This is a genomic window from Psychrobacter sp. I-STPA6b (assembly GCF_020662265.1).
In the GTDB taxonomy this organism is placed as follows: domain Bacteria; phylum Pseudomonadota; class Gammaproteobacteria; order Pseudomonadales; family Moraxellaceae; genus Psychrobacter.
On record NZ_VEWM01000010.1, the window covers coordinates 346,029 to 461,371 of the forward strand.

Annotated in this window: 95 protein-coding genes, 1 tRNA gene and 1 pseudogene (1 of these 97 only partly in view); 58 read left to right on the forward strand and 39 right to left on the reverse strand. The window is 39.7% G+C overall.

All coding sequences use genetic code 11. From position 1 onward, the window contains the following. The first annotated feature begins 61 nt into the window (after nucleotides 1-61). From FHK88_RS01800 to FHK88_RS01820, 5 genes are all read left to right on the forward strand, one after another. Entirely contained in the window at nucleotides 62-295 is a 234-nt protein-coding gene (locus FHK88_RS01800) for a PA3496 family putative envelope integrity protein (protein ID WP_227429066.1), read from the forward strand. A gap of 153 nt (nucleotides 296-448) precedes the next feature. Further along, complete coding sequence (locus FHK88_RS01805) at nucleotides 449-1,000, forward strand: UPF0149 family protein (RefSeq protein WP_227429067.1); 552 nt, start codon at nucleotides 449-451, stop codon at nucleotides 998-1,000. Between the two features lie 106 nt (nucleotides 1,001-1,106). Then, nucleotides 1,107-1,451 (forward strand): YbjQ family protein, encoded by a 345-nt coding sequence (locus FHK88_RS01810; RefSeq protein ID WP_227429068.1) that lies wholly within the window; start codon nucleotides 1,107-1,109, stop codon nucleotides 1,449-1,451. A 38-nt stretch (nucleotides 1,452-1,489) separates the two neighbouring features. Then, the gene (locus tag FHK88_RS01815; protein ID WP_227429069.1) at nucleotides 1,490-1,987 is read left to right on the forward strand and encodes a YbjQ family protein; all 498 of its coding nucleotides are present in this window, start codon (nucleotides 1,490-1,492) and stop codon (nucleotides 1,985-1,987) included. A gap of 82 nt (nucleotides 1,988-2,069) precedes the next feature. Next, entirely contained in the window at nucleotides 2,070-2,339 is a 270-nt protein-coding gene (locus tag FHK88_RS01820) for a hypothetical protein (protein WP_227429070.1), read from the forward strand. Between the two features lie 29 nt (nucleotides 2,340-2,368). On the opposite strand, the gene FHK88_RS01825 is transcribed toward FHK88_RS01820, so the two are convergent. Then, entirely contained in the window at nucleotides 2,369-2,842 is a 474-nt protein-coding gene (locus FHK88_RS01825; protein ID WP_227429071.1) for a hypothetical protein, read from the reverse strand. A 137-nt stretch (nucleotides 2,843-2,979) separates the two neighbouring features. On the opposite strand from FHK88_RS01825, the gene FHK88_RS01830 reads away from it, so the two are divergent. From FHK88_RS01830 to FHK88_RS01840, 3 genes are all read left to right on the forward strand, one after another. Then, nucleotides 2,980-5,925 (forward strand): valine--tRNA ligase, encoded by a 2,946-nt coding sequence (locus FHK88_RS01830; protein ID WP_227429072.1) that lies wholly within the window; start codon nucleotides 2,980-2,982, stop codon nucleotides 5,923-5,925. A 10-nt stretch (nucleotides 5,926-5,935) separates the two neighbouring features. After that, nucleotides 5,936-7,048, forward strand: coding sequence for a hypothetical protein (locus FHK88_RS01835; RefSeq protein ID WP_227429073.1), 1,113 nt, complete (start codon nucleotides 5,936-5,938; stop codon nucleotides 7,046-7,048). Between the two features lie 314 nt (nucleotides 7,049-7,362). Continuing rightward, the gene (locus FHK88_RS01840; RefSeq protein WP_227429074.1) at nucleotides 7,363-8,133 is read left to right on the forward strand and encodes a glucose 1-dehydrogenase; all 771 of its coding nucleotides are present in this window, start codon (nucleotides 7,363-7,365) and stop codon (nucleotides 8,131-8,133) included. A gap of 109 nt (nucleotides 8,134-8,242) precedes the next feature. On the opposite strand, the gene FHK88_RS01845 is transcribed toward FHK88_RS01840, so the two are convergent. Next, nucleotides 8,243-8,329, reverse strand: a tRNA-Leu gene (locus FHK88_RS01845). 131 nt (nucleotides 8,330-8,460) lie between these two features. Further along, complete coding sequence (locus FHK88_RS01850) at nucleotides 8,461-9,234, reverse strand: ferredoxin--NADP reductase (RefSeq protein ID WP_227429075.1); 774 nt, start codon at nucleotides 9,232-9,234, stop codon at nucleotides 8,461-8,463. Between the two features lie 611 nt (nucleotides 9,235-9,845). Here FHK88_RS01850 and FHK88_RS01855 point away from each other — a divergent pair. Next, entirely contained in the window at nucleotides 9,846-10,055 is a 210-nt protein-coding gene (locus FHK88_RS01855) for a cold-shock protein (RefSeq protein WP_227429076.1), read from the forward strand. 590 nt (nucleotides 10,056-10,645) lie between these two features. Then, the gene (locus FHK88_RS01860) at nucleotides 10,646-11,641 is read left to right on the forward strand and encodes a UPF0104 family protein (RefSeq protein ID WP_227429077.1); all 996 of its coding nucleotides are present in this window, start codon (nucleotides 10,646-10,648) and stop codon (nucleotides 11,639-11,641) included. 49 nt (nucleotides 11,642-11,690) lie between these two features. Here FHK88_RS01860 and FHK88_RS01865 read toward each other — a convergent pair whose 3' ends face one another. After that, nucleotides 11,691-12,461 (reverse strand): YbjN domain-containing protein, encoded by a 771-nt coding sequence (locus tag FHK88_RS01865; protein WP_227429078.1) that lies wholly within the window; start codon nucleotides 12,459-12,461, stop codon nucleotides 11,691-11,693. Nucleotides 12,462-12,904: 443 nt separating this feature from the next. On the opposite strand from FHK88_RS01865, the gene ccmA reads away from it, so the two are divergent. From ccmA to ccmE, 5 genes are all read left to right on the forward strand, one after another. Next, nucleotides 12,905-13,615, forward strand: coding sequence for a heme ABC exporter ATP-binding protein CcmA (gene ccmA / locus FHK88_RS01870; protein WP_227429079.1), 711 nt, complete (start codon nucleotides 12,905-12,907; stop codon nucleotides 13,613-13,615). Between the two features lie 119 nt (nucleotides 13,616-13,734). Further along, nucleotides 13,735-14,415, forward strand: coding sequence for a heme exporter protein CcmB (locus FHK88_RS01875; RefSeq protein WP_227429197.1), 681 nt, complete (start codon nucleotides 13,735-13,737; stop codon nucleotides 14,413-14,415). Between the two features lie 103 nt (nucleotides 14,416-14,518). Then, nucleotides 14,519-15,301, forward strand: a complete 783-nt coding sequence (ccmC, locus tag FHK88_RS01880) for a heme ABC transporter permease CcmC (protein ID WP_227429080.1) — start codon at nucleotides 14,519-14,521, stop codon at nucleotides 15,299-15,301. A 120-nt stretch (nucleotides 15,302-15,421) separates the two neighbouring features. Beyond that, a complete protein-coding gene (gene ccmD / locus FHK88_RS01885) occupies nucleotides 15,422-15,637 on the forward strand; it encodes a heme exporter protein CcmD (protein ID WP_227429081.1) in 216 nt (71 codons plus the stop codon). Between the two features lie 221 nt (nucleotides 15,638-15,858). Then, nucleotides 15,859-16,383 (forward strand): cytochrome c maturation protein CcmE, encoded by a 525-nt coding sequence (ccmE, locus tag FHK88_RS01890; RefSeq protein WP_227429082.1) that lies wholly within the window; start codon nucleotides 15,859-15,861, stop codon nucleotides 16,381-16,383. 168 nt (nucleotides 16,384-16,551) lie between these two features. Here the strand turns inward: ccmE and FHK88_RS01895 are convergent, their stop codons facing one another. The 6 genes from FHK88_RS01895 to FHK88_RS01920 all read right to left on the reverse strand — a co-directional run bounded on the left by FHK88_RS01895 (nucleotide 16,552) and on the right by FHK88_RS01920 (nucleotide 23,657). Next, a complete protein-coding gene (locus tag FHK88_RS01895; RefSeq protein ID WP_227429083.1) occupies nucleotides 16,552-17,505 on the reverse strand; it encodes a MetQ/NlpA family ABC transporter substrate-binding protein in 954 nt (317 codons plus the stop codon). 186 nt (nucleotides 17,506-17,691) lie between these two features. After that, complete coding sequence (locus FHK88_RS01900; protein WP_264480579.1) at nucleotides 17,692-18,330, reverse strand: methionine ABC transporter permease; 639 nt, start codon at nucleotides 18,328-18,330, stop codon at nucleotides 17,692-17,694. A 60-nt stretch (nucleotides 18,331-18,390) separates the two neighbouring features. Next, nucleotides 18,391-19,158, reverse strand: a complete 768-nt coding sequence (locus FHK88_RS01905; protein ID WP_227429085.1) for a methionine ABC transporter ATP-binding protein — start codon at nucleotides 19,156-19,158, stop codon at nucleotides 18,391-18,393. Between the two features lie 187 nt (nucleotides 19,159-19,345). Continuing rightward, nucleotides 19,346-21,184, reverse strand: coding sequence for a sensor histidine kinase (locus FHK88_RS01910; protein ID WP_227429198.1), 1,839 nt, complete (start codon nucleotides 21,182-21,184; stop codon nucleotides 19,346-19,348). Nucleotides 21,185-21,279: 95 nt separating this feature from the next. Continuing rightward, the gene (locus tag FHK88_RS01915) at nucleotides 21,280-22,002 is read right to left on the reverse strand and encodes a response regulator transcription factor (RefSeq protein WP_227429086.1); all 723 of its coding nucleotides are present in this window, start codon (nucleotides 22,000-22,002) and stop codon (nucleotides 21,280-21,282) included. Between the two features lie 434 nt (nucleotides 22,003-22,436). Next, nucleotides 22,437-23,657: an efflux RND transporter periplasmic adaptor subunit gene (locus tag FHK88_RS01920; protein ID WP_227429087.1), complete on the reverse strand. Its 1,221-nt coding sequence runs from the start codon at nucleotides 23,655-23,657 to the stop codon at nucleotides 22,437-22,439. 575 nt (nucleotides 23,658-24,232) lie between these two features. On the opposite strand from FHK88_RS01920, the gene pilG reads away from it, so the two are divergent. The 9 genes from pilG (at nucleotide 24,233) to FHK88_RS01965 (ending at nucleotide 38,835) form a co-directional block, all read left to right on the forward strand. Beyond that, nucleotides 24,233-24,610 (forward strand): twitching motility response regulator PilG, encoded by a 378-nt coding sequence (gene pilG, locus FHK88_RS01925; RefSeq protein WP_227429088.1) that lies wholly within the window; start codon nucleotides 24,233-24,235, stop codon nucleotides 24,608-24,610. Nucleotides 24,611-24,831: 221 nt separating this feature from the next. Beyond that, nucleotides 24,832-25,194 carry a response regulator gene (locus tag FHK88_RS01930; RefSeq protein ID WP_227429089.1) on the forward strand — a complete coding sequence of 121 codons (363 nt, stop codon included), beginning with the start codon at nucleotides 24,832-24,834 and terminating at the stop codon, nucleotides 25,192-25,194. A 4-nt stretch (nucleotides 25,195-25,198) separates the two neighbouring features. Beyond that, entirely contained in the window at nucleotides 25,199-25,729 is a 531-nt protein-coding gene (locus tag FHK88_RS01935) for a chemotaxis protein CheW (RefSeq protein ID WP_227429090.1), read from the forward strand. A 383-nt stretch (nucleotides 25,730-26,112) separates the two neighbouring features. After that, on the forward strand, nucleotides 26,113-28,194 hold the full coding sequence (locus FHK88_RS01940; RefSeq protein ID WP_264480574.1) for a methyl-accepting chemotaxis protein: 2,082 nt from the start codon (nucleotides 26,113-26,115) through the stop codon (nucleotides 28,192-28,194). Between the two features lie 327 nt (nucleotides 28,195-28,521). Continuing rightward, on the forward strand, nucleotides 28,522-29,370 hold the full coding sequence (locus FHK88_RS01945) for a CheR family methyltransferase (protein WP_227429091.1): 849 nt from the start codon (nucleotides 28,522-28,524) through the stop codon (nucleotides 29,368-29,370). 95 nt (nucleotides 29,371-29,465) lie between these two features. Continuing rightward, on the forward strand, nucleotides 29,466-36,395 hold the full coding sequence (locus FHK88_RS01950; RefSeq protein WP_227429092.1) for an Hpt domain-containing protein: 6,930 nt from the start codon (nucleotides 29,466-29,468) through the stop codon (nucleotides 36,393-36,395). Between the two features lie 12 nt (nucleotides 36,396-36,407). Further along, a complete protein-coding gene (locus FHK88_RS01955) occupies nucleotides 36,408-37,376 on the forward strand; it encodes a chemotaxis protein CheB (protein ID WP_227429093.1) in 969 nt (322 codons plus the stop codon). A gap of 40 nt (nucleotides 37,377-37,416) precedes the next feature. Next, nucleotides 37,417-37,959, forward strand: a complete 543-nt coding sequence (locus FHK88_RS01960) for a hypothetical protein (protein WP_227429094.1) — start codon at nucleotides 37,417-37,419, stop codon at nucleotides 37,957-37,959. Between the two features lie 318 nt (nucleotides 37,960-38,277). Beyond that, complete coding sequence (locus FHK88_RS01965) at nucleotides 38,278-38,835, forward strand: cytochrome b (protein WP_227429095.1); 558 nt, start codon at nucleotides 38,278-38,280, stop codon at nucleotides 38,833-38,835. A 175-nt stretch (nucleotides 38,836-39,010) separates the two neighbouring features. On the opposite strand, the gene minE is transcribed toward FHK88_RS01965, so the two are convergent. From minE to FHK88_RS01990, 5 genes are all read right to left on the reverse strand, one after another. Beyond that, on the reverse strand, nucleotides 39,011-39,298 hold the full coding sequence (gene minE, locus FHK88_RS01970) for a cell division topological specificity factor MinE (protein WP_227429096.1): 288 nt from the start codon (nucleotides 39,296-39,298) through the stop codon (nucleotides 39,011-39,013). A 3-nt stretch (nucleotides 39,299-39,301) separates the two neighbouring features. Further along, nucleotides 39,302-40,114 carry a septum site-determining protein MinD gene (gene minD / locus FHK88_RS01975; protein WP_227429097.1) on the reverse strand — a complete coding sequence of 271 codons (813 nt, stop codon included), beginning with the start codon at nucleotides 40,112-40,114 and terminating at the stop codon, nucleotides 39,302-39,304. 244 nt (nucleotides 40,115-40,358) lie between these two features. Then, nucleotides 40,359-41,180, reverse strand: a complete 822-nt coding sequence (gene minC / locus FHK88_RS01980) for a septum site-determining protein MinC (protein ID WP_227429098.1) — start codon at nucleotides 41,178-41,180, stop codon at nucleotides 40,359-40,361. A gap of 491 nt (nucleotides 41,181-41,671) precedes the next feature. Further along, a complete protein-coding gene (locus FHK88_RS01985) occupies nucleotides 41,672-42,697 on the reverse strand; it encodes a hypothetical protein (protein WP_227429099.1) in 1,026 nt (341 codons plus the stop codon). Nucleotides 42,698-42,804: 107 nt separating this feature from the next. After that, nucleotides 42,805-43,752: an acetyltransferase gene (locus FHK88_RS01990; RefSeq protein ID WP_227429100.1), complete on the reverse strand. Its 948-nt coding sequence runs from the start codon at nucleotides 43,750-43,752 to the stop codon at nucleotides 42,805-42,807. Nucleotides 43,753-44,501: 749 nt separating this feature from the next. On the opposite strand from FHK88_RS01990, the gene FHK88_RS01995 reads away from it, so the two are divergent. From FHK88_RS01995 to topA, 9 genes and pseudogenes are all read left to right on the forward strand, one after another. Further along, a complete protein-coding gene (locus FHK88_RS01995) occupies nucleotides 44,502-45,155 on the forward strand; it encodes an OmpA family protein (protein WP_227429101.1) in 654 nt (217 codons plus the stop codon). 503 nt (nucleotides 45,156-45,658) lie between these two features. Continuing rightward, on the forward strand, nucleotides 45,659-47,110 hold the full coding sequence (locus FHK88_RS02000; RefSeq protein ID WP_227429102.1) for an imelysin family protein: 1,452 nt from the start codon (nucleotides 45,659-45,661) through the stop codon (nucleotides 47,108-47,110). A gap of 172 nt (nucleotides 47,111-47,282) precedes the next feature. Next, entirely contained in the window at nucleotides 47,283-48,986 is a 1,704-nt protein-coding gene (locus tag FHK88_RS02005) for a di-heme oxidoredictase family protein (RefSeq protein WP_227429103.1), read from the forward strand. 121 nt (nucleotides 48,987-49,107) lie between these two features. After that, entirely contained in the window at nucleotides 49,108-50,265 is a 1,158-nt protein-coding gene (locus FHK88_RS02010) for an imelysin family protein (RefSeq protein WP_227429104.1), read from the forward strand. Nucleotides 50,266-50,293: 28 nt separating this feature from the next. Next, nucleotides 50,294-51,847, forward strand: coding sequence for a DUF1513 domain-containing protein (locus FHK88_RS02015; protein ID WP_227429105.1), 1,554 nt, complete (start codon nucleotides 50,294-50,296; stop codon nucleotides 51,845-51,847). 40 nt (nucleotides 51,848-51,887) lie between these two features. Beyond that, nucleotides 51,888-52,511: a M48 family metallopeptidase gene (locus FHK88_RS02020; protein WP_227429106.1), complete on the forward strand. Its 624-nt coding sequence runs from the start codon at nucleotides 51,888-51,890 to the stop codon at nucleotides 52,509-52,511. Between the two features lie 309 nt (nucleotides 52,512-52,820). Then, nucleotides 52,821-53,477, forward strand: a pseudogene (locus FHK88_RS02025) (ParA family protein); the annotation flags it as partial. Nucleotides 53,478-53,693: 216 nt separating this feature from the next. Then, nucleotides 53,694-54,254 (forward strand): hypothetical protein, encoded by a 561-nt coding sequence (locus FHK88_RS02030; RefSeq protein ID WP_227429107.1) that lies wholly within the window; start codon nucleotides 53,694-53,696, stop codon nucleotides 54,252-54,254. A 332-nt stretch (nucleotides 54,255-54,586) separates the two neighbouring features. Then, on the forward strand, nucleotides 54,587-57,232 hold the full coding sequence (topA, locus tag FHK88_RS02035; protein WP_227429108.1) for a type I DNA topoisomerase: 2,646 nt from the start codon (nucleotides 54,587-54,589) through the stop codon (nucleotides 57,230-57,232). Between the two features lie 260 nt (nucleotides 57,233-57,492). Here topA and FHK88_RS02040 read toward each other — a convergent pair whose 3' ends face one another. The 3 genes from FHK88_RS02040 to coaD form a co-directional block, all read right to left on the reverse strand. Continuing rightward, a complete protein-coding gene (locus tag FHK88_RS02040) occupies nucleotides 57,493-58,059 on the reverse strand; it encodes a superoxide dismutase family protein (RefSeq protein WP_227429109.1) in 567 nt (188 codons plus the stop codon). Between the two features lie 273 nt (nucleotides 58,060-58,332). Next, a complete protein-coding gene (locus tag FHK88_RS02045; protein WP_227429110.1) occupies nucleotides 58,333-58,581 on the reverse strand; it encodes a YfhL family 4Fe-4S dicluster ferredoxin in 249 nt (82 codons plus the stop codon). 17 nt (nucleotides 58,582-58,598) lie between these two features. Then, nucleotides 58,599-59,162, reverse strand: coding sequence for a pantetheine-phosphate adenylyltransferase (gene coaD / locus FHK88_RS02050; RefSeq protein WP_264480575.1), 564 nt, complete (start codon nucleotides 59,160-59,162; stop codon nucleotides 58,599-58,601). Nucleotides 59,163-59,455: 293 nt separating this feature from the next. Between coaD and smpB the strand changes: the two genes are divergently transcribed. Further along, nucleotides 59,456-59,932 carry an SsrA-binding protein SmpB gene (gene smpB / locus FHK88_RS02055; protein ID WP_227429111.1) on the forward strand — a complete coding sequence of 159 codons (477 nt, stop codon included), beginning with the start codon at nucleotides 59,456-59,458 and terminating at the stop codon, nucleotides 59,930-59,932. Between the two features lie 177 nt (nucleotides 59,933-60,109). On the opposite strand, the gene rarD is transcribed toward smpB, so the two are convergent. After that, complete coding sequence (gene rarD / locus FHK88_RS02060) at nucleotides 60,110-61,102, reverse strand: EamA family transporter RarD (protein WP_227429112.1); 993 nt, start codon at nucleotides 61,100-61,102, stop codon at nucleotides 60,110-60,112. Nucleotides 61,103-61,490: 388 nt separating this feature from the next. On the opposite strand from rarD, the gene FHK88_RS02065 reads away from it, so the two are divergent. Then, nucleotides 61,491-61,958 (forward strand): Lrp/AsnC family transcriptional regulator, encoded by a 468-nt coding sequence (locus FHK88_RS02065; protein ID WP_227429113.1) that lies wholly within the window; start codon nucleotides 61,491-61,493, stop codon nucleotides 61,956-61,958. Nucleotides 61,959-61,970: 12 nt separating this feature from the next. Here the strand turns inward: FHK88_RS02065 and FHK88_RS02070 are convergent, their stop codons facing one another. Next, nucleotides 61,971-62,534: an NUDIX hydrolase gene (locus FHK88_RS02070; RefSeq protein WP_227429114.1), complete on the reverse strand. Its 564-nt coding sequence runs from the start codon at nucleotides 62,532-62,534 to the stop codon at nucleotides 61,971-61,973. Between the two features lie 170 nt (nucleotides 62,535-62,704). On the opposite strand from FHK88_RS02070, the gene FHK88_RS02075 reads away from it, so the two are divergent. The 8 genes from FHK88_RS02075 to FHK88_RS02110 all read left to right on the forward strand — a co-directional run bounded on the left by FHK88_RS02075 (nucleotide 62,705) and on the right by FHK88_RS02110 (nucleotide 74,523). Further along, a complete protein-coding gene (locus FHK88_RS02075) occupies nucleotides 62,705-63,478 on the forward strand; it encodes an NUDIX hydrolase (RefSeq protein WP_227429115.1) in 774 nt (257 codons plus the stop codon). Nucleotides 63,479-63,516: 38 nt separating this feature from the next. Continuing rightward, nucleotides 63,517-64,332, forward strand: coding sequence for a sulfite exporter TauE/SafE family protein (locus FHK88_RS02080; RefSeq protein WP_227429116.1), 816 nt, complete (start codon nucleotides 63,517-63,519; stop codon nucleotides 64,330-64,332). A gap of 213 nt (nucleotides 64,333-64,545) precedes the next feature. Continuing rightward, nucleotides 64,546-65,481, forward strand: coding sequence for a hypothetical protein (locus FHK88_RS02085; RefSeq protein ID WP_227429117.1), 936 nt, complete (start codon nucleotides 64,546-64,548; stop codon nucleotides 65,479-65,481). Between the two features lie 142 nt (nucleotides 65,482-65,623). Further along, complete coding sequence (locus FHK88_RS02090; protein WP_227429118.1) at nucleotides 65,624-69,562, forward strand: AAA family ATPase; 3,939 nt, start codon at nucleotides 65,624-65,626, stop codon at nucleotides 69,560-69,562. 189 nt (nucleotides 69,563-69,751) lie between these two features. Next, nucleotides 69,752-70,741: a cell division protein ZipA C-terminal FtsZ-binding domain-containing protein gene (locus FHK88_RS02095; RefSeq protein WP_227429119.1), complete on the forward strand. Its 990-nt coding sequence runs from the start codon at nucleotides 69,752-69,754 to the stop codon at nucleotides 70,739-70,741. A 114-nt stretch (nucleotides 70,742-70,855) separates the two neighbouring features. Further along, entirely contained in the window at nucleotides 70,856-72,889 is a 2,034-nt protein-coding gene (gene ligA / locus FHK88_RS02100) for an NAD-dependent DNA ligase LigA (RefSeq protein ID WP_227429120.1), read from the forward strand. Between the two features lie 3 nt (nucleotides 72,890-72,892). Then, the gene (locus FHK88_RS02105; RefSeq protein WP_227429121.1) at nucleotides 72,893-73,813 is read left to right on the forward strand and encodes a tetratricopeptide repeat protein; all 921 of its coding nucleotides are present in this window, start codon (nucleotides 72,893-72,895) and stop codon (nucleotides 73,811-73,813) included. 53 nt (nucleotides 73,814-73,866) lie between these two features. Then, complete coding sequence (locus FHK88_RS02110; RefSeq protein WP_227429122.1) at nucleotides 73,867-74,523, forward strand: hypothetical protein; 657 nt, start codon at nucleotides 73,867-73,869, stop codon at nucleotides 74,521-74,523. 101 nt (nucleotides 74,524-74,624) lie between these two features. Here the strand turns inward: FHK88_RS02110 and FHK88_RS02115 are convergent, their stop codons facing one another. Continuing rightward, nucleotides 74,625-74,957 carry a rhodanese-like domain-containing protein gene (locus FHK88_RS02115; protein ID WP_227429123.1) on the reverse strand — a complete coding sequence of 111 codons (333 nt, stop codon included), beginning with the start codon at nucleotides 74,955-74,957 and terminating at the stop codon, nucleotides 74,625-74,627. A gap of 491 nt (nucleotides 74,958-75,448) precedes the next feature. Here FHK88_RS02115 and FHK88_RS02120 point away from each other — a divergent pair, with 491 nt between their 5' ends. From FHK88_RS02120 to FHK88_RS02130, 3 genes are all read left to right on the forward strand, one after another. Next, a complete protein-coding gene (locus tag FHK88_RS02120; RefSeq protein WP_227429124.1) occupies nucleotides 75,449-76,537 on the forward strand; it encodes a zinc-dependent alcohol dehydrogenase family protein in 1,089 nt (362 codons plus the stop codon). 133 nt (nucleotides 76,538-76,670) lie between these two features. After that, the gene (locus tag FHK88_RS02125) at nucleotides 76,671-77,126 is read left to right on the forward strand and encodes a GNAT family N-acetyltransferase (protein ID WP_227429125.1); all 456 of its coding nucleotides are present in this window, start codon (nucleotides 76,671-76,673) and stop codon (nucleotides 77,124-77,126) included. Nucleotides 77,127-77,401: 275 nt separating this feature from the next. Next, nucleotides 77,402-77,854, forward strand: coding sequence for a GNAT family N-acetyltransferase (locus FHK88_RS02130; protein WP_227429126.1), 453 nt, complete (start codon nucleotides 77,402-77,404; stop codon nucleotides 77,852-77,854). A 42-nt stretch (nucleotides 77,855-77,896) separates the two neighbouring features. Here FHK88_RS02130 and FHK88_RS02135 read toward each other — a convergent pair whose 3' ends face one another. Then, complete coding sequence (locus FHK88_RS02135) at nucleotides 77,897-78,124, reverse strand: helix-turn-helix domain-containing protein (protein ID WP_227429127.1); 228 nt, start codon at nucleotides 78,122-78,124, stop codon at nucleotides 77,897-77,899. Between the two features lie 220 nt (nucleotides 78,125-78,344). Between FHK88_RS02135 and FHK88_RS02140 the strand changes: the two genes are divergently transcribed. Beyond that, the gene (locus FHK88_RS02140; protein ID WP_227429128.1) at nucleotides 78,345-79,220 is read left to right on the forward strand and encodes a MauE/DoxX family redox-associated membrane protein; all 876 of its coding nucleotides are present in this window, start codon (nucleotides 78,345-78,347) and stop codon (nucleotides 79,218-79,220) included. A 90-nt stretch (nucleotides 79,221-79,310) separates the two neighbouring features. Here FHK88_RS02140 and FHK88_RS02145 read toward each other — a convergent pair whose 3' ends face one another. From FHK88_RS02145 to map, 10 genes are all read right to left on the reverse strand, one after another. Next, nucleotides 79,311-81,005 (reverse strand): alpha/beta hydrolase family protein, encoded by a 1,695-nt coding sequence (locus FHK88_RS02145; protein ID WP_227429129.1) that lies wholly within the window; start codon nucleotides 81,003-81,005, stop codon nucleotides 79,311-79,313. 204 nt (nucleotides 81,006-81,209) lie between these two features. Further along, nucleotides 81,210-81,773, reverse strand: a complete 564-nt coding sequence (locus FHK88_RS02150) for a hypothetical protein (RefSeq protein ID WP_227429130.1) — start codon at nucleotides 81,771-81,773, stop codon at nucleotides 81,210-81,212. 140 nt (nucleotides 81,774-81,913) lie between these two features. After that, nucleotides 81,914-82,789 carry a class III extradiol ring-cleavage dioxygenase gene (locus tag FHK88_RS02155; protein ID WP_319800141.1) on the reverse strand — a complete coding sequence of 292 codons (876 nt, stop codon included), beginning with the start codon at nucleotides 82,787-82,789 and terminating at the stop codon, nucleotides 81,914-81,916. 37 nt (nucleotides 82,790-82,826) lie between these two features. Further along, on the reverse strand, nucleotides 82,827-83,315 hold the full coding sequence (gene rlmH, locus FHK88_RS02160) for a 23S rRNA (pseudouridine(1915)-N(3))-methyltransferase RlmH (protein ID WP_227429131.1): 489 nt from the start codon (nucleotides 83,313-83,315) through the stop codon (nucleotides 82,827-82,829). Nucleotides 83,316-83,477: 162 nt separating this feature from the next. Then, nucleotides 83,478-85,229: a D-alanyl-D-alanine carboxypeptidase/D-alanyl-D-alanine-endopeptidase gene (locus FHK88_RS02165; protein ID WP_227429132.1), complete on the reverse strand. Its 1,752-nt coding sequence runs from the start codon at nucleotides 85,227-85,229 to the stop codon at nucleotides 83,478-83,480. 178 nt (nucleotides 85,230-85,407) lie between these two features. Further along, nucleotides 85,408-86,013: a 3'-5' exonuclease gene (locus FHK88_RS02170; RefSeq protein ID WP_227429133.1), complete on the reverse strand. Its 606-nt coding sequence runs from the start codon at nucleotides 86,011-86,013 to the stop codon at nucleotides 85,408-85,410. Further along, on the reverse strand, nucleotides 86,013-87,995 hold the full coding sequence (locus FHK88_RS02175) for a DUF294 nucleotidyltransferase-like domain-containing protein (RefSeq protein ID WP_227429134.1): 1,983 nt from the start codon (nucleotides 87,993-87,995) through the stop codon (nucleotides 86,013-86,015). Before FHK88_RS02175 ends, FHK88_RS02170 begins: the two co-directional genes overlap by 1 nt. A 112-nt stretch (nucleotides 87,996-88,107) precedes the next feature. Beyond that, entirely contained in the window at nucleotides 88,108-89,319 is a 1,212-nt protein-coding gene (dapC, locus tag FHK88_RS02180; RefSeq protein WP_227429135.1) for a succinyldiaminopimelate transaminase, read from the reverse strand. Nucleotides 89,320-89,398: 79 nt separating this feature from the next. Continuing rightward, nucleotides 89,399-92,086, reverse strand: a complete 2,688-nt coding sequence (gene glnD, locus FHK88_RS02185; RefSeq protein ID WP_227429201.1) for a [protein-PII] uridylyltransferase — start codon at nucleotides 92,084-92,086, stop codon at nucleotides 89,399-89,401. A gap of 81 nt (nucleotides 92,087-92,167) precedes the next feature. Next, on the reverse strand, nucleotides 92,168-92,962 hold the full coding sequence (gene map / locus FHK88_RS02190; protein ID WP_227429136.1) for a type I methionyl aminopeptidase: 795 nt from the start codon (nucleotides 92,960-92,962) through the stop codon (nucleotides 92,168-92,170). Between the two features lie 687 nt (nucleotides 92,963-93,649). On the opposite strand from map, the gene FHK88_RS02195 reads away from it, so the two are divergent. The 5 genes from FHK88_RS02195 to FHK88_RS02215 all read left to right on the forward strand — a co-directional run bounded on the left by FHK88_RS02195 (nucleotide 93,650) and on the right by FHK88_RS02215 (nucleotide 98,279). Continuing rightward, nucleotides 93,650-94,582: a substrate-binding periplasmic protein gene (locus FHK88_RS02195; RefSeq protein ID WP_227429137.1), complete on the forward strand. Its 933-nt coding sequence runs from the start codon at nucleotides 93,650-93,652 to the stop codon at nucleotides 94,580-94,582. Between the two features lie 57 nt (nucleotides 94,583-94,639). Next, nucleotides 94,640-96,844 carry an ATP-binding protein gene (locus FHK88_RS02200; protein ID WP_227429138.1) on the forward strand — a complete coding sequence of 735 codons (2,205 nt, stop codon included), beginning with the start codon at nucleotides 94,640-94,642 and terminating at the stop codon, nucleotides 96,842-96,844. Nucleotides 96,845-96,874: 30 nt separating this feature from the next. Beyond that, entirely contained in the window at nucleotides 96,875-97,237 is a 363-nt protein-coding gene (locus FHK88_RS02205; RefSeq protein WP_227429139.1) for a response regulator, read from the forward strand. 30 nt (nucleotides 97,238-97,267) lie between these two features. Next, nucleotides 97,268-97,717, forward strand: a complete 450-nt coding sequence (locus tag FHK88_RS02210; protein WP_227429140.1) for a chemotaxis protein CheX — start codon at nucleotides 97,268-97,270, stop codon at nucleotides 97,715-97,717. Between the two features lie 115 nt (nucleotides 97,718-97,832). Continuing rightward, entirely contained in the window at nucleotides 97,833-98,279 is a 447-nt protein-coding gene (locus FHK88_RS02215; RefSeq protein WP_227429141.1) for a chemotaxis protein CheX, read from the forward strand. A 97-nt stretch (nucleotides 98,280-98,376) separates the two neighbouring features. Here FHK88_RS02215 and purE read toward each other — a convergent pair whose 3' ends face one another. The 3 genes from purE to FHK88_RS02230 form a co-directional block, all read right to left on the reverse strand. Then, nucleotides 98,377-98,907, reverse strand: coding sequence for a 5-(carboxyamino)imidazole ribonucleotide mutase (gene purE, locus FHK88_RS02220; RefSeq protein WP_227429142.1), 531 nt, complete (start codon nucleotides 98,905-98,907; stop codon nucleotides 98,377-98,379). 59 nt (nucleotides 98,908-98,966) lie between these two features. After that, nucleotides 98,967-99,929, reverse strand: a complete 963-nt coding sequence (locus FHK88_RS02225; protein ID WP_227429143.1) for a metallophosphoesterase — start codon at nucleotides 99,927-99,929, stop codon at nucleotides 98,967-98,969. A 519-nt stretch (nucleotides 99,930-100,448) separates the two neighbouring features. Next, nucleotides 100,449-100,604: a DUF1328 domain-containing protein gene (locus tag FHK88_RS02230; RefSeq protein ID WP_227429144.1), complete on the reverse strand. Its 156-nt coding sequence runs from the start codon at nucleotides 100,602-100,604 to the stop codon at nucleotides 100,449-100,451. A gap of 691 nt (nucleotides 100,605-101,295) precedes the next feature. On the opposite strand from FHK88_RS02230, the gene FHK88_RS02235 reads away from it, so the two are divergent. From FHK88_RS02235 to bfr (FHK88_RS02245), 3 genes are all read left to right on the forward strand, one after another. Then, nucleotides 101,296-101,505 carry a bacterioferritin-associated ferredoxin gene (locus FHK88_RS02235; protein WP_227429145.1) on the forward strand — a complete coding sequence of 70 codons (210 nt, stop codon included), beginning with the start codon at nucleotides 101,296-101,298 and terminating at the stop codon, nucleotides 101,503-101,505. Nucleotides 101,506-101,882: 377 nt separating this feature from the next. Next, a complete protein-coding gene (bfr, locus tag FHK88_RS02240; protein WP_227429146.1) occupies nucleotides 101,883-102,362 on the forward strand; it encodes a bacterioferritin in 480 nt (159 codons plus the stop codon). A 61-nt stretch (nucleotides 102,363-102,423) separates the two neighbouring features. Then, nucleotides 102,424-102,894, forward strand: coding sequence for a bacterioferritin (gene bfr / locus FHK88_RS02245; protein WP_227429147.1), 471 nt, complete (start codon nucleotides 102,424-102,426; stop codon nucleotides 102,892-102,894). A gap of 129 nt (nucleotides 102,895-103,023) precedes the next feature. Here the strand turns inward: bfr (FHK88_RS02245) and FHK88_RS02250 are convergent, their stop codons facing one another. After that, nucleotides 103,024-103,581, reverse strand: coding sequence for a rhomboid family intramembrane serine protease (locus FHK88_RS02250; protein ID WP_227429202.1), 558 nt, complete (start codon nucleotides 103,579-103,581; stop codon nucleotides 103,024-103,026). Nucleotides 103,582-104,414: 833 nt separating this feature from the next. On the opposite strand from FHK88_RS02250, the gene FHK88_RS02255 reads away from it, so the two are divergent. Further along, nucleotides 104,415-106,061, forward strand: coding sequence for an OmpA family protein (locus tag FHK88_RS02255; protein WP_227429148.1), 1,647 nt, complete (start codon nucleotides 104,415-104,417; stop codon nucleotides 106,059-106,061). A 140-nt stretch (nucleotides 106,062-106,201) separates the two neighbouring features. On the opposite strand, the gene nagZ is transcribed toward FHK88_RS02255, so the two are convergent. Next, the gene (gene nagZ, locus FHK88_RS02260) at nucleotides 106,202-107,281 is read right to left on the reverse strand and encodes a beta-N-acetylhexosaminidase (protein WP_227429149.1); all 1,080 of its coding nucleotides are present in this window, start codon (nucleotides 107,279-107,281) and stop codon (nucleotides 106,202-106,204) included. Nucleotides 107,282-107,808: 527 nt separating this feature from the next. Between nagZ and FHK88_RS02265 the strand changes: the two genes are divergently transcribed. After that, nucleotides 107,809-110,055: a carboxy terminal-processing peptidase gene (locus FHK88_RS02265; protein ID WP_227429150.1), complete on the forward strand. Its 2,247-nt coding sequence runs from the start codon at nucleotides 107,809-107,811 to the stop codon at nucleotides 110,053-110,055. Between the two features lie 171 nt (nucleotides 110,056-110,226). Here the strand turns inward: FHK88_RS02265 and FHK88_RS02270 are convergent, their stop codons facing one another. Beyond that, the gene (locus tag FHK88_RS02270; protein WP_413680427.1) at nucleotides 110,227-111,426 is read right to left on the reverse strand and encodes an NAD(P)/FAD-dependent oxidoreductase; all 1,200 of its coding nucleotides are present in this window, start codon (nucleotides 111,424-111,426) and stop codon (nucleotides 110,227-110,229) included. 718 nt (nucleotides 111,427-112,144) lie between these two features. Here FHK88_RS02270 and acs point away from each other — a divergent pair. Next, a complete protein-coding gene (acs, locus tag FHK88_RS02275; RefSeq protein WP_227429152.1) occupies nucleotides 112,145-114,094 on the forward strand; it encodes an acetate--CoA ligase in 1,950 nt (649 codons plus the stop codon). Between the two features lie 376 nt (nucleotides 114,095-114,470). Here the strand turns inward: acs and clpX are convergent, their stop codons facing one another. After that, on the reverse strand, nucleotides 114,471-115,343 hold the 3' portion of the coding sequence (clpX, locus tag FHK88_RS02280; protein ID WP_227429153.1) for an ATP-dependent Clp protease ATP-binding subunit ClpX. 402 nt of this gene lie beyond the right edge of the window; 873 of the gene's 1,275 nt are visible here — the last part of the coding sequence; the start codon falls outside the window, past its right edge; its stop codon occupies nucleotides 114,471-114,473.

Genomic DNA, 115,343 nt, shown 5'->3' on the forward strand with positions numbered 1-115,343 from the left:
TCTAAAAAATCGTGTATTATTTGACCCCCAATTGACCCTGTAAATAAATTAGGAGCATGCGATGAGTGACCCAGATTTAGATGATGATTTTGATGATGATGGCTTTGATGATGATGAAGCGGTCAAGCTAGCTGATGAGGCAGAGAATACGGCACGTTCACGTAGCAGTAGTCTTGAAAAAAGACGACTGATTGACAACTTATTAGAAGAAAAAAGACTAGAGCGAGAGCTAAAAGATGGCTTCGATGATGATTTAGATGATTTTGACGATGACGATTTTGATGATGACTTCTAACTTAGGGTAAATAAGACAAAAGTTTGTCATGCTGTTTAGAAAAATGACTGAGCAAAGAGTCACTAAGTACAGCATCTAAAGGTAGCCAGAAAGTGCTGGCTAAATAAAAATTGTCCTCGCGATAAATAATTTTGTAAAGGTATAAGGATAACTATGACCCACGATGAGTTAATACAATATTTGGACTCAGAGGCAAATGAGTTTGGATTAGATAGCATTGCTACCCATGGGTTTTTGACCGCCACAGTGGTGGGTAAGCCTTTGCCGAATTGGTTATCGTTATACTTTGAAGAGCAAGATGACCGTATTGCTGATGAAATCAAAGAAGCACTACAACGCTGGCAAGCAAGTCTATTGATGGACTTAAAAGATGAAAGTAGCATTGAATTGCCTCTTAGTGTTACTGACAATGATGAAATGGATTTTTCACCAGAATCAGAGTTATCAGCATGGTCAGTAGGGTTTATTGATGCCATGTATGGTGATGAGAGCATTGACTGGTTTTCTGATGAAGACACCAGTGAAGATGTGGCAATGTTGACCTTACCAATGATGGTGTTTAGTGGCATTGATATGGCTGATGGTAGTGAGGAAGATGAAGACCTTGCAGAAATCCGCGCTGATGAAGATGCCCTAGCACAGATGGCAAACAGTATTGAAGGCAACTTGACTGAGTTGTTTTTGCTATTTAATACAACAGACTAAATCATAATCATATATAGGCATCTATTAAATATATAAGTACTTTTAATAGACCTTAGTATATCTGTATCTTGTGTTAACTTCTGATTAATTAAATGGTGGTCATTGTATGCAACTATCCAACCTTGAGCATTTACCTAACTACACCATCACCGAGCGTCTAGATGTTGTCTATGGTAGTACAGTGCGTTCCAAACATGTGGGTAAAGATATTTTTGCAGGATTAAAAAATATTGTTGGTGGTGAGTTGACCTCCTATACAGAGCTATTAGAAGAATCCCGACAAGAAGCCATCGACCGTATGATTGCCAAAGCTCAAACCATGGGAGCAGATGCGATTGTTGGTATCCGTTTTTCTACCTCAAGCATTGCACAGGGAGCATCAGAGCTTTTTGTTTATGGTACTGCTGTCAAAGCTGTACCAAACCACACTGCCAATCATTTACAACCCTAACGTCATAAGTACACTATATAGAATATAAGGACGTACTGATGCTAGAGTGGCTATTACATTTTATTTTAAATAACTGGCTATTTATTATCTTATTTGCCGTGGGCTGGTTTTTTGGTCGTAGGCATGAGCATAGTCATTTGGCAGATCTTGAGCAAACCGAAAAAACACTCGGGCATATCATCATCTCTAACGAACGCTTTTATAAGCCAGAGCTTGCTAATAACTCTCAAGGTGAGCTGGTCATTGGTAGTGTGGTCATTGCTCAAGATTATTTTAAAATGATTATCGCTCAAATCCTAAATCTATTTGGCAAAAACCTTACTACTTATGAAAGCCTGCTTGATAGAGCCAGACGTGAAGCGGTAGTGCGTATGAAGCTACAAGCACAATATCAGGGCTATAACCAAATCTATGGTGTGCGCTTAGAGGTCACTAATATCAATCAGCTTGGCAGTATGGTCGAAGCCATTGCTTATGGCACAGCCGTTTATACCGTGAATAATCCAAAAGTACCGCCACCATTGCGACAATCATAAGTTGTGATAATCATAAAAAGTACCAATATATTTTTACTCTATATTGCTCCCTAATATTTGTTCTATCCTCATTGAATCTATTTTGTCATCAAACCGTCAACTCATAAAACTATGCTACAGCCATACCATTGGCAGTGAGTCATTTATGTTTATCTTAAAAGTTATTGCAGGATTGATGCTTATTTATTTTGTCATTAAGTTATTGATTTGGCTTAATGAAGGGGCAAGTGGCGGTGGTACTGATAGTGGCGGTATCGGAGGTTATAGCGATACTGGCGAATCGAGCGGTGGATTTTTTGACAGTTTTTTTGGTGGAGATGGGGGTGACGGCGGAGATGGTGGAGGGGATTGAGTCTTATTGCTTTGTTGTGTGCTTAGTCATTATTTCAAATAGTCATAATGTGTCCAAAGCAATAGTATCAAACTGGTAAATATTAAATAGATACTAGCGCTTGTCACTCCAATATATAGAGCAAATCCAAAAATTATGGTCGCAATAACTTTTAATGGAATCTTCAGCCAAGCAGGCAATACAGATGATTTGCCAATGATAAACTCCTCATTACCATCTTTATCTTTAACAATCTCCCCTGTGCCTACTTGCAGGCTTTTATAAACCAAGATATATAACACGATATTAAGCGGTACGCCAAAAAAGACTGCAAAGCCTTGGTGTTCTGTTCCCATCGCCTGATAAATCTCATAAGACAACAATATGGCAAATAAAGCTAAAGTAATAGCAAGAACAATCCCCATTATGGTTGAGGTTGTACGAATACTTTGTTCCTCAAATTCGGTAGAGACATTTACAGGGGATTGAGATTTAGATGAGTTATCTGCAACTTTATCAGGCATTTTTTGGTTTATTTATAAGGTAATAGAGGTTAAGTATAACAAAGCACCTAACAAAATTTCCTTATCTGCGTTAAAATCGTCTTATCCTTTTTTTATTGATTTTCTATCAACATTTAACCAACGATAAGACACTAATTATGAGTAATCAAGCCCTTACCCAATCTATCCAACAAGCCCTAAGCCAGTTAGAACATGCCTACAACCCCAGCGAAGTTGAAAATGGTATGTATCAAAATTGGGAATCCAACGGCTATTTTCAGCCCAGCTATGATAGCGAGCAATCCTTTTCTATCGCCTTACCACCACCAAACGTCACAGGTAGCCTGCACATGGGGCATGGCTTTAACAATGCCATCATGGACGCATTGACTCGCTATCATCGTATGCTTGGCGACAACACCCTTTGGCAACCCGGCACTGACCATGCAGGTATTGCCACCCAAATGGTGGTTGAACGCCGACTTAACGCTGAAGGTATCAAACGTACTGACCTAAGTCGTGATGACTTTATTAACAAAGTTTGGGAATGGAAAGAAGAATCAGGCGGAAACATCACCCGACAAATCCGCCGTTTGGGGTCATCGGTCGATTGGTCACGTGAACGTTTTACCATGGACGAAGGGTTATCCAATGCAGTAAAAGAAGTGTTTGTTCGCCTTTATGAGGACGGTTTGATTTATCGTGGCAAACGCTTGGTGAATTGGGATCCAAAATTTCAAACAGCCTTATCTGACCTAGAAGTCGAAAATCACGATGAAAAAGGCTCATTGTGGTATGTGCGTTACTATTTCACCGATAAAGAAGTGACCACCCAAGAGGGCAATAACTATTTAGTGGTTGCTACCACTCGCCCCGAAACCTTGCTTGGTGATACCGCCGTTGCGGTTAATCCTAATGATGAGCGTTACGCTCATTTGGTTGGTAAAACCATTACTTTGCCAATTACAGGACGTATTGTACCGATTGTCGCTGACGATTATGTCGAAAGTGACTTTGGAACAGGTTGTGTGAAAATCACCCCTGCCCATGATTTTAACGATTATGAGATGGGCAAACGTCACGAATTGCCACTGATTAATATCCTTGACGCTTATGGCAATATCTTGGCAGACATGGAAGTATATCCTGACCTGCAAACTCGCGAACCTACCCTAGAATCTATGCCGACAGACCATACAGGCAAACCTTATGCTGGTGTGGAACGCTTTGAGGCACGTAAGCAACTGATTGAGCAAGCCAAAGCCGAAGGCTGGTTAGACAAAATTGAAGATTACGCCCTAAAAGCCCCACGTGGCGACCGTAGTGGCGTGATTGTTGAGCCGTGGCTAACCGACCAATGGTATGTAGCGGTTGAAGAATTGGCAAAACCTGCCATTGAGGCGGTTGAAAATGGTGACATTGAATTTGTACCTGCTCAATATAAAAATATGTATATGGCATGGATGACTGACCTACAAGATTGGTGCATCAGCCGTCAGCTATGGTGGGGACACCGTATTCCTGCATGGTACGATGAGGAAGGCAAGGTGTATGTTGCTCGTGATGAGGCAGAAGTTCGCCAAAAATACCAACTTGCCGATGATATCAACCTACGCCAAGATGATGACGTGTTAGATACTTGGTTTAGCTCGGGATTATGGACATTTAGTACCCTTGGTTGGGCGGACGAAAATGACGACAAACGGGTATTAGAAACCTTTCACCCAACCAGCGTGTTGGTCACGGGTTTTGACATCATATTTTTCTGGGTTGCCCGTATGATTATGCTGACCATGCACTTTATCAAGGATAAAGACGGTAAACCGCAAGTACCGTTTAAAACCGTTTATGTGCATGGCTTGGTGCGTGATGGTAACGGACAAAAAATGTCCAAATCCAAAGGTAACGTCCTTGACCCCATCGACATCATTGATGGCATTGACCTTGAGGCGTTGGTTGAAAAACGCACCAGTAACATGATGAACCCCAAAGACGCCGACAAAATCGCCAAACAAACCCGCAAAGAGTTCCCCGATGGTATCCCTGCTTATGGTACGGACGCCCTGCGTTTTACTTTCTGCTCGCTTGCCAGTACAGGTCGGGACATTAACTTTGACCTAAAACGGGTCGAAGGCTACCGCAATTTTTGTAATAAAATCTGGAATGCCAGCCGTTTTGTGTTGATGAATTGCGTTGATAAAGAGGGCAATGCTCAAACCATCGACCAAACCGCTAATGCTGACGTTTGGGAACTGCCCGAAAAGTGGATTATCAGTCGTCTAAATTCGACCATTGCCAATATTCACAAACACTTTGCCCAATATCGCTTAGATATGGTCAGCCAAGATATTTATGAGTTTATCTGGAATGAATATTGCGACTGGTATGTCGAGCTTGCCAAAGCCAGCCTGAATGATGACTCGGTGAGTGAGGAACGAAAAGCCCAAATCCGTTATGTGTTGCTACACGTATTAGAAACGGCATTGCGATTTGCCCACCCAATCATGCCATTTTTAACCGAACAAATCTGGCAAACCATCGCTCCATTACTGAATGCCAAAACTTGCGACAGCATTGTGACTGCCCCATTCCCACAAGTTAATGAAGGGCAAATTAGCCCACAAGTTGAGGCGGATATGGCATGGTTGCAAGAGCTGATTGCTGGCGTGCGTAACATTCGTGGGGAGATGAAATTGGGTAATGCCATTCGTCTGCCTGTCCTGCTACAAAATATCAGCAGTGAGCAAAGCGACAGCCTAAACCGTATTGAAAACCAATTTAAAGCCCTAGCAAAAGTGGATAGTTTAACCATCGTTGCCGAAGGTGAGAACGTACCGTTATCGTCATCAAGTATGGTTGGTCAGCTACGAATTTTAGTACCGATGAAAGGCTTAATTGACCCCACCGCCGAACTGGCTCGCCTAAGCAAAGCCCAAGAAAAACTACAAAAGCAAGCCGATGCTATCAGCCGTAAATTGGCAAATGAAGGCTTTACTAGCAAAGCCCCTGCCGAGGTAGTCCAAGCCGAACGTGATAAGTTGGCAGAGCTTGAAGGACAGCTTAAGATAATGAGTGAGCAGATGGAGGAGTTAAGGGGGTTGTAGTTTTTATACTATGAATAAGTTTAACTTGAAAATACAGTATTATATTAAAAGCTACTACATATGGATATTTTATGAATTAAGATTTTTTTGGCTTTCATTATTTTTAATATTCTTACCTATATTTCTACTAGTTCTCTTTGCTAATAGCAAAGAGAACTTAATTAGATTAGGTGCATTTTTACAGGCTTTAGGGATTCTTAGTGTTTTTTATGAGATTAATCAAACACGTAAGCAGTTTAATAACAGAGATTTATCTAACTCATTTAAAGAATGGTTGAAAAAGAAACCAAATAAATATGGTTCAGAATTTTATATTGAGCCAGAATCTATTAAAAATAGTATTAAATTATTAGATATAGAGCTTTCTATTCCACCTCACTGGGATGATAATAAAGATATTGAAAGCAATGTTAAAGTATTAATTGATTATGTTAAAAAAAATGACTGTAAACTAAATGAGTTGCGAGATGAATTAAAGTCTTTTATTGTAAAAACAAACAATAATATTTATGATGAGGTTAAGGATACAAAAATATCAGTTAAGAAATTGGAAGAGGAAGTTGAAAATCATGCAATGGGAGGGATAAGAATTACTTTTATAGGTAGTTTATGGATTCTAATAGGTTTAATATCAAGTAGTATTCCAAATGATTTGATATTTGTATTTAATAAAATATCAATTATGATTAAGAGTAATCCAGTATATTTTTACTCTACTATTTGGAGCTTATGTGTGTTTCTATTAGCAGTGTATATTTTTTTAAAATCTAATTATTTTTCAGAGCTAATTAGCAATCTAGAAAATAACAGCTTTGATTTAAAAGATGATAGTATAGAACAGGTATTGGCTCAGCATATGGGCGAGATGGGTTTAGCAGTATTATTCTTCGACAAAATGAATTCTAAAGATATTATATATAGTAATTCTATATTTCTCGAAGTTCTACAGTGGCTATGGATACCTTTTAAGTTTATCTTAATCACCTTATTAATATTGGTCAGTCTTTATTCATATGGTAAATTAGCAGTCATTTATGGAAATAAAAATATTAGTTTTATTATATTTATAATAGTATTATTTTTATCTGTATTTACTTTCGGAATGTTTTTGATTTTAGAATAGAAGATTTAAATTATTTGAACCGTCCACCTTTGAATTCTATTTTGAACCACAAATCATTGAACAGGGCCAATGCTATTTCAAAGATAACCAAGTCAAATGCTTGGTTTAACAGTCAAGACTAATAAGTAACAATGATTTAGCCAATATTCAAAAAGTTTGCCCAGAAATCCTGCCCAAAATCTACATGGTTAGATGAGCTGGATAAAATTGATTGGTAAGATTATATTTGTTATCTCAACTTGTAACTTATCATTAGATTATCTATAGTTAAATAAGCAAATACAACTAAAACACTCTATTAAAAGGAAAATCATATGAATATACAAGAATTATGGAATTTATCCAATAAAGTTGCCATTGTTACGGGTGGAGCAAATGGAATCGGCAAAGCCAGTGCTTTGATGTTAGCCCAAGCAGGGGCAGATGTTGCCATTGGTGACTTAGATATGGATGATGCAGAAAAAGTTGCTCAACAAATCCGTGATATGGGACGCAAAGCCATTGCAGTATCTTGCAATATCTTAAAAGATGAAGAAATGGTTAAAGCCGTTGCAGATACCGTTGAACAGCTAGGTGGTGTGCATATCTTGGTCAACGTGGCAGGTGGTGGTGGTGGTGGACGTGAAGTCCCCGAAAAAATTGATGTAACAGACATCGAAAGAGACTTTAAGCTTAATGTTTATTCCGCATGGCGAATGATACAGTTATGTGCACCACATATGCAAAAAGCAGGCGGTGGTTCAGTGATTAATATCGCCTCAATGGGAGCAGTGACCACCAGTCCGGGTATGAGTGGTTATGCCTCTTCAAAAGCAGCCGTGGTGCATATGGGGGCAAACCTTGCTTTTGATTACCCTCATATTCGTATCAATGCCATTGGACCGGGAGCGACTCGGACGCATGCACTAGAGACGGTGCTTACCCCAGAGATTGAAAAAGCCATGTTGGCACGTACACCCATCAAGCGATTGGGTGAGCCTGAAGACATTGCAGGAGCAGTATTGTATTTTGCCGCACCGATTTCATCATGGGTCAATGGGCAAGTGTTATATGTAAATGGCGGTGGTGTGCAGACATTGGCATAGGTGGATGATTATCCATCATACCTTTCATGTCATCATCATTAAACCAATAAACTTAATATGTAACAGGCAATAAAAAAGGCTTACAATCTGCTGTAAGCCTTTATTTATATGGTACCAGTGGTCGGACTCGAACCGACACGCTTTTAAGGGCAACGGATTTTGAATCCGTCGTGTCTACCAATTCCACCACACTGGCATGTAGGGTCACTGATTACTATCAAATACAGATAGTATTAGTATGTAGGCTGGCTATTATAGCAATATTCCCACAGTCGTCAAGTGATTTTCTGCGAATCTGCTACTTAGCTGGGTGGTTAATATAAAATTCTAACCCACAAACGCACGCTCAACCACATAGTCAGCAGGTACACCCATACGTGGTGAAACTTCCAATCCAAAGTCATCCAAAATTTTAGACACATCGGTATTAAACGCCATACTACCGCACAGCATAGCACGGTCATTTTCTTTACTGATAGGAGGCAGACCAATATCTTCAAATAGCTTGCCTGAGGTCAATAAATCTGTGATTCGTCCTTGATTTTTAAACTCTTCACGAGTGACGGTTGGATAATAAATAAACTTCTCTTTGTACCACTCACCAAAGATTTCATCATTGGGTAGTTCATTTTCGAACATATCTTTATATGCTAAGTCATTGACTCGGCGGACACAGTGTACCAACACAATTTTTTCAAATTTTTCATACACTTCTGGGTCGCGAGCCAATGATAAAAATGGAGCAAGTCCTGTGCCTGTGGCGAGCATATATAGGTTTTTGGCGGGTAGTAAATCGTCAAGTACCAGTGTACCTGTGGGCTTTTTACTGACCAATAATTCTTCGCCAACTTTGATATGTTGTAGGCGAGAGGTTAATGGGCCATTTTGTACTTTGATTGAGTAAAACTCCAAATGTTCTTCATAATTAGGGCTGGCAATCGAATATGCCCGCATTAACGGCTTGCCATCGACCATAATCCCAATCATAGCAAACTCGCCATTACGGAAGCGTAGCCCAGCATCACGCGTTGTTTTGATAGTAAAGAGTGAGTCATTCCAGTGATGTACATGAGTCACTGTCTCAGTGTGAAATTTTGACATATTTTGCCTCTATATTAGTTATCAATAAAGATTTGGAAGTTGAATAATACCTAGTCCTGATTGAGTCTGCTCAGTAAATAGAGCTTTTATAATGGTATTGTAAAATTACGCCTGATATATGTGGCGTTTGTTGAGTGTTTATATTTACTGGAAAGTTCAGCTAATTTTACATGAAAGCAAAAGATAACGTTAGCCCAAGTAAGTACAGCGATGCAGTAAATAATCAATACCCCCAATTAAACTTATTCTATCATAGCAAATTTATGCATATCATAATGCCTTTGCTGATAAAAATACGTGTATTTTGCATGATAAAATGGAATAACGCTGTCAGTAAATGCCATAAAAGAGAAAAGACTGACTCAGTTAGACAACACTTAGAAATAATAAAAATTAAGAAAATCTAAACGTATTTAAAATTATTTTAAAATAATCCTTGCGTTATTAATAAAGCAAGCCTATAATGCACCCCTGCTTAAGAGAAGTTCTGCACCAAATCATTACCTCGTAGTATTAACTTATAATCCTCCGTTTTAATATTTTTTGTTCAGTAGCTATTTGTAAGCGTTACTTGGTCATATGACCATTCATTTTAAAATTAGGATTATATTATGTCAGATACTATTAAAGGTACTGTTAAGTGGTTTAACGAAGCTAAAGGTTTTGGTTTCATCGCTCCAGAAAGTGGCGCAGACGTATTCGCTCATTACAGCGAAATCGTTAGCTCAGGTTTCAAAACTTTAGCTGAAGGTCAAGCCGTTGAGTTCACCGTAACTCAAGGTCAAAAAGGACCTCAAGCACATAACATTACTGCTTTATAATCTATATATTGTTATAGATTTATTCAGTATAGAGAACGAGCCTTATGGCTCGTTTTTTTATGCCTAAGTAAAAATCTTTTTAATATTTAGCATCAAAAACGAAAAAATGACTGTAGCATTGCCTTTAGTAGCTGTATCACATCACTAGAGGCTTTATGATATGTCTGTACTCGTTATCATCTGATATCTACTTTAGTCTTCTTCGACCATATATCAGGTTGCTTATATTTTATACCATGTTTGACTATCTACTGAATAAAAGCCATATTTGCGTGGATTTTTTGTTATAAATCTGTGTTTAGATGACCATACAGAGCTTCGATGAGGGATAATTCACAAGCTTTTATATGAGTAAGTATCAGTGCTGGATATGTACTGAAATTTTAAACTTTTATGTTGCAAGTTTTGCTGGTACTTTATTGCATCTGTCTAGCCAGTTAAGTTGTTTATATTGGAGTTGTTGCAAATAAAATAATAAACAATTGCGCATCTTAATGTTAAGCTATGACAAGTCATATGGAAGCAATCTGTTACTATTTTCTTTCTTAATAAAATGGTTGATTTAAGCAAATAATGATAAAAGTGTGATTATGTCGGTAAATACTCGTAAACTCCTGTGGCATGGCAGTATTTTTTTGCTGACTTTGATGATATTTGTCCTTGCCATCAAAGCATTATATGGGTTAACTCAAAGCATTAGTCTTGATGATGTCTGGCAGGCGATTGATCAGATTCCTAATATTAATATTTTCTTTGCCGTATTGGTCGTTGCTTTTGGTTATTTAATTTTGACTTTATATGATGCGATTGCTCTAAAACATATGGGTAGTCGGCTTCCATTTCGCAAGATTGCTTTTACCTCATTTACCGCTTATGCCATTGGACATACAATTGGACTTGCCGTATTGTCTGCTTCAGGGGTGCGTTATCGTATGTATCGGGTTAGTGGTGTTCAACCTGAGCATATTGCCAATGTGATTTGGTTGGTGTCAATGGCGTTTACTTTTGGTATTTCGACATTGGTGGCGTTGTCTTTGGCGTTCAATCCAGATGCTCTTATTGTGATGTTGGGACAGTTAGATGAGCATTTGGCAAGTGCATCAGCTGGTATCCCAAGCTTTATGAGAGAGCGGGCAGTTATTCAGGGTATGGGTATTGCCATGTTAGTCGCTATTTTGTCGATTATCGTTTGGTCTGGTAAGTCGGGGCGACATGTTAAAATTCGTGGTTGGCGTTTTGATTTACCACCATCATGGATGTTAATACAGCAAATTGTAATATCTATTATTGACTTGGCAAGTGTGGCATTTGTTTTATATCTGTTGTTGCCACAGACAGCAGATATCAGCTTTATTATGGTATTTTCAGCCTTTATCCAGTCGATGATTTTGGCGATTTTAAGCCATGTTCCTGGTGGTTTAGGGGTGTTTGAGGTGACGATGATAGCATCATTACCTCAGGTAGATAAGCCTTATTTATTAGCAGTATTACTATTATTTCGTTTGTTATATTATATTTTGCCATTTCTGTTGGCTGTATTATTTTTTATCATCCATGAGATATGGTTGCGCCTTCGAGAGCGCTGATAATATCAACCAGTTATATAAAGCTGGCTTTCAATACAGTTATTGATAGTTATTGAATTTGTTTTGTTGGTAAGAAATAGCCTTGCGCTTCTGTATTGTTTTGCTTGATTTGAGCCAGTGTTTGTTCAAGGTCTGGATAGCCATTTTGATTGTGGCAAAGTTCATCAAATAGGCTGTAGATAACTCGTGTCATGGCGATGACACTCTGGGTAAGATAGTCAAGTATGCTGTCATTAAGACCTGTATATTCGACATCAATGGCATTTTTAAAGCGAATTTCACCATCTCTTAAATCAATTTCGATATTACCGAGCATTAAGTCGTAGTTAATTTGTGAGGCAAGCGTTAGTCCGGCTGATATTTGCTCAGGTGTGAGTGAGAAAGGTAAGATACCATAGACTGCCAGTAAGTTGTTATGTTCATTGATACGATAAAGACAACCCCACTCAATATCATCACTTTGCATGCCTAAGGTGATATGGTGAATGGACTGGCCCGGTGACGTGATGGATTGTGAGGTGTCACTTTTTGGGGGATAGTGTGTAAACTTCCAGCCTTTTTTGCCAAGGTACTCTGTAACAGTTGTTGTAATGGCGCTTTTTTCTTGTGCTGTTTGTTTTTGTTTGATATTGGGTTGTTTGTCTGTGGTGTTAATGGTGGAGGTTTTTGCATTAGTAGAGCTTTTTACCTCTTGGGTAGGTTCTTGTTGGGCAGATTCTTGAGTTGTTGCCTTGGTTTGTGACTGCATACGTCCACGTAGAGCTTGTTTGACTTTTTGCCATAGTGTTACTTTTTTCGTTTGTTTTTTATGTTTGGTCATGATTTTAAGTGCTTGCCTATATTGTTATAAAGATAATTATTAAGTGAGCAGGTGTTTCTCTGATAGAGATTCACAGTCAGTTCTGTCTGTTAAGTGATTCTAGCATAGTTTTAGTAGAAGCCCAGACAATATACAGAAGGTATATAGTTTGCCTACTATAAATCTACCACAGCGTTAATTTCACTCAATGTACTAGGTTGTACTATCTACATTATCTGTTTAGATTGGGTTGCCTTGTATCTATTGTAGACTTTTTCGACTCTATTTGGATGGATAGACAGTTTTGAATAGATAGTTTTGAGTGACGATGAGATATTATGGCAATGTTATTTATTGGTGATAAATAGTAAATATAGGAATATAGGGTTGGATGAGTAATACAGTGCCAGCATTCTTTGGCTATCAGCAATGATAAGGCGTGATAGTGGATAAAGGATAATTCTATGAGTATAGACAATATACAAGCCCCCGCATCATTGCCAGTATTATCTCTGGACAATGTGACTGTGCAACGTGGTGATTTTGCATTATGTACAGGTGTGTCCTTACAGTTGCAGGCAGGACAGATTTGTCATTTATTGGGTGCAAATGGAACAGGAAAAACGACCTTGCTGATGCAGTTGGCAGGTCTGTTACCAATTCTACAAGGTACCGTATCTTATTTGGGTCAGCAAGGGTTGCCTGTTCAGCCCATTTATGTGACTCATCAGTTAGGTATTCATCCACATTTAACAGTAGCACAAAATTTACAATTTTTGCTGAATTTATATGGTGTGGAAGCAAGTACAGAACAGCTTGCTGATGCATTGGATTGGGTCGGATTATCTGGTTTTGAGGCAATGAGTAGTGCGCAGTTATCAGCAGGTCAGACTCGACGTGTTACCTTAGCACGTTTATATCTAATGACCGCACAAAGAACACCCTTGTGGTTGCTTGATGAGCCATTTACGGCTTTGGATGTTGATATGGTGGCACATTTGGAGAGGCATTTACAACGTTTCGTTAGTGAAGGTGGTGCAGTATTAATGACCAGTCATCAGCCAGTGCAAGTGGCAACACAGCATTTGGATTTATCTGATTATATAAGTGTTGATGAGTGTGATATGGATGAGAGATATGATGAGTTTAATATCTCTGATGATGATACGATATAATAGCAAGATAATATAATGAATCATAATATGAATAAATAGCGCCTATGATACCAACTGAGCAACCAATATCTGAGCCTAAGGTAGGTTTGGAAGAAAATTATTCTGAGGTCAGCCGTGTTATGAGCCCTCAAAGTATTGGCTTTGTGCAACTGTGGCGACGAGAGTGGCAGGTTAAGCAACAAGGTGCGGTACAATGGTTATATCCCTTAGTGTTGTTTTTGGTCATCATCACATTATTTCCATTAGCAGTGGGTAGTGAGCCACAGTTATTACAGCGTTTGGGTGTACCAGCCGTATGGATTGCAACCTTATTATCTTTGGTAATGGGCATTGATGGTATTTTTAAGTCAGCGCTGGATAATGGGACATTGACGCAACTGGTAGCTTCTCGGGCATCTATTCCAGTATGGACATTGGTACGGTTATTGATACATTGGCTATTTAGTAGTGGTTTGGTTGCGTTATTAAGTTTATTGGCAGTGCCGTTATTTGGACTTTCTTGGAGTGAGGCAGGATTATTGTCGCTATCAATTATAGTGGGTAGTCCAATATTGTTAATGCTTTCAGCGATTGCTAGTAGCTTAACGTTATCATTAAAAAATGGTGCTGTGTTAGTACCCTTAATTGCACTACCAATGCAGTTACCAGTTTTAATTTTTGCTACAGGTGCGGTTGATTTGTTTAGTACAGGTATGAATGCACTGCCTATTTTAGCTTTGTTATTGGCAGGTAGTATTATAGCGGTTATTATCACCCCGTGGGTCATTGCACTGACATTACGTATGTCATGGCTTAATTGATGCCGTTTTTTTGCTATAATATGCTTGTCAAAATATAAGTGTCTACATTATTGAATGTTGATGCACTTGATTCCCTTTCTTCTGGCTTTAAAGGTTAAACCCCATGCCAAATGCCAATAATCTGCACAATCCTTCCTTTTTACAACGTCTTTGGCAAGGTTTTTTGACCACTGTTGGTACACGTGAGTTTTTCCGAATCTTTGCACCATGGGTAAAATGGCTAGCAGGTTTGGCAACGATATTTCTACTCATTGGTAGCATATGGGGTCTGGCGTTTGCACCACCTGATTATCTTCAGGGTAATAGCTATCGCATTATTTTTATTCATGTGCCAACGGCAAGTATTGCATTGTCTATTTATTTTGCTATGGCAGTGTTGGGCGTTATCTTTTTGGTATGGCGTATCAAAACTGCAAATCTAGTGGCACAAGCGATTGCACCGATTGGCTTTCTACTGTGTGTATTGAGCTTATTAACTGGCTCAATTTGGGCAAAGCCAACATGGGGAACATTTTGGGTGTGGGATGCACGGTTAACCTCTATGTTAATTTTGGCATTTTTGTATGCAGGCGTGATGGCATTATTTATGGCATTTGAGTCATCACCAAATCGTGGTAAAGCGGCAGCGATTTTATCTATTGTTGGTGCTGTTAATCTTCCCATTATTAAGTATTCAGTGAATTGGTGGAATACATTGCATCAAGGTGCAACTTTTACCATCACAGATGCACCAAAAATGTCAGCAGATATGTGGTTGCCTTTATTGTTAATGGTTATTGGTAGTTATTTATTGGTTGCTGCTTTGGCAATATATCGTACCAATACACTGATTTTACGCCGTGACCAAAACAAGGCATGGGTAAAAGAGTATGTCAGACAGCACTGAGAGTGTATGTCATTTTATCAGGTGGCATAAGACGATACATGTGATGATTATGCAATTGTGGTCGTCTTATTATTCGCCAATCTAGCCCGTCATGAACTAATCCATATTAAGGAATTGTGAATGCAGCCATATTTTTATACTTTCCAAGAGTTTCTAGCAATGGGCAAACATGGTGTTTATGTTTGGAGTTGCTGGGGACTGACTGTGATGGTCATCATGGGTTTTATTTTATATAGTCGCCAGCAGCGCCAAGCGGTTATTAAACAGCTACGAGTGCAGCAAGCCCGTCAACAACAGACTCGGACGCGCAAGCACGTTACCTCAACTCGTCAGTAGTTAGTAGTCACTCATAAGCAGATGGATAGTTTTATTTGTCTGTCTTTGCAGTTTTTGTATTTGCATGATTGATATTAAGTTTTAAGTGGGTGTTTATAGCCCATTTGATGGTTGCAAAATACATACTGGGAAGATACGTCATGGAAAATCATCTATTGCATAATATGGCAATTTTGAGTGATGCTCATTCCTTCTTTTATATTTCTAGATAAGGTCGATTTATGAATCCTGTCCGACGCAAAAAGCTGATTTGGGTATTGGCGACACTTGCTGGTGCAATTGTTGCGGTAGTTTTGGTTATTTATGCCATTGGTCAGCAGACAGATTTTTACTTTGATCCCACTGCGATTGCTGCTGGTGAAGCACCACAGGATAAACGTATTCGAGCTGGCGGTATGGTAGTTGCTGGCAGTGTAAAACGAGATCCAAGCAATGAAGTTAATGTGCAGTTTGAGATTACGGACTTTAATGCTACTGTTCCCGTCACTTATCAGGGTATTTTGCCAGATTTATTTGCAGAAAATTCGGGGGTGGTTGCCACAGGAAAAATGCAGGGTGATACTTTTGTTGCCAGTGAAGTGCTAGCAAAGCATGATGAAAACTATATGCCACCAGAAGTAGCCGCTTCACTGAAGCAAGACCATGTTGCTCGTGGCGTATCACCAGATGCAGAGCAGTTTAGCCCTGCTATTCCAGTAGCTCAGAATGATGAGCAAGGAAATCGAGCCACAACCACTTTAGAGTAAATATAGTTGAAGAGTAATTAAATGGCGATGATGGCTTGACGATTACTGTTTGCTGAGGTGACCATTATTAAAAAACCACACCAATATAACTTGGTGTGGTTTTTTCTATGACTTAATCATAAATATAATCAAGTGTTAGATACAGATACTAGCACTTTTATTGAGCGATTACTGAGCAGTTGCTTCTGCTTGCTCATCAGTTGTCGCTTGTTCTGGTTGCTCTCCCCAGATTTTTGGATATTTATAGCCAGGGAAAGTCTCATGTGCATATTGTTTGAAAGCATCAGAGTTATAGGCGTTGGTGACATCTTTTACCCAAGGCTGATCTTTATCTGCAGTTTTTACAGCAGACCAGTTGACATAGGCAAAGCTAGGCTCTTGGAATAGTGCTTCAGTTAGTTTGATGCCTGAGTCAGTGGCATAGTTACCATTGATGATAGCAAAATCTACTTCATCACGCGCACGTGGCAACTGAGCTGCTTCTAGCTCTTTGATATCAATTTCATATTTGCTGTTATCTGCGATGTCAGATTTTGATGCTTTTAATGGGTCAATACCATCTTTTAGCTTAATCCAACCTAGCTCATTCATCATGACCAATGCACGTGCAAAGTTACTTGGGTCATTTGGTGCAGAGACACTCATACCTTTATAAGCTTGGTCAAGTGATGTTTTCTTACCTGAGTAGATGCCTAAAGGAGCGGTTGGTACTTGGAATACTTCAACTAAGTCTAAGTTATGTTCATTTTTAAACGTATCTAAGTAAGGCTTATGCTGGAAGACGTTGATATCTAAATCACCTTCAGCCAAAGCTAGATTTGGACGTACATAATCTGTAAAAGTTACCAATTTTACTTTATAGCCTTGAGCCTCAAGTTCTTTTTGGATATTGTTACGAACCATATCAGCAAAGTCACCTTCGGTTGTACCAATAACGATGGTTTCTTTATTTGGGTCAGATTTAGTAGTCGCTGCTGTCTCAGTTTGTGATGTTGCGTCTGTTTCAGTGGTATCTGTATTCTCTGGTGTAGAGGCATTATTACAGCCAACCAAAAGTAAACCACTGAATCCGGCTAGGGCAAATGTTGTTGCCAGTTTTTGTGCGATGGTATTGCCTATCATAAAGGGTGATTCCTTATGTAAAAAGATGGAGCCATAATAGCACCAGAGCTTTGGGTATTAAAAATTTGCCTACTTTACCACAGTTGAACATAATTATGTTATGTTCGTATTGACTTTTTATATGACATTTATTCATTAAATATTGAATGTCATATCAGTATAACTTACGAAATATACAGTGAGTTCTTAACGCTTATCTAATCTATCAGCAAGCAAATTTCCGCATGCTTGAATAGAGATGACCATCACTGAAAGCATAATAACAATAAATATCATGACTTCTGTCTGATAGCGATAATAACCATAACGAATTGCTAAGTCACCCAAACCACCACCACCAATCATACCAGCCGCTGCTGAGTAAGAAAGCAAGCTAATACATAAGATAGTCACAGATAGTACCAGCCCTGAGCGTGCTTCGTTTAATAGCACTTTAATAATGGTAAAGGGTGTTGCTCCCATGGATTCGGTTGCTTCAATGATACCACGAGGCACTTCACGCAAGTTTTGTTCTACCAAACGGGCAAAATAAAATGAACCTGCAATGGCAAGCACTAAAGAAGCGGCAATAGGACCAATACCTGTACCAACAATGGCTTTGGTCATTGGACTCATTGCAATCATTAAAATAACGAAAGGAAAGGCGCGCATAAAGTTGGTAAAGCCACCAATGACCGCGTATAGCGGTTTGTTCTGAAAAAGCTGGCGGTCACTGGATAAAAACAAGAAGACACCAAATATGCCACCAATAACAATGGCTACAGTGGTGGAAATACCAAGCATAACAAAAGTATCTAAGGTCGCTTGCCAAATTTCTTTGCGCATATTCCACAGGCTTGCGACTGCTGAATCTAAGGTTAAAGGGGTACTTGCCATAAAAAATCCTTAGTCTTCTAGCACCAATCCACGCCCAATCGGTGTGGTAGCATGAATGGTATCACTATGAATATCAGCGACTTCGAGTAGTTTGCCTTGATGCAGTAGTGCGACTCGATGACAAAGACGACGAATGACACTCATTTCATGGGTCACAATCACGATGGTAACGCCAAGCTCTTCATTAATATTTTTCAGACAGGTTAAGAGGCTACGAGTTGTATCTGGGTCTAGAGCAGAGGTTGGTTCATCAGCAAGTAGCACTTTAGGATTAGGTGCGATGGCTCGGGCGATACCAACTCGCTGTTTTTGTCCACCAGAGAGCTGGGCAGGATAGTGCTTTGCACGATCTGTAAGATCGACAATTTCCAGACAGCTCATCACTCGCTGATAAATGTCTTTTTTGGGATAGCCAGAGACATGCAAGTTAAAGGCAACGTTATCAAAGACGGTACGATTAGCCATTAAATTAAACTGCTGAAATATCATACCAATATTATGCCGAGCGACACGTAATTGGCTGGCAGATAAGGTCATGAGATTTTCACCATCCACGATAACTTCTCCACTGTCTGGGCGTTCCAGTAGATTAATCAAACGTAGTAGGGTGGACTTTCCTGCACCAGAGTAGCCCATTAAGCCAAAAATTTCACCTTGATGAATTGTTAGTGAAGTTGGCTCAACAGCCGTAAACCAGCCTGCCTTATTGGAAGCACTTTTTGTGCTATCGCTTTGAAAGCGTTTGGTGACATCTTTTAAAACAATCATATCGCTCATGATAGCGCTCGGTTACCTATGGGGTCAGTTTGGCACAATAAAATAAAGCGTCATAATATAGCACAGTTGTCAAGCTTTGGATATGTTCAGCTGGCATGATGTTATTCAAGTAGTGAATAAGCATGGCAATTGGTTATTATTTTAAATAATAACATCAATAAATAGTAGGTTGCTGATAAGTGTTAGGCTAGCTTTGTTGTGATTTATGCTGTGTTTGAGTTGTTGGAACCGTGGTTGGTAGAATCACCAAAAATCGTGTATGCCCATGCAGTGTGTCCGTTAGGATTTTACCTTGATGTGCCTCAACAATCTGTGATACCAAAGATAGCCCAAGTCCTGAGCCTTTCTTTTGCTGTTGTAAGCGTACAAAAGGACTGAAAATATCTTGGCGCTTTTCTTCTGGAATACCTGTACCTTGGTCAATCACAGCAATTACCGCATATTGTGCTGGTATATCAGTGATATTCTTGGTTTTTTTCAGGCGTTTAGCAAAAGGGTTATCTGGTAGTAGGGTGCTACGAGCTGGTTTGTCAGATTTTTCTGTACTGTTGATGTCAGTACTGTTAGTAGCTTCTAAGTCAGTAGATATTTTTGGGTTATTAGATGCTTTCTTTTCAGTATGTTGTTGTGAGACTTCTTCAGTGATTTGCTGTAAAGCACGCTCTGCGATTTGATGAATATCAAGCATGATACCATCTTCAGTAGTGAAAACGTTATTTTCAGAAAAGTCTTCTGATTTATTGTTGTTAGTGGCTGGTTTATCCTTTGTCTCTTGGATGGTAGTAGAATTATCTATTGTCTGAGGGTCACTGTCTGTTAGTGGTAGATATTCTACGGACTCTATAATATGGGGAGGTACAATCTTCGCATCTGTAAGGGAAGTCACCCCATATACCTGTACTTCCATAGGTGGAATACCATGGATAACGGCATTATTTAGCAAGTTACGAATAAGATGTATCAATAGCTTGGGTTGCCCAGACATGATGACAGGCTCACCAATTAAAGTTGCCTCAGGATAGTGTTGGCATTCTTGTTTGACCAGTTCAAAGAGGTCTAATTTTTCTACTTGTTGTAAAGCATGACCAGCATCAAGTCGGCTGACTAACAGAATACTTTCAACCAAGTCATTTAGCCCAGTTAAGTCACGATTAATTGCTTGTGCGCGCTTATCAAATTTTTCTAGTGCAGATTCTGGTAGCTGCTGTGCAAGCATTGCCATCATTTCTACTTGCAGGCGAATACGGGTAATGGGAGTGCGTAACTCATGAGAGGCATGTGCTAATAGTAAGTTATTTGCACTGATGAGCTGTTCTATCTTTTGAGCCGCTTGGTTAAAGCCCTGTGCTAACGTTGCAATTTCATCATTACCTTTGACTGGTACACGGACACTGAAGTCACCATCACCAAGTTGACCCATTTGTCGACTCATCTGGTTGATACGCCATGTCATCGAGCGTGCAATCCACCATAAGAATAAAGTCATGATGGCAAGTAGTAATAGTGTGCCAGTAAAAAGATTGAGAGCAGCGCTTAATTGCGAGCGTTGAGGTGGGTTACGACTTTCATATAGTAAAATAAAGCCATGCTTACTATAGGTACGTACTTGGTTATCAACTGGAGTACCAGATAATGGTGGTATCATTTTTACGAGCAGCGATGGCTCAGGTGGCAGTTGTTTGGGCAAATCACTTTCATCTGTCTGTACAAGCAGATTCCCAGAGCTATCATATAGCCCCATTTTTGCTTGTAGGGAGTCATCAAAAATATCAAAGCTTTTTTTGATGACTGCTAGCATAAAGCGTGCTTTTAAACGATTACCTTGATTTGCTGCTGTATTAAGATCTTCTAAAAATGGATCTACTTGTGTCAATATTTGATCGGACAGAACCTGCCAGCGAGTATTGGCAGAGTTATCATGTACCAAATGTGTGAGCATGACCATCGCAATGGCAAACAGTATCAATGTCAGCATGACACTGGCAAACAACTTGCTAAAGACAGAGCGTAGTCCAATACGGTGCATCACAACTGTATTACCACCTGTTGCATATCATTATTTGGGGAACCATGACCATGGTACCCACTACATTACCAGCCATATACGCATAACTTAGCAACTTATACTTGGTCAGTGGCAAATTGATAGCCTACACCACGAACTGTGATGATACGTTTAGGCTGGCGAGGATTATCCTCAATGAGCGCACGTAGTCGTGAGATATGTACATCAATAGCACGATCAATGTTATCTGAGCTGTCATCATTTGGCATTGCCTGCCATAGCTGTTCACGATTGAGGACTTTACCAGCATGAGTGGCAAAATAGTGCAATAGTTGGAACTGGTGCGTGGTTAAGCGTACAGGTTGCTCATCAATGGTGACCTCATGGCTATCTGGGAACACACTCAATCTACCAAATGTTAGGCTGTCTGACTGACTGTCTGCCTGATTAGGCTGTTCATGGCGACGTAACACAGCACGGATACGTGCAAGCAACTCTCGAGGCTCAAATGGCTTAGCAATATAGTCATCAGCACCCATTTCTAAGCCTAAAACACGATCTGTTGTATCCCCTTTTGCAGTTAGCATGATAATGGGTACTTTGTTGGTTTGGCTATTTTTCTTACCACGTATCTGTTGGCAAACTTGCATACCATCCATATCAGGTAGCATGAGATCTAAGATAATTAAGTCAATCGCACGTTCTTTTGTATCTAGCGTATTTAAACCATCTTGTCCTGTCGCTGCATGATGCACCTCATAGTAGTTCATCGACAAGTAGTCTGCAATTAGCTCAGCTAAATCTGGATCATCTTCAATCAATAAAATCTGTTTGCTCATAAAACTCTACCTAAAATATTTGAATGATTATTGTCAGTAATAACGATATTATAGAAGTTGGCTACTGAAATATCTAAGATTTAGAACCAACTTGTGTTCATCTCATATCATGCCTAATATGTATGTTTCTTGACAAGACACAAAGTGTTACGGTTTCTATATTTTTCCTCTTATTGTAACGGAAATATGAGCTAAGATACATTTTTGCTAATAACTTACTAATAACTCATAGGAAAACTATGGCTTCCATTTACATAAAAGCACAAATGGCACAGCGTCGATTTTTATCATGTTAAGGTATGTTTTTGGCAATTAACTAGGGTCTGTTGAACAGTCATCGTTCTAGGAAAAACTTAGCCAATTTTTTCATAAAAGTAAAAACTGACTATATTCCTTGTAGATATTAGTCTAAAGGGGTAAAAGCTAAACAGCTCTTAATTCACAGAAGCCAGTTTTCCTTCAGCACTATTGGGTAAATCTGCCAGACATACTACGCTATCATTATTAATGCCTGAAACCAAATATTGCCCTGAACTTGCAAAATAGTCTACTACCTCAACGGGTTGTTGTATTAAGCGTTGATCTTGTTTAATGACCCAAACATAACCCTGAAGGGGCGTGGCAGGTCTTGGCTGTTTTGCTGTTAGTACGCTTAAATCAACACCATGAATGGCTTGCGCAGGTAAACGAACCCCAACTTGAATCTGACCATATTCAATGGTCATACTTGCTTGCATACCAGATTTTAAATGAGCTTGACTGACTTTATTTTGTGCTACTGGAGCATGAACAATCAGTGTGTTCTGCTCTATATTTGGAACAATCTTACTAATCTGCCCTGTAAAGTTATCATGAGTGTTATGAATGGTAAAATTGACATTTTGTCCGATAGAGAGCTGAGACTGGCTGCTAAGTGGTAATGTACCAAGTAACTGCAACTGCTTAGTATCGGTTATCTTCATCAAAACATGATTCTTTTCTACCGAGTCTAGCGTAGTATCCAGTTCACTGACTGTACCTGCAAATGGTGCTTTTAAAGTAATAACATTTGGTGACGACTGCGCTGATTTCTCATTTTCCTTTGTGTTTCCTTGAGTGGTCAGATGTGCTTCCAAGTCCTCAATCTCATTGACGACATCGTCCGTAATTTCCATGATTTCATGGGTTGCCTTATCGGTTTGCTCTATGACATCCTCTCCATCTATTGCACGGGGCAACGTATCATTAAACTCATCAATATTGACCTCATCAGCCTCTTTAGTTGTTAAAGCTTGACTGACGCGCAATGAGATCAAAGGCTGTCCTTTTTTTACCCACTCTCCAGATGTGACATCAACAGATAATATGGTGGCATCACTGGGCGCAACTATTGTAGTTTGAGCGATTGGAATCAGTAGACCATGTACATTAAAGCTAGGTTGATATCGCTCAGGATTGGTAGTCATAACTGCATCTTTACTTAATATGACTTTTTGATCTTGTATAACATAAGCTTGGTCTGCCAGTACTGCAGTATCTGATTGATTGCAACCAGTTAAGCTAACTAAAACAACAAACCCAGTAAATAGAGACCAAACTTGCTGTCGCAAACGTTGTTGACGATGATATCGTGGCTGTTTTGGGCAGATTGGATGTTGCATTATTGAGTACCGCATAGCAATCCTTAGTAGTTATTTTATTTGGTACAGAAATATGGCATTATGACGTATGGATATTTAGTATTCATCATAAGTATTTGCATAAAATTGTAGCTGGTTTACTATGTAAGCACATATATAATACCGTTGATAAATTTGACTGGTCATTCGATATGTGGAGATAAAATGAATGCTATAGTTATTTTACACGTCAGTCGGTTATAACTGATACTGAGTGAACTTAATTAAATAAGTCATTAAAAGTTTGTCACTTTATAGATAATATAAGACATTTTATAACGTATTAAAATAACAAAGCCTCGAAAGTTTCAAAGCAACCGGTTATCATATATCTTAATGCACCTACATAAATAACCTCTCTTTCTTCTGAAATATAGGTGGAAAAGTTGCGATGTTTGTGCTAAAAATGGCAGCAATGTAAACAAATTGTCGAGCTTAAATGATTTTTTGAAAGATTAATGTGTACCTGTATTGCTGAATAATAGCAAAATATACATTTGCCATTAATGATAGATAAATATATCAATTTTAAGCTGACTGTGATGAGAGTTGATATAAATAGGATAAACAGAATGAGCATAAATTTTAATGGTCTAAAAGTCATGGTAATTGATGATTCAAAGACGATTCGACGTACCGCAGAAACTTTACTACAAAAAGCAGGCTGTGAGGTCGTGACAGCAGTGGATGGTTTTGATGCTCTGGCAAAGATTGCAGATAATAATCCAAACATTATCTTCGTGGATATTATGATGCCACGACTAGACGGGTATCAAACTTGTGCATTAATTAAAAACAACCCTGATTATGCACAGACGCCAGTTATCATGCTGTCATCAAAAGATGGACTATTTGATAAAGCACGTGGACGTATTGTTGGATCAGATGAATATTTAACTAAGCCATTTAGTAAAGATGAGCTATTTGAGACGATTCAGCAGTATCAGTAATATAATACGATTTGAGTTTTATAGATAATATATAAGTATAAAAGAATCTATAATAATGACCATCTCACCTGTCAGTTACGATAACTTACATTAGCAATAGCCTACCTTATTGTGTTCAATACACTTTAAAAATGACAAAAGCTGTGGTGTGGTGTTAATAAGAAGATTATTTACGCAACAAGGTAGGGTAGCACTTACTTGATAAATAAAGGTTTGAGATTATGACAAAAATACTCGTTATTGACGACTCTCCCTCAGAGATGGCTAAGTTTCGAGAGATGCTTGGTAAAAATAACCTTGAAATAATAGAGGCGACCAATGGTGAGCAAGGTTGCCAGCTGGCTATAGAGCATCAGCCAGACGTTATTTTGATGGATGTGGTGATGCCTGAAATGAATGGCTTTCAGGCAACGCGCAAAATCACTCGTGATAAGCAAACGGCTCATATTCCCGTAGTTATTATTAGCACTAAAAATCAAGAGACAGATCGGGTATGGGGAAAACGTCAAGGAGCAAAAGACTACTTGACCAAACCGGTTGATGAGCAAGAGCTTATGCAAGTTATCCACTCGGTAATGGAGTAGTATTTTGGCATCACGTGGATTTATTGAATTACTGAGACTGGCTGATTTAGCTAAATCACGCTCAAGTGGACGACACAGTACCAGTCAATCACAATGGCTGGGTGTGGTCTTTGATGTGGCCGGTCAGCGTCTTATTGCTCCCATGGGCGAGATAACTGAGGTCTTGGCATTACCTGAGATTACTCCCATACCGCTGGCGCAACCTTGGTTAATAGGAGTTGCCAATGTCCGTGGACGGCTACTACCTATTACCGATTTAGCAAAGTTTTTAGGCTTAAGCTCTGTAGCTGGTTCACAGGCAAATCGTAAGGTGATGGTGATTGATCAAGCTAATATTTATTCTGGATTATTGGTTGATCAAGTATTGGGTATTCAGCAGTTTGATATTTCTCAATATGAGGCTGTAGCATTACCTGCTGAGTCTCCATTTCTACCATATAACCATGGTAGGTTTGTTAGAGATGAAAAATTTTGGTATGTATTTATGCCAAGTTTATTGGCAAAAGATAACAACTACCTAGAAGCGGCTATTTAGTTGGTTTGCATTTAGTATCAAAAGAATAGTAACGAATTAATAAAGAAAACTGACAGCCATAATAATTTGTATAGAAGTTCTTTATTTAGCTTTGGTGTATTAACTATTAATATATCTATAATAATACTGTCTATAACTGTGATACAAACAGTGGTACATAGGTAGCACTGTAGAACTAAAAAAATAGCTTGGTAATCAACTTATTTTGGATGTGATATCAGATTTGCTCGTTGTAAAGTGTGCTATCCACACACTACTTCCTTGTCATTGTGTTTCCCTTTGTTTCTTGTAGGACTCAAGAGCAAATTCGTCAAGCAAGGAAACGACCTGCTTTTATATATGAATAAATTTGTAATTTATCGAATTTTCGAGGACGAAATGCCATGAGTGTTGACATAAATACGGCTAAAAAGAAAGTAAGAAGAACCAAATCACCTACACTTGGAAAAGAGCAAAAAAGATGGATGGGCTTACTATGGTTGTTTGCTGCCATCTCTGTTATTAGCCTAGTTGCATTGGCCATTTATTTGAGTCGGGTGAATGAGTATATCAATAATGTGAATCAGTTGGAGCTGTATTCTGCACGCATTGCTAATGATGCAAATAAAGCAACATTGTCACAAGATTATGAAATCAGCTCGGCAGGTTATGATAACCTGCAAAAAGATATGCAAAAATATGAGCAAGCTCTTAATCAGGTTCGACTACATGCTCTAGAAAATCAGAATGTGTATAGTCAACTATTGCAACAGTGGCAAAAAAGTAAGGTACAAGCACAAACCTTATTAGATAGTCGTAATAATGCCAATGTATTGCAAGATCTAAAAGATCAGGTTAATGAAGCTTCTGGCTCGATTCAAGGTGCATACAATACAGCAGCTGAACAGGCAAGTGAAGCAGGTGTGGCGGCTGAACAAATTAATACTTTCCAAGTACAGTCAGAACGTGCAGAAAAAATGAGCCAAGCTTTTGGAAAGATGACGGTAGACCCTGATGCTACAAGTGATGCTTTCAAAAGCTTATCGCAAGAGTTTGCACAAACACTTGATCAGCAACTACTTAGTATGGGGGCACAAATTCCTGCACTACAAGAAGTGGCTCAGATATATACTCAAATGATTGCACCTATTGTGCAAGATATCTCAAACCTTAACAACTCTCCATCAGCTCAAAGCTTTACTCAAGCCCGTGCTTTGAATGAGATGGCTGTCAATACTCAAAAACAACTAGATACCATTAATAGAAACCTATTGGCTCACCCTTATGTTATGTGGTCAGCATTAGGCTTCTTAGTTGGTCTGGTTGGAATGCTTTTCTCCTTATACCGCTTGTATAAAGTTCGTGGCTCAACTCAGCAGTTATTGGTTGAAAGTGAGACATTACGTCAACGACAAAACATGCAGGTAGAGTCAGAGCGTGCACGAAAAATCCAAGAAGAAAACGAACGTAACCAGATGGCGATTTTACGTTTATTAGATGAGCTTGGAGACTTGGCAGAAGGTGACTTGACAGTTAATGCGACGGTATCAGAAGACTTTACAGGGGCAATTGCTGACTCCGTAAACTTCGCGATTGACCAACTACGTCAGTTAGTATTAGCAATTAACACGACGGCTGTTCGAGTTGCACAATCTTCAGAAGAAACACAGTTAACAGCGGTAGAGCTTGCCGAGGCATCTGAGCATCAGGCACAAGAGATTGCGGGTGTATCTGCAGCGATTAACGAAATGGCAGTATCTATTGACCAAGTATCTGCAAACGCCGCTGAGTCAACGTCGGTTGCACAACGTTCGGTTGCGATTGCGCATAATGGAGCAGAAGTTGTACAGCGCTCTATTGAGGGTATGAACACCATTCGTGAGCAGATTCAGGAGACTTCAAAACGTATTAAACGCTTGGGTGAGTCATCGCAAGAGATTGGTGATATCGTTGGATTGATTAATGACATTGCTGACCAAACGAACGTACTGGCATTGAACGCTGCTATTCAGGCATCGATGGCAGGGGAAGCGGGTCGAGGCTTTGCGGTTGTTGCTGATGAGGTACAGCGTCTGGCAGAACGTTCTGCAAATGCGACCAAGCAGATTGAAACACTGGTTAAGACGATTCAGGCAGATACCAATGAAGCGGTTATGTCAATGGAATCAACGACTACTGAGGTAGTACGTGGTGCACGCTTGGCAAAAGATGCAGGTGAGGCACTTGAAGAAGTTCAAACGGTATCCAATACATTGGCGGACTTGATTCAAAACATTTCGAATGCGGCACAACAGCAGGCATCATCTGCTGGTCATATTTCAAAAACGATGAATATTATTCAAGATATTACATCGCAGACTTCTTCAGGTACATTGGCAACAGCGCGTTCAGTTGGACAGCTAAATGAGATGGCGGCTGCACTACAAGAGTCTGTATCTGGCTTTAAACTTGATGAGACTGAAGAAGAAATTGATGGCTTTTCATAATGTTGAGTCATGATTAGTTTATTAAGAATACATAGAGATCATGCAGTTGTAGATTATCTAGATTTGTTTAGATGTTTAATAGATATGATGATTTATTATATTGCATGATAATGATAGAAGGAGCAGTGAACAAATTGGGTCAGTAGATTTGTTAATTACATACCTAATATGTGCTGCCCTTTTTATCTTTAATTGATGGTGTATTTTATAGATTGAATAGTAATAATCTTATGTGAGTATGAAGTAAAGATAATGAAGTTGTCTTTAATAAGTTTATTACATTAGGGTTTCAATCAGTTAAATATAAAAAGTGGTGACACAGTAAATATGACACATCATAAGGATAGTCAGCTAACATCGCCGTTGACCTCTTCGCTAACGATGACTCAAATGTCAAACTGGCAAAGTTATATTGAGCAAAAAGTTGGTTTTGTGTTGCCCACCCGTCAAGAGCATTGGTTACATCGGGCAATATTGGCAGTTGCCAAAAATAATGCAATGAGTGTAGATGCATTATTTGCTGCGGTACAAACTGATGAGCAAATGTGGCAGCAAGTTATTGCAACGGTATTAATCCCAGAGAGTAGGTTTTTTCGGCATATTGAGACTCTCAATTATATTTCACAGTGTGCTGATGATAGTATGGGAAGTTGCCGAGTGTGGAGTGTCGGCTGTGCAAATGGTCAAGAAATTTGGTCATTGGCAATGGTTATGCAAGCAGACAATCATCGGTTTGAGCTTTGGGGGTCTGATGTTAATAAAGCAGCCATAGAGTATGCAACACATGGTCGATATGCCATACGATATTTACAAGAAATACCAGAACAGTATCATCACTTTGCTCTGAAATCAGAGCAAGAAAAAAGTAGTCGTTATTGGTATATGAGTGATAGGTTACGGGATTCAGTACAGTTTTTTCAGCACAATATTTTTTCAGAGCCATTGCCTAGCTTGCCCAAAATGAATGTCATTTTATGCCAAAACGTCTTAATTTATTTTCGTCAGTTTGACCAAAGAGATATTTTGTTTCGTTTGGTTCAACAGTTAGAAGTAGGTGGGTATTTAGTGTTAGCACCAGGAGAAGCTTCGTTTTGGCAACATCCGCAAATGCGACGTATTCGCCACTCAGCAGTCAACGTTTGGCAAAAAATAGACTCTAATAATAACCTTTTTTGAGAATATACGACTCTGTAATAAACGATGAAATAGTAGTAGAGAAGTTCAGCCAGTCGTTGTTTTGCATTTAATTATTAAATCATTAGGAAAAATCGATGATAAATTCCTCTAATACCTTAGTCACGACCGAATGGTTGATGCCACATATTCAAGAGCAGATGGAAAGCCTGCATCAGCGCTGGAAAGATGCGGATGCGTCAACAGATTTTTCTAGTTTGTCTTCAGACTATTTACATTTAATGGGGACATTTAAGGTTGCTAACCTATCTGTATTTTCACAGTTTACAGCTTCTATTGCAGCATTGGCAGCAGCAATGGACAATCATTCCCTTGATATTAGTTATAGCTATACGGCGCTGTCTGCTAGTGAGTTAATGTTGCATGAGATAGATAATTACGTGCGCACAGGAACGTATCGTTACCGCTTGCTACACCATCGTTATGACTATTTGCGTCAGCTACTTAATAGCCATCCTGTTGAGCTTGCTGTACCTGATGAGAGTTTAGATGGTGAGGAGCTATTACCACATAAGTTACCTGCATTTGATGAAAGCTCAGTTAAAGCTGTACCAGAAGAAGTCGAAGCTGGCTCTAAAAATATGAGCTACTATGTGGATTTACCAGAGTTTGATAATACAAAAGCTTTGACAGCATCTCAGCGCCAATCACTTTCTGTCGCATGGCGCTATGCTACTCAGCAACTACTTATTAAAAATCAAAATGACCCAGTTATATTGGAGCAGTTGCGTCAAGTTGCTCAATTTTTCTTAGATGATGCAGTGACGCAAAATCTGGAAACTGTTTCTAAGCTTTGGTATTTAACTACCATATGGATTGATGGATTAAGCTTAAACTCAGCACCATTACCAGCAAACTATGCATATTTGCTGGCAGATATTGATCAAGTTATTCTCATGCCGTGGGAGCAGTCTGAGCTATCTACAATGGCCTTAGTAGATGACTTGTTACTTGAGGTATATATTCAGTTAAAAGGTCTTGTTAATACTAGCGAAAGTATTGATAAGAACTTAGATCATATTCATAAAGGGCTACAGCAAGGTGGAGTATTCTTATTACGCCTATTATCCCAACTAGAGCAACTTATTTTTAATTTGGATAATCCTAAGGCGATTGTAGCACCTTTGCAGGATTTGAAGCGCCAGCTTATCCAGCGTGGTTGGTCGTTATATAAAGGTCAGTTTGACTTGGTTATTGAAGATTTGACGGCTTGTCTTGAACAGCCAGAGCTGTTAGATGAGTTGCGCTGGCAAATTGAGCGTCAGTTACAGGATTTATATGCTGATATCTTTAATATGTATCAGACCATTGAGGCTCAGATTGGTCATAGTCAGGCGTTTTATAGCTATCATCAGATTGAAAAAGCAGAAACAAAAGAAAAAGATGCTGAGCAAGATGCTATCCATGTTCAGACTTACTCAGGTGTATTACGAGAAGTACGTATTACTGTTGAAAATATTAAGTTGGCATTTAATGAGTATTTGCACCAGCATAGCATTGAGTCGTTGCCAACGGAGTCTCAGTTTCAGGTCTTAAGAAGAGCCTTCAAAGATATTGGCTTGCCAGATGCAATCAGTATTATTGAGCAGTATGAACAGATTTTGTCTGTATTGAAGTCAAAAAATATCACGCACATTACGTGGAAGATGTCTGATGCTATGACTGAAGGTCTGGCAGTGATTGAGCTGTTCTTGGACTATCTAGCACAGCAATCTTTACATTCTGAGCTACTTAAAAAAGCACAGCATTATATTGATGAGGCGAATCGTCATTTAGCTGATTTGACAGATACTTCGGTAACTTTCGCACATGATGAGTTTGTGCAGTTACATGATAAGAAGATATATGGTGGCGTATTATACGATGATTCTGGTGAGATTATTACTGAGACAGTTGAGCCAGAGTCTCTGTTAGATGCTCAGTCATCAGAGCAACCATCGGCTACTGCTGACTCTGATAGCTTAGAGATAGACTTTGATTATAATCCATTGATGGATGCCAGTATTGTTGACACAAATGCTGAGCAGGTAGAGTTGACTACTGCTGATAGTTACTCAGAAAGTGAGGCATTGCAGGCTGCTCGTGAAAAGTTAAAGGATGATGACTTTGATGTCGATGAAGATATAAGAGAGATCTTCATTGAAGAAGCAGAAGAAGTGTTAGAGCATATGGACACTTACTTGCCATCTTGGAAGCAAAACCCACAAGATTTAACACCATTGGCAGAAGTTCGTCGCGGTTTCCATACGTTGAAAGGTTCAGGACGTATGGTGGGTGCGCATAATACTGGTGAGATGGCATGGGCGGTGGAAAATCTGCTCAATCGAGTTTTAGATAAAACGTTACCCGTTAGTGATGAGTTGGTTGATTTTATTATTGATACCAAGGCGCTAATTCCAACATTGGTATCAGATTTTGCTCAGCGCCAACCCCCTTCTATAGACCCTGCTGTTACTGTCTTAAAAGCGACAAATCTATTGGCTGGAAACCCCATTAATGAAGGGTTGAATGAGAGTGAAAATAGCCAGACAGTAGTACAGGATACGCTGGTATCAGACGATGTGGCAAACTCTCAAACATCAGATGCAGATATATCTGAGCAGGCAGTAGAGCTTCCCATCGTATTAATGCCTTATCTGGAGTCAGTGGAGTTGCCTAATGACGGTGGTGATATTGACGAAGATATTAAAGAGATATTTATTGAAGAAGCCAGAGAGGTCTTAGAATCAATTACGCCAACATTTAATCAGTGGTGTCATGAGCCTAATGAAATAGAGTTGTTAGTTGAAGTCCGTCGCGGTTTCCATACTTTGAAAGGCTCAGGACGGATGGTTGGTGCAAATCATACAGGTGAGCTGGCATGGTCGATTGAGAATATGTTGAATCGAGTGCTGGATCATAGTATTGAAGCTAATCTGGGTATACAGGCATTAGTTGCTGATGTTTTGGCAGCTTATCCAGATATGGTAACAACGTTTGAGGCTGGAAAAACAGACTATCCTAAAGAGGCACAACTATGGGCGGCATGTGCGCAAGCGTATAGTAAAAAGCATGGTGATGATTTTGATTATCGTGATGTGAGACATAGTGTTGCAACCAATGCTTCGATACTAAATATTGGTGATACAGATGCTAAATTAAATGATAAAAATGAAATTACTCATAATATTTTACAGTCATTAAATTCAGCAAATGAGCGGATGGCTGGTGTTGCTGATAGTGGCGTTGTTATTGACTCAGAAGAGCAACAGTTTAATGAAATTTTCTTAGAAGAAGCTTCTGAGCTGGTGGCGCAGATAGAAAGCTTTATTGTTGAAAATCAAGGCAAGGATAGCATTGCTGTAGATGATGAGGTTGTGCGAGCTTTCCATACATTGCGTGGTGCATCAGGTAGTCATTCATTGCAAGCCATTAGTGATGTTAGTACAACAGTTGAGCATAGCTTAGATTTATTGCAGAAGTTTGATGAGCCAATGAATGCTAAGCATTTACAGGCAGTGAAACAGTCAGTAGAGTTGATTAAGAGTTATATTGCTGACTTCCAATCTGCAAGTATATCTGATGCAAGTACTGCTGAACTTATCGGTGAGCAAGAGCAGACAACATTAGATAGTCAGCAAAAAGTAGAAGCCTTACAGGTCATGTTCGATGAGTCGTCTCCTGAAGAAAGTGCTCATGAAGTTACATTTAGTGTGGCAGATATTTTAAGTCATGATATTGATGATTTGTTGGATGCAGAGTGGGAGTTGGAAGCTCAGCTTTCTCAAGCTCAAGAAGAGCAGGTGGTGGAATATACACAGAGTATGGTGGGTCAAATTGACCTCATGCTCGAACGAGTAAGTGCGTCGAAGAAATTTGTTCAAATATTAGAAGCATTAAAAGCTGTCTATCAGTTGCTTACTACCAAGCCTATATTAATAGCTCATGCAGATAATGATACGATTATTAAGGCATTATTAGCAGGGCATGCTCAGTTAACAGGTCTTTTGGACTCTATTGCCGGTAGTATGGCATTACGGTTAGATGAGTCAGTAGTTACACAGCTACATGAGATTGCGACTGCATACTCTCAAATAGAAGGTGTGGGTGATGCACCAGTCGTTTTAGAAATTGAACCAATTAATACAGATGAAGAGTTATTAGAAATTTTCTTAGATGAAGCACAAGAGCTAGATGCTGATATTCATCGTATTTTTGGTGAGTGGCAACAAGCGCCAGAAGATACAGAGTTGTTGAAGGTGTTACAGCGTCACTTGCACACTGTAAAAGGTGGTGCTCGTATGGCAGGTATCGCCAGTATTGGTGACTTGACTCATGAGGCAGAAACTATCTATGAACAGTTTGTTACTGGGTTGTTGACTCCGACACCTGAGTGGGTTCGGGCTATGCAAGGTGTACAGGATACCTTGTCATTACAGATTGAGCATGTTATCCAGCAGAACCAGTCATTTTTCGCTCATGCTCTAGTAGCACAGTTGCATGAATTATTAAGTGTAAAACAGATTCCTGAGGACTTCCATTTAGCATTACCTGTCTTCTCAGAAGAAGAAAATGTTAATGAGGTGGAAGTAGAAGAGGCGGAAAGTGCGGTTATTGCACCACCAGTGAGTCAGTATGAGCAGCTGGTTGTCACTTCTTGGGGTGATGAGCAACCAGATGCTGATATTCTGCAAGTATTCTTAGAAGAAGCCCAAGAGCTGATTGAAAGTAGTATGCAGTCTTTGCAAAACTTCCGTAGTAATACAGGTGATATCAATGTATTACAGGAACTACAGCGTGACTTACATACAATGAAAGGTGGTGCGCGTATGATCTTGGCCAATGGTGTGGCAGATCTGGCGCATCAGATGGAGACGGTCTATGAAGATCTATATAGCCGTCGCCGTCCAGCAACAAAATTACTGATACAACTGTTGTTGGCTTGCCATGATTGGTTAGCAAGTGCAGTACAGCTGTTGATTCATCATATTAATCCACCAGAGCCCACTGAGCTGGTCGATGCACTAAAACAGTTTAGTAAAGATCCTGATAGTTTGTATGAAGTACCAGAGCAGTCATTGGAGGCATACTTTGAAATTATTGCTGAGCATGAGTTAGAGCAGAAGAATAAGCATACATTGCATGATATTGATAACCCACCACCAATGTTGGGTGAATTCAATAAGGCGCAAGATCAAAGTATGCTGAATAATGAGATGATTCGTATCTCAGCTGGCCTGATGGAACGAATGATTAACCTATCAGGTGAGGCAGCAATTAACCGTGCTCGTATTGATATGGGTGTGACCAGTCTTACCAATACGATTGAAGAGATGGGTGTGACGGTACAACGTCTTGCAGATCAGCTTCGTCGTATGGATATTGAGCTTGAAGCACAGATTCTATCGCAGATTGATGAAGAAGAGCTTTTAAATAGTGAAGACTTTGACCCATTAGAGATGGACCAATACTCTTCATTAAATCAGTTGTCAAAATCACTGTCAGAATCAGCATCGGATTTGTTAGATATTAAAACAACGATGATTGATAAAACACGTGATGCGGAAAACTTATTGTTGCAATTGTCTCGGACACAGACGGAGCTACAAGATGGGTTAATGAACTCTCGAATGGTTCCTTTCTCTAGATTGGCACCTCGTCTACAGCGTATTGTTCGTCAAACAGCAAATGAGTTGCATAAGAGTGTTGAGCTACATATTATCAATGCTGATGATGAAATGGACAGAACGATTCTTGAGCGTATCACTTCGCCGTTGGAGCATATGTTACGAAATGCTGTTGACCATGGTATTGAGATACCTCAAAAGCGTGAGGAGTTAGGTAAAGAGCGTACAGGACAGATTACCCTTGAAATCTTGCGTGAAGGTAGTGAGATAGTTATTCATCTTAGTGATGATGGTAGCGGTATTGATGTGAATGCTGTACGTCAAAAGGCTATTTCACAAGGACTAATTAAAGAAAATGATGACACATTGACTGATCTAGATGTCATGCAGTATATCTTTAATGCAGGTCTAACTACGACGAAGAAAGTAACACAAATCTCAGGTCGTGGCGTGGGTATGGATGTAGTACAAAGTGAGGTTCGCCAGTTGGGTGGTACCGTATCTGTAGAATCTTCACAAGATATTGGCTCTCGCTTCTCAATGCGTGTACCTTTGACAGTTGCTATTTCTGATGCCTTGGTAGTTCGAGTAGCAGATCGCTATTATGCCGTTCCTTTGGTACAGATTGAGCGTGTTGTTCGAGTCAACCCAGAGTCCTTATTTGAGTTTTATCAGTCAAATGAGTCTGTCTTTGAAATAGAAGGCACGGATTATCGTTTACGTTACCTCAATGAGTTGTTATCTGGTACAACGTTAAATCAGTTGGCCGTAACTAACAATGTGAGCTCGCCAATTATTATTATTAAGAACCAAACTGGTCAACAGTTGGCGGTGCAAGTAGACGAGATTTCTGGTTCGCGTATTGAGGTTGTGGTCAAGCCTTTAGGTCGACAGCTTTCACATATCTCAGGAATATCTTCAGCAACCATCATGGGTGATGGTTCGGTTATGCTGATTTTAGACTTGATGGCATTGATGCGGAATGCTTCGATTCGGACTGTTTCTGAAACACCAACAGCGAAAGTTGAAAAGACTCGTCCAACTATATTGGTTGTGGATGACTCTGTGACAGTACGTAAAGTAACGTCTCGTCTACTTGAACGTCAAGGCTTTACTGCTCATGTTGCAAAAGATGGTATTGATGCTATTGAGATATTACAGGAGTTAACACCGGACTTGATTCTACTTGATATTGAAATGCCACGTATGGATGGATTTGAGGTTGCGACACAAGTGCGTCATGATCCAAGACTCAAATCAATACCAATTATTATGATTACCTCAAGAACAGGAGATAAGCATAGAGAGCGGGCATTTGAGATTGGTGTGAACGAATATATGGGTAAGCCTTTCCAAGAAGCACAGCTTATCTCAACAATTCAAGGCTGGTTAGAACAATAGGCATTTTAAACGATGACTCATCCTGCTAAAAAAGTTGCTGAAATACGTATTATGGTTGTGGCAGAGAAGGTTCAGCAACGTTTAGCATTAAGTGATACGATTCGAGAGTTAGGGCTATGTTTGGTAGATAGTGTCTCCTTTACAGCACTGAAGGAGACACATCTTAATGCACAAGTGGATCTCTGGCTATTAGACGGTCAGCTAGATGAGGCATTGCTAGATAAGTTGGATAGCATTGCCCAGCAAAAAAAACATATGGCGCTGATAGGATTTAGTCAGGCACCCTATTTCTATGCCACCGAGCAGTATTTGAAGTGGCAAAGAAAACTCAGGCGTAAGCTTGCATTGGTGCTTGATTTGCCTGAGTTGTGCAGCCCGCAAGAAAACCTCCATAAGCACTATAATTGGAAATATTTAGTTGTATTGGGTGCTTCGATGGGCGGTCCGGCTGCTATTAAAGATTTTTTAGATGCACTATCCCCCAATCTTCCAATTAGTATTTTAGTCGCACATCATTTTGATAAACAGATGTTATATAAGTTGCCAAGGATTTTGAGTCGTCATAATTCATGGCAGTGTCAAATCATCTCCTTTAACCAGCTACTACAAGCTGGGCAATGTGCCATTGTACCCGTTGATAAGCAGGTGGCTTGTGATTCGACAGGGTATATTGTATTAGAAGATAAAGAGTGGCAAACCAACTATAAGCCTTGTATTGGTGAGCTATTACATCAGATCAGTAATGTTTATGGTAAGTCATTAATTACAATTATTTTTTCTGGTATGGGTAGTGATGGCTCACAACATCTTGATAAGCTTTATGCTAATCATAGTCAAATTTGGGCACAAACTCCTGAAAGTAGTATCTGTCCAGCCCAGCCACAAGCTGTTATTGATTCCGGCTTTTGTCAGTTTTCTGGTACACCACAGGAATTGGCACAACGCCTAACACAATATGTTATGAAAAATAATGCAGATTAATACAATATAGCCGGTGCTAAAGATTTATAATGAGGAATCTATGAAAAAAATTGATAAACATAACTTTGAGGCAGTCAGTTTATTGACTGTAGAAAAAGGCCTGCTGGATGTGACCATAATTCCCACTCAAGATGAGTTTGACTGGGTAGTTCCAAGTAGCTTGATTATACAAGTTGTAGATTATCGTGAGCGTATTTGGACATACTTGTGGAATGATCAAGAAGTTGTCATTTTTCATTTAATTCCTAAAGATGTGACTCCTGATAAGATTATCATCTTAGAAGGTAATACAGATGTACATCGATTGGGATTACAGACTTGTGGAGAGCTACAGTATAAGCAAGTCAGTATTTCTGATGTTAAAGATGTCCTCAAGCCTACGGAAAAAGCTCAATCAGAGAAGTTAACTGGTGAGGAAGCGTCACAGACTATAGATAAAGATAGTTTTGCAGATACGATTCATAAAAGTAGCGTGATTGATGCAGAAACTTATACCTTCCAAACAGTTAGTATTCATGGCGTAACTTATATTGTTCCAGAGCTAGATGAGTTGGCACATCGGTTAGTTGATTTAGATAGTTAAGGATAAAAACAAGGTATATTCCACCTTGTTTTTTTGTCACCTATCACACTGTATTTGTATGTTGTATAGAGTGGAAGCCTGCTTCCTATACTCTATGGGCTGAATTTGCTTATTATTACTCTTAAATCATGATGATTAGGATTATTAAGTCATGGCTTGATATCCTAAGAATGGTTAAAAAACGGCTAAACAAATACAGTATAGCCCCACATTTTTAGACGGTCGTATTATTCAAACGCGGTCGTCTTATGTCTATTTGTTGTATTCCCAGCTGAGCTTAAACGAAGTATATCTAACACAAAAGAGTGAGAATGACTTATGCCAATAGAAAGTAGCCACAGTCCATCCTTAAATACTCAGTTAACGAGAAAAGATAAATGGTCACTTAGTAGTCGTATTTTTCATTGGGGTAGCGTATTGCTACTCCTAATTACATGGTTGTTGATATTTTTTCGAGATTCTGGAGAGGGTTATACTTTTATTAATCTCCACAAAGCTTTTGGAGTTAGTCTTTTGTTATGGATGGTTGCTCGGTTTATCAATCGTTTCGTGACAAGAGACCCTGTTCCTATTGCTATGTCGAAGTGGCAAAAAGGTGTGTCACACTTTGTGCATTTTGCATTATATTTATTATTATTTGCCATGCCTATTGCTGGTATTTTGATGTCTATGTATGGTGGGCATGGTGTAAGTATGTTTGGTTTATTTGAAATTCCACCATTGGTAGAGACCAATCGCAGTACAGCACGATTTTTTAATGATGTTCATGTCGATATTCTCTGGCCGATGATTGTGTTATTTACTGCTATCCATGTTGGTGGTGCTTTATTTCATCAGTTTGTCCAAAAAGACAATTTGTTAGCACGTATGAAATAGTTTGATATTTCAGTATATTAAAAACGTAACGGCAAGCATTTATTTAAAATGCTTGCCGTTTTATTTATTATTTAGATTGTTATTGATGAGCGATAAATATTGTCATATCGTATTAGGTTAATCATCATTCAATAATAATGGTTGTTTAGCAGACAATTGATTATTAGAATATGGATTATCGACGACGATCTGGAAGATTAATATTCATCTCAAGTACATCTAGACTATCTTCATGACGATGATTGATATTGACATCATCAATTTGTACGCCATTGACATAGTTATTAACGACTTCTAATATTTCTCGCTTCATTTTTTCGATGCGTTCGGAAGTCAGCCTTGTATTCAAACGATTTTCACTAGCAACAATGACCTTTAGGCGCTCTGTTGCTGTGCTGGCACTACCAGCACTACGGTCATCACTGGAAAACAGACTGCTCCAAAATCCTTTTTTTCTAGCCATCAGTTAACCTCCAAACCAGCGCTGTAAAAAGCCTTTTTTCCGCACATCAATATGGCGTAATTCGCGCTCTTCACCTAAGAAGCGGGCAACAATATCATCAAAGCATTGTCCGGCAGCTGAGTCTTTAAAATGAATAACAGGTTCACCTTGGTTTGATGCTTCCAGTACACTACGACTCTCTGGAATAACACCTAGTAAGGGAACTTTTAAAATATCATTAGAGATGGTATCGATATCCATCATCTCTTTTGCAGCAGCTCGTTCAGGATTGTAGCGGTTGATAATTAGATGCTCACGTACTGAGCCAGTGCCTTCTTCTACTTTTTTGGTACGGCTTTGTAAGATACCAATAATACGGTCAGAGTCACGAACAGAAGAAATCTCAGGGTTTGTCACGATAATTGCTTCATCAGCATGATACATGGCTAGCTGTGCGCCACGCTCGATACCTGCTGGTGAGTCACAGATGATATAGTCAAACTGCTTTGATAATTCATCAATAATTTCAGCAACACCTTCGTCAGTGAGGGCATCTTTGTCACGAGTTTGACTGGCAGGTAAGATAAACAGATTATCTAACTGTTTATCTTTAACGAGGGCTTGAGCGAGGCGGGCATTACCAGTTAGGACATCAACGAAGTCATATACAATGCGGTTTTCACAGCCCATAATTAGGTCTAAGTTGCGTAGTCCAACATCAAAGTCGATGACGACAGTTTTATACCCTCTTAATGCTAAACCTGCAGCAAATGACGCACTGGTTGTGGTTTTACCAACGCCGCCTTTACCAGAGGTAACTACAACGATTTTTGCCACAATGGACTACTCCTATATTTATCTATTATTAAATGAATAACTTGGAAGACGATAAAAAATAAAATGTTTTTTTTATCTGTCAGTTTTTATAGCCATAAATTGCAAGAAAAATATGTCTGCTTTATTTATGGTAGGTAAATCTGTATTGATAATCGTATTAGGTTAGCATACTAAAGATTAAAGTGACAGCTTGATAAAACTAAAGCGGTATTATTTTTATAAAAAATTAAAAAAATACCAATATTTACGCATTATTCATAATAGTAAATATTAATCCTTCACCTTCTTTAAAGCTTACCTGAACAGGTTTGTCGATGACTTCTTCGGGAATATCGTCATGCAAACAATAGGTACCTGCAACTGAAACTAAAGACGGATTAAAGCATTGGCAAAATATACGTGCATCTTTATCACCAGTTGCTCCAGCAACAAGTCGCCCATGTGCGCGTCCATAGATATGTAAGCTATTATCGGTGATGACTTCTGCACCATTATTCACACTATTGGTTAATATTAAGTCACCACCAACATGGTGGACACTTTGTCCTGAGCGAAGCATTTGGTCATAAATTAGGCTATTAATCTGGTCGGATACTATTTGTAGTGTTTCTGGAGCAGCACTTGTTATTGCAGCTGTCGAGTTTGTATCAGAGGTATCAGCACTAGAAGAGACTGTTACAGGTGTTCTATCTTGTTCTGGTATGGGCTTTTCAGAGCGACTTTTTGTTGGTGTGGAGGTACGAATACGTTCAATCCGTTTACCATCTGCAGGAAAGATAGCAAGACGAAGTTGCTGAGCAGCTTCATCCAAACAGCCTTTTATAACACCAATAGGCTGTAGCCCCCATGACCATAGTAGCTCTACAAGCTGTGGTAAGTCTTGGCTAAGCTCACTATCAATCACGATAGGAATCTGGCTGGTTTTATTGCCTTGTAATAGCTCAGATAAGTTTTCATCAATTATTGCTAGGTCATTTGTTTCTAGTTTTAGCCGAGAAAAAGTCAGCATTTTTCCATATAACGTTAATGCAGGCGCTGTATTTGTATCAGAGCAGACGGCAGTCATGAAGTAAATCCTCTATGTGATTTAAAATAATAATGTTTTTTAAAGATACTATTGTTGCAATCTTATGAAATATAAATGGGACAATAAAGTATATCCATTAAAAAGTATTGGAAGCCATTGAATGTACAGTTTTATAAGCGATTTAGCCACTTTTAGATAGAAGTGCACTATTATTATCAGTTCTCTAGGTACAGGCTCAATATGTAGCGTGTGTAAAAGAGAAACGGATTAAATATATCTGGCTAATGTATTCTATGCTGACCATATTTATGGATAGAGATTAATAATAGTATTCCTATATATTTAAGCTTGAAGAGGTTTTAATAAACTAAATCATGCTAAATATACTACAAGTATCATTAAACAATGACTAAATAGTTGGGTGTTACCCTTTCTTACTATCTACACTCAGTCACTTTAACATCTGCTTTAGTCTTCTTTGACTATAGTATGTTTTTTGTACAAAAATATCTTATCTGCTATGAGTATTGTTAAAGATGCAGATGAAGTTGGTCATGATGTTTCCATTGCTGTACTTTAACTTGTTGTTCAAATGCGGTCAAACTTTCATCAATGATATTTAAAATTAATGCTTCTAGCTCAGGGGTGTTGACTTTCACATTAGCAAGCGCGGATGCTAGAGACTGTGAGAGTGTATGAACGGTATCTGGGCGAGTTAGTTGCTCAGTGATGGCTGTGACTGTATTTTCGCCCACACGTTGACCAATGGTTTGTATTTGTGCTTCGATTTTGTGTCCAACGATAGGAATCAAACCAACATAACGACTAAGCTCAGGGGTATCACGAATAGACTGCTGGATAATTGCACCTACTTGGTTGGATAAGGTTTTGCTAAGCTCATCTGTAAAGGTGGCATTATGTGCTAGGTTTTGCTGTAGTAAGTCGGCGATGGCATGGATAATGGCATCACGATTTTTTTCAACCACTGTATTAATTACATTATTGGCTTGATTGTTAGAGAGAAACTGTTGGCGGATATGTGCCGTTGCTGTCAAGATGACCCGATCTGCGATTTCTTCAAAGATAACATCATAATAAAACTTACCCGTGTCAATCCAGCGTTGAGGAATGACTTGGTGACCAAGCTGGTGTAAGCGATGCACAATTACGCCCGCGCGTAATAGTCGTAATGCTCGAAGTTGTGGAAAGCATCCTAAGACTTCATACCAATGCACAAAAGGAAAAAAGAACCAGCGTAAATACTCTTTTTTCTGAATAGATATTATCCAGCGTACTAAAAGTTCACTAAATAGAAATAATGTAAAGAAGCCTCCAGCGAGGCGCAGGTTAGGGTGTATGACATCAGTATAGTAGTGATATGTAGAGCCAATATCTAGCCACTGGGCGATATGTTGGCAAAAGTTGCTCATCAAGATGAGGTCAGCCATCATGAGCAGTAAGTCTAACACGATGGCAAATAGCATAAATATATCATATGCTAGCTTAGCTTTACTGGGTCTAGGTTTTGTTTGTGATGCTAAAACAGAAGATGGCATAAATAAACAACCAATAACAAGAAATGATTTTTAATAGAAGCTAAAAGAATAATGAGGCTTAGTGTAGCATAGCTAATGCTGTAATTTTTTATACCATCTTGAAATTTTTATGACGATGACTGAAAGTCTTTGAGTATCTGTGAAATACGCTCGTCTTTTTGTTGCCATACTTGATCAAGCCATGCAAACATAGATTGCTTTGTTGCTTCATCGTTATCATATCCACCTTGTTCAATAGCATGATATAGCGCTTCTGGCATATCTATACGACGCATATGAACACCAAGACGTTTAATATCACCTTTCCATAGGTCAACATAATTTGGGATACCATCAGGATAAACAATGGTCATATCCAAAATACCATCTATTTGATGACCCAAAGTGCGAATCGCAAGTGATAAGCCACCAGCACGAGGTGTTAATAAATGCTGATAAGGAGAGTGTTGTAGCTGATGCTTTTTCTTATTAAAACGAGTACCTTCCAGATAGTTTAACAGAGTAAAAGGCTTGTCTTTTAGCAGTTCACATGCACGTTTGGCCTCAATGAGGTTCTGCTCTTTTAGCTCAGGGTTAGAAGCGATACGTTTTTTTGAATGTCGACGCATCATTGGAAAATCTAAAAAATAAAAGGCTTGACCAACGATTGGTAAGTAAAGCAAGCTATGCTTGGTAAAAAAGCGTGTTAATGGTAAGCGGTCTTGGCTAATATACTGCACAATACTGGTATCTACCCATGACTGATGGTTACAAATTAATAAGTATTGTTTATTTTCATCCAAATCTGTTGGCATCTCAATGCGCCAGTCACGCTCTGGTAAAGCAATGTCAATGACAGCATTATTACTATTAATCCAATGTTTGGCAATTTTGATAACGGTATCATCAGCAACTTGTGAGCCAGTAAAAACCTTCGTTGTTCCCATTAGCCATAATGGAAGCGCTCCGCCGATGCTATTGGTCGCAATTACCCCTGTTGCAGTGGCAAAAGAAACAGCTTTGCCTAGAGTGGGAGAGGTATGGTGGAGTTTTTGATAAAAGTTTTTTAATGTCATAAGCCTGTAATCCCAGTAAAAGCAGAGCAAATAACGTTGCTGTATAACCAACGTTATCACGTTATGCTGTAGTCAACGTTCGTTAACCGAAATCATTATAAAGAAAAAAACAGAAAGTGTGCAATGTCGCTGTGACGGAGTAATACACGTTTGCTGTTAGAAGATAACTACAATGGGAAAGGATAATGCCCTGTTAAGATAGCAGTAGCTTAGGGTCTGTTGAACATTCACCCCGTTAATCTAGTATTTTCAAGGGATACAGTTGTTTTTTACTTTTGTGTAAAAATTGGCTAAATTTGCCTTATTCTGCGTTAATGAACTGGTTAATATCTCTGCTTTTATTAACAAGAGCTACCTGCGTTCATTGCCTTGACTAAGGCAAATTTCCCTCAATTTTTTCTACAAAGATGAATGTTCAACAGCCCCTAATGTTAGGAAAAAATAGTGTACAGGTAACTGACAAAATATTACATATAGATAGAATAGAAACGTCATAATCAGAATATCGCTACTTTGTTAGTTTTTTTATCAGCTCTGTATCAGCAGTTATTATGGAGTTGTTTGAAACTAAAGTGGTAGTTTTAAACATAACAAATAAAGGTTAAATGTAACCAAGAAGCTATATGCAAGTCATCGCATAATATGGGTCTAATATATACTTATAGATTGTATTTTATATTTGCATTAGCTATCTTAAATATGCATCATGATCATAGGTCATGTCCAGTAAACAAAATTAAGGAGATAGTATGAAAAACCAATTAATGATAGTCGCTGTTGCTTCAGGCTTGGCATTGGCTGGTTGTACAACAGACCCTGCGACAGGACAGCAACGTTTAAATAAAGCAGCCATTGGTGCTTTAGCGGGTGCTGCAGGTGGTGCTGTAATTTCTAAAGCATCAGGTGGTGACCATACAGGTCGTGATGCGGCGATTGGTGCTGCATTAGGTGGTGCTGTTGGTTTGTATATGGACCGTCAAGAAAAGCAGTTACAGCAACAAATGGCAGGTACCGGCGTTGAGGTAAAACGTGATCAACAAGGTAATATTGATTTGGTAATGCCAGGTAATATTACTTTTGCGACCAATAGTACAGCAATTAATCCAAGCTTTGACAATACATTGAACAAGCTAGCGGCAACCATGGTTGAGTATAATGAAACGACTGTGTATGTCATGGGTCATACTGATAGCGTCGGAGATGCACGTTATAACCAAACATTGTCAGAGAATCGCGCTCAGTCTGTAAAAAACTATTTGGTTAGCCGTGGTGTTGATAGCTATCGTATTCGTACGATGGGTTATGGAGAGACTCGTCCAGTAGCAAGTAATGACTATGAGTCTGGTAGATCACAAAATCGTCGAGTTGAAATCAAAATTAATGCACCTCAAAGCGTATCGTAAGACATACTTTGTATGATTTTTGTAATAAAGAATAGTCATAATATTCTTGATAAGCCAGTGAAATACTGGCTTATTTTGTTTTTATTGTTAGTTGCTACTAGCAGATGTGGTGAAAAAATTCAAATTATATTTGATAATAATTATCAATAACCCTATAATAAATTATTAACACATAAATTATATATCTGATACATTCTAGTATCGTTATATACATACGTTATTTTTCATATTATTAAATCTCCATAATCTGACAATTGTTTTAGACTCCCTATTCATATCTTTGTGCATGAAACACTCAAAACAAGTGTTAAATATGTTTGTGTGGTGATGTTAAAACAGTCACAGATTCTTTAGATTTAGTGGTATTTATTGTTAAAAGTGGGAGTGTGGTAAAGGTTTATTTTTTCTGCTCTTATTATAGTTGGTAGTTTAGAATTGATATCACTATGATGATTAACCTTTTACTTTGTTCTCCTATCAACTTTTTATGAAAGGATTATCCAATGCGTCAACAATCTCGTCCATTTTTATATTCATCACTATCTCTAGCTTTATCTGGGTTGTTATTTTTGACTGGTTGTCAAAAGCCTGCTGAGGATAAAACGACAGATGCAGAAACAACCACAACTGAGCAAGCTGAAGGCACAACAAATGCCAGTGCTGAGCTGACTGGTAGTAATGAAGAAAAATTATTGACCAGCTATGCCAATATGGCTGAAGCAGCATATCAAGATTCACTAGATGGTGCTAAAAAATTGCAGGCTGCTATTGATACTTTTGTGGCAGACCCAACTCAAGCAAACTTAGATGCTGCTAAAGCTGCATATAAAGAAGCTCGTCAGCCATATTCACAAACTGAAGTGTTCCGTTTTGATGAAGGCTTTGTAACTGCTGATGATAAACGTGCGATTGAAAGTGTAGATGGTTGGGAAGGTCAAGTAAATGCGTGGCCTTTAGATGAAGCATTGATTGACTATGTAAATGATAACTATGAAGGTGAGTACAATAGTAAAGATAACATCATTAATAGTAACGAAATCAGTGTTGGTAGTACAAAACAAGATACCAGTAATGTGACACCTGAGCTATTGGCTGAAATGAACGAAATCGGTGGTAGTGAAGCTAATGTTACGACAGGATATCATGCGATTGAGTTCTTATTATGGGGTCAAGACACCAATGGTGTTGGTGAAGGTGCAGGTACTCGCCCAGTCAGTGATTACATGACAGAAGATGGTAAATGTACTAGTGGTGATGTGGTTAATCCAACAGCAGCTATTTGTAAAAAACGTGGTGAGTACCTAAAAGCAGCAGCTCAACTGTTAGTAACTGACTTAACTGATATGGTTGCTCAATGGAAACCAGATACACCAAATACACTTCGTAGTGATTTAATGGCACGTGCAGATAGTAATGCGGTACGTCAGATTATGTATCAGATGGGTAGCTTGGCTCTAGGTGAGCTAGCTTCTGAGCGTATGCAGGTTGCATTTGTAACAGGCTCAACAGAAGATGAGCATGAGTGCTTTAGTGATTTGACGCACCTAAGTTATGCAAACAATGCACGTGGTATTGATAATGTATTTAACGGTGGCTACAAAACAGTTGCTGGTGCTACAGTTGGTGGCTATGGTGTGAAGCAGTATCTGGTTGATGCAGGTCATGAAGACGAAGCTAACCAGCTGGGTGATGAGTTTAAGAAAGTTCAAGAGTCATTCGATGTTATCGTTGATAAAGGTGAAAATGATGGCATTAAAGTTGACCAGATGATTGCTACAGTTGGTCAAGCTGCTAAACATGATGTCAGTGCTGAAGAGCAGAATTTGCGCCGTGGTTGGATAGAGAGTGCAATTAATAATCTACAAGCATTAACCGCTTCTATCGAGAAGTCTGCAAACTCTATCGGAATTGATAATTTGGATGCTGATTCTGGCTCTCAGTTTTCAAATAATTAATGTGAGTTTATCTTCTATGGCTGATAATTCATTATAACAATCATTTATAATGAAGGTTATCCGTAGTACAATAAACACACTACTCAAAGAGTTGGGTAGTGTGTTTTTATCTTTAATGATTAAGATAAATTTTTTGTTCGTTTTTAATAATTGTCGGCTAATGAAATAATAAATGAGACCGGCAATTAAGGTAAAGAAAGCCATGTCTGTATATCAGCCTATCTCCGCCATTTTACAGCCTCTCTCATTGCGAGTTTTTCATTCACTTAAAATAGGAGCTGGTGGTATATTGCTGGTAACGATGGTGAGTGCCTGTCAACCTGTGAATGATAAGCAGGATACCCAAATATCTGAGTCAGACAATATTGCCACAAATGCTGATTCTACAAAAGATAGTGAATCTAGTGCAGATAAAGATGCTAGAACGCAAGTGATAGAAGAGCTGGCAGGTGTTCCGATACATAAGCTGGTAACTTTTGACCCACAAGAAGTTAAACAGGGGGGTGATACAGGTATCAATATTACCTCATCTGAAAGTTATTCTAAGCCATCTTCAAATGCCAGTGCTTCTCGAAAAGGTAACTTCTTTATTGGTAATGCTTTTTTTAAACAGCCGTGGGTAACTGCCCCTGCCAGTACAGATAGTCGTGATGGTTTGGGTGCATTATTTAATGTCGCTGCCTGTCAGTCTTGTCATATTAAAGATGGACGTGGTCATGCACCAATGAATGCAGATGATGATGCCGATAGTTTGCTGATTCGTTTGGCACTGCCAGCAACCACAGAGGAAGAAAAGCAACAACTGCAAGCCTCAAAAATCGAAAAAATTCCGCATCCTGTTTATGGTGGTCAGCTACAAGATCGTGGTATACAAGGTGTACCTGCTGAGGCAAGAATTGCCGTTTCTTGGGAAGATGTACCAGTAACCTTTGCTGATGGTCATGTGGAGACATTACGCAAACCGACTTTTAACTTAACTCATCCTGGCTATGGTAAGTTTGATGATGATTTGATGGTATCACCACGTGTAGCGTTGCCAATGATTGGCTTAGGATTATTAGAGCAAATTCCTGCTGACGCAATTAAGGCACAAGCTGATGTGGATGATAAGGACAAAAATGGCGTTAGTGGAAAATATAACTGGGTCACTGATCCAGAAACAGGTGAGCTGATGCTGGGGCGATTTGGTTGGAAGGCAGGTCAGACTCGTTTGTTGACCCAAAATCAAAGTGCCTTTAATGAAGACATGGGCTTAACATCACGTATTCGTCCACATGAGTCATGTACTAAGGCACAGACAGCTTGTTTAAATGCCCCTACAGGTGCTGATGACCAAGGTGATGGCTTACCTCCTGTAGAGGTGGGTGATGATGTTGCTAAGTTTGTGGAGTTTTATACTCGTAACTTAGCCGTCCCAAACCGTCGTAATGCAAATGATCCACTCGTATTGGCAGGGAAAAAGCGTTTTTATGACATGGGTTGTATTAGTTGTCATACACCAAGATATCAACTGCCGACCACAGATGACGACCGTTTAGAGCAGCATGGTCAGACTATTTATCCATATACTGATTTATTATTACATGATATGGGAGATGGGCTGGCAGATCGTACCATTGCTGGAAAGTTACCACCAAAAGATGCACAAGTTGAGTTTTTGGCAAATTCTTATGAGTGGCGTACACCCGCATTATGGGGGGTAGGATTGGCGCAAACTGTTGATTCACAAGCGACCTTCTTACATGATGGACGTGCTAGAACGCTAATGGAGGCGGTGTTATGGCATGGCGGTGAAGCTGAGCAACAAAAACAAGAAGTTTTAAAACTGGATGAGCAAGGTCGAAAAGAGTTAACAGCATTTTTGCAGTCTTTATAAAAACCTTGAGTATCTTTTAAATCGTCAATTAAGTTTATTATTTGTATTTAATAATAACTGAGCTGTCAGAGTTTGGTTATGTTACGATAAAGTACTGCATAAACATTTACTGAGAATAATTATGAAAAAACATCAACTCGCTGCCATGATTTTATCTGCCATTAGTGCTGGTATTTTGGTGAGCTGTAGCAAACCTAGTGATGAGCAAACGGCGGCATCTTCTGAAAGTAAAGCCACCTCTGCTACAGAAACAGAAAACCTCACAGAAGGGCAAGCTGCGGATAATTCACAAGCAGAGGCAACAGAAGTGGTTGCTCTTGAGCTTTCTGATGAAGCAATGGGCAGTTATTTACAACATGTTATAGAGCAACAGATTGTGCCTGCGTATGCGCAAGCAACTCAACAAAGTCAACTGCTTAATGAAATGGCACAAAAGTCATGTCAAACTGCACCAGTTCAAGGTGATGAGCTACAGGCATTAAGAGCGCAATGGTTGAAGTTAGCCACAGCATGGGCGAGTGCAGAAGTAGTTAATTTTGGACCTGCAACAGAGAGCATGACTAACCTATATATCAACTACTTCCCAGATGAACGGGGACTGATACATAATGGTATCAAAGAGCTAATAGAGGCGAATCCTAAGCTAACAGCCACTGAGCTAGCACATGAGAGTGCGATTGTTCAGGGTGTACCTGGTTTAGAAGAAATGCTGTATGCTAATGATAGTCTGGATACTGCTCAATGTAATTATGTGATTAGTGCCAGTGCTGCTTTGACTACTCGTCTGCAAGCCATTGAGTCTGAGTGGACACAACATGGTAATAGCTTGCTAGTGGCAGATACAGATAATAAGGCAGGATTAAATCGTTGGTTAAACTCGGTCTTGTCTTTGGTAGAAACCACCAAGTCTAATTCGCTAGATAAACCATTGGGACTGACTGGCTCGAAAAAAGGTCATTTGCCTGCAGCAACAGCAGGACAGAGTCGTGCAATTATGACTGCAAAAGTGGCAGCATTAAATGATGCGTTAACAGACCCTGTATTTACTGCATTATTAGCACAACCAAATAATAGCAATGCCATAGGTGAGCAGTTATCAACTGAGCTAGCAAATACCACAACGTTATTGGCACAGATGCCAGAAGACTTAGCTCAAGCCAGCCCAGAAGCACAACAGCAGTTGTATGATAACTTAACAAAAATTACCCAACTGATTAAGCGTCAGTTAATTCCAACTTTGGGTGTACAGGTTGGGTTTAATAGTACAGATGGTGATTAACCTAAAATCTGGAAGGATTAAAACAACCATGTCTTCACGTACTGATACCAGTCCTGCTGAGTCCACCATGACAGTTGCCTTAAAAACATTGGCAATGTCGGTTGTTGGTACAGCAGGACTGGTGGCGGTACATCATTACTATCGCAAACGTCATCAGCCTGAGGCACGGATACAGGATTATGCAACAGGCGTTTATACACAGCTAAAACGACTGCGTTATGCTAATAGTCAGGCGGTGCAAGCATGGCAACAGGCATGGATATTACAAACACCATCTATGCAGTCTCATTATCCAGATACACCCTGTACTGAAACACCACTTTCTGCAATCAATCCTAATGTGCAAACATTAGAAGGCACGCATCCACTAACAAAAGAAAATATTGCTTCTGTCACTCATCCTCAGTCATCGGCAGTGCCTAACTGTAGGCATGGTATCAAAAATACCGAGCTTGAAGTGGCGTGGGTTAGTGGTGTAGCTGATTTGACGCAAGGTGAGTTTGCCGTAGTGGGTATTGCCGATACACAGAAAAAAGAGATTGTCTGGCAAACATCCATGCCTGAGCGTGTGCATGACATTGTGGTACAGCCTGTACCATGCAATCAATCTGAGTCTATCAAGATGACATCTTCTATATCTGCTCAGCAGGTCGTGGTGATGGGACGTCGACCCAGTGAGCATTTTTGGGTATTAGATGCCCATACAGGGGCTGTGGTGCATGCCATTACTGCTTCAGAACACCGTCATTTTTATGGGCATGCATGTTTTAGTTTGGATGGTCAATATTTGTATGTCACTGAAAATGATACCGTTAGCTTATCAGGATTGATAGGGGTCTATTCCGTGGCTCATCAGTATCAGAAAGTTGCTGAGTTTGCGTCATATGGTATTGGACCACATGAGCTATTGGCTCACCCAGATGGTGATACCTTGGTAATTGCTAATGGTGGTATTAAGACTGAAAAAGCCTCACGTGAAGAGCTGAACTTAGACAGTATGCAACCCTCTTTGGTATATCTAAGTCGTCATGATGGGACATTACTTGAGCAAGTATTTCCTGAGCATAATCAGATGAGTGTGCGCCACTTATCTATACATCCAGATGGTACAGTGGCGATTGGGATTCAGTTTCAGGGTGAACGCCATTTAAACTATCCACTAGTTTTGACTCATCGCCGAGGTGATAGCGAATTTTCCGCACTAAATATGCCTAATGGACAGTGGCAACGCTTCCATCATTATATTGCCAGTGTGGCGATTGATGCTAAGCATAATTTGCTTTGTGCCAGTAGTCCAATCGGTGGCTGTGCAGTGGTTTATGACCTAAATACTCGCCAGTTTATTGATGCGATTGCCTTGCCTGATTGTGCTGGTGTGGCCGTTTTATCAGCAACAGATAAAAAAGATACAAGCATCAGTACAAATATAGGTGGATTTATTGTTACTGATGGACAAGGCAATCTAACACAGTTAACACTGCAAAAAACATCACAAAATGATGATGAGCAATGTACTTGGCATATGCAGAATGCTCAGGCTCGCCATTCTTTAGCGTTTGATAATCATTTGCAACGATTATAAGTTATTGTCAATATTTTATGGCAAATCATCCTGTGAGTATATGAGTATACATGATACCCATCCATATCAAATGCTGATGCAGGCAGGTATTCATCTAAATATCAGTAGAAAACGTGTCAAAAATATAAACTTTCGCCTTAAGCCTCATACATTAAGTGTATCTGTACCTCTCTGGACTTCTGATAAGGTGTTGGTGGATGCTTTACAACAACGGTTAGACTGGGTGTTATCTCAGCATCAAAAACTGCTACAACAGCAAACCTTGACGGTACAACAGCAAGCCGATAATCATTTGTGGTTATGGGGTGAGGTGCAAGATAAGCATTTAGATGAGTCAGAAAAACTTGCCTTATATCGACAAGAGCTTAGCCAAGTGATGCCCGAATTATTTGCAAAATGGCAACCCATTGTTGGTGTCACTGCCTCTGAGACACGTATTAAAACCATGCGCACACGTTGGGGGAGTTGTAATACAAAGGCAAGGCGTATCTGGTTATCGACATATCTCGTTGCGTATCCGCAGATGTGTACTGAGTATGTTATTGTTCATGAGCTGTGTCATTTACATCATGCCAATCACAGCCCTGCCTTCTGGGCGCAGGTTAAGCAGGCAATGCCAGAATATAAGCGTTGGCATGACCATCTGGCAGGTAAACTGTGCTGATAAGGCTGGAGTGTCTAGGGTCTGTTGAACATTCATTTTCATAGGAAAAATTTAGCCAATTTTTACATGAAAGTAAAAAATAGCTGTAAGAATCCGCGCCTTCTAATGTATTTTTCATCGCTCCCTGTATGTGGTGGTGATACAGCTTGTGCATACACTGAGTAACAATTTTCTTATCTGAATGTGTAACATATCCTAATCATGATACGTTAATATAAATAAATAGAAGAAAATAAAAATGTTATGATAAATAACCATATTTTTTTTATGGTTTTAAAAATTTAATAATACATTGCTAGGGATATGCTTATGAATACAGTACTCATTGCTAACCAAAAAGGTGGCTGTGGTAAGACGTCGATTGCTGTTACCCTTGCGTCAGCATTAGCTAATCAGGGACATACAGTTGCACTGGCAGACGCAGACCCACAAAAATCAAGCTTAAGATGGCTCAAGCAAAGACCTGATACAGCGCCACGTATTTTAGCGGTAGATTGGCGTGATGAAGATGATATTGGTGATTTACCAAAAAAAGCGTCTAAACAGTTGGGTAAAAAAGATTGGCTAATTATTGATGCACCAGGATCACTTTCAGGGGAGCGTGCCGAGTCATTGATTAGTGAAGCGAAGGCGATTTTAATTCCTGTTTTGCCTTCAGTATTTGATGCAGACAGTACCAAGCAATTTTTAAAGTCTATTCAAGACATTAAGCGAGTCCGTAAAGGGAAAGTGGATATTCATCTGCTGGCAAACCGAGTGCGCGCACGCAGTAGTAATACCCAAAGTTTGATTAACTTTTTTGATAATATTGGGCAACAGCCATTGGCATGGATTACTGAGCGTAGCTTATACCCACAGATGGCAGAGCAAGGACTGGCAGTATTTGACAAGCATCAAAAACGTTATCGCGATGTGCAGGTACAATGGCAACCTGTCATGGAAGCATTGATGCCAAAGGTAGCGCAGGAATATGAAGAGATACTGGCAGATGCCAATATACCACAAGGGTTGTCTGAGCTGAGTCGGCAGACACAAGCTGTGAGTAGTCAGGACAATCAACAGAAGTTCAAGACTGAGAGTAAAAGCAAAAAGACTGGCAGTAAAAAAAATAACTCGACATGGTATGAGTAAATCATCTACTCTGCTCATCAAAATAAACGTTTTGTAACATTGAGTGAGGGTATGATGGGGTTAGGTGGTTGGATAGCCGTTGCGATTGTGTTGTTTGTATTGGGCAGTATCATGGCGCTTAAACCAAGTGGCGTAGAACAGCGCTTGGATAAGTTGCGTATGACGGCTCGGCGGTTGCAGTTAAATCCAAAACTGATAGCATGTCCAAGCTGGATACGAGGCAAAGATAATGAATATGGCAGTGGTATGATTGCTCAGTATGCCTTGATTTTGCCAAATATCAAATTGCCTGAAACACGTTATCAAGTGATAGATGGGCAGTTGCGTCCTGTACTGGCAGAAAAACCAATAGATAATTTGTCAGACTCTCAAAGCGATTCAATCATGCCAAATTATCATTTGGATAAAGAGCCATTGGCGTTGCCTGAGCGTATCGCCCCCTTTGTCAAAGCTGTTTATAGTAAAGCCAATAGTATGGTGATATTTTGGGATGACAGTGCTTATGTCAAACCAAATAGTAATCCACAATACTGCCCTGAGCAGATTGAGCCAGACTTGATGTGCCTAAAAGAGCGTTTGTCTGACTGGGCAATGCGATTAAATCCAAACTAAATCCGTGATGCTATCAGTGATTTATCTTTAAAACTGTGTTACGGTATCTTTGTCAGTATTTTGTTCTTCTTAGCATAAATGTATACTGGTTTTAGCCTATACCGCCTGTTATGTATTCTCAATATTGAAAAATTGTGATACCGTAGGTTGGTATTATAAAGTACATATGTTTACTGAATTGGTTGATTTGCAAGAAAAAATTGGTATTTTATCGGTTGTTTGGATAGAAAAACCAATGGAATGGGTCGTTTTGCCCAAATAGACTGTGCTTTTTTGCATGCTTTTTTATATTTTTAACAACTTTTATTTTTATTAACAGGGTGTCATCACATATGGCAAAAACCGCTCGTAACAAAACCACCACCACAAAGACTTCTGCCAGTGCAAAAGGTAAGTCACTGGTGATTGTGGAGTCCCCCGCCAAGGCAAAAACAATTAATAAATATCTTGGTGATGACTTTATCGTGCGTTCTAGTATTGGACATGTACGAGATTTACCAGTGGGTGGCAGTAGTAAAACAAAAAAAACCACCAAAGCTGAAGAGAGTCTGAGCAAAGCAGAAAAGGCACAGCAGGCATTAGTGAGACGGATGGGTGTCGACCCTGAGCATGGTTGGAAGGCTGTATATGAAGTACTGCCTAATAAAACAAAAGTAATCAAAGAGTTAAAGTCGCTGGCAAAAGAAGCCGATAAAATCTATCTGGCAACGGATTTGGATAGAGAAGGGGAAGCGATTGCATGGCATTTGCGCGAGGTTATCGGTGGTGATGACAGCAAATATCAACGTGTGGTGTTTAATGAGATTACTAAATCTGCCATTCAAAGTGCATTTCAGCAACCCGGAAAGCTAGATATTGACCGTGTTAATGCTCAGCAAGCAAGGCGTTTTTTAGACCGAGTGGTTGGCTTTATGGTGTCGCCCTTGCTGTGGCAAAAAATCGCACGGGGATTATCAGCAGGGCGGGTACAATCAGTTGCGACTCGCTTGGTGGTTGAGCGTGAAAAAGAAATTCGGGCGTTTATCCCTGAAGAATATTGGCAAATTCATGCAGACACCACAGTAAAATCTGATGCCTCAACCCCCATTCGTTTAGAAGCAATTAAGCAGGCAGGAAAAACCCTCAAACTGAGCAATAAAGCACAGACTGATGCAGTGTTGGCAATATTAAAACCTGCCAAGTTTGTGGTTAACTCCCGTGAAGAAAAGCCAACACAGTCTCGTCCCAGTGCGCCATTTATTACCTCAACACTACAGCAGGCCGCCAGTACACGCTTGGGCTTCTCGGTGAAGAAAACCATGATATTGGCTCAAAGGCTGTATGAAGCAGGGCATATCACTTATATGCGTACCGATTCGACGTTTTTATCTGCCGATGCCTTAGCCAGTGTGCGCAGTCATATTGAAAGTAGTTTTGGTCAAAAATACTTGCCAGAAAAGCCAAATTTCTATGGTAGCAAGCAAAATGCACAAGAGGCACACGAAGCGATACGTCCGACCAATGTGGAAACAAAGCCGACCCAGCTTAAAGGGGTAGAGCGTGATGCCATTCGATTGTATGAGCTGATTTGGCGACAGTTTGTTGCCTGTCAGATGCTTCCTGCAAAATATCTTTCTGTGACTTTGATAGTAGAGGCAGATAATGTAGAGCTAAAAGCTCGTGGTCGTACCATGACATTTGATGGTTATACTAAAGTATTGCCACCTGCAAAAACAGACGATACTTTGCTTCCAGATGTGAAACAAGGCGATGTATTAGACTTGGTGAAGCTTGACCCTAGCCAGCACTTTACTAAGCCACCTGCACGTTATACAGAAGCCAGTCTGGTAAAAGAGCTAGAAAAAAGAGGCATTGGACGACCTTCTACCTATGCTGCGATTATTTCTACCATCCAAGACCGTGGTTATGTCAAACTTGAGAATAAGCGCCTATTTGCAGAAAAAATGGGTGATATTGTTACTGATAGATTGACCGAGAGTTTCCCAGATTTGATGGATTATGCGTTTACCGCAGGGCTTGAAGACAAGCTGGACCATGTGGCACAAGGTGAACAAGACTGGAAAAATGTCTTAGATGCTTTTTATGGTGATTTTAAAGACAAGCTAGAGCATGCCAAAGATAAAGAAGGCATGCGCCCGAATGACCCAACAGATGTGCCAGACATTCATTGTGATTTATGTGCACGCCCAATGCAACTACGCAATGGCTCTACAGGCGTTTTCTTAGGTTGTACAGGCTATAACCTACCACCAAAAGAGCGTTGCAAAGGGACTAAAAACCTGATGCCAGTAGAGGCGTTTGCGAATTTGGACGATGCTGAGAATGATGACATTGCTGAAGTCAAAGATTTGATGGAGAAAAAACGCTGTCCAAAATGTAAGACAGCGATGGATGGCTATATCGTCGATGGTGGTTTAAAACTGCATGTATGTGGTAACAACCCAGACTGTGATGGTTATATCCTTGAGGAAGGTAAATTTGAAGTTCCTGGCTCAGATGCACCAACCATTGACTGTAACAAGTGTGATGGACAGATGGAGCTGAAAACAGGACGCTTTGGTCCTTATTTTGCGTGTGAAAAGTGTGATAATACCCGTAAAGTGCTCAAAAATGGTGAACCTGCGCCACCACGTATGGACCCCATTGATATGCCAGAGTTAAAGTCTACTAAGCATGATGACCACTTTATTTTAAGAGAAGGTGCGGCGGGTATGTTTTTGGCAGCATCAAAGTTCCCTAAAATTCGTGAGACTCGTGCGCCCAAGCTATCTGAGTTACGCTCTATCCAAGATAAGTTAGAAGAGAAGTTCCAATATTTGTTTGATGCACCCGATGAAGATCCAGATGGTAATCCCACCATTTTACGCTGGTCACGCAAACAAAAAGAACAGTATGTTGGCTCAGAAAACCAAAAAACGGGCAAAGCAACCCGCTGGGGACTGTACTGGCGTAAAGGTAAATGGGTGGAGGAAGCTTAACTGTTCCACAGACCTGATTTGTCATATCTGTCAGAATTATCATTAAAAAGCCCTCACTGTTTAAATTGCAGTGAGGGCTTTTTAGTACCTATATCTATCTTCATTCAGCTCAAGTATATAAAAGAAATACTAAACGACAGCTACATTACTTGTGTTTACTGTGTCTGTGTTCTCCCATTTATGAGTGTATTTCTATAGTCTCAATGTATTCGCTGATAGATAAAGCTCTAATAGATTTATGTCTGATATCAGACATAAAGTTAGTTTTTCTCAACGATACCACAAGCAATGCGGGCGCCTGAACCACCAGTAGGTTGAGTTGTATAGTCATCTGCATGCGCATGTAGAATAAAGGCGCGATTATAAACGCTATACTTTGAGTTCATGTCTACAGTCAGCCCTTTTTTGATGTAATCCATAGTGGCAGTTCCGTTAGCATCAGCCGTGATATTGGGTAAATCACCAGCGTGACTATTTGGGTCATCAGGGTGTCCATGAGGATTATTGTCAGGATTGAAATGTCCACCTGCGGTGTGACCTGCATCATCACAACTTCCTGTTTCATGGATATGTATGGCATATGTGGTATTTGGCTGTAAGTTGTTGATTTGTCCATACACTCGTACACCTTCAGCGACTTGGCTAAGATGCATTTGTCCGATGTTAGCTTGGTTTCCATCAACACTTTGAATGGTTGCTTGTAGCTCAGGTTCATTCAGTGGTTGAGCAGGTTTTATCTGATTTTGAATATTTTGGCAACCAGATAAAAGGGTGGCAGAGACCAGTGTACTACCAAGCAACAAAGTGGAAGTTTTTAATGTTCGCATAATCATTTCCTATCTATAGCAATGGAGGTTAATAAATGCTGAGTATTCACTACAGTCGTTCTTTGACTATATTTATCAAGAGGCGATATTTTGTGAACATATCAGCATTGATGGTTGTTTAAGCATAAACTACTAGATAAGTTGTTGATTATATTGAAATAATAATCATAAATCTATAGGTATGCGAGCAATAAATGGTTGCATTGATAGGTGTTTAATTACATGGCTTATAGATTATGAAGGTATGATGGAAATATGAAGGACTGGTAAGGATTACTGTTTTGTAATTCTTTGAAACTTTGCCATTAAGTCACTTTGGCTCTCTTCATGATTTGGGTCTTTGGGGATACAGTCGATGGGGCAAATCTCGACACATTGAGGCTCATCAAAATGCCCCACACACTCGGTGCATAGGTCAGGGTTGATGACATAAATATCATCCCCTTCTGAGATGGCATCATTTGGGCAGACAGGTTCACACACGTCACAGTTAATACATTCATCAGTGATTAATAGTGCCATAATTTTCTCCCACAGGCTTACTGCCAGTTATTTGCCCGTTTTTTGGCAAATTCAGCTAACACACAGTCAGGAACAAACTTTGAAACATCACCACCTAGTTTAGCAACCTCACGAATCATGGTTGACGAGATAAAAGAATAGTCTTGTGATGGCGTTAAAAACACCGCTTCAAACTTATCATCCAGCTCACGGTTCATATTGGCAAGCTGAAATTCATATTCAAAGTCAGACATCGCACGCAATCCACGCAAGACGGCTGTGGCATTTTGCTCACGCATAAACTCAACCAATAAGCCTTCAAAGCCAACCACAGAAACTTGTGGTAAATGCTCAAATACCGTTTTTACCAGTTTAACTCGTTCTTCAAAATCAAACATCGGCTTTTTATGGTGTCCCAGTGCAACAGCAATCACCACTTCATCAAACAGCTTTACGGCACGGTGTACCAAGTCGATATGACCATTGGTAATGGGGTCAAATGTACCGGGATAAACGATTCTGGTATGTAAGGTAGATATCGGTTTGGTCTCTGAGTGAGCAGAAGACGGTACAGTTAGAGTTGCTGTGCTGGTTTGAGTCATGGTCATTGTCTGATTGGTTTGCTAGAAGAATCACAAGGTGACGTTTGAGCGATATCGTATCAAATTTTGCGACCTTACGCATTGTTTAAAGTGTATCGTTATAGGTTTTGTCGGCTTTACACGGTCAAAGAGCTACTAATTAGCTACATAATCAATAATATATAATAAGTATGAAAAGTAAAATAAGAAGATAAATTAAGAAGAGGTTACAAAGCTTGCATCAACGTTTTGCAATAATATTGTTATAATCATTAGTTCGACTCAAAATATTGAGGACTAGGAGACACCATATTATGGCAAAAAAAGCAAAGAAACCAGAGAATCAAATCTGTGCTAATAAAAAAGCCCGTCATGAATACTTTATTCAAGAGACTTTTGAAGCAGGATTGGTATTAGAAGGCTGGGAAGTAAAAGCCATTCGTGCAGGTAAAATGAGTATTACCGAAGCTTATGTGATATTTCGAGATGGAGAAGCATTCTTATTTGGTGCCCATATTCAGCCGTTATTGTCTAGCTCAACCCATGTCAACCCAGACAATATCCGTACCCGCAAGCTACTACTAAACCGCCGTGAGATTGATAAACTCTTTGGGGCGGTTAATCAAAAAGGCTTTGCCTGTGTGCCTTTATCTTGCTACTGGAAAAAGTCGCTGGTGAAATGTCAGATTGCATTGGCTGAGGGTAAAAAATTGCATGATAAACGCAAAACCTTAAAAGACCGTGACTGGGAGCGTGACAAACAGCGTGGCTTTAAACATCATTTGGATTGATGTTGTTTGTATAAGTTTAGGCTCTCTTTCTGTTGCCAGTTCACTAAAACATTCACTGTACCAAGCCCGTACGGATGATATTTTTTCAATAATTGAAGACATAAAAATAGGGGGTTATATCAGCATAACCCCCTATTTTTTTACGTTTTTTATGGAAACAATTAAGAGTTGATAGGCTTAATTTATACCAAGTGTCTGTGTATTGGTGCGATTTTTTTGATTATTGCGAAAGCTTTGTATGCCATGCCATATCAAGCAAGCAATCCCCGCCCAAATTAGCCCATAACTAAATAGCATTTCTGTTTCAAAAGGATTACCCAGTACAGTAACCGCTAATATAAATAACAGTGCAGGCTCTAAATAACTAAGCATACCAAATACGTTAACAGGCAGTTTTTGACTGGCATCAACATTGGTCTGCATGGCTAAGATACTAATCACCCCTAAGCCAACCAATAGCACCATTAAATAACCTGAGCCTGCAACAGTAGTTAATGCAGAGGGGGCGAAGAATAACAAATATCCTACCGCAAAAGGTACTAATATCGTCAAGTCAACCAACAGCCCAGTTAATGCCGAGATGCCTTGTTTACGACGCATAATGTAATAAATAGGATAAGTCGTACACACCCATAAAGTCGCCCATGATACGCTGTGTGTACGAATTAGCTCACTGCTAACACCAAGCCCAGCTAAGGCAACAGCGACCCATTGTAATTTGGACAGTTTTTCACCAAAGAAAATACAGCCAAATAGCACCATCATTAAGGGAAATAAAAAATAGCCCATTGCCGTTTGGATGCCTTGTCCGTTGACAGGAGCCCACATAAATAGCCAAAATTGACTGGCAAAAATAGGCGTTGGTATTAGTAACCATGCCCATTGTTTGGCAGTTTTTAGAGATTTTAAAGTTTGCACACTTTGGTGCATTTTACCTGAAACACCCAAAAAGCTGATAATGGCAACCCACATGGCAATAACACGCCAGATAAAGACTTGCGTGCCAGATAAGGGTGCTAGCCAACTGCTATAAGTATATAACACACCAAACAGCACATTAGATAACACCGCAAGTGCCACACCGAGCATCAGTGTTTGCTGAGTACGGTCGTGTTTATAAAACCATGTTGGCTGTAGTAGTTGTGTGCGATAGCGTGCCAAAGTAGACATGATGTGTGTTTATCCCTTTATATGTAACTTGTTATATTCAATGGATTATGTTTGATATTTTAAACACAGAGAGTGATAATATTTCTCTAATATAGGGAAAAATAGAATTTATTTATCATTTATATAAATTATTTGATAAAAATTATTGGTAATATTGTTTCTATGAGAATTACTATTAATTTTATATTAAATATATTATGATTTTATTCGTTTTTATGTTCTAGGATATTTAGCGTTGATAAATTTTCCTATAACGATGAATGTTCAACAGACTCTATATAAGAAAAATATGGTTGCGTCTCTTATTAATTATTAATATTGGACAGATAGAACCTTCAATAGTGTGCGAGTAAACTGATTAATGTGGAACTGATTAACTTGGGAAGTAATGATGACTCACCTTGATGAAACAGATAAAGCCATTTTGAATTTGCTTCAAGATGATGTGACCTTGCCACTAAAAATTATTGCTGAAAAGGTTCATGTTTCGGTGGCAACGGCACAGCGTCGAGTGCAACATTTAATAGAAACAGGGGTGATTAGCAAGCAGGTCGCCATTGTTGACCCCACCAAAGTGGGCTATGGGCTGACTGCTTTTGTGATGATAGAGATGGAGCGTTCTAATACCTCGATGCAACACCGCTTTGAAAGGCTGATGCACGACCAGCCACAAGTGATGAGTTGCTATGAGGTATCGGGTGATTTTGATTTTTTATTGGTAGTCAATGCCAAAAATATGAGCGACTACCACCGTTTTACTCGTGATACATTGACCTATGAAAACAATGTGCGTAATTTTAAAAGTCAGTTTGTGATGAACTTTACCAAAAGTGGCACAAAAATTACCTTAGATTAGCATTATTAGCCCCTAATAACGTTTAATACTTTTATCTTTAGCGATTTGTTCTTGATGCAAGGGAAAGTCATTGTGGTTGTAATGATGTTGGCGGTCAGTAAAATAATGGTTTAGGGTACGTTTCACTGCTTCAAACGCAATCTCATCCCACGGAATCTCATCTTCGCTAAATAAAGCACATTCTAGGCTTTCGATACCTGTGCCAAACTTGCCATCTTGTAAATCAGTGAGGTATAAAACATAAATCTGACCAATATCAGGAATGTCATAAATACAATAAAGGTGTGGGTTGGTAGCGATGGCATCGGCTTCTTCGACAGTTTCACGCAATGCCCCTTGTGCGATGGTTTCGCCAATTTCCATAAATCCAGCAGGCAGTGTCCAGTAGCCATAACGAGGCTCAATCGCACGACGGCATAGCAATACTTTTTGTTCATAGATCACCAACGCACCACAGATAACTTTGGGGTTTTCGTAGTGAATATAGTCACAGCTTGGACAAACCAAGCGTAAATTATGGTCGCCTTCGGGGATTTTTTGTTCTGCTTGATGCCCGCATTGTAAACAGTACGCCATTTTTTATCCTTATAAAATATTCAATATGCCCTATCTGATGATAAATATTATCATTAAAATAGGTGACTTAGTATCTTCTCTATCTATCTCATACAAACTCATATAAAAATGATGCACCAAGATGCTATTTGCGTTACGCTATCAGTCATCCAATATTAAGTGATTTTTCTATGTCAATTTCTTCGCCAACTCATAGCCATTCTATACGATTTGATGAGCTTGTCGTTGCGTTACCCGCACATATTGAGCAACCGATTTTACAAACATTGGCACAACGGTTACAAACATGGCTAGTAACAGACTGCAAGCAAGCAGATGTGCCTCAAATGGATAAACAAAGACAGGCATCTAGCGATTCTGACATCGCAGACGCATCACAGATTTTGCAACAACTTTATCAAACGCCGATTGCAGATGCGTCTGTATTGGTTGCCATCACCAATGAGCCAGCACCCAAGCTACTACTGACCAGACGAGCAGGGCATTTAAGCTCACATGCAGGGCAGGTGTCGTTTGCTGGGGGAAAACATGAAGCAGATGATGGTAATAATGTGGTGACCGCTTTGCGTGAGGCATGTGAAGAGACGGCGTTACCACCCAACGCCGTGCAGATATTGGGACAACTACCAACGCAACGCTCAAAGTCAGGATTGGTTGTGCGTCCAATTGTTGCTTTGGTCGCACCTGATGTGATTTATGTGCCTGAGCTGGGTGAGATTGAGCGTATATTTTGGGCGGATTTTGAGATGCTGATTACTCAGCCCACGGTGGATTATGTCTTTGCCTATACCCAAGGTGAGCAGACTTCGATGGTTGCTTCACCAAGCTGGATTATTGATGATGAAACGGTGTGGGGGCTGACAGGACGTATCATTGCCAGCTTGCTACAGATAGGCTTTGATAGACAGATAGAATGGTATTATCGGCTACAAAATAGCCAGTAGATGTTGTAACAAATAAAAATCGTTAACAAGGATATATTATGACAATGGTGATATGGTTTATTTTGGCAGGGATGTTTGCAGGACTGTGTGCAGGGCTGTTTGGCATTGGTGGCGGTATGATTATTGTGCCTGCGTTGGTGTGGATATTTACCGCTTATCATTACTCACCTGATGTGGTGGCTCATTTGGCAGTAGGCACATCATTGGCGACCATCATTGTCACCTCAATTAGCTCACTGATGGCACATAATAAGCGTGGCGGTGTACGTTGGGACGTCTGGAAATATATGGCAGGTGGGCTGGTGATTGGGAGCTTAACAGGGGCGGCGGTTGCTGACCAGATTAATGGGCTGATGTTGCAAGCGATGATTGGTGCTGCTGCCTTATTGGTGGCATTTAAAATGCTGTTTTTATCCAATAAAGAACAACTTGGGAAACCCTTGCCAAAGCCACCCGTACAGTTTGGGGCAGGAACAGGAATTGGGCTTGCCTCAGCAATTTTTGGTATTGGTGGTGGTAGTTTGACTGTACCCTTTTTAAACTGGTCAGGGTTATCCATGCGTCAATCAGTTGGCACATCGGCAGCCTGTGGTTTACCGATTGCTGTGGCAGGGGCTTTGGGCTTTGCATGGTTTGGGCAAGATGTGGCAAATCTACCACAAGGTACGATAGGGTTTGTGCATATTGTTGCTTTTGTATGTATCTCTGTCGCCAGCTTTATTACAGCAAAAGTGGGGGCAAAACTGGCACACCAACTACCTGCAACAACCTTAAAAAAAGCATTTGGTGTATTGCTAACCTTTGCTGGCGGACAGTTATTGTGGTCAGGACTGGCAGGAATGGGGATTGTTTAGCAAATAGGGACAGTAAAGTATTAAATCCTCTATAGTCAAAGAGTTACTAAGTAGCTATTAATACGTTTGCTATACAACTGTACTATCTGTAATCGGTTGCTTTGTATCTGTTTTAGACTTCTTTGTCTATAGATAGCAAGCAAATGCTGGCAGGCGATTTACTAGCATGAAAGTTTTTTGTGGTAGTAGATAAAAAATAAGAGGTTGTTATTCGTGAAAGCAACAGATAAATATCGCCAAATATTTGGCTCTATTGACCATTTAAAACAATACATACCATGGACGACAGGCTTATCAAATATGGTGGAGTTTATTGCATGGACACCACAAAGTATATTAGGTATTACTAAGTCACAGTATCAAAGACAGATTATTGAGTGGGCAACCATGCCTGAGATGCGTGGTAAGTCTTCGGAGCAGATTGAAGCGATTATTAAGAAAAAGCTACAGCATCAAATGGAAGCGACGGAGCAGTTACAGACCTATTCTAAAAAGACGACTGGTATTTGTAGCGTACGTGAGGCACTAAGAAGAGTAAAGTTTTTCTCTGAAGACTATTTAAACAAAGAGTTTGATATATTTTTAAGTTTATGTAGTGATAAATATTTAGATGTTTTTTACTCTCAGTTTGTAGATATTACAAAGGGCTATGCTTGGGCGACACATGGCAATAGTGGCATCTTTGAATGTAGCACTAAATTAAAAGCTATGTTTATGGATAACTTGGCGTATAACCATGACGCAACGATATTGGTTGCCAATGAGTTAAAGCTAAATGGTAAAAAAAATCCTGACCAAATATTAAAGTATAGTTTTATGTATCATTACTTGGTAGAAAAGCAGTTTATTCACTCAGATGCTGGTTTTTTATTGCTATTTATTGGTAGTCAGCCAATGCAAATAAATCAGGAAGAGATGGTAGAAAAAGAGCTCGCATATTGTCAGAAAAACCCAATAAAATATGCAAATTTACTGACGGAAGATATCATCAGTATTGCAAATAACTTAACAATAGCCAGCATAACATGGCAAGAGTTTATAGCATTTAATGAAAGTTATTTAGCAGATAATGAGTTATGCCAAGTTGAAAGAAAACTGTTGGCAGGATTTAACCATAGCTTGCAATCAAAATCTTTTATGTATGGTTAATATGTAACTGAGCCTGATATTTGAAAGCTCTATTTATAGACTTTATATCTTGCTGTAGCTCATATAATAAATGTGAAAATACTAGCAAAATTAAGGTAAAATACGCCTCTATTTTTCTCTTAGTTCTTCATATCTTTAACTCATGCGTCTAAAATCCCTCAAACTGGCAGGCTTTAAATCCTTTGCCAATCCGACCACCTTTACCTTCAAATATGGCATTACCGCCATTGTAGGTCCTAATGGTTGTGGCAAATCTAATGTCATTGATGCCATCCGTTGGGTATTGGGTGAAACCTCTGCCAAGCAGTTGCGGGGTGGGGCGATGAGTGATGTCATCTTTGCAGGCACACAGGACAAAGCGGGCAAAAGCCTTGCCAGTGTTGAGCTGACCTTTGAGCATACCCAAGATGAACACACCGGTATACGCCATGAGCTAAACCTATATCACGAACTGTCAGTGCGTCGTCAGGTTAATAAAGAGGGCAAATCAGACTACTTTATCAATGGCACACGCTGTCGTCGTCGTGATGTGATTGATGTATTTTTGGGAACAGGGCTTGGCTCACGTAGCTATGCAGTGATTGAGCAGGGTATGATTGGGCGGATTGTTGACTCAAGCCCCATGCAGTTGCGTGAGTTTATCGAAGAAGCGGCAGGGGTGTCACGCTATCAAGCCCGCCGAGAAGAAACGCAAAAAAAGCTGGAAAAAACCGCAGAAAACCTAGCCCGTCTTAATGATGTCAGTAGTGAGCTGGAAAAACGACAAAAAACGCTTGCCAAACAAGCCGAAAATGCCAAGCGTTATCAAGCCATTCAAACCGAATTAGAAGAAGTACAAAAACAGCTTGCCATCACTCAACTGGTCAATGCCAAACTGCAACAACAACAGCACAAAGCCCAATTTGATAGCCTACAACAGCAAATCAATACTGAGCAACAGCAAATCAGCAGTCAAAAAACCAAACTGGCAAAAATAAACGAACGACTTGCTGAATCAGAATGGCTTAAAGACAATGCCAAAGAGCGACAGCACCAGTACCAGCTTGCCTTGCAACAGCAACAACACCAACTACAAAGCCTACAAAATGAGCTAGAGCAGGACGAACGGCGTTTGCAAACTCTGCTTGCTAAGCAACAGCAAAACGTCAAAGAGCAAGCTGAGCTAACCGACAGCTTGCAACAACAGCAAGCCCACCTTGATAAGTTGCAACCACAATTTGACACCCTGCAACAACAGCTAAACGACCAAAATCTTGAACAAAATAGCCAATCACTTGCTATGCTCAACAAACAATGGCAACAAGTGCAACAACAGTTAGGGGCATTGCAAGATAGCGAGCGACAACTTGAGCAACAGCATGCCCTAGCCAAGCAAGCCCAAGAGCAAATCAACAATCAGCTGAATAGATGGCAACAAAAACAGCAACTCTGGCAACAGCAGTGGCAGGCTTATCAACAAGCCAATCAGCAAACGAGTGAAGTCAGTGATGACAATCTCAACCTGCCTTTTGCTGAGCAGATTGAGCAACTTAACGTACAGATTGCCAGCTTAAACCGTCAGCAAGACAATATCGCTGATGAGAGAGAACTGCTACAGCCCAAGTTTCATGAGGTTAAACAGCAATTATTAAGCCAGCAAAACAGCCATAATAGCTTAGAAAAACGCCATGCCAGTTTATCAGGGCAGTATGATGCCCTGCACCGTATTGTTTACTCCCCAAAGCCTCAAACACCACAAGCACAGCAAACCCAAGTAACACAAACCAGCCACAAACAAAATATAGCCAATCAATCTAACCAACCTGCAAACAACTGGCTATCTGAGCTATCGCTATCTAAGCTACCAAAACTCAGTGAGCAAATTGAATTAAGCCAACAAGGTAAAGCGTTTGCCAATACTCTGGATATGTGGCTTGCAATGTGGTTAGATAGTCGGGTATTTGCTGATTTTTTTAATGATGAATTAAATGGGAAGGCTGTAACAGATAAAATAAATTTTGCGGTATTAGCACAACTTAGCCAACAAATACACAGCCAAACAGACAAGGGTACTGATACAAAGGCGGATAAAAAATCAGGTAAAAAAACGGATAACAAAGCTCAATCCATTAACCAACCCATTAATAGTATCTGGTTTACTCAGTGTGAAAGTAATCACAACTTGTTAACTGCTGATAAGCAACACGCCTTATCCATCGTGCCACTATCTGAACTGATTGCCAAACCACAACTGGCATTGTGGCAACAGTGCTATTTATATGTCGGTGATGATAACAATGCTAAACCGACCACGCATACTTTGAGTGTATTATTCAAAAATCTACCTTTGGGGGCGATTGTCTTAACCAAAACAGGGTGGCTGATTAGCCAAGTTGGGGCAGTGCATATCAGTAAATTGGCAGGTAAGAATTATCAAAATAATGCCAATCAAGCCCACTTTTTAAGCCAACGCCTAGAAAAAGAACAGCAACAAGCACAGTTAGCACAGCTTGAAGAGGAACTTGAGCAATTAGAAAGCCAAATAGACGACAGCAATCAATTTATCAAACAACTCACCACTGAGCATGACCATCTTAGCGTTAACCTAGAAGAGTTAACCGCCCAAGCCACTGCCTTAACAGGGCAACAGCACCAAACGCAAGGGCAACTGCGTGAGCTACAAAATAAATTTGAACGGCAACAAAGTGAACAAGCTCGTTTGCAACAAGAGCGTGAGCAACTCGAGCAAGAAAAACAAGAATTAACCACTGAGCAAAATAAGCTAACTGATAAACTGACAAATGTCACCCAAGACTTAGCAGAGCTACAACCCAAACTGAGCGACTATCAACAACGCAATGAGCAACTGGCAGAGCAAAGAGCGACTGCCCAACGTCAACAGCAAGAAAATGCCAATGCCCTGCAAGCCCTACAGCTTGAAATACAACAAAGTAAACTGGCGATACAACATCAACAGCAACAGCTTGAAAAGCTACAAGTGGAAGCTGAGCGTTTGCAGAGCAGTGAGCAAAAAACCCAAACCTATTATCAAAGCAAACAACAAAAATTGCCCAAACTAGAAGAGGCAGTAAAAACGGCTAATCAAGCCCATCATGAACAGCAAATTGCCTTTGAGGAACATCTTGCGAGCGTTAATGGGTTTAAAAATGAGCAGGCACAGCACCAAGCACAGCTTGATGAGTGGCAAAATAAATTAACCCAGATTCAGCAGGCATTTAGTGATTGTCGCAGTCAGCTTGCCGTTGCTAATGAACGTATTACCGAGGCAAGTGAACGCTTGCAAGCCTTAGATAGTGGGATTAGCCCGTCGACCATTTTGGCAGAAATGATTGCTCATGGCGGTGAGCAGTGGGCAAAACGCCATGCCTCTAATAGGAATAACTTAGAGCAACTGCACCAGCAAGAAAATCAGCTAAAACAACAGCTTGATAAAATCGGTGCGGTGAATTTAACCGCCGTTGCCGAGCTTGAGGAGGTTGATGCCAGACTTGCCCCATTACAGCAACAGATTGATGATATTCGCCAAAGCATGGATACCCTAACCGATGCCATCGCCACCATTGATGGCAAAACCAAAACCCTATTTATGCACACCTTAGAGGCGGTGAATCGTGATTTGGCAGAGTTATTTACCAAAGTGTTTGGCGGTGGTCATGCCAGTTTGACTTTGCAACAAGATGATAGCTTGAGCAAAGCTGAGCAGTGGCGGGCAGGTATTGAATTGATGGCTCAACCAAAGGGTAAGAAAAATAGTCGACTGGCGGTGTTGTCAGGAGGTGAGAAAACCTTGACCGCATTAAGCCTGATTTTTGCCATTTTTAAACAGCACCCAGCTCCATTTTGTGTGCTTGATGAGGTCGATGCTCCCTTAGATGATGCCAATGTTGGACGTTTTACCAACCTAATCCATGAGCTGGCAGGTGAGGTACAGTTTATTTTTATTAGCCATAATAAACTGGCGATGCAAATTGCTGATGAGCTAAAAGGGATTACCATGCCCAATGCTGGCATATCAACATTGGTCAGTGTCACTTTAGATGAGGCAGAGCAGTATCTTGAAACAAATACCAATCCTATTTAATCTGATAGGATGAGTGGCTAAATATAGGTATTGATTTGTGATGAAGATTTATGGCTCAGTTAATGACGGCTTATGGTAACCATGCTAGACTATGGGCATCTGAGCTGTGCTGTATTAACCCATCATTTCTATTATTCTGCTGTTATTTATTTTGCTAATTAATTATTAAAGTATAGGGGCATCGTTATCATGACCACGACTGAGATTATTCTGATTGTTATTGCTGTTTTAATCATGCTTGCAGGGTTATACATGATGTATCGTGGTATGAAGCGGCGTGCTGCTAAGCAACAAGCAGCCTTAATTCGTGATAAAAATGGTATCCCTATTTTGCCCCGTCATGAGCGCAATTTGGTCGATGAGCCAGATTTTGATGATAGCTTGGGTGGCGAAACGGTGATTACCCCTGACCGTAGTCATTTGCAAGCAGTGATTGATGAAACTCCAGCACAGACAGATGCGATGTCAGCTTATGATGCTACAGCACAAGCATATGATAGTGATCACCTAACTGCTGAGCAAGCACAATGGGAAGCTGAGCGTCGTCAAGCTGATGATCAGGAGGTTTCAGCTCTTTCAAAAGAGATATTAGATGATAAAGAGGCAGAGCCGGATTTATTTTCAAATCTGGCTTCAGCAACAGCGAATATCTCACCAGCGGTTGAGACTGCTGAAGCGCCAGCATTCACTGAAAACAGCCCCATATTAGATAACCATCTAATGGCATCTGCTGATCAAGATCAAAACAGCCCACTTAACCATGCGACAGAGAATGTTAATATTACCCTTGTTCCAGAAGATGGCTTTCGAGTCATTGATGGTGTGACTTTACTGGCGATTGTCGATCAGTATGGTATGAAATATGGGGCAATGAATATGTTTCACCGTTATGAGAATAAAGACGGTACAGGCATATTATGGTTTAGTATGATGGGGGTCAATCATGATGGTATCACACCATTTGACCTAAATACATTGCCACAATCACGATATAACGGCTTGGTATTTTTCTTATCTCTTCCTCATCCTAAAGCATTACAGGGTTTCGATAGTATGATAAGCAGTGCAGTGATGATTGCCAAGGAGCTGGATTTAAAAGTGTTGGATGAGAATCATCAGCCACTGACTCGGGAACAAAAACAAAAAATGCGTCATCAAATACGTGAGTTTCAATATTAGTATCCTAATGGCAAAGATTGCCTGATTTGACAGAACTGCTCCCCCAAAACCTATATAAAATTGCTATCATATCGCCATCTAATTTCTTACTAACAATGAACAAAGATGGCGATTATGAGCAAGCAAACCTCTACCAATTCACAAATTATCCAGCAAATGCGTACCTTAATCAAAGAGCTACGTATCCATAATAACGCCTACTATGTCCTAGACAACCCCACTATTAGCGATAATGAATATGACCAGTTGCGTCGTCAGCTGGTCGCCTTAGAAGTGCAAAACCCAGAGCTTATCCAAGCTGACAGCCCAACCAATACTGTTGGTGATAAGCCACTACCATTTTTTACCCAAGTCACCCACGATATCGCCATGTTATCACTGGGCAATGTCTTTAATCGTGAGGACTTGGGCGAGTTTATGCGTCGTATTAATGACCGTTTAAGCACCTCGCAACAAAATCCAGAATATGAGATGGAGTTAAAACTTGATGGCTTGGCGGTGTCTTTAAAATATGAAAATGGACAATTTGTACAAGCGGTAACTCGGGGTGATGGCAAAGTGGGTGAGGACATCACCCAAAATGTGAAAACCATTCGTAACTTGCCATTAATCCTTGAGCAAGCCAGTGATATTGAGTTACTAGAAGTACGTGGTGAAGTGCTTATGCCTAAGGCAGGCTTTGAGAAGCTTAACCGAGAAGCCGAGCAAAAAGGCGATAAAACTTTTGCCAATCCTCGCAATGCGGCGGCGGGTAGCCTACGCCAACTTGACCCTGCCATCGCTGGCTCTCGTCCTCTCGCTTTTTATGCCTATTCGGTCAATCAAGGCTTACCTGAGAGTATCAACACTCAGTCTGAGGCTTTGGCATGGCTTAAAGAGATTGGCTTTACTGTCAGTGCTGTGCAAGTGGTGAAAAACCTAGAAGAAGCGCAAGCCTACTATCTATCGGTTATTGAAAAGCGTCCTGACTTACCATTTGAGATTGACGGTACGGTGATAAAGGTTAATGACCTTGACTTGCAATCACAGCTTGGCTTTTTATCACGAGAGCCACGTTGGGCGACTGCTTATAAATTCCCTGCCGAAACGGTGATGACTCGACTAAACACCATTGAATGGCAAGTTGGACGTACAGGACAACTCACCCCAGTCGGTAAGTTAGAGCCTGTGCAAGTCGGTGGGGTCACTGTTAGTAACGTTACCCTACATAACTTTGGTGAAATTCAGCGTTTGGACGTGCGGGCAGGCGATACTGTCAGTATACATCGGGCAGGAGACGTGATTCCCAAAGTTACCCGAGTGTGGGAGGAGATGCGTCCTGATGACAGCCAGCCTGTGACTTTGCCTGAGCAATGCCCTGTGTGTGATTCGCCAGTGGTACTACCCGAAGGTGAAGCATTGGCACGTTGTAGTGGTGGGCTGTTTTGCCCTGCTCAGCAACAAGAGGCGTTAATCCATTTTGTATCAAGACGGGCGATGGATATTGATGGCTTGGGTGAGCGTTGGCTGATTAGCTTTTTTGAACATGGACTGCTAAAAACGGTAGCGGATATTTACCATTTACAAGAGCATCAAGAAGACTTGGTAAACTTCGAAAAATTGGGCGAAAAGTCGGTGCAAAACATGCTGACTGCCATTGAGAACAGTAAAAAAACCACTTTGCCTAGATTTATCTATGCCTTAGGGATTCGGGGTGTGGGCGAAACCACGGCTCAAAATCTGGCACAACAATTTGGCGATTTGCCTGAGCTGATGTCTGCCAGTATCGAGCAATTACAACAAACCCCTGATGTCGGTGATATCACTGCCGAGCTGATTTTTGACTTTTTCCGAGCCGAGCATAATATCGAAGTGATTACTGCATTGCAAAATGCAGGTGTGCATTGGGATAAAGTGGAGCAAGTCGCCAATGCAGATTTGCCATTAGATGGGCAAACGTGGGTGATTACAGGGACACTTGCGAGTATGGGACGAGATGAAGCAAAAGCCAAACTGCAAGCGATGGGTGCAAAAGTATCGGGCAGTATTTCTGCTAGAACTACTGCACTACTGGCAGGTGAAAAAGCAGGCTCAAAACTTACCAAAGCAGAAAAGCTAGGGGTAAAAGTGGTGAGTGAAGATGAGTTTTTGGGATTGGTGGGGGAGTGATATATGAGTACTTATAATTTAGAAAAGTTAGACAAAGAAACTCAGGAACAGATTATAAAACTACAAAAAGTTACTCGGAACAAAGACGGAAAAGAACAGTATGCTCAAGCTCAATTAGATATCGGGAGGGTTTTTTTTAATAAGAGCGATTTTCAGCAAGCCATTGATGTATGGCAAAATATTCTACCTGAAGATAGTGATGAAATTCATGCAAAGGTACAGTTTAATATTGGATTAGCTTTTAAAGAACTGGAAAGATCTCAGGATGCTGTTGAAACATGGCAAAATATTCTACCTGAAGATAGTTCAGAAGCTTATACAAGGGCACAGTTTAGTATTGCTCAATATTACTTAGGAAAAGAACAATATAAAGAGGCAATAAAGCATTACACTGAGTCTAAGTCGTTTTATCGTTATGAATCGGAGTGTTTTATTAAGATATGTAATTTACTTATTACAGATAATAGCAGAGAAGTAGGAAAGTTATATCAAAAGCTATTTAATCTAGTATTAGATATTATATATATATTAAAAGTTGACTTTAATTATCGAGGTAGTCAATCTTCTGATAGTCAGCCAGCAGAACGTAAATTAGCTCATTATACCAGCCCTGCAACTGCTGATATATTACTTAACCAAAAAGGCAAGGAGAAAGCCAGTCCATTCCGCCTAAATACTATTAATAATGTTAATGATCCGAGTGAAGGGCAGTTGTTATTAGATTATTTAAAGCATGATAAACAAAATAGGTATATCAATCCTGATTTTGATGCTGATTTTCATGCTTTTGTAAGCTGTTTTACCTTTAATCATGACAGCTTAAATCAGTTTCGTCTTTATGGAAAAAAAGATAACCTTGAGGCATCAGGTGTCAGCTTAGTATTTAATAAAAATTTTTTAATAATCAAGGATTTAATGGGCTGACTAATTTAGCTATTTATGACCAGACCAACTCTATTGCCGATAGGGAAATTGAGTTGCAAGAAAAGAGTGAAAAAGATTTAGATATATCTAATGTGAGTATTGGTAAGCAACCTATTATGCGTTGTGTTTATATTGACCCAGCATGCATCTATGAAGATGCTAGCAATGATTACGTCCATCTAGCCCAGCGTAATCGAATTACTTTTTATCGTGAGTCTAGCAATGATAGTAAGCAGGCTGAACAAAATTGGATAGATTATCAGAAGTTTATAAATGATAAGACAAATGATTTTAAAAGAGAATTTAATAAGTTAAAAGCTACTTATAAAGACTTAGAAAAAGCAGAGAAAAGCTATAAAAAACTTGTACAAGACAAGAAAAAGTTAGATAAAAATTATTGTGACTTATTAAAAGAGTATGATACTTTGCTTAATGAAATTTTATTACCTTTAAAGTACTTGATTAAGCATGCCGCATTTCAAGAAGAGCAGGAATGTCGGATGGTTTATATCACCTCGTTAAAAGAGGATAAAGTTAAGTTGGATTTTGGAAGATTTCTATATGTAGAATACAATGAGTCTGTAAAGGATAATTTAGATAAAGTCTATATTGCACCTGCTGCTACTCAATATCAACCATATCTGGCTAAGTTACTAAGTGATACCGAAGTTAAAATTGAGCTTTCAAAAAATCCTTATAGACTAAAATGAGTTTTTTTAATATAGCCCTGTAAGACATATTAGCAAATACCTAATACGCCCATTTTCTATCATTTGGTGGGTTTGCTTGGTCAGCTCAAAATAATCAAAACCTATTCCTCAATAATCAGCATACCTGCTGATTTTGCCCCTCTTGTGCCACCAGTTAGCACCACAATATCACGACTGCTATCCAGCTCATTTAACAGATTTGCAAATCTCGGTGCTTTGCTACCACCGCCACATAGCACATAAATTGTGCCTTCGCTTGCGTCCAGTAAGTCTTTATTTACACCATCATTAACAGGTTGATTGACCGCTCCCTCAATATGCCCCGCCTGATAAGCCTCAGGGTCACGCACGTCATAAATGGTTGCAGTTTGGGTGGTTAAATTATTATCTGCCAACTCTTGAGCAAGCTTAGTGACATGAATTTCTCTAATCATGGGGTTTCCTTAATAGCCGAATATTCAATTATCTCTGCTAAGTCATGGCGTCAGAGATAATATGGATAAGTAATAGTATAGTCTGCCTACTATAAATTCACCATAGCGTTAACCTTACTTGATGTACTACATATACTATCTTCACTTGGTTGTCTTGTAGTGAAATTATATGAGATTGACTAAATGGGCTTATCTTATTCTATTCTATGATTAAATGATTATACTTAATTGATGATTGTTATTTTGGTTAATAAAATTAAAATTTTTCTTCATTTAAATGATATGTTTTCAATCAATTTAATAGCAAAATAGATGACATTTTTATTACTAATGTTATAATATAACATATTGATTATAAAGGGATTTTCAAGTAAATAAAATTGTGAATTAATAAAAAAAAGCGTATAATAAAACCATAGCAAAGAAGCTTCTAAGCTACAAAAAACAAATTAATTTGATTTAAATATTGAACACAATAACAGGAGATAACTATGAGTGATAAAATGAAAGCGATGGTTTATTATGGCGGTGATGATATTCGTTTTGAAGAGCGAGATAAGCCAACTATTTTACAGCCTACCGATGCCATCATCCGTATGACTAAAACTACTATTTGTGGTACAGATTTGGGGATTTGGAAAGGTAAAAACCCTGAGATTGAAGAAACGGCAAAAGCTGAGACTGGTGAATGGAATGGTCGTATCTTAGGGCATGAAGGTATCGGTATTGTTGAAGAAGTGGGTGATAGCGTTCGCAACTTTAAAAAAGGCGATAAAGTCATCGTATCTTGTGTTAGCCGTTGTGGCTCGTGCGAAAATTGCCAAAAACAACTTTATGCTCATTGTGAAAACAAGGGCGGTTGGATTATGGGCTACATGATTGATGGTACACAAGCAGAATATGTGCGTACCCCTTATGCAGATAACTCTTTATATAAGCTACCTGAAGAGCTTAATGAAGATGTGGCAGTATTCTTGTCAGACATCTTGCCAACAGGTCATGAAATCGGTGTGCAGTACGGCGATGTAAAACCCGGTGATACCATCGCCATCGTTGGTGCTGGTCCTGTTGGTATGGGTGTGTTATTGACGGCACAATTTTACTCACCTGCCAATATCATCGTTATCGACCTAGATGACAACCGTCTAGCGATGGCAAAAGAGATGGGTGCTACTCATACTCTAAACTCTGGTGACGGTGATGTGGTTGCCAAAGTATTAGAGATGACAGATGGTAAAGGTGTAGACAGTGCCATTGAAGCGGTCGGTATTGAGCCAACTTGGGACATCTGCCAAAAAATCGTTAAAGCTGGTGGTAATATTGCCAACGTCGGGGTACATGGTAAGCCTGTTGAGTTTGAAATCCAAAAACTATGGATTAAAAACCTAACCATCACCACTGGTCTAGTCAATGCTAACACTACTGGCATGCTACTTAAATCATGTTGCTCTGGTAAACTACCATTAGAAAAATTAGCAACGCACCATTTCAAATTTGCTGAAATGGAAAAAGCCTATGATGTGTTTAAACATGCTTCTGAAGAAAATGCGATGAAAGTAATCATTGATTTTGATGAATAATTTGTCGTTATTCACTATTTAAAAAAATCCCCGATATTTATTATTGGGGATTTTTTTTGTGGTTTAATTTATAACGTTAACTCTATATGATGGATAGCCTGTATTTTTATAAGTAGCGACTAGAGATAATAAAATGATTGATATTGATAAAGCCGAATTAAGTGACGTAAAAAGTATTATTCAAGTGATACACAATAGTATTTTATCTTGTCATGCTGACCATCATAATAATCAAACCAGTATTGATGCGTGGTTAGCCAATAAAACAGAGGAAAACCTAGCTTTATGGGTAAAGCATAATTATTCACTTGTTTGTAAACAGGCGGAGAAAATCGTTGGGTTTTTGCTGATATCAGCAAAAGGTGAGATATTATTAAATTATGTAGAGCCAAACCAACAGCAACAAGGCATTGGCAAGCGTCTATTAGATACTGCAAAAGTACATTATCGCAATCAAGGTATTAATGAGCTAGGTGCAGAGTCAACCATTACCGCCAAAGCGTTTTATCAAAAAAATGGCTTTGAAGTGATAGATGAGATAACCGAAGAGGGTAAGCTGGTGGCTTACCGTATGGTTTGTAAAATTTAAGCGTTTTAAAAGAGAGAATATTCTCTGCTTCTAGGGTCTGTTGAACATTCATCTTCATAGGAAAAATTGAGATTAAATTTGTCTTAGTCAAGGCAATGAACGCAGGTAATATCGGGATATTAACAAGTTCATTAACGCAGGATAAGGCAAATTTAGCCAATTTTTACATGAAAGTAAAAAGTAGCTATATCCCTTGTAGGTATTAGCCTGACGGGGTGAAAGTTCAACAGACCCTAATAAGTATGCCGAAATTCACCCCATTCAAAGGAAATTCCATGCCCATTATCAAACCTTTAGCACCTAGCGACCATAAACATTGGCTTAGCCTATGGCAAGGCTATCTTGATTTCTATCAAACCACGCTAAGTGATGCGGTGATAGACAATACTTGGCAACGTATTATTAGCAATGACAGCAATATTTATGGCTTTGGAGCGTGGATAGATAAAAAAGGTGAATCACTCTTAGTCGGCTTTGTGCATGTGGTATTGCACCCCAATACATGGAATGCCAGTGATTGTTGCTATTTAGAAGATTTATACGTCAGTGAGTGTGTGCGAGGGCAAGGCGTGGGTCGGGCATTGATAGAGCAGGTGTATACGTTTGCTCAATCCAAACATTGCAATCGGGTGTATTGGGTAACGCAAGCGCACAATAGCACCGCCCGCAAGCTATATGATACGCTGGCGACAAAGACCGATATGGTGCAGTATCGCCATGATTTATAGGACTAATTATATGGTTGTTAACTTTAGTATCTCTACTAATGTCTAACAAACAGAGTTAATGGTGTCGCCTGCATTGATACCTAGGATAGTACAAATTTCTATATATTCAAGTACATCCAATTTTCGCTCAAAACCTTCAATTTTTGCGATAAAAGATTGAGGTCTATCAAGTTTGTCTGCAATTTGTTGTTGTGTTAAACCCCCATCTTTACGTGCTTTGACTAATATTTGAATGAGTTGTCGATACGTTTCATTGTAAATTGTTTGCAAAAATAACCACCTTTGTCTACTTGAGATATTCATTATTAAACCCTCGATTTTAGTTGGTTAATTCATTAAATATAATGAGTTTTTGTAAATAAAGCGATGTACTTGTGTGCTTATGGTTGATTTTGATACCAATATCCTTATGTCTTTGCTAGGCTTACTAAAATAATATTTATCATAAAAATATTAGCAATGTAGAAAACATAAGAAATAGGGGACAGTGATGACAGATAACACTCAAGACATATCCAAACAAGCAAACCCCATTAATGATGCCAATAACCCTCAAGTAAAAAAGCTGGTCGAAACACTCTCGGGTGAGCATATCAGCAGTGGCAATAATTCTGGTAGTAAGGCAAAACAAGCCATTATCTTTCGTATGGTGATGGACAAGCACATTTGTCCGTTTGGATTAAAGTCATTAGATGCGCTAAAACACGCAGGCTATGACATTATTGACCGTCATATCACCAATGATGAAGAAAATAAACTGGTCAAAAATACCTTGGGTGTTAAGACCACACCGCAGACTTTTATTAATGGTAAACGTATCGGTGGTAACGATGACCTGCAAGTGTTTTTGGGCAATGCTGAACCCAAAAGCGAAGATGATACTTCCTATACGCCGATTATTGCGGTGTTTGGTGTGACCGCTTTAATGACTTTGGCATTGTGTTGGGCATCATCAGTGTCAGTGTTGTCCATGCAAGCGTTAATATGGTTTGTGGCGTTTTCCATGTGCGTCTTAGCCATCAAAAAATTAGAGGATTTGCAAAGCTTTAGTACCTCCTTTTTGGGCTATGATTTATTGGCTCGTAAAGTGGTACGTTATGCCTATGTCTATCCATTTTTGGAGGCGTTTGCTGGCGTGTCGATGTTGGCAAATCAGCCGTGGTTAAGCGTTATTGCAGGTATTGTGTCATTAATCATCGGCTTGATTGGTGGCGTATCAGTCATCAAAGCGGTGTATATTGATAAGCGTGAGCTAAAATGTGCCTGTGTGGGCGGTAATAGCAATGTACCATTAGGGGCTATCTCATTGACCGAAAATGTGATGATGGTAGTCATGGGGGCGTATATGCTCAGTCAGGCATTTTAGCTGTTATATTGAACAGTATAAAAAAAGACAGCCTAGGCTGTCTTTTTTATTAAGTATGCTATGTTTTTTCGTTATGAGATACTTAAAGTCTTAACGATACTGAGCAAAAAATGCTTGTGAAGCATTGAGACAGTAGGGCATAGCAGTACTGTGATATTTACTTACAAAGGCAATGGTTGCTGCTTGCGTGGCTTTAGTCTCAGCTATTGCTTGTGTCATTGCTCCATTAGCAATAGCAGTTTCTAGTGATGCTAAAGTGTCTTGGTATGCTTTAGTTTTGATATTTGCCATTTGTTCACCAAATCCTTTTTGTAACACTTTTGCTGTTGCTTCAACAGGTGTATTGATAATGGTGGGTAGGGTAGACAGATAAGGAAGCTTAGGTGTTTGCTCTTTAGCACGCTCTTCTTGATTACTTAAATCAAGGTCAATGAGCGCAAATGGAATATTGGTTGTTTCTTTCCAGATGCCTGCCATGGCAGTACTATTGACATCAAAGAAAACGGACGGATCTTGGTGTGCGCCACAAAGCAGGGTGGGTGCTTTGGGGGCATAAGTCCGTAAGTCATTGGCTTTAAAGGCTGCGCGTAGTGAATGTTGAGGTGCTAGTGCCGCAAAAGGTAGTTTGGTCGGCTCAGGGACAAGTCCATCTGGATTGGCGATGATATCTGCCACATATTTGGCACGATATGGCGTACTAATTAAGTAATTATCACCAAATCCCCATGCAAAGCGTTCATCTTTTGGTGAGATTGGGTCAAGTTCGGCAACACCAGTGGGTGCTTTGGCAAAAAGCTCTACCATTGGTAATTTACCTTGAGCGAATATGGCTTCGATAGTTTCTGTCGAGGGAAGTAATGATGGTGCCGTTTGTGCATAACTACCAGCATATATACCTTTAGTCACATCATCGCCATATTCGGCTGTATAACTATCAAACAGCATTGGTAAAAAGACAGTACCTGCAACAATGGTATTACCTAAGACGATAGCATCACCAAATGCTGCCATGGCATAAGGACCTGAGCCTGGGCTAATAGCAGTAACAGGAATACCTGCTTCATCAAGTGCTTGAGATGTAGCCAGTGCGACATAACCCCCTTGTGAGTAGCCAGAGACAAATAGTTTATCACCTGCACTGACAGAAGTGTTACCAGCATCAGCAGACAGTTGGACTGCTGCTTTACCAGCCAGTAGGCTGTCGACCATCTGCTTTCCTTGTTTTCTAGTGATATAAGGCGTGTAGTCTAGGTTTGACTTGTCATAACCTGGGTAATTTGGTGCGATGACAATATCACCTTGCCCAGCCATCGTAGCAGCAACCAATAGAGCTGTTTTATAGGCAGGATTCTTTTGGTCATTTAGTGCTGCTAGATTATAATTTTTTTCAATGGCAGTACCATGAGCATATAACGATACAGGGCGCTCACCTTGGCATTGTGGGTCATCACCAGTTGGTATCATAACTGCCCCAGTGGCATTGGTTTCCTCACCTTTTAGTCCTGTAGTACTATGGTTGATATATTCAACCGTCACACCACAAATAGGAGAAATAGGAACAGCAGCAGATAGTTTTGCTTGTTTGATAGCCTCTGCAAGTTGAGTTGCTGTAAAGGTCTGGGTGACTTCTGGATCATTGAGTAATTTGACAGTTGGTTTTGGTGTTTCACTTTCAATGTGAGTATTTGTGTCATTATTATCATCACCACAAGCGGTCAGTAGTAGGCTGGTAGCGAATACAGATAATAAGAGTGATTTATTGATGGTGGGTAGGGCGTTTATCATAGGATACATCCTTGTTTTAAGTGCTATCTGATTTATGACTTGGGTGCATGGATTCTTCATGCTGTCATAATTTTGTGATAATAGCACTCATCTAAGTATTAGAAAAGTAAATAATATGTAATAAACTTCTCGCAATGTCTGGATATCATTGGTTATTGTTGTTCAGTGATGATGCCATTACTGGACTTATAAATAGTCATAACCCTATGGATTATCTGGACTTTCGGTTTTAGATTGGGTGGTTTCAGCTTGTGTCGTGGATTTGGGCTGAATAATTATTGGCATGGTTAAGCCTTGTGCAAAAGGCTCAGAAAAAACATAATCGTAGCGACTGGCAGTGACTTCAGGGCTAGTATGAATGATTAAGGTTACATCTTTGCCATCTGTTAGCTCATGTGAGCGGTAGTGGTCACCAAGTTGGTCTAATAACTCAGGTAATGGCTCGTTACTGGCAGTACCAATGGTGAGACTGTGACGTGCTTCGGCAGGGGTAATGTGGAAAAAATCTGCATAAGCTAGGACAGATTGGCTGTCTAGCTCAAATGGATACTTAAAGTCTTCAGGATTAACTGGAGATATTTTTGAGTCCAGTTTTGTCCAATCAATATCAGTGCGATTTGAGTTATTGGTGTTTGCCGTTGCTTCTGTTGATATTGCTTTTTGAGAAGAGTCACTGTGAGCAGAGGTTGTTGAGTCTTCTACTGGGGTGCTGTCAGATGCTGGTTGACAGCCAAATAGCAACATACTGGCACTGATGGTCATTATCATACTCAGAGATGATTTGAATATTGGTGTATGTTGAGTTTGTTTGTATTGAGTTGATGGCATTATCTTCTGTGTGTTCATGTATTGTGTGACCATAAGTGATGTGTGTTACTTTGCTTATATTTTAGCAGTCTCACTAGACCCTAATCAAAGCGATAAATATCCATATTTAGATTATGATGTGCCATACGCTCAGAGACAACAGACACTCGTTGACCTGCACCAAGGGCAAAAAATAGAGGCATAAGTTGTTCTGCTGAGGGACGCATATCTTGGCTGATGCTATGTTGTTGCCAGTCGAGAGCTTGTGGAATATTGGTTTTTAATTGATGTAGTAGCCATGTTTTAAAGGCTTTGGCAGAGTGCGTTTTATTATCTGCTGAGAAGTGCGTGGCTGGTAAGTTATGGCTCATATTGCCAGAACCAATAATCAGAACTTGTTCTTGTCGTAGGGGTGCAAGGCAGGCACCAAGTTGATAGCAGGCGGTGGCATCAAAGTGCTTAGGAAGGCTGAGTTGAACAATGGGAACATCTGCTTCTGGGTATATATGTAATAAAGGTGTCCATACTCCATGGTCATAGGGTCGCAAAGGGTTAAGATAGGCGGTAATGCCTTTTTTATCATAAAGCTGTTGAGCCAATGATTCAGCAAGTGGTTGATGTCCTAGTGCAGGATAGTTAAGTTGATAAAGCTGTGGCTCTAGACCTTGAAAATCATGCCATGTATCAGGTTTGGGGTTGCTATTAATCTCAAGAGCTGGTGATAGCCAGTGTGCAGACAAAATAATAATGGCGTATGGTTTGGGAAGATTTTTCCCAATACGTGCCAGTGCATGTGTGGTTGCAGAGTTTTCTAGTGCTAATGTGGGCGCACCATGAGAGATAAATAATGCTGGTAGCGTTGCCAGTTTTTGTTGAGTATCCGTAAATAAGTGGCGAACACTCAATGGCATTTTAGGAGTCATGGTGTTATAAAGAGTAGTCATTAGGGTTTGTATATTGGGGTTTATATATTGCAAGGTCAATCATTGTTAGGTTCTTTATGGTTAGTATCGGTTAATTCCCACGATGATAAGGATGATTATGGTTAATACTCATGGCTCGGTAAAGTTGTTCCATCAGCACCACCCGTACCAGTGGGTGTGGTAGTGTTAATGCAGAAAGAGACCACTTAAAATCTGCGTTTGCTAATACTTCAGGACTTACCCCATCAGCACCACCAATGACCAATGCAATATCATCACCTTGAAGCATGGCATCTGCCAGTTTATCTGCCAGTGCTTCTGTTGATAGCATCTTACCTTTAACATCAAGTACCCAAAGCTGTTCACGACTGGCGCTGGCATGTGCAGATAAAATGGCACTACCTTCTTGCTCACGATATTGTGCTAAGTTTGCTGATGATGGATTTTTTGCCCGTTTGGCGGGGGTAAGCTCTACCAGCTCAGTGCTAAGCATGGGCTGGATACGTTTGAAATAGTCATTAAAGCCACTTTCTACCCAGTTAGGCATTTTATTGCCAACGGTTAATAGGCGTGCTTTCATAATTCTCTCACTATTGATAATAACAGAATACCGTAACAGCTTTTTTCTGTATTAGCTAGGGGTTGCTGAGTTTTCTAGTATATTTTGCTTTGGATGCTGTGCTTTATGTTTTTGGCTTTGTGTGTTTGGCTTTGAATATAGTCGTTTTTTGACTATCGGTTTTTAGTGTTGAGCCGTCCAATCCAGCATGGCATCTAAAACAGGGCGGGCTTGGTTGGCATTTAATGGATGCTGAGTATTGATGATACCGACCACCACATAATCCTGCCCAGAAAGTCCTTTCACATAGCCTGCCATAGAGGTCACATTGCTTAATGTTCCTGTTTTTATCCATGCTCGCCCAATGGCTTGTGATTCAGGTCGGCGGTAAGCATGACCAATAATTGTACCACTGATACCTGCAATACCAAGTGAGTCTAGATAGGTATTAAAGTCAGGATGGGAATAGGCAGTTTGTAGTAGCTCTGCCAGATTATTTGCCGTTAAGGTACAATCACGGCATAGCCCTGAGCCATTGGTCATGATGGGTGGTGGTGTGTGTAAGTTAGATTGCCACCACTGGCGGATATGTTGCAGTGAGCTGGGGTAGTCACTATAAGATGTGTGTGTTGAGGTTTGGGTGCTGTGCTTACTATATACTGGTAAAGACAGGGTAAGTTGTTCTGTCATGACATTATTGGAATGGTGGTTAATGTCATATATTTGTTGAGCTAGAGTTTGAGAAGGATAGCTGGCGATGGGTAGGGGGGTGGTTGACCATGCTGTCAGTCCAATACGTTGTGGATTGTCGGCAAGTTGTGGATAAGTAGGTGCTTGATTAATAGGTGTTTTATTGTGAGCTTTTCTGTGAGTTAGCTGAGTACGAGTAATGACTTGTCCCGTTAGCGTATTACCTAGCTCTTGCCATTTTTGTTTGACGACACGTCGGGCAAAGTCAGTGACATCTGGATAGGCAACATAAAATGTATGAATACCACAGCCAGTTGGTAATGCTCTATGAAACTGTAAGCCATTAGTACCCCAAGTGGGGGCTAGACTGGCTTGGATAGAAGACGAACAATTTCCCGAGCGATAGGGCAGATGCTTTGGTAACTGGTAATCAGCAAGTTGGGGGATGTAATTGACATTAGCCCCACCTTGCTGGCTTGGTGTGGTGACCACTTCTACACTATTAAAATTTACCAATAAACCATCTGGACTGGCGTTATAGGGTCGTAAGGGGTCATTATCAAATGATGCAGGGTCTTTGCCAACGTTTTGGAAAATAGAAGTATCTAAAATAATATTGCCGTGAATATGTTTAATTCCCGTCTTTTGTGCCTGATAGAGAAGCTGAGTCAGGCGGGCATGTGTCAGCTTTGGGTCGCCACTGCCTTTGATTATCATATCCCCATACAAAGTATCGCCAACTACCACTCCATTATGATAAATCAGGGTTTGCCAGACAAAATCTTTACCCAACTCATCTAAAGCGACAAAGGTAGGTATTAGTTTCATGGTGCTGGCAGGTGTACGTGGCGTATTAGGTAAATGAATGATGGGGGTAGTTAACGGAGGGGCAGGTTTGATACGTATTTGAGCGTTTGTTTGTGTATGAGTACCAGTATTTGTATTAGAATTGGATACTGTGGTCAATGAACTTTCTTCTGTTGTAGGGAGTGTGATATTAGGCAAACGATTGCCTGTCTCTGTCTGAGCCAAAGGCATGATAATCAAGCTAATATCATCACTACTTAGATGTGCTTGAGCCAGCTTAGTTTCTACCATTGGAGGTAGGTTAGCATGGGCAGTGGAAATAGCAAGACTACCGATGCTACCAATGCTAAGGCTGACCATTAATTTATAAAATAAACGTGGTAATGGCGTTTTAAGCGGATGATGGATAGCAGGTGATGGTAAAGGTAATAGAGACATAGAGGACATAGTAGACTTAGAGATTAGAGGCAAAGAGTCAGGGGCAATATGGATACATGTAAGGATAGCAAAATTCACTTGATAGTCAATTTAATACCCTATTAATTCAATAATCTATCAGGGAAAACAAGTGTTAGTCATATTCCACAGACTCTAAAGACTCTAAAGACTCTAACCTTTATTTTAAATGTAGAAATGCCATGGCAGTCATAATGGCATCATTATAAGCATCATGACTACCCATATCAGGAATATTATATTTGGTTAAAATCTGGCTTAGATGTTGTCCGTGATGTGACACACCTTCAGTACGGTTGCCTGTACGACGGTTATATAATTCCCGAATATCAATCACAGGATTGGGTAGGGGTGTGCCCATATATTGTTTTGCCAAAGGATTTAAAAATGCCATATCAATTTGTGGGCAAAATCCAACGATTGGACGATTACTAATAAATGGCAATACCAGAGCCAACATCTCATCATAGCTGATACCATGCTCAACGTCATTAGGGCGCAGTCCATGAATCACAATGGTTTCTGCTGTGGGCATCACAGGTGGTCGACAGACTAGATGTAAGCCATTACCCATATCAATGGTATTATCATTGATATGAATGACCGCAATGGATAATAAATGGTGCTTTTTGGGGTTTAGCCCACTCATTTCGCAATCAATGGCAACCCATTGCTTTTCTGGTGGTGGGGCAAACATATCTGCTAGCTCAGGTTGCGTTAGCTGACGTTTATACCATTGTGACTTTATTGTATGCAAAAGACTCATTAAGCCACCTCAAGTTGATAGTGTTGACGTAGCTGATTTTTAAAACTTTTTACCACAGCCAGACACTCTTTGAGTAGGTCACGCTCTAGTGCAGATAGGGTTGTGGGGTCTACCTGTCGAGCGTGTCTGTCTTGCGTTGATAGGGCGACCGCTAAACGCTGTCCCATAAAAAACTCTAATGTTTCATTAAGTGTTTCAGCTCTTTTCTCAGTTAACACCCCCGCCCTTGCTAAGGCATTGAGTCGAGCTTTGGTACTGGTTACTGTCAAAATATTATTTTCTAATGCCATGGCACGGATACCATGTACCAGTGGAAAGATGCCTGCTTTTTTTAGGTCTATGTCTTGATTGATGGGTTTGCCAATGAGAGGGGCAAAACTTTTCCACCATTGATTGACATCCCCAAACTGTAAGGCAGAGCGGGCAAAACCTCGTACAAACATGGGGTCAGCATGAGTATGGGCAATTTGTAAATGCTGACGTAAACTGGTTAGTAGACGCTCATCACCACAAACATAAGATGCGTCTAATATAGAGGCTAACCAGATACCATGATTAGGCTCTTTGCCTGTAAACCACTCACTTATTTGTGCTTTAAAACGGTTAAGGGGTTGTCGCCATAAGGGATTATTCATCATGATATGACCATCACACAGTGGATAGCCCATATCAGCCAGTGTTTGGTTAAAGCGTTGAGCATATTCAGCTAAGTTGGGGTGACTAAAGCCATTGCGAATGATTAAGGCATTATCTTGGTCAGTACGCATGATTTGCTCACCTCGACCTTCCGAGCCCATCACAATAACACAAGTATTTTCAAACACCATTTTGGGGACAATCAAACGCCACAATTTGCTAAATACCTGAGCGTTTAGCGTTTGTACCATACGGCTAATCACTCCAACTTTAATACCATCTCGTTGTTGGGTGCGAATATATTGCCCAATCTGTTCTACAGCTTGGCTCAGCATCTGTGTGGTCTGTGCTTGTTCAATTTGAACAGTAATCAGTTGTGAGTGATGGCTTAAATATGCCAATAAATTACTCTGTCCTAGAATACCAACAATATCACCTTGCTCATCCAGTACAGGCAAACGATGTACCCGATAACGAATCATTGCTAACATGGCATCACTAATGTCTTGATGTGTATTGATGGTGCGCAGTTTAAACTTAGCATAGCTATGACAAGGTGTGCTGGTCGGTTCAGCCGATTGGCTAATTGCACGGCAAATATCAGCATCGGTTAAAATCCCAAACAGACCGTCATAGGCTCGGGTTGGGTGACGCTCTGGTGTTGGTGTACGTTTGATAATAACGTGTTTAAGCCCAGCCTCAGTCATGACTTTACACGCATCAAACAAACTGGCTTGCTCATCAATAATATGCACAGGTAGTAAGGGAATGGTTGTGACAGGTTGAAGCATAAGTTGCTGAGTTTCTGCTTGCTGTAAAGGTAGTTTATCAGTTAGTGAGGCATCATAAGAGTTCTGCTGAGGCTGGCTGGTATTATGATTGTTAAGTCGCTTATGATGACGCTGACTAAGCATATTTACCCGCTCAATCAACTCACCTGAAAGTATCTGGCGAATATGATGATTTTGTGCAGACAGACGGTCTATGGCACTGGCTTCTATTTGTAATAATAAACTGTCTTCAAGGGCATGATATTGATAACTTTGTTCTGATACAGTTGATTGTGTATCCGTTGGTTGAGCATCTGTTAATTGTATATCCGTTGATTTTCGGCGTGCATCAAACCAATCGTTACTATATGTTGTTGCTGTAAAGTCACCAATATAGTCTTCACCACAGCTTTGTTGAATGTGCCCTTTTAACACCACATAAAAGAAATCGTACTCATCTGGCTTGAGCCGTTGCTCTTTTGCAAGGTAGCGAATCTGGGTATGTTTTTTAAGGCTTTGACGCTCTGGTAGCGTCAAAACATCAAAAGGGGGCTGAGAAAAGTCAAGTTGAGTCATATGCCGTCCTCCATGATGGCAATTGATAAGGGTCTATTTTTCCTATAGAGCCTAATACAGTTACAATAATTGATACTATAACTAAGTTAAAAGCTGAGTCAAAGCTAAGAAGCTATGCTTCTAAAAGTGCTTTGATGCGGGTGATGGCTTCACGGCTTTCTGCCACACTGGCAACTAGTGCAATGCGAATATAGCCTTTGCCCGGATTATGACTATTAATTTCCCGCGATAGATAGCGTCCTGCTAAAGCGTGAATATTAGCTTGCTCATATAAAGCTTTGACGAATGCTTCATCATCAGGCTCACCTTTATCATCAATAAAAGTCTGAGGCACTTTTACCCAAAAGTAAAACCCAGCATCAGGATGACGTAACTGTAGTGTATCACCCAGCTCATCCATCCATAGTGAAAACTTCTCACGATATAAGGTACGATTTTCCTCAACATGGGCTTCATCTTGCCATGCACTGATAGAAGCAAGTTGATGATGTAAAGGCATGGCACAGCCCTGATAAGTGCGATATTGCAAATAAGGTGCTAATAAGTGGGCATCACCAGCAATAAAGCCTGAGCGCAATCCGGGTAGATTAGAGCGCTTGGATAGTGAATGAAAAACCACACAGTTTTTATAGTCATCTCGCCCTATCTGAGCGCAGACTTCCAGTAGGCCTGTGGGTGGTGTATCAAAATATAACTCACTGTAGCACTCATCACTAGCAATAATAAAATCATACTGGTCAGATAAAGCAATCAGTGCTTGCCAGTCATCGGCATCCATCACTGCACCTGTGGGGTTGTTAGGGCTACAGACAAACACAAGCTGAGTTTGCTCCCAGATTTCTGCTGGTACAGATTGATAGTCGCCTTTAAAGTCGTTTTCACTATTACAGGGCACATAGTAAGGTTTGCCCCCAGCCAGTAAGGTTGCACCCTCATAGATTTGATAAAAAGGATTGGGCATGACTACCAATGCAGGTTTTGAGGTTGTATCTAATGAAGCCTGTACAAAGCTGAATATTGCTTCACGAGTACCCATGACTGGTAATATTTGCGTATTGGCATCAATATTTGCTAAGTGAAATCGGGCTTTGAGCCAGTTTGCAATGCTGTCACGTAGCTCTGGTAGTCCATTGGTTGTTGGATAATTTTGTACTTTACCCAGATTATCCCGCAGAGTGTCTAGTACAAATGCAGGTGGCGTATGTTTGGGCTCTCCAATACCCAGTTTGATGGGCTGATATTGTGGTGCAGGGGTGCTGTTTGCCAGTAGTTTGTTCATTTTGGCAAAGGGATAAGGATGTAGTTGTGTTAAGTGTGAATTCATGAATGTCTCTATAAACTTTGATATTTAGATGCGTAGCGTGCAGATGTTATACAAATAGCGCCTTAACCATGGTGAATATTTAACTGCTCCGATGCTCTAAGACATCAATTAAGGTTGCTTTTAAATGCTCTAATCGTTGCTTTGTTAACGTGGCATCCCCTTGATCGCTGATATAAAACATATCTTCAGCACGCTCTCCAAGTGTGGTAATACGGGCGGCATGTACCTCAATGCCTTGTTGTAAAAACACTTGACCCAAACGTGCTAATAATCCCGGTTGGTCGAGTGTTTCAATACTCATGATATGTTGATGACTTGCCTCATTATACGAAAAGTTAATATTTGTGGGAACATGGAAGTTTTTTAGCTGGCGTGGCAAGCGTTTTTGCACCAGCTTGGGTGTATTGGGGTTAGCAAAGGCATGAATTAAACGTGCTTTTAGCTCTTCTTGACGCTCAGAATCTGTTAGTAATGTACCATGACGGTCTAGCAATACATAAGAGTCTAATGCAAAGTCACGAGTTGCAGTGATGATACGAGCATCTAAAACGTCCAAGTCCATCTGGTCAAATACAGCCATGGTTACTGCAAATAGATTGGATTGGTCTTGGGTATAAACAAAGACCTGTACCGCATCCAAAGCCAGCTCTCGATGTTCTCGTAAAGCAATCAATGGCGCACTGTCTATGGTGGATGCTTTGCCAATCGGTGGATGATTTAAAATGGCTTCGGTATGCCATAAGATATCTTCAGGAATCTCTCGTAAAAAGTATTCATCACCAAGATCATCCCACAAGCTTAATACTTCCTCACGGTTCATATGACTGACATTTTCAAGTAATGCAGTGGCTTGAGCACGTGTTGCAGTAATCATATCGTGTCGATTTGTTGGAGCATCAATATCAGCACGGAGAATGCGTCGTGTCTGCGTATAGAGCTGTTTCATCAAAGTGGCACGCCAGCTATTCCAGAGCTGAGGATTGGTGGCATTCATATCTGCCACCGTTAAGACATATAAATGATTGAGGTGAGTGACATTACTCACAATCTGGGCAAATTCAGTGACAACTTCTGGGTCAGAGATGTCTTTTTTCTGGGCAGTGAGTGACATTAATAAATGGTAGCGGGTTAACCAACCAACCAAGCGTGCATCTGCCTCACTCATACCATGATTGAGACAAAATTCAATGGCATCACCTTCACCCAATTCACTATGATCACCACCACGCCCCTTAGCAATATCATGAAAAATAGCAGCTAAGACTAAGATTTCTTTACGCTCAATACGTTGGTAAATGGCACTGATGAGTGGAAACTGCTCCCGATAAGCATCATTAGTAAAGCGGTGCAACATTCTCACTAATAATAAAGTATGGGCATCGACAGTATAGCGGTGGAATAAGTCATACTGCATCAAACCTGTAACAGCAGCAAATTGTGGTAAATAGCTGCCTAACACGCCATAGCGTTTCATAGTACGAAGACGATGATATAGATAGTTTTGCTCTTTTAAGTTTGCCAAAAATAGTGCTTGATGTTTGGGGTTTTCACGGTAAGACTGGTCTATACCTCGTGCAGCGATTTTTAACGCTCTCAGGGTATGTGTGCGTACAGCTTTAATGCCATGCTGTCCCATCAGTAAAAACAGCTCTAAAATAGCATCAGGATGTTGGGCAAAGACACGATGATGTGAGATGGCAATTTGATTACCGATTTGATTAAAGCGAGCGTTTAAAGAAGTTTTTTGTGGGCGTTCATGTGTAGGCAAACGTGCTTCAATTAATGTCTCATAATAGTGTGATGTCAACATTTCAGACAGCGTAGATATCTGCATGGCACAGCGATAATAGTCACGCATAAAGCGCTCTACGGCAGCATTTGGTGAGTCATTATCTTTATCTGCATAGCCCATTCGTGTGGCAACATCACGCTGATAGTCAAACAACAGCTTATTTTCATTGCGACCTGTCAGCACATGTAAATGATGGCGAATCTCCCATAAAAACCCTTCTGCAAAGGTAAGCTCATCATATTCCTTTTCAGTTAAAAAGTCCTGAGGTACTAAGTCATACAGCTTGTTAATGCGAAAGTAGCGTTTGGTTATCCAGCCAATAGTATGAATATCTCGCAGACCACCGGGTGCATTTTTTATATCAGGCTCAAGATTGTATTCCGTTGTATTGTGGCGTAAATAGCGCGCTTTTGCTTCTGCCATTTTGGCATCAAAAAAAGCCCGTTGTGACCACACCTGATACACCAACTCAACAGGTACTTGAGCCAGTGTTTGGTTGCCTGTTAAAAATCTGGACTCTAATAATGATGTCGCAATGGTGACATCTTCAGTAGACTCCAAGCACTCACTGACTGAGCGTACTGCCAAACCAGGCTCAATACCCACATCCCATAAAGTCGCCACAAAGGCATCAATTTTTGCTTTATTTGCATCAGTTAATGTACTGGGTGATAACAGTAAAATATCCACATCTGAATGTGCAGATAACTCACCACGTCCATAGCCACCAGTGGCAAACAGGGCTAAATCAGTATGGTTTAGCTCAAAGCGCTCAAATAATGCAATGAGCAGGCTATCTATCGCACATGCCCGTGCCATCACTAGCTGGCGGATACCAACATTGGTTACTAATGCACTGGCAATATCTTCCTCAATCTGAGCCAACCATGCTGGTACACCTAAATGTCGCTCAGTACTATTGGCAATATCTGGTAGAGGTGTGAGTAAAGAGCTGGCTGGGTCACAGATAAACATAATCAAACTTCCAAATTGTGCGATAAAAATACTAACCAATATCCCAAAAAAAGACCGCATATGCGATCTTTTAGAAAGTGCCTAGGTTGTCAAAAAACTTAAATCTTCTTCAGGTCTGGTTGTAAAGACCTCACAACCATTATCTGTGACCACCATGGTATGCTCCCATTGTGCAGACAGCTTACGGTCTTTAGTAATGGCAGTCCACTGGTCAGGCAAAATCTTAGTTTTCCATGTGCCTTGGTTAATCATGGGCTCAATGGTAAAGGTCATCCCTGTTTTTAACTGCATACCTGTGCCTTTTTTACCATAGTGTAGAACTTGTGGCTCATGGTGGAAGCTATTGCTAATCCCATGACCGCAGAATTCACGTACAATACTAAAGCGCTCAGGCTCAACAACAGCCTGAATCGCCGCACCGATATCCCCCAAATATGCCCCATCTTTGACCGCGCTCATACCAGCATATAGTGCCTTTTGCGCCACATCACAGATACGCTTTGCCATAATCGAGCCTTCACCGATTATCCACATTTTCGACGTATCACCATAGTAGCCATCTTTGATAACGGTCACATCAATATTAATGATATCACCCTCTTTTAACACTTTATTCTCATCTGGAATACCATGACAAACAACATGATTAACAGATGTACAGATTGACTTGGGAAAACCGTGATAGTTAAGCGGTGCAGGAATGGCTTGTTGCACATTCACAATATAATCATGAGCAATCTGATTGAGCGCCTCAGTGGTGACGCCCACTTTTACGTGCTCATCGAGCATGACTAATACATCACTGGCAAGCTTACCAGCGACACGCATTTTTTCTATGGCTTCAGGAGATTGGATAAGAGAGTTGTTCGTGGTCATAAGTCACATTCTATTTTTATAAAATTGTGGCGCTATTATAGCGGATAGTGTGCAATCTGTCAGTTTTAAAGACTAATGATAAGTATTGATGTAGGTAAATGCCATTTATTAAAGCCATAAATGGTTATATTTTTACCTCTAACAGGAAAAATTGAGCAGTTTACTTTAATAGATAGTGACATCAGCATATATAAAGTTAGCTACTTTCTATATAACATTAAAATATGCATATGCTCTTTTATGCGTTGAATATTGTGAAGTAACGATTCAATAGTTTCTCTAATATACTGATGGTCTAAATGAATTTATTCTTACAGCATTGTTTAAATACTTGACTCTATGGTATGTTAAGGTCATATTGAATAGAATAAAGTTTGGTTTATTATGATATTGAATAGAGTCTCTTGTAAATTTTATTGCTAAAACATTTCTTTTTATTAAATAACTTGATGGTTTGGTATAGATTTTTCACAAAAAAAGTATAGACTATAGAAGTGCCAGATTAACTGAGCGCATATTTAATCAAAAATATAGGTTAAGATCATATATATAATATATAACTGGCATGTCATGATGATAATAAATATTCGTGATGATTGTATTAAGCCTAAATAATTATATAATAAATAATGACTTACCAAAAATAGTTTATTGATAAATTGAAATTTTATAGTTGTAAGGATTTTCATGAATAAAATTATACCCATACTTTCCCTATCAGCATTCACATTATTTAGTATTGCCGGTTGTGATAATAAGCAACAGCAAGAAACAGAGACTGTAGTACAAAATACCGAAGCCCAATCAGTAGAATCTAGTAGCGATACAGCTAATCCTGACTGGCCAACCTATGTTGTTGCAACAGATCCAAGTAATGCACCTTTTGAGCTTAGAAATGAACAAGGTACGGTGGATGGTTTTGATGTCGATTTAATCAAAGCCATCGCGAAGGCAGAGCAATTTAATGTTGATGTTATTCCTCAACCTTGGAGTGGGGTTTTTCAGTCATTAGACTCAGGTGAGCGTGATATTTTGATTGCCCCTTTAACCATTAATGCCGAGCGTGATGAATTAGTAGATTTTACTATTCCTTATATTTATCCAACACGTACAGCATACTTATTACCAGAGACTGCAGCAAAGCTTGGTATAAATACTTATCAAGACTTACCAAAAGCCCAAATAGCGGCAAAAAAAGCCACGACAAATATCAGCTCACTGGTAGATGACTTTGGGGAAGCAAATCTAAACTTAGTACCAGTTGACTCACAGTATCTAGCGTTAACTGCAGTCACTTCAGGTCAGGCGCAAGCAGGTTTTGGAGATACTGCTGTATTACAGCATCATGCCCGTGAAATGAATGGCGTGGACTTTGTGACGATTGAGCAAACCTTAAATGAACCTGTAAAAGCAGGTTTTGCAGTACAAAATGGTAATACAGAGTTAGCAGAATTATTAAATAAAGGTATTAAAACAGTTGTAGCGGATGGTACTTATCGTCAGCTGGCTATTAAGTGGTTTGGTGAAGAACTTGGTAATCAAATTGCTGATAGGACACAAAAGTATATGGGGCTTAATAACAGCTCACAACAGAGCAATGCTCAAGAAGTAGCCTCATAAATTGCGATAGCATGGTCTGTGACAATGAACTATAGTCATTAGAAATGGTGAACAATAATGGATACAAATATTAAGAACGAAGGTGGGCGTTATCGGGGCTTGGTTATTTCAATTGCTATATTTTTAGCATTGATTGGTGCTTTGCTTGCCTATACGTTCTATACATCAAATCTTATTCAACGTAATACTGCACTGATTTATGCAACAAACAAAGTAGATAATGATGCACAGTCAGTTATTAAAGACATTTTTGACTTACAAAATAGCTATGGGGAAGATATTAACTCCCCACATATGCAGACAGTATTACAACGTCTAAAAGATAACTCAAATGAGATTGATCAATTATTAACAAGTATCCATTCTGGTGGCTTAGTGACGTTGAATGATGGTAAGCAATATCGTCTTCCCATCATTACCGATACTGGTGCATTAGCAAATTTAACACAAGCACAAAATGAATGGAACTACTTAAAGCCAAAGGTAGATGACTACCTTGCCATTGCAGGTGATATTCGTAAAGACTCATCCACTCAGCTGGCTATTGTTGGTGAGCAGGCAAAAGTCTCAAGCTTACAGATTAATGAGTCATTGCAAGATCTGTCACAAGATATCTTTACCGATGCGGCCAATCAGGCAAATAACATTCGTTTGATTCAGCTATTAGGAGTTGGTGGTCTCTTTGCTTACTTCTTAATCTTTATTTTTGTATTTGTACGACGTTTACGTGAGACGGATGCTGAAGTTGCATTGGCTCGTCGAGAAACACAAGAAATTATGGAAACAGTAAATACGGGTTTGTTCCTATTAGATAAAAATTTGCACATTGGTCAGCAACACTCTAAAGCATTGGCAGATATTATCGGATCTAATCGTCTGGCAGGTGAGGACTTCACTCAAGTATTGCGTGGACGTATCTCTGAAAAAGACTTGAATACAACCCGTCAATTTATCGAACAGTTATATAACCCACGAGTAAAAGAAAAGCTGGTGGATGACTTAAACCCTTTGCATAAAGTCATGCTACATAATGATGCCAGTGAGATGAGTCAAGGTAATAGATATCTAGACTTCAAATTTTCGCGTGTTTATGAAAATAAAGAAATTGCGCGTATCTTGGTAAACGTGATGGACGTTTCAGATGCTGTGAAGCTAGAGCAGCGTCTTGAGCAAGAGCGTGCGCAAAATGATATGCAGATTGAGATGTTAACAACCATCTTGAATGTTAACCCTAGTATCATTCAAGAGTTCATTGTTAATACAAAAGAGCATGTTGAGAAGATTAATAATGTTCTTAAAAATCCAGGTAGCTCTCAGTTTGAGTTAGAAAACAAACTAAACTTAATTTATCGAGAAATGCACAGTCTAAAAGGTGAGGCTTCTGCACTAAAACTGCATAGCTTTACTAAGATTGCAAGTGCGGCAGAAGATAAGCTACAAGCTCTACAAAACCAAGGTAAGTTAAATGGTAATGACTTTTTACCATTGGCTGTTGATTTAGATGAGCTACTCAACTTATCTAACACTATTGAGTTGCTTGGTGAGCGTATTAATCAAACAGCACCTGCAAGTGCTAATAATGTGGCATCACAAGGTAAGCCTGCTCAGGTTAAACCAGCAGTTGATACAGTGACACAATCAGCAGATGTAGGTACAACAACAGATAGTAGCCAGCTGTTAGGGAAGTCGCTAACTGGTGGCTCGCAGCAAGGTCTATTAGATTGTTATCAAGACTTTTCTCAACAAATTGCTAATCGTCAAAACAAAAAAATTCGTTTACAAGCACCGGCATTAGATTCTGTAACCATTCCAGCAAATTTAGCCTCAACAGTAAGAGAGATTATTATTCAGCTATTGCGTAATGCCATTGTTCACGGTATTGAAGAGCCACAAGCTCGAGAAGCTGCGGGTAAAGAAACAATTGGTACGGTAATACTGGATGTTCATCAAGAAGAACAAAACTTGGTGGTGATGGTACAAGATGATGGTGCTGGTATCAATTATGAAGGTATTCGTCAAAAAATCATTGAGACAGGTAAGCTAGATAAAGAGGTGGCACAAAAACTGAACAAAAATCAGCTATTAAATGTGTTATTTTCTTCTGGGTTCACTACGAAAGAACATGCTGATGAAGATGGTGGACGAGGAGTTGGCTTGGATATTATTAAAGACCGTGTGCAGTCGCATAAAGGTAAACTTAATGTACAGAGCCATTTGGGTGAAATGACCAGATTTTCTGTATCTTTACCCATTACTCAATAAAAGCAAGATAACAAGATAGGCTGATTCTTTATGTATAAACTTATGATTGTTGATGATTCTAACATCATTCGAAACCGTATACAGCGAGCGTATGACTCTGGAAGTTTTAAAATGGTTGCGACAGCAGTGAGTGGTCAAGATGCCATTCAAAAGTTCCAAGAGCATCGCCCGAATGTGATTACGATGGATTTGACCATGCCTCAAATGGATGGGTTAGAGTGTATCGAAAAAATCGTTTCTATTGATCCTGACGTACGCATCTTGGTAGTCTCAGCATTGTCAGATAAAGCAACAGGGATACAAGCGCTCTCTTTGGGTGCTAGTGGCTTTCTGTGTAAACCATTTTCTGAAGAAGAGCTGGTTGAAGCATTAAATGAGTTAGTACAAGACTAGTAATTCGTATAGGGACTGAGATTATTCATTATGAAAGAGAAGAGACTACAGATTTTTGTCGATATAATTAAGAACTATTTTGGGCAATTTGGTCAAGAAGAAGTTGAAGTTGATACTCCTTATCTGTTAGAAAATAAACAGCCTACAGTGTTGGATTATACAGGTGTTATTGGTATATCAGGCATAAAAAAAGGGGTCGTTTGTTTTACAGCAACAGAACAGTTGCTTGAACGTATTATGAGAGAGATGGGAGAGCCAGATCAAAGTGATGAAAACTTTGTGGATTTGGTTGGTGAAGTGGCTAATACCATTGCGGGTAATGCTCGGACGGAATTTGGTGCAGAGTTTCACATCTCTGTACCCATTGTATTTCGTGGCTTGCCACAAAGCATGATATTACCAAAAAAAGAGCGCTCTTTTATTATCCCGATTTATTGGTATGAGCAAACTGCAGAAATTATTATTTATCTGCAAGATTAAACATTATTAATAAATAATGTGCGTAGAATTTAAGGTATAATCAAGTTACGATGATAGAAGTAACAAATTTTTATCATGGTGATGACTACAATGGTACATGAGATAGCAGTCGACTATGAAAGCAGAAAAGCTTAACGTATTTATCGAATCAGTGATGGCATTTTTTTCTCAAATAGGCTCTGAGCTAAAAGACATAGATACGCCATACTTGAATGAAAATAGTAGTCCACTGGGCTATGATTTTAGTGGCATTATTAGTATATCTGGGCCATTAACTGGGTGTGTGTATGTTAGTGCGCCAAGCATTATGTTGCGTGATATGCTAAAGATTATGCATGAACCTGATCACTCGATTATAAATATGAAAGATTTAGTTGGTGAGATTGCAAATACAGTCTCTGGCAACGCTCGTTCAGAGTTTGGCTCAGAGTTTATTATCTCTCCACCTCAAGTTGTTGATGGTGTGCCTAACTCAAACTATCTACCAAAAGAGAAACGTGCCTATGTGATTCCTTTTCATTGGCATGGTAAGGATGCGTTAATAGGTATTTGTTTGGGGTAAATGTTATAAAGACAGTATCATTAGAACAAATAAAAAACAGCCAAGAGCTGTTTTTTATTTGTTTATGTATTTCTAAACTTCTTATTCTATCTTGATTTTAAGAAGATATACCAGGAGTTGGATATGCCAATACAGCTTGTGTCTGTTGCTGGCGAAGTTCTACTAGCTTCTCAGCCAGTTGCGGGTCATGTAGTGCCAAAATCTGAATGGCTAATAAAGCAGCATTATAAGCACCTGCTGTACCGATAGCGAGCGTTCCTACAGCGACACCTTTTGGCATTTGAACGATAGACAGTAGGCTATCCCAACCGCTAAGCATCGAAGACTTCACGGGTACACCAAGTACAGGTAACTCGGTTTGACTTGCGCACATACCAGGTAAGTGTGCTGCACCACCAGCACCAGCAATAATAACTTGTAACCCATTTTCTTTTGCAGACTTGGCAAACTCAAAAAGTTTGTCGGGTGTTCGATGTGCTGAGACAACTTCACAAACAAATGGCACGTTAAAGTCAGCCAATAGTTGAGCAGCCAAAGACATGGTCGCCCAGTCAGATTGTGACCCCATGATGATGCCAACTTTTGGTGTACCACTTGGAGAGGTAATAGGTGCAGGTTGTTCTGCCATTATTGAGCTTCCTTACATTTCTGACAAAAGGGTTATTATACAGAAAAAATCATGACAATCTAATCTGTGATGTATTGTACAAAGTGTTTCTCAGATAAGGGTAGAGGATTTTTGGTATCAAACTGATAAGCTGTTAAGTAGCCACGACCTGCTGCTGAATAATCTGTGCAGATTACTTGGGAGCTTAGTGGCTGGGGCTGACCTGTCATCCAATAGTGTCCAATAAAGATGGGTTTTTTGGTATTGAGGGTAAAGTTAATATCTGATGCAATGGCATCTGCTGGGATTTGCGCAAGCTCTGCTGGTGCTGCTCGTGCAATATCAATAATACGTTGGTTATGTAATTTTTCTTTCCACCATTGCACGCGCATGTGGCGACGCACAGTACCATCTTTATCACTGAATGAAACACCATCTGGCAATGGCATCTCAACACCTTTTAGTATTCTTTCTAATGCGTCATATGCCTCAGAGTTTTTTTGTCCTGTTTGTTGTAATGCTTCAGGTGTTAGGCAATTATTATCTGTTAATAAGGGTGCTAAAACTGCCATTTTTTCAGTATGCCAGCAGGCATGAACAAAACAAGCATGTTCCGTTTCAATCCATAAGGGCAGTTCATAAAAGCGATTGAGCCAGTAATGATGCTCTGCTGAGCCAAAAGGCACTTCTGCCAAAAAAGCCTCATGCTGGCGCTGGTGAGCTTGTTTATGTACTCGTAAATAACTGCCATCATTGGTAATTTTATTAAGCGTGGCATATGCCAGTGCATTATATTCATGATTGCCCATGACTGCATCAGCAACACCAGCATCAATCATGGCAAAGACAATCTGTAATGTCTCAACTTCTCGAGTGCCTCGATCTATTAAGTCACCAATAAATATGGCTCGATGTCCTGTAGGTGGTACAAAATATGGGGTATTTGTTTGTGGGTGGGTTCGCTGGGTATAGCCTAGCTTATTAAGTAGTCCAATCAGCTTATCCGCATTACCATGAATGTCGCCAATCACATCATAAATCATTATTTTACCTGTGTTTCAGTCATTATAAAAAGTTGGATTTGTATTTGATATTTACCATTATAGTTGCCCCAAAATATAGGTAAAGAGCTAGGGTCTGCTAAATATATACTGCGTTAAGCAAATATTTGCCAAGGGTTAGTACCCTTTTTGCTTTTATGTGAAAATTTGTTAAGTCTGCCTGACTTATGCATTAATAAATAGGTTTATGTCCTGATATTAATTGTGTTTATTTCAGCTATAAAAACATTAGTCTATTAGAGTTAGTCATAAAAAATATTCAGGTAGTCTATTTTGATGATACATTATATCTACTATCTATTATATTTTGATATTGATTGGTAGTGAGTTGAATTCAATGGAAAAATAAGAAACACCCTATAAAATAACGACGTTATATTATAGGCTTATCAAGGCATTCGTACAGAAGATTTATAATGACAAAAGCCACCATAACTAAAGGTGACTTTTGGTACTTACATTTTGGTTTTGGTAGTTACAAATGGTGTTATGAGAGTACTACTAAACTTTACGCATAACAAAACCAACAATAAATAGAATAACTGCAACAGCAAGTAGTACATAAGCAAAGTTAGCGCTTAAACCCGCAACGCCACTAAAACCAAATAAACTTGCTACTAATGCAATGATAGCAAAGATAATTGCCCATCTAAACATATTATACTCCTAATTAGTAGTTAAAGAGTTAAAATTGATGTGGTATAAATCAATAATAGGTGTTGGTAACGCTAAAATAAATTAGCATTAAATTATGTGATTTAAATGGCTATTATCATTACAAATTGTTTATTTTGTCGTTTCTATGTTGTTTTTATACAGTTACCAAAACAAAAAATAGCCAAACTATTATGGATAGCCAGTAAATTATATATAGATTTTATACAAAGTATTGAAATTATAGATAAAAAGATGTTTGAGGCATCATAAGTATTGAGTTTAGCTGTAGTCTAATTTTTATCAGTATACGTCCAGATGATTGTCTTTCGGATTAATCTATAAGTTATATTTGTGATATGTTGATAGCAAGCTAAAAAATATATGATAAAAGCATTGTAAATAGTAATAATTATCGTTATTATGGTTACTTGTCTTATATTAGTTTCGTAAGATATATAAACTATATTTTATAATTTTACTTATTTCATATTTTATTTACTCATGTTTTGCGAATCAATGGTGTAGTCAAGAGTAGAGAATATCTAGGCATTGAGCCTTTATGCTCTAAAATTGAAGTACCTCAAGCATAGAATAAGCATAGCAACTGGTTATTATCCTCATTCTGTACTTTATTGTATCACTCATTGGCAATGGCTGATGTCAGACTAAATATGCGATTTGGAGTGTTATTATGTATGTATGTATCTGTAATGATGTGAAAGAAAGACAAATCAAGACAGCAATAGCTGCAGGTGTGGATACACTTGATGGTTTAAAGTCTGCATTGGATGTTGCAACTTGCTGTGGATGTTGTGAGCCGATGGTGAATGATTATCTTGATGAGCATCATAAAATGTCTTCAGATGCAAATTTAGCATCAACATTAGCATATGCTGTGTAAAATAATTTTGTAGTAATTTTAGTTAAAATTCATAGATTCTGAAATATAATAACTTATATAAAATTAACAGTTTATTTATTTTGTTATAACAATTTGTGATGCTGTATTTTATAGAGCCTTGCTGATAAGATACTGAAGTTTTTGGATTTTTTCTGATTGCAGACATGTGTCTCCTTCCCTGTATTCTCTTCTAGTTGTTGTTAATTCAGACGATAACTAAATAGAACCCTTTCTTATTCTCAATTATCACCTCATTCCCAGTTCTAAAAGTAACTGGTGTATTTCGTTATTTGTGATAGCATGCCCTCATTCATTTAAGGCTTAGCACTATTATTGGTGCTAGCTAAAGTTCTATTTTCTGAAAAAAGGTGTATGTTATGAAGGGTAGTCAACAAGTTATTGATTATTTAAACTTTTTATTGGGTGGTGAGTTAGCTGCTCGAGATCAATATTTTATCCATTCTGAAATGTATGCTGAGTGGCATTATGGCAAGCTATATGATCGTATTCATCATGAGATGGAAGACGAGACATTGCATGCACAAGCGATTATCCGTCGCATCATGATGTTGGGTGGCACACCTGATATGACAGTAAATGAAATTCATGTCGGTAAAACTGTACCTGAAATGCTACAAGCAGATTTAGATCTTGAGTACTCAGTACAAAAGCATCTAAAAGAAGGCATCACTTTGTGTGAAAAAGAGCACGATTATGTGACTCGTGACATGCTAGTCGCTCAGCTAGAAGATACTGAGGAAGACCATGCACATTGGCTTGAACAACAACTAGGCTTGATTGAGATGATTGGCTTGCCAAACTATTTACAAAGCCAAATGGGTGAAATCTCTGCCTAGTGTAGGTGTATTATGCAGCCTACTAAGTGATGAGCAAATAATTTAAGAATTGAGGTAATATATGAAAGGGGATAAAGAAGTTATCCGAGCATTGAACCAAGTATTGGGTCAATCACTGATAGCAATCAACCAGTATTTTTTACATGCACGTATTGCAAAAAACTGGGGTATTGAAGAGTTAAATGAGCATTTCTATAAGCAGTCAATTTATGAGATGAAGTGGTCTGATAGCTTAATTGCCCGTATTTTGTTATTAGAAGGTTTACCTAATTTGCAAGATTATGGCAAGTTGTTTATCGGTGAAGATGTTGCCGAGATGATTGAATGTGATGTACGTCTTGAAAAACAAAAGTTTGATATCATCACTGATGCAATTAAGCTGTGTGAACAAAAACAAGACTATGTATCACGTAAGCTGTTGCTTGACTTAAAAGATGGTAATGAAGAGTATATTGATTGGTTAGATACTCAGCAAGACTTAGTTCGTGATATTGGTATGGAAAACTATATCCAAGCCAAAGTTGAGGACTAATCTAATCTATGAGCTAAGCTACCATTAGGATAGATGCTCATTTATGAATGTATTGTGATTAGAGTAAGACGCCAGTACAAAGTGTTCATCACTATGTGCTGGCGTTTTTTTGTGGGTAGTATTAAGAAATTAAAAGCTAGGATGGAGTAGAGCTTGAAAGAAATGTGGAATCACACGTGGTTCAAGAATGATAGTGGCAATCACACCAAATGCTCCACCCCATAAGTGTGCCATATGATTAATATTTGTATTGCTTTGGCGGTTAGCATAAAGGCTATAGCCGACATAGGCAATGGCAAAGATGATGGCAGGAATTGGTAAAATGGCAAACAGATATATGGTACTCCATGGCTTGAATAAGATAAAGGCAAAAAGTACAGCTGAGACACCACCTGACGCACCTAGGCTTTTATAGTAGGGGTTATTCTTGTTTTTAAGATAGCTAGGGATAATAGCAACAACAATGGCAAGTAGATAGACTGCTAAAAATCCAAAACCTCCTAAAAATTGATTGTAAAAATTTTCAATAACTCTACCAAAGAAATATAAGGTAAAGATATTAAAAAATAGATGCATGCCATCAGCATGAATAAAGCCATGAGTGATAAAGCGATACCATTCACCATGCTTAATGGCAGGTGGGTAAAAGATAAGCTTTTGGAAAAGTTTGTCATTTTGCCATGCCATGATACTTATAATAACCGTAACAATGATAATGGTCGTAGTGTGACTAATGATGCTTTGCAATGTAAATATCCTTAGTTTGTTTAGTTAATTCAGTATGGACAAAGTGGAAATAAATGGTGTTTATTTTGGTATGTGTGGAAAATTAAATTGAGCTATATTTTATTTCATTTTTTTATAGCGTCTATCTAATTTATAGGATTATTTCTTGGATAAAAGGCTTTTATTTACTGATAAACAGTTCCTTATATTGGGTGTACATATGAATACTGAAAGCTTTTAAAATACAAGATTTAAGAGTTTTATACCACTGCTATCATAAGAGTTCTGTACTAGATGTCTTTGTAACCATATGATTTTGATGATATTTTTTGTATAAATCCTGCTTTATTTTTAGTGGTAAAATCAAGCTTATTAAAATAGATAATGTCATTTTTTCTTAATAAGTGACCATATATTTTGTAACAATGAGTTACTGACAAATTACTTTAATATAACGTACAATTATGTGGTTTTGCGTTATCTTAATCCGGTATTTGTATGTTTATTTCGTACAGCTATTATTTTTTCTGTATGGATGTTAGTAAGTTTAAAGTTTTTAAGTGCTGTTTAGTAAAGGCAACCTATTAATAGCTAATAGCTTGAGTATTTCTGGTCAAAATTTTAGAGTATAAATTTTGACAAAAATCTGAAGGCACTAATAGATATTATGGGGTTTGTTTTTGCTATAGACAAATAGTGAGGCCTTTAGCGACAGTCTTATTAAACTTATTACCTATATTGAGGTATCAGCACGATATATTTAAACAGCAATCAACTTAATTTAGAGGTTTTTTATGGATATTATTAGTCATTTGACACGTACAGTGTCTCCTATCGTTTTGGGTAATAATAGCGAAGGATTGCCATTGTTAGAGCAGTTTTATGCCATTTTTGCTGCACGTTTGGCAGATAATGATACTTATAGCCATTTTTCGGGTCAAGAGATTGCTCGAGATGATCATGGTTTTATTGAAAAATTATGGTCAGAACCTGCTCAGCGTGATGAGATGGTTCACAAGCTTGCAGAAGCTCATGATACTGATGATACAACCGCAAAAGGCTGGATAGCTGCCGCCGCACCTCTAGCCTTTCATGAGCTGACTAGCTTGGCAGGTACAACACCGGTTCCTCAGTTTTTACGTGAGAATTTATCAGATTATCGTCAGTATATTCCTGCATGGGCGCTAGCATTAGTACCAGCAGGTCTGTTAACTGCAGCAGGAGCAGGAGCAGGAGCAGGAGCAGGAGCAGGAGCAGGAGCAGGAGCAGGAGCAGGAGCAGGAGCAGGAGCAGGAGCAGGAGCAGGAGCAAAAATTTCTGACACGGTAAGTACAGCCCCTTTGCAGCGTGAGCCAGAAGAAAAAGGTGGCAGCTTTATGAAAGCACTGTTACCAATTATTGGCTTGATTATTTTGGGTGCGTTGACGTGGGCATTGTTAAAAGGATGCCAGCAAAACCCTGAACCGGTAGCTACACCACCTGCTACGACTGAAGAAGTAGTAGAGGCTGTAACGCCAGATGCAGTAGTGGCTAGTGATGCGGCACCTGCTGAGCTACGTATTAGTAGTGGTGAAGGCAATCAGTTGTATGCTTGTCGCCTAAGTGCTGGTAATGAAGGTCTACAAAATAGTGTCGTCGATGCGGTACGTGGTGTGTTTGGTGATGAGGCAGATAAGTGTCATGCAGATGTGGATGATGCGTTTGCAGTTGATATGCCTGCGATGGCAAGTTTGCCAGCGATTTTGCAAATTATCAAAGATTCTCCAAATGCCAGTGCAGTAATTCAGGGTGATACCATTACGGTAAATTCTCCAGACGCAGCAACGTTAGAGAAGCTATTGGCAGATATGAAAGCGGCTGCTCCAGATTTACAAGTGGTTGCTGAAGCACCTTTAGACTTGACCAATGAAATTGAAAATAGTGTGGCTGCTGCTAGTGAGGCTATTGATGGTCTAGGTGACAACCCAGATCCACATGATGTGGCACGTGCATTAAGTTTACAAGTGATTAACTTTGATTTGGATAAAGCAAATATTCCTGAAGTAAATCAACCAGTTTTAGATCGTGCGGCTCAAATTATCCAAGCTGTACCTGATATGTCTTTGGTGATTATTGGGCATACAGATGCTCAAGGTAGTGATAGTTATAATATGAATCTATCACGTGAACGTGCTGAAGCAGTTCGTGATTATCTGGTTTCTAAAGGTGTTGATGCTAAAAAGTTATTAACAAAAGGTATGGGTGAAGAAGATCCTATCGCTGATAATGCAACAGAGCAAGGACGTTTCCGTAACCGTCGTATTGAGTTTACTGTATATGATGAGGCTGGTGCAGAAGGTAATAGTATCTCAGTTACTGAAGATGCCAACAACGTAACATCTAATGTTGCACCAGAGGCCTCTGATACTGCTGAAAATACTGCAACTGAAACAAGCAACTAATTTAAATATTTTTTAGTTTGTTTTGAACGTGTTTTTCTTGATATTGTTCTTAATAAACATTGTTTTTAATATGGTAGTAAAAAATCCCTTAGAGTTTTCTAGGGGATTTTTTTGTTTTAGTGATTTAGGTGGAGAGGTGTTTAGGTCTTATATTGAGTAGGATCTTTCATATTTGAATTGTGTTGTGCTTGACACGTTGAGTCAAAAAAGGCATTAAGAACATTTTGTCGTGCTTGTGACCAGTGTTCAAACTGTTGGCAGGTAGTTTCTAGGGAGCCTTGCCATGTTGGTATTTTACCTCGTACAGATTTAATCCGCTCTTGGTTTGGATAGGGTAGGTTTTGGGCTGCTTCAGCGGCTTCATACGCAGCGACTCGGTCATTACACACTAAAGCAATATCACAGCCTGCTTCGATAGCTGCTTTGACACGTTGTCCTGCATCTCCTGCTGTATGGGCGGCTTTCATAGATAAGTCATCTGAAAATATAATGCCATTAAAACCTAAGTCATTGCGTAAAATATCTTGTAGCCAGATTTTTGAGAAGCCAGCAGGCTTGTCATCTATTTGATTAAAGATAACATGTGCAGGCATTAAGGCATCTAGCCAAGGCATAGTCTGAATAAAGGGTTGCATGTCAATATTATAAATATCAGTATAAGAGCGGTTGTCAATTGCATCAGCAACGTGAGAGTCGGGTGCGACAGAGCCATGTCCGGGGAAGTGCTTGCCAGTAGTTGCCATACCAGCACTTTTCATGCCACGCATAAACTGTGAAGATAAAGCAACAATGGCTTCAGGTTTGGGGTGAAAACTACGGTCACCAATGACTTGACTGATACCATCAATATCTAATACAGGAGCAAAGCTCATATCAATGCCCACAGCTAATACTTCCGTTGCCATCAGATAGCCACAATCATAGGCGAGTTGTAGAGCATGGCAGGGGTTGGTATTGAATAATATGCCAAGTTTGCCCATTGCTGGTAGCGGTGTAAAACCATCACGCAGTCGTGCAACCCGTCCGCCTTCTTGATCAACACCGATAAGAATATCAGGGTTATGATGGCGTATGTCATCACACAGGCTACGTACTTGTTGTGGGCAGTCGATGTTACGTGCAAACAGGATAATGCCACCAACCTGTGCTTGTTGTATAAGATGGATATCTTCAGTGGTTAATTGGGTGCTGCCAATATCAGTCATCAGTACGCCATACATGCGTGAGTCCTTTTTATCAATAAGTCATTGGAAAAGCTATGAAAAAGCTATCTTGAGATTATCAAGTGTGTGTCATTATGCCACTATTGTTGGGTGCTATAAAGTCAGTTACACATTCATAAATTCATAAGGACTCCTCATAACAGTATTATTTTTTAAGTAACTATAGAGAGGAAGGTATCTTTGATAACTGATATGAGTTGTGCTGTAGATAAATTGAGCATACAGATTGAGACAATTAGGTAAGTAAACTTGTGTTAGTATGCCAAAGATACTATGTTGTTTGCATAAATAAATACTATGTTTGCATAAATGATATGCTTATGTAGGAACGAGGTGATTTTGTTATATAGTATGACCATTTAATACAGTGATTTAATTTTTCTATCACGGTGCTGATTTTGCTGGTTCTTGCATATTTGTACAATAGCCACTAGATAACTAGATAGCAATTTGTGTGATATAGCAACACAATGATAAAAGTTTAATAGACCCTCCGTCTAATAGAGAGTTTAAGTGAGAGATATATGAAAAAACAACCAACACAATGGTTATTAAGTGCAGTTGCTGTCGGCATAGCTGGTGTTATTTTTTCGCAAGGCTACCAATCAGCCGTTGCTGCAGATAGTGCAAGCTTTGAGGTGACGCCAGAGCAGAAGTTAACCACACGGCAGGTAGCAACTTTGCTAGATCGGAGTCACTATCTAAATCAGCCATTAGATAAACAAATGGGTCAGCAAATCTTACAGATGTATTTTGAGCGTTTGGATCCAAATCACACATTATTTTTACAGTCTGATGTGGATGAGTTGACTAGAAAGTATGGTGATACGTTTGCAGACCGATTAAAGCGTGGTGATTTATCGGCTGGGCAGGAGATTTTTGAGCGCTATCGTTTGCGCTCTAACCAGTATTATGATTTCGCCAAACAATTTTTGCAAAAAGATGTCGATATCAATCGTGATGATAGTATCGTTTTGGATAGAGAGGATGCGAAGCGGTTTACCACAGCACAGGCGCAGCGTGACTATTGGGAGCGTCAGTTGACGTTTCAAGTGATGAGTCTGAGCTTAGCGCAAGAAGGTGATAAAGCCCGCGATAAGTTATATATGGAAAATCCAGACTTAACGTTGGGTCAGGATTTAATTTTAGATGAGGAAAGAACCCCATCAGAAGTATTGTTAAGTCGCTTAACTCGTCAGTCTCAGCAGTTATCACGATTGACAGGTGATGAGATTATGGAGACGTTGCTAAATACCGCAACGCTGACATATGACCCACACAGTAATTATTATGCACCTTTGCAAGCGACAGAGATTCAGGTTCAGTCTAGTTTGCAACTAGAAGGTATTGGTGTAAGTATTCGTCCTTATCGTAAAAATCCAGATTATACTCAGATTGTGACATTGGTTGATGGTGGACCGGCATCAAAATCTGGCAAGATTAAACCAAATGACCTGATTTTGGCTGTTGCTAAAGATGGTACAGATATGAAGGATGTGGTGGGCTGGTCAACTCGGGAGGTAGTCTCTTTAATACGAGGTAGACGTGGTACAGATGTTGTAATTAAGGTGAAGCAACCAAATACACCGGATTCAGCAGCCCGCTTGGTGACTTTAACTCGTGACGTTATTGAGCAAGAAGATTCTGGCGTATCGCATCGAGTTGTTACTATAGAGCGCGATAATCAAGAGCCAGCACGTATTGGTGTTTTAGAGATTCCAAGTTTTTATCTGAATTATCAAGCTCGCCGTAATGGACAAAAATATCGTAGTGTGAGTATTGACACTCAAAATGCGTTAGAAGCATTAAATGAGCAGAATATTGATGGGTTGGTTGTTGATTTGCGTAATAATCCGGGTGGCTCATTAGATGAAGTCGCCAGAATGTTAGGTCTATTTATTAAAGAAGGACCTTTGGTACAAATTCGTGATAATCGTGGTAATGTCCAAGTCTATAAAGATGAAGATGGTGGAAAACAGCTTTATGATGGCAAAATGGTGGTCATCACTAACCTAGCTTCTGCCTCTGCCAGTGAGATTTTTGCCGCGGCTATCCAAGACTATGGGCGAGGATTGGTGGTTGGTAGTACAACTACAGGCAAAGGCTCAGCACAGATTCAGCTAGATAGCTTAGCATTAGGCTCGGCGACATTGACACAACGTAAGTTTTATCGCATTACTGGTGGTAGTACACAAAATAAAGGTGTTGTACCTGATGTAGAGTTGGTGAATATTTATGAGGGTGCAGACTTTGATGAGCGTTCACAGAAAAATCCATTAAAATGGGATACCATCAAAACGTCACCTTATAAACCTGAGGGACGGTTTAGCCGTGACACATTACAGACACTCAATGAGCAGTCAACCATACGTCAGAATATCAATCCGCAGTTTGTTTATCTCAATACACTTAATAATATTAAGAAAATGGAAGATGAGAAAAAGCCGATTAAGCTGAATATTGATGACCGTCGTGCGCACATGCGTGCAGTAGAGCAGAAAACTTTACAAGCAGAAAATCAGCGCCGGATTGCTTTGGGAGAAAAGCCGTACAAGGATTGGACAACTTATCAGGCAGCGTTGGAAGCAATGTTTGAGGAGCGTAGTCACTTAAAAGAATCTGAGCGCCCCAAATTGCCAGAAGATGAAGCCTTTGTTATAGAAGCAGCAAATATCATGTTATCTGTTGATGATGGACGTGATGAAAATGCCCCTGCATCAATCAAGAGTACACAGAGCAGTAGTGAAACTGAGAGTGCTGAAGCTGAGTAGTGTAGGGATTGCTCATTGATTTACTGATATAGAGCAATGAAATAAAGAAGGTAAGTCATTACAAACAGTCTTTTACCAACTGTCTGTGCTGGCTTGCCTTCTTTGTTTTGTCTTATCTGATTGTTTTTATCCTATTGATTTTTTGTTGCCTGTTCTCAGGATTTGATTTGCTTAAACCACTTGTCCACAAGCAAAGCCACTTGCCCATGCCCACTGGAAATTATAACCACCCAGCCATCCAGTGACATCAAGCACCTCACCAATAAAATATAGGTTTGGTTGCAGTAAGCTTTCAAAGGTTTTTGATGAAACTTCATCAGTTGCAACACCACCACGAGTGACCTCAGCAGTGCGGTAGCCTTCTGTTCCTGAAGGTTTTAATGTCCAGTTATTTAAGGTATCTCCAAGCTGTTTAAGACGTTCATCTTTAATATTTGCCAGCTCTTTATCTTTGTCTGTTGCCCATAAATGTTCTTGTAATGCCAATAGTAATTTTTTGGGGAAGTAGGCACTAAGAACAGTGCGTAGTCGTTGTTTGGGGTGTTGTTCTTTTTGTTGAATCAGCCAGTCACCTGCTGTTATTGTGGGTAGAAGGTTGATATGGATTGACTCACCAATGTACCAGTAGTTGGAAAGTTGGAGCATGGCTGGGCCTGATAAGCCTCGGTGAGTAAATAGCATAGGACGAGCAAAAGAAATGCGCTCATTAAAGGCAATCACATCAATACTTATCCCTGATAATGACGCAATCAATGCACCCACACTGTCAGTAAAGGTAAACGGTACAAGGCTGGCATCTGTGGTGATGATTTGGTGTCCAAATTGTGTTGCCACTTCATAGCCAAATCCTGTTGCTCCCATCGTCGGGATAGATAGACCGCCCGTTGCAATCACTAAAGAATGACAGCGCAGTTTGCCTTGTGATGTGGTGACGATAAATCCTTGCTTATCTTCTACAGCTTGTATGCTCTTAACACTGGTATTTAGCTGAATCTGCACACCTGCCTGTGTGCATTCAGTTTGTAGCATGGTGACAATATCTTTAGCAGAGTTTGTACAAAATAGCTGTCCATATTCTCGCTCATGGTAGGCAATGCCATGTTTTTCGACCAAGGCAATAAAATCCCAGCAAGAATAACGGCTCAGAGCAGACTTACAGAAGTGGGCATTACGACTGATGAAATGCTCTGCTTGTATATCATAGTTTGTAAAGTTACAGCGCCCACCACCTGACATCAATATTTTTTTGCCTGCTTTATTGGCGTGGTCAATGACCATAACTTGCCGTCCTCGCTGTGCTGCTGTCAAAGCACAATATAATCCAGACGCCCCTGCACCAATAATCAATACATCAAGAACTGAACCATCCAGACTGATATTGGGATGTTGCGGAGCTTGATTTTTCTGCTTAGATAGGTTATCTGGCTGGTGGTCTGCTAAGTGAGGTGCAGAGAGCGTATTTTTAGCTGTGCCATACGCTGAGGATGAAGTCATAAAAAAACCTGCTCAATGGTTTAAAATAGTTAAAGTATAAAAAATAAAGCCATAAAATGACTAAGGAGTTTCAAAAGTCAAAAATAACAGTTTACAACTGAGCCAGAATCTAGTAAAAATATGGGTAGGGCAGTTACAAGGAGGCAACTACCAATATAGTCTAAATCATAGTGAATACACTTACAGTGTTACCCTAGCTAATTGTCACTGATGTGATTCAGTTGCAATATGCGCTCGGCTTCCTTGTATTGACAGTAATGATGATTTGGCTATAACGGCTGTTTACCACTCACACATCGCTCTGTTGATTCGGTAATGATTCCCAAATTCAGTAGAAAGTATATTGCTTTGGCAAGTTTTCTGGTGTTGTTTGTGTTGATTCTACCATCAACCTAATGGAACAAGATGATTTTTTGATGCGATTGTGTCATATCCTATTTATTTAGTGTGATTAGATGCCACAAGGTTTTTCTATTATTTGCAACATAATCAGTTGACAACACAATAAATGGCAAATGATCTACTATTTCCATAGCTGTAGATAGTGAGTGTTGAATTTATTTCCTATCCATTTACCATAAAAAGGACTTTATTTATGAAAACTTTTCCCCACAGTGCTGAGTTTGCCGCGCAAGCAAATACCAATCCAGAAACCTATAAAAAAACGTATGCAGACTCGGTTGCACCTGAGAGTAATGAAGCCTTTTGGGCGCAGCGGGCAGAGTTAGTTGATTGGATAAAAAAACCAACCAAAATTAAAAATGTCAATTATGACTTAGATGACTTTCGCATCAAGTGGTTTGAAGATGGTGAGCTAAACGTATCTGTAAACTGTCTAGATCGTCATTTAAAAGAAAATCCCTATAAGCCTGCCGTTATTTGGGAAGGTGATCACCCTTCTGAGCATAAAATTATTTCGTATAAAGAGCTGCATGCAGAAGTATGCCGTCTGGGCAATGCCATGCGCAAAATGGGTGTGGGTAAAGGCGACCGTGTGACTTTATATATGCCAATGATTCCAGAAGCACTGGCTTCTATGCTGGCGTGTGCGCGTATTGGGGCAGTACACTCAGTGGTCTTTGGTGGCTTCTCTGCCGATAGCTTGGCAAGTCGTATCATTGACAGTCAGTCTAAGTTAGTAATTACTGCTGATGAGGGCATACGTGGTGGTAAACATACCCCATTAAAAGCCAATGTTGACCGTGCATTAGATGTTGATGGTACAGAGTGTGTCGAGCGTGTGATTGTGGTACACCGTACAGGAACATCAATTCCCATGAGTGGTCGTCGTGATGTGTGGTATCACACAGTGATAGATACTGCCAATGAAGACTGCCCACCAGAGCCAATGAATGCTGAAGATCCTTTATTCTTGCTATATACCTCTGGCTCAACAGGTAAGCCAAAAGGGGTGTTACATAGTACAGGTGGTTATTTGACTTATGCGTTATCTACCTTTAGAGATGTATTTGATATCAAAGATGATGACGTATTTTGGTGTACTGCTGATGTGGGTTGGATTACAGGGCATACTTATGTGACTTATGCACCACTAGCGAATGGTACAACAACTGTGGTATTTGAAGGTGTACCACAATATCCAACATGGGCACGTATCGGTCATATTATTGATAAACACAATATCAGCATCATGTATACAGCACCAACAGCGATTCGAGCCATGATGAAAGAAGGTGATGCTTACGTACGTGAGTCAGACCGCTCTAGTTTACGTCTCTTGGGCTCTGTTGGTGAGCCAATCAACCCAGAAGCATGGGATTGGTACTATCATGTGGTGGGTGAAGGACGTTGTCCGATTGTTGATACATGGTGGCAGACAGAAACAGGCGGTATCTTGATGACACCAATTCCAAATGCTGTTGATTTAAAACCAGGTGCTGCCATGACGCCACTTTATGGTGTGAAACCTGCCATTGTTGATGCCGAAGGCAATGAGATTGAAGGACCTTGTGAAGGTAACTTAATCATCAAAGATAGCTGGCCTGGGCAGATGCGTACGATTTATGGTGACCATAAGCGCTTCTTAGAAACTTACTTTAGTACTTATCCGGGTAACTACTTTACTGGTGATGGTGCTATGCGTGATGAAGACGGACACTACTGGATTACTGGTCGTGTGGATGACGTATTAAATGTTTCAGGACACCGTTTAGGTACAGCAGAAATTGAAAGTGCTTTGGTTGCACATCCAGCAACTGCTGAAGCTGCCATTGTTGGTATGCCTCATGAGGTTAAAGGACAAGGTGTTTGTGCTTATATCATCTTAAAAGCTGGCGAGGAAGTGACAGAAAACTTGAAAGGTGAGCTAAGTCGTCATGTACGTGCTGAGATTGGTCCGATTGCCAACCTTGATGCGATTTATATCGTTGATGCACTACCAAAAACCCGCTCTGGTAAAATCATGCGTCGTATCTTACGTAAACTAGCGGCTGGTGAGTTCGATGGTTTAGGTGATACATCAACACTTGCTGATGCTGATGTTGTTGACGACTTAATCCGTGTGATTCAGGCAAATAATGGCTAAATAAACGGTTGGTTAACACATAATCAGATAAGTTTATTTATTAATAAATAAAGAAGAGGGTGAGTTTTATATTGACTTAACTTACCAATATATCTAGCCTGTCTTCTTTAATGATGACCCCTATTATCCATGTTTATGGATAATAGGGGTTTTGTCATGATATGGATAACTAACGAATGACTAAATGGCTATTAAATAGTCAGCGAACTTGATAACTATTACAGTGTTAGGCTCATTTTCTCTACAGCTGTAATAGCCGTATGGTATTTGTTTTAGATTTTTTCGTGACAGGATTAAATAACCTATATAAAAAAGCAACAAGTATGACACTTGTTGCTTTATATGATAACGTTACGTATACAAGGCAGTATGAGTTTTAACTCATCTCTGGTGTTTTGCCTTCATTGATGACTTCTGCATCAACAGTGACATTCTGAATACCTTCCATTGATGGTAGCTCATACATGGTCTCTAGTAGCGCATTTTCGACAATAGAGCGGAGACCACGTGCACCAGTTTTGCGCTCCATAGCCTTTTTAGCGATGGCATCGAGTGCATCTTCAGTAAAGGTGATATTTGCACCTTCCATATCAAATAAGTATTGATATTGCTTAACCAATGCATTTTTAGGCTCAGTTAAGATTTGCATCAATGCTTTTTCATCCAGCTCTTCTAGGGTTGCGATGACAGGTAGACGACCAATCAGCTCTGGAATCAGACCAAACTTGATAAGGTCTTCTGGCTCTACTTCTTTAAATAAGTCTGTTAGCTGACGGCTATCTTCTTTAGATTTTACATCGGCATTAAAGCCAATGCCTGTTTTCTCAGTACGCTGTTGAATGACTTTATCTAGTCCAGCAAATGCACCACCAACAATAATCAAAATATTGCTGGTATCTACTTGAATCAGCTCTTGTTGAGGGTGTTTGCGTCCACCATGTGGTGGAATGGCTGCTACCGTTCCTTCAATCAGTTTGAGCAAGGCTTGCTGTACGCCTTCACCAGAAACGTCACGGGTGATGGAAAGGTTCTCGCCTTTTTTGCTGATTTTATCAATCTCATCAATATAAATGATGCCTTGCTCTGCCTTACTAACATCATAGTCAGAGGCTTGTAGTAGCTTTTGTACGATGTTTTCGACATCTTCACCGACATAGCCTGCTTCAGTCAATGTGGTTGCATCTGCCATGGCAAATGGTACATCCAGAAGGCGAGCTAGGGTTTGTGCCAATAATGTTTTACCAGAGCC

Bases quoted from the DNA above. Each gene is read 5' to 3' on its own strand.
- FHK88_RS02070 (WP_227429114.1), bottom strand. From the start codon at position 62,534: ATGGCGTACTGTTTACAATGCGGGCATCAAGCAGAACAAAAAATCCCC.
- FHK88_RS02000 (WP_227429102.1), top strand. From the start codon at position 45,659: ATGCGTCAACAATCTCGTCCATTTTTATATTCATCACTATCTCTAGCT.
- map (WP_227429136.1), bottom strand. From the start codon at position 92,962: ATGACCACGAACAACTCTCTTATCCAATCTCCTGAAGCCATAGAAAAA.
- purE (WP_227429142.1), bottom strand. From the start codon at position 98,907: ATGGCAGAACAACCTGCACCTATTACCTCTCCAAGTGGTACACCAAAA.
- FHK88_RS01855 (WP_227429076.1), top strand. From the start codon at position 9,846: ATGTCAGATACTATTAAAGGTACTGTTAAGTGGTTTAACGAAGCTAAA.
- FHK88_RS02125 (WP_227429125.1), top strand. From the start codon at position 76,671: ATGATTGATATTGATAAAGCCGAATTAAGTGACGTAAAAAGTATTATT.
- FHK88_RS02030 (WP_227429107.1), top strand. From the start codon at position 53,694: ATGATGGGGTTAGGTGGTTGGATAGCCGTTGCGATTGTGTTGTTTGTA.
- FHK88_RS02080 (WP_227429116.1), top strand. From the start codon at position 63,517: ATGACAATGGTGATATGGTTTATTTTGGCAGGGATGTTTGCAGGACTG.
- FHK88_RS02205 (WP_227429139.1), top strand. From the start codon at position 96,875: ATGTATAAACTTATGATTGTTGATGATTCTAACATCATTCGAAACCGT.
- minE (WP_227429096.1), bottom strand. From the start codon at position 39,298: ATGGCTAGAAAAAAAGGATTTTGGAGCAGTCTGTTTTCCAGTGATGAC.
- FHK88_RS02045 (WP_227429110.1), bottom strand. From the start codon at position 58,581: ATGGCACTATTAATCACTGATGAATGTATTAACTGTGACGTGTGTGAA.
- bfr (WP_227429147.1), top strand. From the start codon at position 102,424: ATGAAAGGGGATAAAGAAGTTATCCGAGCATTGAACCAAGTATTGGGT.
- FHK88_RS02225 (WP_227429143.1), bottom strand. From the start codon at position 99,929: ATGATTTATGATGTGATTGGCGACATTCATGGTAATGCGGATAAGCTG.
- FHK88_RS02120 (WP_227429124.1), top strand. From the start codon at position 75,449: ATGAGTGATAAAATGAAAGCGATGGTTTATTATGGCGGTGATGATATT.
- FHK88_RS02175 (WP_227429134.1), bottom strand. From the start codon at position 87,995: ATGACTCAACTTGACTTTTCTCAGCCCCCTTTTGATGTTTTGACGCTA.
- FHK88_RS01825 (WP_227429071.1), bottom strand. From the start codon at position 2,842: ATGCCTGATAAAGTTGCAGATAACTCATCTAAATCTCAATCCCCTGTA.
- FHK88_RS01815 (WP_227429069.1), top strand. From the start codon at position 1,490: ATGCTAGAGTGGCTATTACATTTTATTTTAAATAACTGGCTATTTATT.
- FHK88_RS02075 (WP_227429115.1), top strand. From the start codon at position 62,705: ATGTCAATTTCTTCGCCAACTCATAGCCATTCTATACGATTTGATGAG.
- FHK88_RS02210 (WP_227429140.1), top strand. From the start codon at position 97,268: ATGAAAGAGAAGAGACTACAGATTTTTGTCGATATAATTAAGAACTAT.
- FHK88_RS02010 (WP_227429104.1), top strand. From the start codon at position 49,108: ATGAAAAAACATCAACTCGCTGCCATGATTTTATCTGCCATTAGTGCT.
- smpB (WP_227429111.1), top strand. From the start codon at position 59,456: ATGGCAAAAAAAGCAAAGAAACCAGAGAATCAAATCTGTGCTAATAAA.
- FHK88_RS01940 (WP_264480574.1), top strand. From the start codon at position 26,113: ATGAGTGTTGACATAAATACGGCTAAAAAGAAAGTAAGAAGAACCAAA.
- FHK88_RS02195 (WP_227429137.1), top strand. From the start codon at position 93,650: ATGAATAAAATTATACCCATACTTTCCCTATCAGCATTCACATTATTT.
- FHK88_RS02005 (WP_227429103.1), top strand. From the start codon at position 47,283: ATGAGACCGGCAATTAAGGTAAAGAAAGCCATGTCTGTATATCAGCCT.
- FHK88_RS01955 (WP_227429093.1), top strand. From the start codon at position 36,408: ATGACTCATCCTGCTAAAAAAGTTGCTGAAATACGTATTATGGTTGTG.
- FHK88_RS02065 (WP_227429113.1), top strand. From the start codon at position 61,491: ATGATGACTCACCTTGATGAAACAGATAAAGCCATTTTGAATTTGCTT.
- FHK88_RS01990 (WP_227429100.1), bottom strand. From the start codon at position 43,752: ATGACATTAAAAAACTTTTATCAAAAACTCCACCATACCTCTCCCACT.
- FHK88_RS01805 (WP_227429067.1), top strand. From the start codon at position 449: ATGACCCACGATGAGTTAATACAATATTTGGACTCAGAGGCAAATGAG.
- FHK88_RS01810 (WP_227429068.1), top strand. From the start codon at position 1,107: ATGCAACTATCCAACCTTGAGCATTTACCTAACTACACCATCACCGAG.
- FHK88_RS01995 (WP_227429101.1), top strand. From the start codon at position 44,502: ATGAAAAACCAATTAATGATAGTCGCTGTTGCTTCAGGCTTGGCATTG.
- ccmD (WP_227429081.1), top strand. From the start codon at position 15,422: ATGCAGCCATATTTTTATACTTTCCAAGAGTTTCTAGCAATGGGCAAA.
- ligA (WP_227429120.1), top strand. From the start codon at position 70,856: ATGAGCAAGCAAACCTCTACCAATTCACAAATTATCCAGCAAATGCGT.
- FHK88_RS02015 (WP_227429105.1), top strand. From the start codon at position 50,294: ATGTCTTCACGTACTGATACCAGTCCTGCTGAGTCCACCATGACAGTT.
- FHK88_RS01950 (WP_227429092.1), top strand. From the start codon at position 29,466: ATGATAAATTCCTCTAATACCTTAGTCACGACCGAATGGTTGATGCCA.
- coaD (WP_264480575.1), bottom strand. From the start codon at position 59,162: ATGACTCAAACCAGCACAGCAACTCTAACTGTACCGTCTTCTGCTCAC.
- FHK88_RS01945 (WP_227429091.1), top strand. From the start codon at position 28,522: ATGACACATCATAAGGATAGTCAGCTAACATCGCCGTTGACCTCTTCG.
- FHK88_RS01900 (WP_264480579.1), bottom strand. From the start codon at position 18,330: ATGCGCAAAGAAATTTGGCAAGCGACCTTAGATACTTTTGTTATGCTT.
- FHK88_RS02265 (WP_227429150.1), top strand. From the start codon at position 107,809: ATGAAAAAACAACCAACACAATGGTTATTAAGTGCAGTTGCTGTCGGC.
- FHK88_RS01840 (WP_227429074.1), top strand. From the start codon at position 7,363: ATGAATATACAAGAATTATGGAATTTATCCAATAAAGTTGCCATTGTT.
- ccmA (WP_227429079.1), top strand. From the start codon at position 12,905: ATGAGTATAGACAATATACAAGCCCCCGCATCATTGCCAGTATTATCT.
- FHK88_RS02200 (WP_227429138.1), top strand. From the start codon at position 94,640: ATGGATACAAATATTAAGAACGAAGGTGGGCGTTATCGGGGCTTGGTT.
- FHK88_RS01895 (WP_227429083.1), bottom strand. From the start codon at position 17,505: ATGATAGGCAATACCATCGCACAAAAACTGGCAACAACATTTGCCCTA.
- ccmE (WP_227429082.1), top strand. From the start codon at position 15,859: ATGAATCCTGTCCGACGCAAAAAGCTGATTTGGGTATTGGCGACACTT.
- pilG (WP_227429088.1), top strand. From the start codon at position 24,233: ATGAGCATAAATTTTAATGGTCTAAAAGTCATGGTAATTGATGATTCA.
- FHK88_RS01910 (WP_227429198.1), bottom strand. From the start codon at position 21,184: ATGCACCGTATTGGACTACGCTCTGTCTTTAGCAAGTTGTTTGCCAGT.
- FHK88_RS02040 (WP_227429109.1), bottom strand. From the start codon at position 58,059: ATGCGAACATTAAAAACTTCCACTTTGTTGCTTGGTAGTACACTGGTC.
- FHK88_RS01875 (WP_227429197.1), top strand. From the start codon at position 13,735: ATGAGCCCTCAAAGTATTGGCTTTGTGCAACTGTGGCGACGAGAGTGG.
- bfr (WP_227429146.1), top strand. From the start codon at position 101,883: ATGAAGGGTAGTCAACAAGTTATTGATTATTTAAACTTTTTATTGGGT.
- FHK88_RS01960 (WP_227429094.1), top strand. From the start codon at position 37,417: ATGAAAAAAATTGATAAACATAACTTTGAGGCAGTCAGTTTATTGACT.
- rarD (WP_227429112.1), bottom strand. From the start codon at position 61,102: ATGTCTACTTTGGCACGCTATCGCACACAACTACTACAGCCAACATGG.
- FHK88_RS01965 (WP_227429095.1), top strand. From the start codon at position 38,278: ATGCCAATAGAAAGTAGCCACAGTCCATCCTTAAATACTCAGTTAACG.
- FHK88_RS01830 (WP_227429072.1), top strand. From the start codon at position 2,980: ATGAGTAATCAAGCCCTTACCCAATCTATCCAACAAGCCCTAAGCCAG.
- rlmH (WP_227429131.1), bottom strand. From the start codon at position 83,315: ATGAAAGCACGCCTATTAACCGTTGGCAATAAAATGCCTAACTGGGTA.
- FHK88_RS01800 (WP_227429066.1), top strand. From the start codon at position 62: ATGAGTGACCCAGATTTAGATGATGATTTTGATGATGATGGCTTTGAT.
- FHK88_RS01835 (WP_227429073.1), top strand. From the start codon at position 5,936: ATGAATAAGTTTAACTTGAAAATACAGTATTATATTAAAAGCTACTAC.
- FHK88_RS02235 (WP_227429145.1), top strand. From the start codon at position 101,296: ATGTATGTATGTATCTGTAATGATGTGAAAGAAAGACAAATCAAGACA.
- ccmC (WP_227429080.1), top strand. From the start codon at position 14,519: ATGCCAAATGCCAATAATCTGCACAATCCTTCCTTTTTACAACGTCTT.
- FHK88_RS02140 (WP_227429128.1), top strand. From the start codon at position 78,345: ATGACAGATAACACTCAAGACATATCCAAACAAGCAAACCCCATTAAT.
- FHK88_RS02130 (WP_227429126.1), top strand. From the start codon at position 77,402: ATGCCCATTATCAAACCTTTAGCACCTAGCGACCATAAACATTGGCTT.
- FHK88_RS02095 (WP_227429119.1), top strand. From the start codon at position 69,752: ATGACCACGACTGAGATTATTCTGATTGTTATTGCTGTTTTAATCATG.
- FHK88_RS02145 (WP_227429129.1), bottom strand. From the start codon at position 81,005: ATGATAAACGCCCTACCCACCATCAATAAATCACTCTTATTATCTGTA.
- nagZ (WP_227429149.1), bottom strand. From the start codon at position 107,281: ATGTATGGCGTACTGATGACTGATATTGGCAGCACCCAATTAACCACT.
- FHK88_RS01920 (WP_227429087.1), bottom strand. From the start codon at position 23,657: ATGCGGTACTCAATAATGCAACATCCAATCTGCCCAAAACAGCCACGA.
- FHK88_RS01905 (WP_227429085.1), bottom strand. From the start codon at position 19,158: ATGAGCGATATGATTGTTTTAAAAGATGTCACCAAACGCTTTCAAAGC.
- acs (WP_227429152.1), top strand. From the start codon at position 112,145: ATGAAAACTTTTCCCCACAGTGCTGAGTTTGCCGCGCAAGCAAATACC.
- FHK88_RS02105 (WP_227429121.1), top strand. From the start codon at position 72,893: ATGAGTACTTATAATTTAGAAAAGTTAGACAAAGAAACTCAGGAACAG.
- FHK88_RS02115 (WP_227429123.1), bottom strand. From the start codon at position 74,957: ATGATTAGAGAAATTCATGTCACTAAGCTTGCTCAAGAGTTGGCAGAT.
- FHK88_RS02255 (WP_227429148.1), top strand. From the start codon at position 104,415: ATGGATATTATTAGTCATTTGACACGTACAGTGTCTCCTATCGTTTTG.
- FHK88_RS02165 (WP_227429132.1), bottom strand. From the start codon at position 85,229: ATGTCTCTATTACCTTTACCATCACCTGCTATCCATCATCCGCTTAAA.
- FHK88_RS02250 (WP_227429202.1), bottom strand. From the start codon at position 103,581: ATGGCATGGCAAAATGACAAACTTTTCCAAAAGCTTATCTTTTACCCA.
- FHK88_RS02150 (WP_227429130.1), bottom strand. From the start codon at position 81,773: ATGATAATGACCATCAGTGCCAGTATGTTGCTATTTGGCTGTCAACCA.
- topA (WP_227429108.1), top strand. From the start codon at position 54,587: ATGGCAAAAACCGCTCGTAACAAAACCACCACCACAAAGACTTCTGCC.
- dapC (WP_227429135.1), bottom strand. From the start codon at position 89,319: ATGAATTCACACTTAACACAACTACATCCTTATCCCTTTGCCAAAATG.
- FHK88_RS01865 (WP_227429078.1), bottom strand. From the start codon at position 12,461: ATGACCAAACATAAAAAACAAACGAAAAAAGTAACACTATGGCAAAAA.
- FHK88_RS01850 (WP_227429075.1), bottom strand. From the start codon at position 9,234: ATGTCAAAATTTCACACTGAGACAGTGACTCATGTACATCACTGGAAT.
- glnD (WP_227429201.1), bottom strand. From the start codon at position 92,086: ATGTTTATCTGTGACCCAGCCAGCTCTTTACTCACACCTCTACCAGAT.
- FHK88_RS02170 (WP_227429133.1), bottom strand. From the start codon at position 86,013: ATGAGTCTTTTGCATACAATAAAGTCACAATGGTATAAACGTCAGCTA.
- FHK88_RS01915 (WP_227429086.1), bottom strand. From the start codon at position 22,002: ATGAGCAAACAGATTTTATTGATTGAAGATGATCCAGATTTAGCTGAG.
- FHK88_RS02090 (WP_227429118.1), top strand. From the start codon at position 65,624: ATGCGTCTAAAATCCCTCAAACTGGCAGGCTTTAAATCCTTTGCCAAT.
- minC (WP_227429098.1), bottom strand. From the start codon at position 41,180: ATGACTGCCGTCTGCTCTGATACAAATACAGCGCCTGCATTAACGTTA.
- FHK88_RS02230 (WP_227429144.1), bottom strand. From the start codon at position 100,604: ATGTTTAGATGGGCAATTATCTTTGCTATCATTGCATTAGTAGCAAGT.
- FHK88_RS01930 (WP_227429089.1), top strand. From the start codon at position 24,832: ATGACAAAAATACTCGTTATTGACGACTCTCCCTCAGAGATGGCTAAG.
- FHK88_RS01860 (WP_227429077.1), top strand. From the start codon at position 10,646: ATGTCGGTAAATACTCGTAAACTCCTGTGGCATGGCAGTATTTTTTTG.
- FHK88_RS02020 (WP_227429106.1), top strand. From the start codon at position 51,888: ATGAGTATACATGATACCCATCCATATCAAATGCTGATGCAGGCAGGT.
- FHK88_RS01985 (WP_227429099.1), bottom strand. From the start codon at position 42,697: ATGCCATCTTCTGTTTTAGCATCACAAACAAAACCTAGACCCAGTAAA.
- FHK88_RS02215 (WP_227429141.1), top strand. From the start codon at position 97,833: ATGAAAGCAGAAAAGCTTAACGTATTTATCGAATCAGTGATGGCATTT.